Source organism: Pseudohalioglobus sediminis, from assembly GCF_008370495.1.
In the GTDB taxonomy this organism is placed as follows: domain Bacteria; phylum Pseudomonadota; class Gammaproteobacteria; order Pseudomonadales; family Halieaceae; genus Halioglobus.
In genome coordinates, this window is sequence record NZ_VTUX01000007.1 from 346,028 (window position 1) to 434,735 (window position 88,708).

81 protein-coding genes and 1 other RNA gene (1 of these 82 only partly in view) are annotated in these 88,708 nt (G+C 60.4%); 33 read left to right on the forward strand and 49 right to left on the reverse strand.

Translation table 11 applies throughout. From position 1 onward, the window contains the following. Positions 1 to 597: the 5' portion of a response regulator gene (locus F0M18_RS15255; RefSeq protein WP_149612314.1), read on the reverse strand. 72 nt of this gene lie to the left of the window's left edge; the window shows 597 of its 669 coding nt (coding positions 1-597); its start codon is at positions 595 to 597; its stop codon lies beyond the left edge, outside the window. 278 nt (positions 598 to 875) lie between these two features. On the opposite strand from F0M18_RS15255, the gene cspE reads away from it, so the two are divergent. Then, complete coding sequence (cspE, locus tag F0M18_RS15260) at positions 876 to 1,082, forward strand: transcription antiterminator/RNA stability regulator CspE (RefSeq protein ID WP_066057322.1); 207 nt, start codon at positions 876 to 878, stop codon at positions 1,080 to 1,082. Positions 1,083 to 1,205: 123 nt separating this feature from the next. Here cspE and F0M18_RS15265 read toward each other — a convergent pair whose 3' ends face one another. The 9 genes from F0M18_RS15265 to lgt all read right to left on the reverse strand — a co-directional run bounded on the left by F0M18_RS15265 (position 1,206) and on the right by lgt (position 8,693). After that, positions 1,206 to 2,543: a tetratricopeptide repeat protein gene (locus F0M18_RS15265; protein WP_149612315.1), complete on the reverse strand. Its 1,338-nt coding sequence runs from the start codon at positions 2,541 to 2,543 to the stop codon at positions 1,206 to 1,208. 15 nt (positions 2,544 to 2,558) lie between these two features. After that, the gene (locus tag F0M18_RS15270) at positions 2,559 to 3,167 is read right to left on the reverse strand and encodes an energy transducer TonB (RefSeq protein ID WP_149612316.1); all 609 of its coding nucleotides are present in this window, start codon (positions 3,165 to 3,167) and stop codon (positions 2,559 to 2,561) included. A gap of 6 nt (positions 3,168 to 3,173) precedes the next feature. Beyond that, entirely contained in the window at positions 3,174 to 3,578 is a 405-nt protein-coding gene (locus F0M18_RS15275) for an ExbD/TolR family protein (protein WP_149612317.1), read from the reverse strand. A gap of 13 nt (positions 3,579 to 3,591) precedes the next feature. Further along, positions 3,592 to 4,119 (reverse strand): MotA/TolQ/ExbB proton channel family protein, encoded by a 528-nt coding sequence (locus F0M18_RS15280; RefSeq protein WP_149612318.1) that lies wholly within the window; start codon positions 4,117 to 4,119, stop codon positions 3,592 to 3,594. 1 nt (position 4,120) lies between these two features. Then, positions 4,121 to 5,509 (reverse strand): MotA/TolQ/ExbB proton channel family protein, encoded by a 1,389-nt coding sequence (locus tag F0M18_RS15285; protein ID WP_149612319.1) that lies wholly within the window; start codon positions 5,507 to 5,509, stop codon positions 4,121 to 4,123. Then, positions 5,509 to 6,294 carry a DUF3450 domain-containing protein gene (locus F0M18_RS15290; protein ID WP_149612320.1) on the reverse strand — a complete coding sequence of 262 codons (786 nt, stop codon included), beginning with the start codon at positions 6,292 to 6,294 and terminating at the stop codon, positions 5,509 to 5,511. Before F0M18_RS15290 ends, F0M18_RS15285 begins: the two co-directional genes overlap by 1 nt. Before the next feature lie 246 nt (positions 6,295 to 6,540). After that, positions 6,541 to 7,038, reverse strand: a complete 498-nt coding sequence (locus F0M18_RS15295) for a dihydrofolate reductase (RefSeq protein ID WP_262500967.1) — start codon at positions 7,036 to 7,038, stop codon at positions 6,541 to 6,543. Positions 7,039 to 7,053: 15 nt separating this feature from the next. Next, a complete protein-coding gene (locus F0M18_RS15300) occupies positions 7,054 to 7,887 on the reverse strand; it encodes a thymidylate synthase (RefSeq protein WP_149612322.1) in 834 nt (277 codons plus the stop codon). An 8-nt stretch (positions 7,888 to 7,895) separates the two neighbouring features. Then, positions 7,896 to 8,693, reverse strand: a complete 798-nt coding sequence (gene lgt, locus F0M18_RS15305; protein ID WP_149612323.1) for a prolipoprotein diacylglyceryl transferase — start codon at positions 8,691 to 8,693, stop codon at positions 7,896 to 7,898. Between the two features lie 89 nt (positions 8,694 to 8,782). Between lgt and F0M18_RS15310 the strand changes: the two genes are divergently transcribed. Then, positions 8,783 to 9,547 (forward strand): NRDE family protein, encoded by a 765-nt coding sequence (locus F0M18_RS15310; RefSeq protein WP_149612324.1) that lies wholly within the window; start codon positions 8,783 to 8,785, stop codon positions 9,545 to 9,547. An 8-nt stretch (positions 9,548 to 9,555) separates the two neighbouring features. Here the strand turns inward: F0M18_RS15310 and ptsP are convergent, their stop codons facing one another. Beyond that, the gene (gene ptsP / locus F0M18_RS15315) at positions 9,556 to 11,820 is read right to left on the reverse strand and encodes a phosphoenolpyruvate--protein phosphotransferase (protein ID WP_149612325.1); all 2,265 of its coding nucleotides are present in this window, start codon (positions 11,818 to 11,820) and stop codon (positions 9,556 to 9,558) included. Continuing rightward, positions 11,821 to 12,321 carry an RNA pyrophosphohydrolase gene (locus tag F0M18_RS15320; RefSeq protein ID WP_149612326.1) on the reverse strand — a complete coding sequence of 167 codons (501 nt, stop codon included), beginning with the start codon at positions 12,319 to 12,321 and terminating at the stop codon, positions 11,821 to 11,823. Between the two features lie 119 nt (positions 12,322 to 12,440). Here F0M18_RS15320 and F0M18_RS15325 point away from each other — a divergent pair, with 119 nt between their 5' ends. Next, a complete protein-coding gene (locus tag F0M18_RS15325) occupies positions 12,441 to 13,103 on the forward strand; it encodes a histidinol-phosphatase (protein WP_149612327.1) in 663 nt (220 codons plus the stop codon). Between the two features lie 333 nt (positions 13,104 to 13,436). On the opposite strand, the gene F0M18_RS15330 is transcribed toward F0M18_RS15325, so the two are convergent. The 6 genes from F0M18_RS15330 to F0M18_RS15355 all read right to left on the reverse strand — a co-directional run bounded on the left by F0M18_RS15330 (position 13,437) and on the right by F0M18_RS15355 (position 19,520). Continuing rightward, positions 13,437 to 14,627, reverse strand: coding sequence for a class I SAM-dependent rRNA methyltransferase (locus F0M18_RS15330; protein ID WP_149612328.1), 1,191 nt, complete (start codon positions 14,625 to 14,627; stop codon positions 13,437 to 13,439). Positions 14,628 to 14,657: 30 nt separating this feature from the next. Further along, entirely contained in the window at positions 14,658 to 15,050 is a 393-nt protein-coding gene (gcvH, locus tag F0M18_RS15335) for a glycine cleavage system protein GcvH (RefSeq protein WP_149612329.1), read from the reverse strand. 77 nt (positions 15,051 to 15,127) lie between these two features. Further along, positions 15,128 to 16,345, reverse strand: a complete 1,218-nt coding sequence (locus F0M18_RS15340; protein WP_149612330.1) for a UbiH/UbiF/VisC/COQ6 family ubiquinone biosynthesis hydroxylase — start codon at positions 16,343 to 16,345, stop codon at positions 15,128 to 15,130. 2 nt (positions 16,346 to 16,347) lie between these two features. Then, complete coding sequence (gene ubiH / locus F0M18_RS15345; RefSeq protein WP_149612331.1) at positions 16,348 to 17,592, reverse strand: 2-octaprenyl-6-methoxyphenyl hydroxylase; 1,245 nt, start codon at positions 17,590 to 17,592, stop codon at positions 16,348 to 16,350. Beyond that, positions 17,589 to 18,902, reverse strand: a complete 1,314-nt coding sequence (pepP, locus tag F0M18_RS15350) for a Xaa-Pro aminopeptidase (RefSeq protein WP_149612332.1) — start codon at positions 18,900 to 18,902, stop codon at positions 17,589 to 17,591. The genes ubiH and pepP overlap by 4 nt, the downstream gene beginning before the upstream one ends. A gap of 45 nt (positions 18,903 to 18,947) precedes the next feature. Continuing rightward, complete coding sequence (locus F0M18_RS15355) at positions 18,948 to 19,520, reverse strand: UPF0149 family protein (protein WP_149612333.1); 573 nt, start codon at positions 19,518 to 19,520, stop codon at positions 18,948 to 18,950. A gap of 156 nt (positions 19,521 to 19,676) precedes the next feature. Here F0M18_RS15355 and F0M18_RS15360 point away from each other — a divergent pair, with 156 nt between their 5' ends. From F0M18_RS15360 to F0M18_RS15375, 4 genes are all read left to right on the forward strand, one after another. Then, complete coding sequence (locus tag F0M18_RS15360; protein WP_149612334.1) at positions 19,677 to 19,877, forward strand: TIGR02449 family protein; 201 nt, start codon at positions 19,677 to 19,679, stop codon at positions 19,875 to 19,877. Positions 19,878 to 19,881: 4 nt separating this feature from the next. After that, positions 19,882 to 20,199, forward strand: coding sequence for a cell division protein ZapA (locus F0M18_RS15365; protein ID WP_149612335.1), 318 nt, complete (start codon positions 19,882 to 19,884; stop codon positions 20,197 to 20,199). Between the two features lie 66 nt (positions 20,200 to 20,265). Further along, a non-coding RNA gene (ssrS, locus tag F0M18_RS15370) (6S RNA) lies at positions 20,266 to 20,445 on the forward strand. 5 nt (positions 20,446 to 20,450) lie between these two features. After that, entirely contained in the window at positions 20,451 to 21,038 is a 588-nt protein-coding gene (locus tag F0M18_RS15375; protein WP_149612336.1) for a 5-formyltetrahydrofolate cyclo-ligase, read from the forward strand. Positions 21,039 to 21,053: 15 nt separating this feature from the next. Here F0M18_RS15375 and F0M18_RS20005 read toward each other — a convergent pair whose 3' ends face one another. Together F0M18_RS20005 and ilvA are read right to left on the reverse strand one after the other, a co-directional pair. After that, a complete protein-coding gene (locus F0M18_RS20005; protein ID WP_188109752.1) occupies positions 21,054 to 21,200 on the reverse strand; it encodes a hypothetical protein in 147 nt (48 codons plus the stop codon). 176 nt (positions 21,201 to 21,376) lie between these two features. Next, the gene (gene ilvA, locus F0M18_RS15380) at positions 21,377 to 22,906 is read right to left on the reverse strand and encodes a threonine ammonia-lyase, biosynthetic (protein WP_149612337.1); all 1,530 of its coding nucleotides are present in this window, start codon (positions 22,904 to 22,906) and stop codon (positions 21,377 to 21,379) included. 145 nt (positions 22,907 to 23,051) lie between these two features. Here ilvA and rpiA point away from each other — a divergent pair, with 145 nt between their 5' ends. Beyond that, positions 23,052 to 23,732 (forward strand): ribose-5-phosphate isomerase RpiA, encoded by a 681-nt coding sequence (gene rpiA, locus F0M18_RS15385; RefSeq protein ID WP_149612338.1) that lies wholly within the window; start codon positions 23,052 to 23,054, stop codon positions 23,730 to 23,732. On the opposite strand, the gene F0M18_RS15390 is transcribed toward rpiA, so the two are convergent. Continuing rightward, positions 23,733 to 24,461, reverse strand: a complete 729-nt coding sequence (locus tag F0M18_RS15390; RefSeq protein ID WP_149612339.1) for an acyltransferase — start codon at positions 24,459 to 24,461, stop codon at positions 23,733 to 23,735. A 110-nt stretch (positions 24,462 to 24,571) separates the two neighbouring features. Between F0M18_RS15390 and trmB the strand changes: the two genes are divergently transcribed. Then, entirely contained in the window at positions 24,572 to 25,255 is a 684-nt protein-coding gene (gene trmB, locus F0M18_RS15395; RefSeq protein ID WP_149612340.1) for a tRNA (guanine(46)-N(7))-methyltransferase TrmB, read from the forward strand. 33 nt (positions 25,256 to 25,288) lie between these two features. Further along, entirely contained in the window at positions 25,289 to 26,104 is an 816-nt protein-coding gene (cysE, locus tag F0M18_RS15400; RefSeq protein ID WP_149612341.1) for a serine O-acetyltransferase, read from the forward strand. A 96-nt stretch (positions 26,105 to 26,200) separates the two neighbouring features. Here cysE and hemE read toward each other — a convergent pair whose 3' ends face one another. The 10 genes from hemE to F0M18_RS15450 form a co-directional block, all read right to left on the reverse strand. Next, the gene (gene hemE / locus F0M18_RS15405) at positions 26,201 to 27,271 is read right to left on the reverse strand and encodes a uroporphyrinogen decarboxylase (RefSeq protein ID WP_149612342.1); all 1,071 of its coding nucleotides are present in this window, start codon (positions 27,269 to 27,271) and stop codon (positions 26,201 to 26,203) included. 15 nt (positions 27,272 to 27,286) lie between these two features. After that, positions 27,287 to 28,708: an FAD-dependent oxidoreductase gene (locus F0M18_RS15410; protein WP_149612343.1), complete on the reverse strand. Its 1,422-nt coding sequence runs from the start codon at positions 28,706 to 28,708 to the stop codon at positions 27,287 to 27,289. 22 nt (positions 28,709 to 28,730) lie between these two features. Beyond that, entirely contained in the window at positions 28,731 to 33,170 is a 4,440-nt protein-coding gene (gene gltB / locus F0M18_RS15415) for a glutamate synthase large subunit (protein ID WP_149612344.1), read from the reverse strand. A 131-nt stretch (positions 33,171 to 33,301) separates the two neighbouring features. Then, positions 33,302 to 34,390 carry a 3-dehydroquinate synthase gene (aroB, locus tag F0M18_RS15420; protein WP_149612406.1) on the reverse strand — a complete coding sequence of 363 codons (1,089 nt, stop codon included), beginning with the start codon at positions 34,388 to 34,390 and terminating at the stop codon, positions 33,302 to 33,304. Positions 34,391 to 34,459: 69 nt separating this feature from the next. Beyond that, the gene (gene aroK / locus F0M18_RS20130; protein WP_149612345.1) at positions 34,460 to 34,975 is read right to left on the reverse strand and encodes a shikimate kinase AroK; all 516 of its coding nucleotides are present in this window, start codon (positions 34,973 to 34,975) and stop codon (positions 34,460 to 34,462) included. Continuing rightward, the gene (pilQ, locus tag F0M18_RS15430; protein ID WP_149612346.1) at positions 34,975 to 37,122 is read right to left on the reverse strand and encodes a type IV pilus secretin PilQ; all 2,148 of its coding nucleotides are present in this window, start codon (positions 37,120 to 37,122) and stop codon (positions 34,975 to 34,977) included. The genes aroK and pilQ overlap by 1 nt, the downstream gene beginning before the upstream one ends. 22 nt (positions 37,123 to 37,144) lie before the next feature. Continuing rightward, positions 37,145 to 37,675 (reverse strand): pilus assembly protein PilP, encoded by a 531-nt coding sequence (locus F0M18_RS15435; protein WP_149612407.1) that lies wholly within the window; start codon positions 37,673 to 37,675, stop codon positions 37,145 to 37,147. 2 nt (positions 37,676 to 37,677) lie between these two features. Beyond that, positions 37,678 to 38,292: a type IV pilus inner membrane component PilO gene (gene pilO, locus F0M18_RS15440; RefSeq protein WP_149612347.1), complete on the reverse strand. Its 615-nt coding sequence runs from the start codon at positions 38,290 to 38,292 to the stop codon at positions 37,678 to 37,680. 3 nt (positions 38,293 to 38,295) lie between these two features. Then, entirely contained in the window at positions 38,296 to 38,865 is a 570-nt protein-coding gene (locus tag F0M18_RS15445; RefSeq protein ID WP_149612348.1) for a PilN domain-containing protein, read from the reverse strand. After that, complete coding sequence (locus F0M18_RS15450; protein ID WP_149612349.1) at positions 38,865 to 39,929, reverse strand: pilus assembly protein PilM; 1,065 nt, start codon at positions 39,927 to 39,929, stop codon at positions 38,865 to 38,867. The genes F0M18_RS15445 and F0M18_RS15450 overlap by 1 nt, the downstream gene beginning before the upstream one ends. Before the next feature lie 175 nt (positions 39,930 to 40,104). On the opposite strand from F0M18_RS15450, the gene F0M18_RS15455 reads away from it, so the two are divergent. Further along, positions 40,105 to 42,546, forward strand: coding sequence for a penicillin-binding protein 1A (locus F0M18_RS15455; RefSeq protein WP_149612350.1), 2,442 nt, complete (start codon positions 40,105 to 40,107; stop codon positions 42,544 to 42,546). Positions 42,547 to 42,574: 28 nt separating this feature from the next. Here the strand turns inward: F0M18_RS15455 and F0M18_RS15460 are convergent, their stop codons facing one another. The 3 genes from F0M18_RS15460 to rpmE form a co-directional block, all read right to left on the reverse strand. Continuing rightward, positions 42,575 to 43,825 (reverse strand): malic enzyme-like NAD(P)-binding protein, encoded by a 1,251-nt coding sequence (locus tag F0M18_RS15460; protein WP_149612351.1) that lies wholly within the window; start codon positions 43,823 to 43,825, stop codon positions 42,575 to 42,577. Positions 43,826 to 43,892: 67 nt separating this feature from the next. Then, positions 43,893 to 44,726: a thermonuclease family protein gene (locus F0M18_RS15465; protein ID WP_149612352.1), complete on the reverse strand. Its 834-nt coding sequence runs from the start codon at positions 44,724 to 44,726 to the stop codon at positions 43,893 to 43,895. Positions 44,727 to 44,734: 8 nt separating this feature from the next. Continuing rightward, positions 44,735 to 44,950 (reverse strand): 50S ribosomal protein L31, encoded by a 216-nt coding sequence (gene rpmE, locus F0M18_RS15470; protein ID WP_149612353.1) that lies wholly within the window; start codon positions 44,948 to 44,950, stop codon positions 44,735 to 44,737. 278 nt (positions 44,951 to 45,228) lie between these two features. On the opposite strand from rpmE, the gene F0M18_RS15475 reads away from it, so the two are divergent. The 16 genes from F0M18_RS15475 to F0M18_RS15550 all read left to right on the forward strand — a co-directional run bounded on the left by F0M18_RS15475 (position 45,229) and on the right by F0M18_RS15550 (position 61,155). Next, the gene (locus F0M18_RS15475) at positions 45,229 to 47,418 is read left to right on the forward strand and encodes a primosomal protein N' (protein ID WP_149612354.1); all 2,190 of its coding nucleotides are present in this window, start codon (positions 45,229 to 45,231) and stop codon (positions 47,416 to 47,418) included. 99 nt (positions 47,419 to 47,517) lie between these two features. Next, positions 47,518 to 49,203 carry an arginine--tRNA ligase gene (gene argS, locus F0M18_RS15480; protein WP_149612355.1) on the forward strand — a complete coding sequence of 562 codons (1,686 nt, stop codon included), beginning with the start codon at positions 47,518 to 47,520 and terminating at the stop codon, positions 49,201 to 49,203. A gap of 3 nt (positions 49,204 to 49,206) precedes the next feature. After that, entirely contained in the window at positions 49,207 to 49,788 is a 582-nt protein-coding gene (locus F0M18_RS15485; RefSeq protein WP_149612356.1) for an SPOR domain-containing protein, read from the forward strand. Between the two features lie 429 nt (positions 49,789 to 50,217). Beyond that, positions 50,218 to 50,757, forward strand: a complete 540-nt coding sequence (gene hslV / locus F0M18_RS15490; protein WP_149612357.1) for an ATP-dependent protease subunit HslV — start codon at positions 50,218 to 50,220, stop codon at positions 50,755 to 50,757. Between the two features lie 20 nt (positions 50,758 to 50,777). Then, positions 50,778 to 52,100 carry an ATP-dependent protease ATPase subunit HslU gene (hslU, locus tag F0M18_RS15495; RefSeq protein ID WP_149612358.1) on the forward strand — a complete coding sequence of 441 codons (1,323 nt, stop codon included), beginning with the start codon at positions 50,778 to 50,780 and terminating at the stop codon, positions 52,098 to 52,100. Positions 52,101 to 52,111: 11 nt separating this feature from the next. Continuing rightward, on the forward strand, positions 52,112 to 52,501 hold the full coding sequence (locus F0M18_RS15500; protein WP_149612359.1) for a gamma-butyrobetaine hydroxylase-like domain-containing protein: 390 nt from the start codon (positions 52,112 to 52,114) through the stop codon (positions 52,499 to 52,501). A 67-nt stretch (positions 52,502 to 52,568) separates the two neighbouring features. Next, positions 52,569 to 53,318, forward strand: a complete 750-nt coding sequence (gene ubiE, locus F0M18_RS15505) for a bifunctional demethylmenaquinone methyltransferase/2-methoxy-6-polyprenyl-1,4-benzoquinol methylase UbiE (RefSeq protein ID WP_149612360.1) — start codon at positions 52,569 to 52,571, stop codon at positions 53,316 to 53,318. A 2-nt stretch (positions 53,319 to 53,320) separates the two neighbouring features. Next, positions 53,321 to 53,968, forward strand: a complete 648-nt coding sequence (locus tag F0M18_RS15510) for a ubiquinone biosynthesis accessory factor UbiJ (protein WP_149612361.1) — start codon at positions 53,321 to 53,323, stop codon at positions 53,966 to 53,968. Between the two features lies 1 nt (position 53,969). Further along, positions 53,970 to 55,613: a ubiquinone biosynthesis regulatory protein kinase UbiB gene (ubiB, locus tag F0M18_RS15515; protein ID WP_149612362.1), complete on the forward strand. Its 1,644-nt coding sequence runs from the start codon at positions 53,970 to 53,972 to the stop codon at positions 55,611 to 55,613. 38 nt (positions 55,614 to 55,651) lie between these two features. Continuing rightward, positions 55,652 to 56,044 (forward strand): phosphoribosyl-AMP cyclohydrolase, encoded by a 393-nt coding sequence (gene hisI, locus F0M18_RS15520; protein WP_149612363.1) that lies wholly within the window; start codon positions 55,652 to 55,654, stop codon positions 56,042 to 56,044. Beyond that, positions 56,044 to 56,379, forward strand: a complete 336-nt coding sequence (locus tag F0M18_RS15525; RefSeq protein WP_149612364.1) for a phosphoribosyl-ATP diphosphatase — start codon at positions 56,044 to 56,046, stop codon at positions 56,377 to 56,379. The genes hisI and F0M18_RS15525 overlap by 1 nt, the downstream gene beginning before the upstream one ends. A 28-nt stretch (positions 56,380 to 56,407) precedes the next feature. Further along, positions 56,408 to 56,620, forward strand: a complete 213-nt coding sequence (tatA, locus tag F0M18_RS15530) for a twin-arginine translocase TatA/TatE family subunit (RefSeq protein WP_149612365.1) — start codon at positions 56,408 to 56,410, stop codon at positions 56,618 to 56,620. A gap of 7 nt (positions 56,621 to 56,627) precedes the next feature. Next, on the forward strand, positions 56,628 to 56,942 hold the full coding sequence (gene tatB, locus F0M18_RS15535; RefSeq protein WP_149612366.1) for a Sec-independent protein translocase protein TatB: 315 nt from the start codon (positions 56,628 to 56,630) through the stop codon (positions 56,940 to 56,942). Continuing rightward, positions 56,939 to 57,688, forward strand: a complete 750-nt coding sequence (gene tatC / locus F0M18_RS15540) for a twin-arginine translocase subunit TatC (RefSeq protein WP_149612367.1) — start codon at positions 56,939 to 56,941, stop codon at positions 57,686 to 57,688. The genes tatB and tatC overlap by 4 nt, the downstream gene beginning before the upstream one ends. A 54-nt stretch (positions 57,689 to 57,742) precedes the next feature. Next, positions 57,743 to 59,392, forward strand: coding sequence for a mechanosensitive ion channel family protein (locus tag F0M18_RS15545; protein ID WP_149612368.1), 1,650 nt, complete (start codon positions 57,743 to 57,745; stop codon positions 59,390 to 59,392). Beyond that, on the forward strand, positions 59,389 to 61,155 hold the full coding sequence (locus F0M18_RS15550) for an ABC transporter transmembrane domain-containing protein (RefSeq protein WP_149612369.1): 1,767 nt from the start codon (positions 59,389 to 59,391) through the stop codon (positions 61,153 to 61,155). Before F0M18_RS15545 ends, F0M18_RS15550 begins: the two co-directional genes overlap by 4 nt. Here the strand turns inward: F0M18_RS15550 and F0M18_RS15555 are convergent. From F0M18_RS15555 to F0M18_RS15585, 7 genes are all read right to left on the reverse strand, one after another. Continuing rightward, positions 61,152 to 62,279, reverse strand: a complete 1,128-nt coding sequence (locus F0M18_RS15555; protein WP_262500968.1) for a hemerythrin domain-containing protein — start codon at positions 62,277 to 62,279, stop codon at positions 61,152 to 61,154. The genes F0M18_RS15550 and F0M18_RS15555 overlap by 4 nt on opposite strands. A 226-nt stretch (positions 62,280 to 62,505) precedes the next feature. Beyond that, positions 62,506 to 63,858, reverse strand: a complete 1,353-nt coding sequence (locus F0M18_RS15560; protein WP_149612370.1) for an NAD(P)(+) transhydrogenase (Re/Si-specific) subunit beta — start codon at positions 63,856 to 63,858, stop codon at positions 62,506 to 62,508. 6 nt (positions 63,859 to 63,864) lie between these two features. Continuing rightward, positions 63,865 to 64,152 carry an NAD(P) transhydrogenase subunit alpha gene (locus F0M18_RS15565; protein ID WP_149612371.1) on the reverse strand — a complete coding sequence of 96 codons (288 nt, stop codon included), beginning with the start codon at positions 64,150 to 64,152 and terminating at the stop codon, positions 63,865 to 63,867. Continuing rightward, positions 64,149 to 65,297: a Re/Si-specific NAD(P)(+) transhydrogenase subunit alpha gene (locus F0M18_RS15570; protein ID WP_149612372.1), complete on the reverse strand. Its 1,149-nt coding sequence runs from the start codon at positions 65,295 to 65,297 to the stop codon at positions 64,149 to 64,151. The genes F0M18_RS15565 and F0M18_RS15570 overlap by 4 nt, the downstream gene beginning before the upstream one ends. 292 nt (positions 65,298 to 65,589) lie before the next feature. After that, entirely contained in the window at positions 65,590 to 67,884 is a 2,295-nt protein-coding gene (locus F0M18_RS15575; protein ID WP_149612373.1) for an ATP-dependent DNA helicase, read from the reverse strand. Beyond that, positions 67,877 to 69,535, reverse strand: a complete 1,659-nt coding sequence (locus F0M18_RS15580; RefSeq protein ID WP_149612374.1) for a VRR-NUC domain-containing protein — start codon at positions 69,533 to 69,535, stop codon at positions 67,877 to 67,879. Before F0M18_RS15580 ends, F0M18_RS15575 begins: the two co-directional genes overlap by 8 nt. A 3-nt stretch (positions 69,536 to 69,538) precedes the next feature. Next, positions 69,539 to 70,660 carry a PQQ-dependent sugar dehydrogenase gene (locus F0M18_RS15585; RefSeq protein WP_223177992.1) on the reverse strand — a complete coding sequence of 374 codons (1,122 nt, stop codon included), beginning with the start codon at positions 70,658 to 70,660 and terminating at the stop codon, positions 69,539 to 69,541. A 219-nt stretch (positions 70,661 to 70,879) separates the two neighbouring features. Between F0M18_RS15585 and nhaC the strand changes: the two genes are divergently transcribed. Next, positions 70,880 to 72,349 (forward strand): Na+/H+ antiporter NhaC, encoded by a 1,470-nt coding sequence (gene nhaC / locus F0M18_RS15590; RefSeq protein ID WP_149612376.1) that lies wholly within the window; start codon positions 70,880 to 70,882, stop codon positions 72,347 to 72,349. Further along, positions 72,346 to 72,816, forward strand: a complete 471-nt coding sequence (locus F0M18_RS15595) for an acyl-CoA thioesterase (RefSeq protein ID WP_149612377.1) — start codon at positions 72,346 to 72,348, stop codon at positions 72,814 to 72,816. The genes nhaC and F0M18_RS15595 overlap by 4 nt, the downstream gene beginning before the upstream one ends. Here F0M18_RS15595 and epmA read toward each other — a convergent pair. Both epmA and efp read right to left on the reverse strand, forming a co-directional pair. Further along, positions 72,813 to 73,766 (reverse strand): EF-P lysine aminoacylase EpmA, encoded by a 954-nt coding sequence (gene epmA, locus F0M18_RS15600; RefSeq protein ID WP_149612378.1) that lies wholly within the window; start codon positions 73,764 to 73,766, stop codon positions 72,813 to 72,815. The two genes, F0M18_RS15595 and epmA, sit on opposite strands and share 4 nt — an antisense overlap. Positions 73,767 to 73,773: 7 nt before the next feature. Continuing rightward, the gene (efp, locus tag F0M18_RS15605; RefSeq protein WP_149612379.1) at positions 73,774 to 74,346 is read right to left on the reverse strand and encodes an elongation factor P; all 573 of its coding nucleotides are present in this window, start codon (positions 74,344 to 74,346) and stop codon (positions 73,774 to 73,776) included. Between the two features lie 134 nt (positions 74,347 to 74,480). Here efp and F0M18_RS15610 point away from each other — a divergent pair, with 134 nt between their 5' ends. Further along, positions 74,481 to 76,349, forward strand: coding sequence for a hypothetical protein (locus F0M18_RS15610; RefSeq protein ID WP_149612380.1), 1,869 nt, complete (start codon positions 74,481 to 74,483; stop codon positions 76,347 to 76,349). Positions 76,350 to 76,411: 62 nt separating this feature from the next. Here F0M18_RS15610 and serB read toward each other — a convergent pair whose 3' ends face one another. Next, positions 76,412 to 77,626 carry a phosphoserine phosphatase SerB gene (gene serB / locus F0M18_RS15615; protein WP_149612381.1) on the reverse strand — a complete coding sequence of 405 codons (1,215 nt, stop codon included), beginning with the start codon at positions 77,624 to 77,626 and terminating at the stop codon, positions 76,412 to 76,414. A 139-nt stretch (positions 77,627 to 77,765) separates the two neighbouring features. Between serB and F0M18_RS15620 the strand changes: the two genes are divergently transcribed. Beyond that, a complete protein-coding gene (locus F0M18_RS15620; protein ID WP_149612382.1) occupies positions 77,766 to 79,016 on the forward strand; it encodes a hypothetical protein in 1,251 nt (416 codons plus the stop codon). A gap of 73 nt (positions 79,017 to 79,089) precedes the next feature. On the opposite strand, the gene parC is transcribed toward F0M18_RS15620, so the two are convergent. After that, positions 79,090 to 81,342 carry a DNA topoisomerase IV subunit A gene (gene parC / locus F0M18_RS15625; protein WP_149612383.1) on the reverse strand — a complete coding sequence of 751 codons (2,253 nt, stop codon included), beginning with the start codon at positions 81,340 to 81,342 and terminating at the stop codon, positions 79,090 to 79,092. Positions 81,343 to 81,431: 89 nt separating this feature from the next. Continuing rightward, positions 81,432 to 82,229: a Crp/Fnr family transcriptional regulator gene (locus tag F0M18_RS15630; protein WP_149612384.1), complete on the reverse strand. Its 798-nt coding sequence runs from the start codon at positions 82,227 to 82,229 to the stop codon at positions 81,432 to 81,434. 157 nt (positions 82,230 to 82,386) lie between these two features. Here F0M18_RS15630 and F0M18_RS15635 point away from each other — a divergent pair, with 157 nt between their 5' ends. Continuing rightward, the gene (locus F0M18_RS15635) at positions 82,387 to 82,872 is read left to right on the forward strand and encodes a GNAT family N-acetyltransferase (protein ID WP_262500969.1); all 486 of its coding nucleotides are present in this window, start codon (positions 82,387 to 82,389) and stop codon (positions 82,870 to 82,872) included. Positions 82,873 to 82,942: 70 nt separating this feature from the next. Here F0M18_RS15635 and dtd read toward each other — a convergent pair whose 3' ends face one another. The 3 genes from dtd to thiI form a co-directional block, all read right to left on the reverse strand. Then, entirely contained in the window at positions 82,943 to 83,380 is a 438-nt protein-coding gene (gene dtd / locus F0M18_RS15640) for a D-aminoacyl-tRNA deacylase (RefSeq protein ID WP_149612385.1), read from the reverse strand. Between the two features lie 12 nt (positions 83,381 to 83,392). Further along, on the reverse strand, positions 83,393 to 85,204 hold the full coding sequence (gene typA / locus F0M18_RS15645; RefSeq protein ID WP_149612386.1) for a translational GTPase TypA: 1,812 nt from the start codon (positions 85,202 to 85,204) through the stop codon (positions 83,393 to 83,395). A 156-nt stretch (positions 85,205 to 85,360) separates the two neighbouring features. Next, positions 85,361 to 86,809, reverse strand: a complete 1,449-nt coding sequence (gene thiI, locus F0M18_RS15650; RefSeq protein WP_149612387.1) for a tRNA uracil 4-sulfurtransferase ThiI — start codon at positions 86,807 to 86,809, stop codon at positions 85,361 to 85,363. Between the two features lie 325 nt (positions 86,810 to 87,134). Here thiI and glnA point away from each other — a divergent pair, with 325 nt between their 5' ends. Beyond that, positions 87,135 to 88,541, forward strand: coding sequence for a glutamate--ammonia ligase (gene glnA / locus F0M18_RS15655; RefSeq protein ID WP_149612388.1), 1,407 nt, complete (start codon positions 87,135 to 87,137; stop codon positions 88,539 to 88,541). Positions 88,542 to 88,708 lie beyond the last annotated feature (167 nt).

Below are 88,708 nucleotides of genomic sequence, written 5' to 3' on the forward strand. Positions count from 1 at the left end.
GGATATATACACCTCTACGGTATTGGAACCCACCTCTTCTCCCCAGCTGTATATGCCCTCCTCGAGCCTGGCACGGGAGACAAACCTCCCGGCATTGCGCAGCAGAATCTCGAGAATGGCGTATTCTCGTGCGGTCAGGTCAAGTTGTTCGCCGGAAAAGATGACCACCCGGTCGACAGGATCCAGCGCAATCCCGCTCGCCTGCAAATGCTGGCTGCGACTTGCACCTTTCCTGCGCAACAGGGTGCGCACCCGGGCAAACAGCTCTTCAATTTCAAATGGCTTGGTGAGGTAGTCATCGGCGCCGGAATCCAGCCCGTCCACCTTGTCTTCAAGGGTGTGCCGCGCCGTCAGCAGCAAAACCGGAAGTTCATGTTTGTCTGCACGCAGCTGCCTGAGGATCTGCATGCCCGGCGTGCCGGGCAAGCCCAGGTCCAGTATGAGCAGGTCGTAGGGGGTCGATCCCAACGTGCTGCGCACGCCATCACCATGGCGCAGCCAATCCACCGCATACTGCTCCAGCCGCAATGCCGTTTCCAGCGACTCGCCGAGCTGAAGGTCGTCCTCCACCAACAGTATCCGCACAGTCGTTTCCATCCCCGATTCACCAGCCAAAAGGGTATACCCTCGTCCACCAAGATGAAACCGCGCTGAAGGGCACTGCAGTGGTACGAGAAATCGCATTATTGCCGAAATTTATTTTTTTTCGGGCGCAGCATCGTCCGTAATCTGGTGCTACACTCAAAAAAGCTGATTCGTCAGCGAGATGTGGCAAACGGTCGAAGTTCCCTATAGTTCCTCGGTGCGTATTCCATAAAACACTCAGATAAACAGCTGGGCCCCCAGTGGCGCGGCACGTAACACAGGTAAAATTTATGTCTTCAACTACCGGCACCGTTAAATGGTTTAACGAAAGTAAGGGCTTCGGCTTCATCGAGCGCGAGGACGGTCCCGACGTATTCGTACACTTCAGCGCCATCAAAGGTGATGGCTTCCGCACACTGGCAGATGGCCAGAAGGTGCAATTCGACGTCACTGATGGCCAGAAAGGGCCGCAGGCGGAGAACGTGGTCGCGATTTAACACGCCCACGCAGCAAACAAGAAAGGGAGCTCAATGAGCTCCCTTTTTTTGTTCTTCCCGCGTGCTGAATGGTTTTACATCACCCAGCCGCGTGTTGACACATCAGGCCATGAGTCCCGGGCCTCAACCCTCAGCGAGGCTGCGTTGACGCTCCAGTTCGGAATCCATGTACTTGATCCACTGGGCGGCATACTTCGCTGAGCGCTCATCCCGCGCAGCAGCTTTGAACGCTTCCCGTGCCTTGTCATACTGCTTGGTGTTGAAGTAGGCCATACCCAGCACCAGTCTAGCGTTATCCGGACGTTTCACCCCGCCTCGGGAAAGCCCCTTGTTGATCGCGGAGATCGCTTTCTTGTTTTCGTCACCATCGAGGTAGATGTTCCCGAGGCGCGCGTACAGTTCTCCGGTATCAGAAAGCTCAGCCGCCTTCTCCATCGCGGGAATGGATTTGTCGACTTCCTGCGCCTGGCGCCAGGCACTACCCGCTACTTCCCAGTTCTTGGATTTGCCTTCAATGCTGCCGTCTTTCAAACCCTTGTCCATGACTTTGGCAGCCTTGTAGGGTACGTCGCTATTCAGATAGAGGTAGGCCATGGTGACCTGCTCGGTACCCTTGTCCAGCATGCCCTGGACATAAGCCGTCTCCATGGCGGACAACTGTTCTGAGTCCTTTTTCTGCTCGCCATACATATGCGAGATCTGCACCCAGTATTGCTTCTTGGGGTAATGGGTGAGCAAAATTTCCAGTACATCGACAGTCTTGTTGATATCACCCTTTTCAAAGTACAGGAAGCGAGCAAGGTTGTACCACTGCTCTTTAGGCAGCTTGCCCTTTTCGTTGTACATGCTGATCGCTTTTTCCACGTTGCTCAGCGCTTTGTTGTAATCCTTGAGCTGGTAGTAACCCTGCGCCAGCAACACGTAGGCGTTGGCGTTGGGTGAATCGGTCATGTCAAACCACTTCTGCAGCGCATTGATGCCCTGCTGCCATTGCTCCTGCACAAAATAAAGCTGGGCTATGGTGAACCGGGTGTTGATCTCCATCGCCAGGGGTATATCCGGCTGCGCAACCACATTTTCATATGCCTGCAACGCCTTGGCGTAGTTTTCCTGGCTGTAATAAATGAAGGCATACAGGTTGTAGACGTTGGCCAGCTCGTAGCTGTTGAGGGCCTTTTTACCACCTGCGGCAACCATGCCGTCGAGTATCTTCTCGGCCTGTCTCAGGTCCTTGGCCTCTGCCGCTGCCTGCGCCTCGGCCAGTTTTTCATACACCTTGTTCCGCAGCGCCGGCGTTCTGCGCGTCTCGCGCGTATCCTTCTTCTGCTCCTGCGCCTGGGCGGCTGCCAGAGGAGCCCAACCGGCGTCACGCTGTAACTGGGTGACTGCGACCTGCGCAACCAGGACAGGTACAGCCACCAGCGCGGCGCGGGTCCAGGTCTGGTATTTCAGCAATTTCATAACGCGTAAGCCCTGTTACTGTTCCAGTTCATAGGTGAACTTGTTCTGCACACCGGCGACCTCAATGGCCTCACCGTCTACCACCCGGGGCTTGTACTTGAACTTGAGAGCCGCCTTCACAGACGCCTTCTCAAACACACCGGAAGGCTGGCAATCTACCGCCACGGGATCGCGGATCGCACCGGATGTCGTCACCGTATACTCAACGATGCAGTAGCCGGTAATACCGCGCGTCTGTGCGCGACGGGGATATATCGGAGCCACCTTCACAATTGGCAGGTATTCCCCGTCACCAGAGGACATGCCGGTTGTGGAAATTTCCACGTCGACCGATGCCTGCGGCGCCGTGTTCACTACCTCGACATCCATATCCATATCCAGATCTGGCGTATCCAGATCCGGCGGAGGCTCTTCCGGATCGTCTACCTTATCCGGCTTCTGCTCTTTTACATTGGTTTCGATCTCGCGCTCTGGCATGTGGATGTCAGCCACCTTGCGACCCTTGTCGTCGTCGATCTTGGGATCGGCGGTTGCAATCAGGTACTGCATGATGAAGAACAGGCCGCCGGCAACGGGCAACGCCAGCAGGGCGCCGAGAATCAACCTGGTTAGATTACGACTCATAGCAGATCAATCATCCTCGGTGGCCAGGGAGACATCATAGACTCCCGCTTCGCGAGCGGCGTCAAGCACCGCAGCGACCGTTTCAGTATTGGATTTGTTGTCCGCCTGGATCACGACCGCACCCTTGGGGTTTTCCGCATGCAAGCGTTCTATGTTGGCGCGTACAGCGCGCACATCGATGCGACGCTTGTCCATCCAGATTTCGTTGTTGGCATTGATCGCCACCAGGATATTCACGTTTTCCTTGGGTTGCGACGTTGACGCCTCAGGCCGGTTCACTTCGATACCCGCTTCCTTGATAAAGGAAGCCGTCACGATGAAGAAAATCAGCATGATGAAGACGACGTCCAGCATGGGTGTCAAGTCGATCTGGGCTTCGTCTTCGGCAGCTGCTTGATTGTTCCTGCGCATTATCTGTGCTCTCTTAGTGATCGGTGGTCAGGTTGTCTTCCAGAAACTCGCTCTCGCGCTGGGCAACCCGGGTAACGTAGGTATTCGCGAACACCCCGGACAGGGCGGCGACCATGCCCGCCATGGTGGGGATGGTAGCCCGCGACACACCGCCGGCCATGGATTTGGCGTCGCCGCCACCGGTGACCGCCATGATGTTGAATACTTCAATCATGCCGGTAACAGTACCGAGCAGACCCAGCAGCGGACACAGTGCCACCAGGGTCTTGATAACCGGAAGATACTGGTTGATCTGCATCCGGCACTGGGAAATCAGCTTTTCACGAATAGCTTGCGCTTCCCAGGACTTGCGTTCGCTGCGCCCCTCCCAGGTCGCAATCGCCGTAGCCACGTCCTTCTTCCAGCCGGCCTTGAAATACCAGGCGCGCTCGAAAATCAGTGCCCACATCACGAACAGCAGTATGGCGATCAGCCAGAGGACGTTCCCGCCCATGTCCATAAAGCGGGAAACAGCCTCATACGCACTATCAAACCAGTACATATCAGCTCCTCTGGTTGGCCTCAGTGTGCTCCGCGATGATGCCTGTGGTTTGCTCGTTCAGCACATGGATGATGCGCTGCGCGCGCCCGTTCACAATGGTGTGCAGCAGTACAGTCGGAATCGCTACCAACAGGCCCAGCACCGTGGTTACCAGGGCGCCGGAGATACCGCCGGCCATCGCCTTGGGATCACCCGCACCGAAAATAGTGATTGCCTGGAAGGTAATGATCATACCTGTCACCGTACCCAACAGCCCCATCAGCGGAGCGACTGCAGAAATAATCTTCAGTAGTGTGAGACCCGCTTCGAGCTTGGGAGTTTCCTTGAGAATACCCTCGGACAGCTTCAATTCCAGAGTCTCGGGATCCATGGTCGGGTTGTCCTCGTGGATCTTGAGCACACGACCCAGCGGGTTGTTCTCGTTGGCTTTGTCGCTCTTGAGCTGCTTGCTGACCTTGGAGCTCACAGACGCCAGGTAACCCAGTCGCACCAGCGCCAGCAGGAAGGCAAAGGCGCCCACGGCGGTGATGGCGTAACCGATGTAACCACCCTGGTGCCAACGCTCCTCGAGATTGGGGCTGTTGATCAAGGCCGCCAGGAATGAGCCGCCGGTCGGACCTGTGGGGTCTACACCGAACTTGTGCATGCCGTCAGAAGCATTGGCCAGGCCCCGGGCCCAACCGATGTAGGGGCCGGAGGGCTGGCGCGCCAGCTCTTCCAGACTACCTTTCTCGGGCACATACTGCAGGTACTTGCCTTCTTCAGACACGATATTGAAGGTACCCACACGGACCACCTTCTGCTCACCCTTGTCACCATTGGGCTTGGCCACTTCGGCGCTGAAGGACACGACCTTGCCGGACTCGACCATTTCGCGATTCAGTTCGTACCAGACGCGCTCGATCTCTTCGATGCTGGGCAGCGTGTCAGAGCCGCTCATCTTCGCGATCAGCTCCTGCAGGAACGCCTCACGGCCAGGGTACTGGGCGCTGGTAAGCGAATTTTCCAGATTCGTGGACAGGTCACCTGCTGTAGACGTCAGGTGGCCGAACAGTTCGGCAAGCGTACCCAGCTTTTCCTTGAGCTGCTGCTGCTTGGCAACAACCAGCAGTTCGTTCTCTTCGAACTGGTCTTCGAGCTGGGTAGATATCTGCTCCTGGCGAGCACGCTCGGCCTCGGCCTTGCGCAGTTCAGCAGCCTGGTTCGCCTTGTCCTTGGCAAAGCGCTGTTCACGGGCGCGGTTTTCTTTCTGCTCCTGCACCTGGCCACGCTTTACAAAGTCAAGCAGCTCATCCAGCGACTTGGCTTCCTGTGCCAGCACAGAGCCGGCGGAAAAGGTCAGGGCTCCCGCCATTGCGAACGCGGCGACCTTTACAAATTTAATGCTCATTATTTGGCCTCCGGTGCGGCGATTGGCAGATTCAGCAGATCGATAGAGGCCTCTTTACGCGCGATGCGCAGCCCCTTCATGATGGCATTACGGTATTCACCGCGCTCCAGCGGAACCCAGCTCCGGCTCTGCTGGTCCCAGGCGCCGGAGATTTCGGTATCAGTTGTCTGGTAGAGCAGGGCCACACGACCCACGCGGAAGAAGTTGACGTCACGCTCCACGCCATCGATCTCCACAGCACCTTTATAAGCATCGATCTTGCGACCGTACTCATTCTCAATTTTGTAGGCTTCAAGTACCTGGCGGAACTTCTCCGCGACAGACACATCGGAGCGATCCAGGTTGGCTCGCAGGAAAGCGATTCGCTGCTGGCGCTCATCCATATGGAAGGGCACATCCAGCTCGACGAACTTTTCCAGACCGTCGATCATGCGGATTACCAGCGGCGTCATCTGACGCTGGATCACGGTGACCTGGTCGATGGACTGATCGATCTGGCCGATGCGCTTCACCTGGTTATCGATCTGGCGCTGCAGGCGCGCGTTGTAGACCTTGAGGCCATCGATCTGCTTGTTGACCGTCTTGTAATCGCTCAGCAAGTCACGGGTTTCGTCGGCGAGCCGATCAATCTTCGCCTGGGACTTGCGTGCGGCGTTGTTCTTGGCTTCGCCCACCTCAAGAATGGAATCCAGCGTACTGGCCTGCACTGCTACCGCGGCACCCAGGAGGGCGCCTGCGGAAACCAGCGCAGCGATCAATGCGTTTTTCAATCGATGCATAGTCATGGGGATTAGTTTTCCTGTGTCCAACAAAAAAGAAGCGGCTCTGATAAAACCGATATCGGAACTAGTTATATAGTGGATAATCCAGTGTCGGTAAACCGAGGATCGAAATTTAAACCAATTGCACCGGGTATTTCAATTGCTGCACACCCCAGACGGGGCATGGGTGCCAGTTTGAGTAGTAAGGTAACACAATTGCACTGGTTATGTAGCCCCGGTAACGATGCAACCCTCAGTGCCGGCAGACACTCACGAACGCTCGTAAACTTCGAAACTGTAGTCATAGGGATTGTCGCCGCCGGCGGCATGGCGCTCGCTGGAAACTTTGCACCAGACCGACCAATCGACCTCGGGTAGCACGGCATCGCCAGCCACGCTGGCGTGAACGCGGGTGAGATACAGCCGCCGTGCCTGCGGAATCACCGCCGCATAAATTTCCGCCCCCCCTATCACCATCATCTCGTCCACGTCGTCACGCTGCGCGACCTCGGCACCGAGCGCCATGGCGTCGTCCAGTGAATGCACCACCTGGACACCGGGCGCCTGCCAGGCCGGATCCCGCGTGATAACGATGTTGGTGCGCCCGGGTAGCGGCCTCCCGATTGACTCGTAGGTCTTGCGCCCCATTAGCAGCGGCTTGCCCATTGTCACGCGCTTGAAATATCGAAGATCCTCCGGCAGGTGCCACGGCAAGGCATTGTCGCGCCCAATAACCCCGTTATCGGCCACGGCAACGATCACTGCCACCACCGACACCGCTGACTACACCGCAACCGGCGCAGCGATGTGCGCGTGGGGATGATAGTCCAGCAATTCGAAGTCTTCGAAGCGGTAGTCGTAAATACTGTCCGGCCGGCGCAGTATGCGCAGCCGTGGCAAAGCGCGCGGTTCCCGCGACAGTTGCTCACGCACCTGATCGAGGTGATTCAGGTAGAGATGCGAATCACCGGTGGTGATAACGATCTCGCCCGGTTCCAGGTCACACTGCTGGGCCAGCATCATGGTCAGCACCGCCAGGCTTGCCGTGTTGTAGGGCAGGCCGAGGAACGAGTCGCTGGAACGGATATACAACTGCGCGGACAACCTGCCGGCGGCCACGTAAAACTGGTACAAGAGGTGGCAGGGCGGCAATGCCATGCGCCCGGCCGCGGCGTTTTCCTGCGGGCTGACTTTTTCGTCCGGGAGGTACTCCACGTTCCAGCCGTGGAAAAGGATACGCCGGCTGTCGGGGTTATTGCGCAGGCACTCCACGACATAATCAATCTGGTTGATGCTGGCACCATCGCTGGTTGGCCAGTTGGTCCACTGGGCGCCGTAAATAGGGCCCAGATCTCCGGTTTCGGTGGCCCACTCATCCCAGATGGACACCCCATTGGCTTTCAACCAGGCCGTGTTGGTATCGCCGCTGAGGAACCAGATCAGCTCATTGATGATGCTTTTCAGGTGCAGCTTCTTGGTCGTCAGCAGGGGAAAACCTTCGGCCAGGTCGTGACGGTACTGCCGCCCGAATACGGAAAGCGTGCCCGTGCCGGTGCGGTCGTCCTTACGCACGCCGTTGTCGAGGATGTCTTGCAACAGGTCCAGGTAGGGTCTCATCGTATTGATCAGCTCTCTCTTTTCTTGCCGCCCCGGTAGGCGACGACTAACAGGGTAATCCCCACCACAATCATGGGCAGGCTGAGAATCTGGCCGCGCGTCAGCCAGCCAAACGCCTCGTACCCGATATGGGCGTCGGGTTCCCGGAAAAACTCGACGAAGAAGCGGGCGGCGCCATAACCCAGGGAGAATATGCCGGAGACTGCACAGGTTGGCCGCGGCCTGGAAGAGAACCAGTACAGCACCGCAAACAGCAGCAGGCCCTCGAGAGCAAACTCATACAGCTGGGAAGGATGGCGTGGCAGCTGCAATGGATCGGCGGGGAAGATCATCGCCCATGGCATCTCTGTCGGCTTGCCCCATAGTTCCTGGCCAATGAAGTTACCCAGGCGCCCCAGCCCGAGGCCAATGGGGACAAAAGGTGCGATAAAATCCATCAGCCGCCAGAAGGCGATCTTGTGCTTGCGCCCGAACAGGTACATGGCGAACAGGACGCCGAGGAAGCCACCGTGGAATGACATGCCGCCTTCCCAGAGTCGCAGGGCCCAACCGGGATCATCCACCAGGCGATCGCCGCCGTAGAACAGCGTGTAACCCACGCGGCCGCCCAGCACCACGCCCAGGGCCACGTAAAATACCAGGTCATCCACCTGCTCGCGCTGTACCGGGCACCAGGGCAGGCGACTGCGGCGCAGCGCCAGCCACCAGCCAGCGGCAATACCGGTGAGGTAGGCCAGGCCATACCAGTGGATTTTCAGCGGCCCGAGGGCAACGGCGACGGGATCGATTTCAGGATAAGGGAGCATGGGCAGACCAACTGGACCAGCACGTATTATCATGCAGCTGTCCCGCTTTCTCAATTCTTTCACGTGCAGCGCGGAGTAATTGCCGATTTATGTGCCTGATACTGTTTGCCCATCGCGCCAGCGCCGAGTACCCCTTGCTGGTTGCCGCCAATAGAGACGAGTTTCACGCCCGCCCCACCGCGGCATCCGATTTCTGGCAGGAGCACCCGGGCGTGCTCGCCGGCAGGGACCTGGAGGCCGGCGGCACCTGGATGGGCATCAGCGCTGACAGGCGCTTCGCTGCTGTCACCAACTACCGGGACCCACAACGCACCGCGCCCGCGCCGCGGTCACGCGGCGAGCTGACCAGCCTGTATCTCACCGGGGACCAGTCGCCACGGGACTATCTGCTGGAACTCGAAGATCGGGCCGATGACTATGCCGGTTTCAACCTGCTGCTCGGCGACGGCAAAGACCTGTGGTATTTCAGCAACCAGCGCACGGGCAACGGTGGCCCGCGTGCGCTTGCGCCCGGCATCTACGGCCTGAGCAACGCCGCGCTGGATACACCGTGGCCAAAAGTCACACGGGGCAAGCAGGCGCTGCAACAGTTGCTGGCCGGGGCCCCGACTCACGAGCGCCTGGCGGTGACGGTTTCAGACCGTGAACTGGCCACCCCCGGACAGCTTTCCGGCCAGGGACTGCACGGCGAAATGGACCAGTTGCTCTCCGCGCAGTTCATAGTCAACCCGACCTATGGAACCCGAGCCACGACCACCCTGTGGCAGGATGCGACGGGACGCCGGCACTGGCGCGAAACCAGTTTCGCGCCAACAGGCGAGCCCAGCGGGGCGGTGGAGAAGGTAGTGCCCTGAAAGCCCGCTCAGTCGACGGGGTTGTGAATGAACTTTTCCATACCATGAGTGGCCAGAAAGGACTCCAGGCGGTGGTGTATTTCGGCTGCGTCATCCATGGTCACAACCTCCTCGAGCAGGCTCTTTGCTTCGATGAGGTTGACATTGCGCAGGGCCTTTTTGACTTTGGGCAGGCTGGTGGCATTCATGGACAGGATGTCATAGCCCATCGCGAGCAACAGCACCGCCCCCTCCGGCTCGCCTGCGAGCTCGCCGCAGATACCCACATTCTTGCCCTCGGCATGGGCAGCATCCGCCACCAGCCGAAGCGCCTGCAGTACCGCCGGATGCATGGAATGGTAAAGGTCCGCCACGCGGGCATTGTTGCGATCCACGGCCAGCAGGTACTGGGTCAGGTCATTGGAACCAACAGAGAGAAAATCCACCCGCTTGGCCAACGCCCTGGCCTGGTAGACGGCTGAGGGCACCTCGACCATCACCCCGATCAGGGGCATTTCCGCCTCAATGCCTTCCTGGATGATCTCACGGTGGCTGCGGTGAATCAGCTCCAGGGCCTCATCAACCTCCGGGATACTGCAGATCATCGGCAGCATAATACGCAGATTCCCCAGCCCGGCGTTGGCCTTGAGCATGGCGCGCACCTGGGCCAGAAATATTTCCGGATGATCCAGGGTCACGCGAATGCCGCGCCAGCCCAGGAACGGGTTGTCCTCCTCAATGGGGAAATAGGGCAGCGCCTTGTCACCACCAATATCCAGCGTACGCATGGTAACGGGCCGCGGCGCGAAGGCCTGCAGCTGGTTGCGGTAAATCTGCCGCTGCTCTTCCTCCGAGGGGAAACGCTCACGCAGCAGGAAAGGGACCTCGGTGCGATACAGGCCAACGCCCTCTGCACCCTGCTCCAGCGAGCGCGTTACATCAGCCATCAGGCCGGTATTCACCCACAGCGGCATGCGGTGACCATCGAGGGTAATACAGGGCTGGTCACGCAGCGCTTCCAGGTCCTTGTTCAACTCGCGATCGGAAACCAGCACCTCTTCAAACTTTGCCAGCACGTCGGGTCGTGGATTCAGGTGCACGGTTCCGTTGTAGCCGTCGATGACCACATCACGCCCTTCCAGCCGGGTATAGGGCAGGTCAACCGCACCCATCACCGTGGGAACACCCATGGCGCGGGCGAGAATGGCAACATGGGAATTGCCGGAGCCGCGCACCGAGATCAACCCGGCCAGGCGTTCCCGGGGAATCTCGCCGAGGGATGATGCGGTCAGTTCCTCACCGACGAGGATGGTCTGCTCGGGGAACTGTGTTTCGCGCTTGTCGGAGTCCTGCAAGTAAGCAAGCACTCGCGTACCAAGGTCCTTCACATCCACGGCACGCTCTTTCAGGTAGCTGTGCTCCATGCGCTCAAAGTGACGGATGTGCTCGATCATGACCTGGCTCAGTGCGCCCTGGGCCCAGTGCCCCTCGCGAATCAGGCTGACCACCTCGCGACCGATCGAAGAGTCGTCGAGAATACCCAGGTAAACGTCAAACAGGGCGTGGTCCTCGCGGCTCAACTCTCCGCCGAGGTTGTCTGCCACCGCCTCGATATCCTCGCGCACGCGGTACAGCGCATGCCGGAAGGCACTCAGTTCCGCGCGCCGGTCATCGACCATACGCTGGGGTACGGCATAGAGATCGGCGATAGGCGATACCACCACTGCCGTGCCGATAGCGATGCCCGGGGCGCCGGGTACGCCACCAATTTTAGCCGGGGCGCTGGCGGACCTGGCATCGGCAAGCACCGCACCTGTTACCCGCGCGTGGGCAATCACCGCGGCGAGTTGCGCGGACATGGTAACGAGGAAAGCCTCCTCGCTCTCGTCAAAACGACGGCGCTGCGCCTGCTGCACCACCAGCACCCCGAGCACGTCGCGCTGGTGAATAATGGGCACGCCAAGGAATGCGTGGAAAGATTCTTCGCCAATATCCGGAAAGAAACGGAAGTTGGGGTGGGTTTCCGCGTTTTCGAGGTTCAACGGCTCTTCACGCTCGGCAACGGTACCGACCAATCCCTCTCCGGCGGCGAGGCTGGCAATTCCTACCTGCTCAGGATTAAGGCCCTCGGTGGCACGAAAAATAAAGCGCTCTTCACCCGGGTCGCGGAGATAGATACTGCACACTTCGGTACCCATGGCATCACGGACACGGCGCACGATGATCTCCAGCGCGTCCTGCAAACCACTGGCTGCGTTAACCTCCTGTGTGATGTGGCGCAGTATATTCAGCATTCAGTTGCCCGCCAGATTCTCGGTGTGGCGACCCAGCGGCAGGGACAGCTCTTTCATCGCCCGCCGGTACACCTCACGCTTGAAGGAGATAACCTGGTTCAGGGGATACCAGTAACTCACCCACTGCCAGTGATCGAATTCGGGCTTGTCATTATGGTCCAGGCGCACGGCATGGTCTTCCGCGAGCATGCGCAGCAGGTACCACTTCTGCTTCTGGCCAATGCACAGGGGCTTCTGGCCCTTGCGCACGAAGCGACGGGGCAGTCGATACCGCAGCCAGCCCCGGGTCACGCCCAGCACCTCGACCGCATCGGCAGTCAGGCCTATCTCCTCTTCCAGCTCGCGATACAGCGCATCCTCGGGCGATTCACCACGGTTAATGCCACCCTGCGGGAACTGCCAGGCATCGCGGCCGCCGACCCGCCTGGCCCACAGAACCTGGCCCAGGTCATTGGCTACCACGATACCCACGTTGGGGCGAAAGCCATCCTTATCGATCACGATTCGTCTTATTTCTTATGTCAGGGACGTTTCATTGTTCCACACTTTAGCGTACCTGAGAAATTTACTCAGCAAGCACCAACCGCTATGCTGGCGCCCCTTTACACGGAGCCACCTCCATGGCGCTGGCTATTTTCGACCTGGACAACACCCTGATCGGCGGTGACAGTGACCACCTCTGGGGTGAATTCCTGTGCGACCAGCAGCTGGTGGACGCTGACGCCTTTGCCGAACGCAATGACCAGTTCTATGAGGACTACAAGGCTGGTCAGCTGGATATTCACGCTTACCTGCGCTTCGCCCTCGATCCCTTGAAAGGCCAGCCGAGGGAGGTGCTTGATAACTGGCATCGCGAGTTCATGACCGCGAAAATCGAGCCGATTATGCTGCCGAAGGCCCACGAGCTGATACAGCAGCACCGTGATCGCGGGGACACCCTGCTGATTATCACCGCCACCAATGAGTTTATCACCCGGCCCATCGCCAACTTCCTGGGCGTTGATGAACTGCTGGCATCCGAGGCGGAGCAAATCGACGGCGTGTACACCGGCGAGCCCGCCGGCATACCTTCCTATAAAGAGGGGAAAATCACCCGCCTGCAGCAGTGGCTGGCGGGGCGCGATCTGTCCCTGGCGGGCGCCTGTTTCTACAGCGATTCGCACAACGACCTGCCATTGCTGGAGCTGGTGGACCATCCGGTGGCGGTGGATCCGGACGAGACCCTGCTGGCTCGCGCCAAGGAGGCGGGCTGGCCGGTGATCTCCCTGCGCCAGGCCACTTAGATCTGCTCTCTACGCGCCGCGCCGCGCAGACCTGATATCCCCTCCCGAAAACCGGTAGTGCGCCGTCCATGGCACCTTGGCTTCGGCCATCCATGGCCTCAGACATTTTCGGGAGGGGATATCAGGCCCACACGACGCTAACCAAGGCGACAGGCTCGATTCAGGATAAAATACCTACCGAGTGTATAACCTCTGCCTGCGACATGTACCCCGATACAGTTCCTCCGGGGCGTCTGAGGCCATGGATGGCCGAAGTCGAGCCTGACATGGATGTCTGCTTTTGGCGGTCCCGGGGGAGCTGTATCGGGGTGCAGGGCGCGGCGAGTAGAGAACCTACCCCACACGGCGTGCGAATATGGCCTTGAGATATTCGGTCTCCGGAATAGCCGGGTGGATCGGGTGGTCCGGGCCCTGCGCGCCCTGCTCCACCACACGCAACTGGCAACCAGCACGCACCGCTGCCTGTTGCATGGCAGTCATCAGGTCGGCCCTGGACAGGTGCATCGAACAGGAGCCCGAGACCAGCAACCCGCCCGGGCGCAGCAGCTGCAGCCCCAGTTCATTGATGCGGCGGTAAGCGGCAATGCCCTTTTTCAGGTCCTTGCGGCGCTGGATGAACGCCGGAGGATCCAGGATCACCACGTCGTGGGACACCCCCTCGGCGCGCATTTGTTGCATCGTCTCCGCCGCCGGGCCCTGGCGCACGGAAACTATGTCGGCGATATCGTTGAGCCGGGCGTTGACCATCACCCCCTCCAGCGCTGCACTGGAACTGTCGAGACAACAGACATCAGTGGCGCCAAATACGCCCGCCTGGATCCCCCAGCCACCGATGTAACTGTACACATCAAGCACCGACTTGCCCTTCACCCAGGAAGACAGGCGGGCGCGAGCCATGCGGTGGTCGTAAAACCAGCCCGTCTTCTGGCCACTGAAAACGGGGGCGCTGAAGCGCACGCCATTTTCCTCCAGCAGCACCTGCTCCGGCACGGTGCCCAGGACCACCTCGTTGTCCGCGACGAGGCCACTGTCGCGCCGTGCACGACTATCGCCACGCAATAACACGCCGTCGGGGGACAACACCGCCTGCAGTGCATCGATGAGCGGCTGTCGGTAACGCTCCGCTCCGGCATTGTTGAGCTGTACAACCAGGTATGGGCCGAAGCGGTCAATGACGATGCCCGGCAACAAGTCACTGTCGCCATAGGCCAGGCGATAAAACGGGCGATCGAATATCGCCTCGCGCGCTTCAAGGGCAGATTGCAAGCGGGACTGAAACAACGCCTCATCGAGCTGTGCCTGCTCGCCGGGCGCGAACACCCTGGCACAGATCAGGGCCTGGGGCTCCATGTACGCCGAGCCCAGCATTCTGCCTTCGGCATTGCGTACCTGCACCACGTCGCCCGGGGCGAACTGATTCAGCGGGCAGCGGCCGGTATCGACCTCATTGGAGTAAACCCACAGGTGCCCGCCGCGCAGACGGCGGTCGGCGCCCTTGCGCAGGTACAGGTCAGTGGTGGTCACAGTGGTGGCGTCGGGTAGCGCGCGTTGCGCTCAATCGTCCTCGTCGCAACGGGCCTGGTAGTCGGCGGCGTTGAGCAGCGCATCCAGTTCACTGGCGTCTGTGGGTTGCAGCTTGAAGAACCAGCCGTCGTTGTACGGATCAGAATTTACTGTCTCCGGCTCATCTTCGAGCTGGGGATTGACCGCCAGCACCTCGCCGCCCACGGGGGCGTAGATATCCGAGGCCGCCTTCACGGATTCCACCACGCCGGCCTCTTCACCCGCGGCAATATTGCTGCCTACCTCAGGCAGCTCCACGAATACGACGTCTCCAAGCGCTTCCTGCGCGTGATCTGTAATGCCGACGGTAACGCTGCCATCCTCTTCCAGACGAGCCCACTCATGGCTGCTGGCGTATTTCAGTTCGCTGGGGGTCTGGCTCATGGAGGCGTCCTCTCTGGGTTATAGGAGCGATAACAAGCCGCTCATTCTAACCGGCAACAGGTGAAAAACAATACGGACTAATCTATACCCATCGCGTGGCGCATCAGCCGCTGCTTCACCGGCGCGACCTGTGCCACACCCCGCATGCCGGCATTGCGCAGCCAGCGCAGGGGCAGGGAGCGTTGCTCAAACAGGCGCTTGAAACCGTCCATGGCTCCCATCATCAACAGGTTCTCGGCCTTGCGCCGGCGCTGGTACCTGCGCAGCACGTCGAGTTCGCCGGGTGCCTGGGCGCGGCCGTGCGCGCTGAGCACCTCCTCAACCAGCACGGCAACATCCTGCAGGCCCAGGTTGATGCCCTGCCCTGCCAGCGGATGGATCGTATGCGCGGCGTCGGCTACCAGGGCAACTCCCGGCTGCACGTAATCCACCGCATGCCGCTGGCGCAATGGAAACGCGAAGCGGGGACTGGCCGCCAGCACATCGCCCAGGCGATGCTCCAGCGCGTCGGCAATGGCCTCACAGAATGCCGCGTCGTCCAGTTCCAGTATGGACTCTACCGCGGAGTCCTGCAGCGACCACACCACGGAGCAGTAGTGCGCATCGTCTTTCCCCGGTAGCGGCAGGAAGGCCAACGGACCGGTCGGCAGGAAGCGCTGCCAGGCAGTGTCAGTATGGGGCCTGGCCACCATGACGGTGCAGACAATGGCACGGTGTCCGTAATCCCACTCGCGTGTGCGGAAACCGCACATCTCGCGCACGCGCGACATGGCCCCGTCTGCCCCGATCACCAGGCTGGCTGTCAACGCGACACCGGTGCCCAGGGTGACCTGCATCGCGCCATGGTCATCGCGCTCACAGGCCGTGACCGTGTCCGGGCTGAAAACCTGTATATCCTTTGCCGCCTCTACCCGTTGCAACAGGGCCTCGACAATGGCGCGATTTTCTACGATGTGGCCCAGCGCCGGCACGTTCAGTTCGGCGGCGGCAAAGTCGATCTCGCCAGTGCCCTCTGCGTCCCAGACGGTCATGTGCTGATACGGGCACTGCCGGTAGTCCGCCACACTTGCCCAGGCGTCCAGGCCCTGCAAAAACTGCACTGACCTGGGCGTCAGCGCGCTGACGCGGGCGTCAAAATGCTGCAGGTCCAGCTCTGCGGGCAAGGGCTTGCGCACCATGGACTGGGCTTCGACGATGGCGATGGACAGCCCATGGCCACTGAGCCCGGCCGCCATCGCACTGCCGGCGATGCCGGCTCCAACAATGACCACGTCGAAGTGCTGGCTGGCGGGCAAGTTTACTCTCCCATCGCGGCAACGCCTGCCGCATAGTTAACGAAATTACGCTTGAATGCCGGTAGCACATCAAGCCCGGAGAGCGCCAGGTCACGCAGCAAGCCCACCACGGGGTCACCGGGCATAAACAGGGAGGGCAGCCTGTCGCTGAAGGTGATGGTGCGCTGTTGGTCCTCGCGCTGCTGGTGTTCGTAGCGTTTTAATACGCGCAGATCGCCCGGCGAATGCCCCTGTTCCACCGCCTCGGCCAGCACCCTGGCCAACTCTGCTACATCCCGCAGCGCCAGGTTATAACCCTGACCGGCTACCGGGTGCAGTGCGTGTGCGGCATTGCCCATCAAAACCATGCCCTGGCGCACCTGCTCGCCGGATTTTACCAACGCCAACGGATAGCTGTGACGCTCCCCGACCTGCTGCATACGCCCGAGACGATAGCCAAACCGCTCCTGCAAGGCGTTAAGGAACTCCTGTTCCGGACAGTGCAGCAGCTGTTCTGCCTCCTCGGGTGAGACCGTCCACACCAGGCCGCTGCGATGCGCCGCTGCGCTCACGCCCAGCAGCGGTAACAGGGCAAGGGGCCCCTTGTCGGTGAAACGCTCAAAGGCCCGGCCCTGGTGTGGCTGGGCAAACGCGACATTGGCAACCAGCGCGTGCTGGGCATAGGGTTTTTCGGTAACCGCAAAGCCCAGTTTCTCGCGCAGACCCGACGCGGCACCATCGGCGACCACCAGCAGGCTGGCCTCGAGTGAATGCACGTCCGCGCCCTCGAGGGTAATACTGGTGCCTCCCGGCGTTGCGCGGGCGTCGACCACACGTGCCGGGCTGATCAGCTCGACCCGGGCCTGCCTGTGCAAGGCCTGCACCAGGCTGTTGCCCAACCAGGCATTCTCCACCACGTAACCGAGGGCAGACCAACCGTGATCCCCGGCGTGCATGAGCGTGCTGCCAAAGTGGCCCCGGTTGGACACGTGGATACTGTCGATGGGACATACCCACTGCAGCAGGTCCTGCCACAGGCCGAGGCGCTCGTATATCAGCTTGCTGCTGTAGCTGAGAGCGGTTGAACGCGCATCGAACGCCGGGTGGTATTCGGGCCGGTGCCCGGGCGCCGGCTGTGGAAAGGGAAACCCCTCCACCAGGCAGATCCGGGTATCCTCCGGTAGCACCTCGGCGAGATACAGCGCCAGGCTGATGCCTACCATGCCACCGCCGGCGATAACGATGTCCCTGTGTTGCGTCGTACTCATGCCGCCATTAACGCCTCGATCTCATCAGCCTTGCGCGGCACACCCTCGGTGAGAATGTCACAGCCTTTTGCAGTGACCAGCACATCGTCCTCAATGCGCACACCGATGCCGCGCCATTTCCGGGCAACAGCCTGGTTGTCGGGAGCAATATAGATACCCGGTTCCACCGTCATGACCATGCCCGCTTCCAGCTGGCGCCATTCACTGCCCACGCGGTAATCGCCCACGTCGTGCACGTCCAGCCCCAGCCAGTGCCCGACGCGGTGCATGTAGAAATCCCTGTACGCCTCGGCCACGATCAATTCGTCGACATCGCCCTCCAGCAAACCCAGCTCCACCAGGCCGGCCGTAATAATCCGCACGCTGGCGTCATGGGGCTGGTTCCAGTGATTGCCGGCCCTGATCTGCGCGATCGCGGCATCGTGCGCCGCCAACACGAGATCGTAGATCGCGCGCTGCTCCGGCTTGAAGCGCCCGTTGACGGGAAAGGTACGGGTAACATCCGCGGCGTAGTATTCAAACTCACAACCGGCATCCACCAGCACCAGGTCACCATCGCGCATTTTCGCGCCGTTCTCCACGTAGTGCAGGGTGCAGGCATTGCGACCGCTGCCAACAATGCTGCAATAGGCAGGGTAGCGGGCGCCGCCGAGCGCGAACTGGTGGTGTAATTCACCCTCGAGCTGATACTCAAACATGCCCGGCTCGCAGAATCGCATGATGTGCCGATGCGCGGTCGCAGTGATTTCACCGGCACGACGCATCAGCTTTTGCTCGGCTGCACTCTTGACCAGGCGCAGGTCATGCAGCATGTGGTCGAGATCCGTGAACTCACCGGGAGGCACGGCGCCGCTGGACTCCTTGCTGCGGATGGTATTGACCCATTCCATGATCTGGCGGTCGAACCGGGTGGAGCGCCCCATCGAGTAATAAACCCGGTCACGGCCCTCGATCAGCCCCGGCAAAATGTCATCGATATCGCTGATAGGGAAGGCGTCGTCGGCGCCGAACTGCGCGCAAACCCCGTCGGGTCCGGCACAGCGCCCGTGCCACAGCTCCATGGCAGGATCACGCTCTCGACAAAACACCACAAACTCGCCGTGCCCTCGATTCGGCACCAGCACCAGCACCGCATCGGGCTCCTTGAAACCGCTCAGGTAATAGAAATCGCTGTCCTGACGGAAGGGGTACTCGGTGTCGCGCCCGCGCAATACCTCTCTCGCCGATGGAATAATGGCAATGCTGTTGGGCTCCATCAGCGCCATCAGGTTGCGACGGCGGCGTGCGTATTCGCTATTGGTGATCTTCATCGCAGGCAATTGGCTGGTGCATGGTTCGGGTGCGGAGATGGCGGCTCAGTGCAGTGACGGTGTCTCAGTGTTCGGTGCATTGCTGCGACTGTCCATGAAAACATTCAGCGCAGCGAAGCGCAGGTACTCGGTGACCTCGAGGTAGCTGGCTTCAGACTCATCTTCCTCGGCATGTTCATCAATTTCAGCCTCGGCAATTGCGGCGAAGTCTCTCAGTATCTCGCTGCTGTCACCCTCCACCTGCTCGCGATTCACCTGGGCGAATCCACTCAGGAAGCCGCCGGCCCAGGCGGCCAGGGACGTGGTGCGCACGGTTATGTCCGCCTCGTCATCCGGCAACAGCGGGTGGAAATCGAATTCCTCGTCGACAAAAGCCGCGGCAGTCACGGTATACAGCTGCATCATCTGCGCTGCCAGCTCACCGTGGAAATCCAGATCCAGCGCCTGTGTCAGCAAGGCGAGACCCGCTTCCGCCTGTGCCGGGGCCCCGGCGGCGAGAAGCCCGCAAAGGCAGCCGTGCAGCGTCGACGGCGAGGCGTCCTGTCCCTGCTCCAGCAGGTGATCCGCCAGTTCATCGAAGTCGAACACGGCGACGTCTTCATCGGTATATTCCAGCATGGCGACTTCCCGAACTTCCCCCGCACAGGCGGAAGTTACAAAAATAAGCTAAAAAAGTATGGCAGGCCTTTGATTTTCATTACTTTTGTTCCGTTGACCTCAACCAGAAGCGCCCTTATAGTAAAGTCCCATCCAGACTAACACCAGTAAAACTCCATGGCAGAAAAGCAACTGCAGGCGCTGGAACAAAAGATCGACCAGCTGATAGAGCTCTGCAATGAGCTGAACCGGGAGAACCAGCTGCTCAAGGCAGAAAACGCCGGCTGGCAGCAGGAAAGACAGGACCTGATCGACAAGAACGAGCTGGCCCGCTCCAAGGTGGAAGCCATGATCAACCGTCTGCGCACAATGGAGTGAACCAGTGAGCCAAGCCAATACCGTCACCGTCAAGATCCTCGACAAGGAGTACCAGGTGGCCTGCCCGGAAGAGCAGGAAGCCGAGCTCGTGGTCTCAGCCAAGTACCTGGACAAGCAGATGCGCAGCATTCGCGAGACCGGCAAGGTGATCGGCCTGGAACGCATTGCCGTCATGGCTGCCCTGAACATCAGCTACGAGCTGCTGCAGGCCTCTGAGCACGGCGACGCACAGCGGCCGGCGCTTGATACAGGTGCTGTCGATTCCCTTAACCGCAAGCTTGACGATGCCCTGTACCAGCTGCGCCAGCTGGAAATCGGCTGAGCCATCCTCAAAACGCAGCAAATTTCAAGGGCGAACTGACCCCGCTGCCTGCGTTATACTCTGCCCTGATCCCTGGCGTATGCGCCAGGCAGACAGTCCTCGAGCCGATAATGTTATATCCGGGGGCGTCTCGCCGCTGTTGGTGTGCAAGTCCGGCATGACCGGGAAGCCTTATGCAGTGCAGGTGCCTCCTCCTTGAACCATCGGGTTCAAGGGCAGCGCTGTCAGCGGTACGCCGGGAATCTCTTTTCATGCCATCTACACCTGACCTGAAGCTCGCCCTGCGTCGGCAACTGCGCCAGCGGCGCAGGGATATCGATGCCACTTCGCGCCTGCGCGCAGCAGAGCGCATTGCGGCAATACTCGAAGAGCTGCCGGGATTGGGCGAAGCCAGGCATATCGCCACCTACATCGCCGCCGACGCAGAGATCGACCCCGACATCGCCAACCGCTCACTGCACAAACTGGGCAAAGATATTTACCTGCCGGTTATTCGACCCGGCAACCAACTGGAATTTGCTCGCTGGCAGCTAAACGATGCACTTGTGCCCAATAAGCTGGGCATCCCCGAACCGCCCCCTGCTGCGGAGCGGCGCGCGGCACAGGCCCTCGACCTGGTACTACTGCCCCTGGTGGGCTGGAGCCCCGGCGGCACCCGCCTGGGGATGGGTGGTGGCTTTTACGACCGCAGTCTAGGGAATGCGCCGGGGCTGACCAAGGTAGGCCTGGCTTTCGAGGTGCAGAGAATGGAGTCACTGCCGCAAGAGCAGTGGGACGTGCGTATGGATTTTGTCGTCACGGAAACCGCCCTGCATGATTGCAGGGATGGCGGGCCCTAGACCGCGATCGCCCGGTCAGTCTCCCAGGAGAACGCCGGCCTGCAGGCCAGATGCGGGTTCTGCCACTGTGTTGTTGGCCGCCATCGGCAGCATCAGTGTGATCACCATGCCAAGACCAAAAACCGCCATGACAATTACCATCAGGTCCGGTTTACGCTTCACTTTTCGACACTCTCTCTAATTGCTGTAGAAGCAGGGCTATTCTTCGAAGCCCTTGCCGTTATTATTGTTAGCTGGAAACAAGCACTAACTTTTGTGATTATTTCACAACCGAGAGAAATGTCTACACGCAAGCGCAGAAATCCGGACTTTTCTGCGCTTTTTCAGCAGCCACGATATCAGTCCTGACGTTGGCCAAGATAGATCTGGTAGGCCAGGTTGTCAGTTTCATCCCAGTAGCGGTAGCCAATGTCCTCGAGGGCTGCATCAAAGGCCTTTTTCTCGGCCTCGGGCACCTGCAAACCCACCATGATACGACCGTAAGCGGCGCCGTGATTACGGTAGTGGAACATGGATATATTCCAGTTCTGGCCCAGTGCAGACAGGAACTTTGCCAGCGCGCCGGGGCGCTCCGGGAACTCCACTCGATACACACGCTCGTGTTCAAGCACAGCCGGCGCGTGCCCTCCGACCATGTAACGCACATGCAACTTGGCCACTTCGTTATCAGTGAGATCCACTACTTCGTAGCCTTTCCTGGCAAGCGCGGCCAGCAGGTCGGCCAGGTCTTCGCCTCCAGGCACCACAGAGAGCCCGACGAACACCTGGGCAGACGCGGCGTCTGCATAGCGGTAATTGAACTCGGTGATATTGCGTCGCCCCAGCGCAGTGCAGAAGCGGCGAAAGCTGCCCGGTTTCTCGGGAATGGTTACCGAGAGCACGGCCTCGCGGCGCTCGCCTATTTCGGTGCGCTCGGATATATAACGCAGGCGATCAAAATTGGTGTTGGCCCCGCTGACGATGGCCAGCAGGTCGGCCCCCTGAACCTGCTCTCGTTCCACATAGAGCTTGAGACCGGCAAGGGCAAGCGCTCCAGCAGGTTCGGCAATACTGCGCGTATCCTCGAAGATGTCCTTGATAGCGGCGCACATTTCATCCGTACCCACGGTGATCACCTCGTCCACCAGGTCACGCACCACGCGAAACGTTTCCTTGCCTACCTGCGCCACTGCGCAACCATCGGCAAACAAACCCACCTCCGGTAACACGGCGCGTCGACCGCGTTCGAGCGCGAGTTTAAGGCAGGCTGCATCCTCCGGTTCCACGCCAATCACCTTGGTATCGGGCCAGACATACTTCACATAGGCGGCGACGCCGGCAAGCAACCCGCCACCGCCCACGGGCACAAAGATGGCGTCGAGGGGCTTCTGGTGCTGGCGCACAATTTCCATGCCCACTGTTCCCTGCCCGGCGATGACATCCGGGTCGTCGAAGGGATGCACATAGGTCATGCCTTTTTCTTCTACCAGCTGCTGGGCGTAGTCCGCGGCCTCATCATAGGAGTCGCCGCGCAGCACCACACGAGCACCGCGTCGCCTGACCGCGTCGACCTTTATTTGCGGTGTCGTGCGCGGCATGACAATCGTCGCCTTGACGCCCAGTTTCTCTGCTGCCATGGCCAGACCCTGGGCGTGATTGCCGGCGGATGCAGCCACCACGCCCAGCGCCCTCTGGGCGTCACTGAGCCGATTCATCTTGTTGTAGGCACCGCGCAGCTTGAAAGAAAAAACCGGCTGCAAATCCTCGCGCTTAAGCCAGACCGCATTGCCCAGGCGCCGCGACATGAGCTCGGCCCTGTCGACGGGCGTTTCCCTGGCCACGTCGTAAACGCGGGCATCAAGGATGCGTTTTATGTAGGACTGCGGCATTGGACTGCTACCAAACTCTGGGCGAAGCGGCCATGTTAAAGAAGCGCGGTGAGATTTCCAGCCCCCTGACAGCGCAATAATGCTGCTCCGGGCCGGCCTCTCCCCTATACTTACGTTTTTACCGCCCCAGTTGGAGCAGCAAGAGATGAATCAGGACCAGTTAAAGCAGGCAGTAGCCGCAGCCGCTCTGGACTATATCAGGCCCAGAATCGACGATGACACCGTCATTGGCATTGGCACCGGGTCAACAGCCAACCTGTTTATCGACTGTCTCGCAGAAATTCGCGGCCTCATAAACGCCACCGTGGCCAGTTCCGAAGCCTCTGCCCAGCGCCTTAAAAACCACGGTATCCCGGTTTACGATCTGAATGCGGTCGACCAGGTGGATTTCTATATCGATGGCGCCGATGAAGCCAATCGCGCACTGCAACTGATCAAGGGCGGCGGCGCCGCGCTGACCCGGGAAAAGATCGTTACCGCCGTGGCGCAGGAGTTCATCTGTATTGCCGATGAATCCAAGTTGGTGCATACACTGGGCAAGTTTCCGCTGCCGGTGGAAGTGATACCGATGGCGAGAAGTCACGTTGCCAGGGAACTGGTCAAGCTCGGCGGCGACCCCGTCTACCGGGACGGCGTGGTCACAGACAACGGCAACATCATCCTCGACGTATACAACTTCTCGATACCGCAGCCACTGGCCACAGAGGAAAAAATAAACGGCATTACAGGCGTGGTAACCAATGGCCTGTTCGCGCTCAAACCGGCCGACGTGCTCCTGCTTGGCACCGCCAGTGGGGTGGACACACTGCGCGCCGAGGCGCCCTGATCAGCGGCGGCGCTTTGATGGCGGATACACAACCGACCATAGCCAGCGCCAGAAGCTGTTGCCCGCCAACACCTCCGCGTTGATGGCATCGAAGAAACGCTCCAACTCTTCCGGGTCGGCAAAATAGTCCATCCGGGTGACGAAACCGCGCTCAGGGTCCAGTTCCTTGACCACTTTCGCGGGGTTACCGGCGACCACCACGTTGGCCGGCACGTCGCGCGTCACCACCGCACGCGCAGCAACTACCGAGTTTTCCCCAATGGTGACGCCCTTCAGCACGCAGGAGCCATCGCCCAGCCACACGTTGCGCCCGATGTGCACCGGCGTCGCCCTCGGGTCACGCTCAGTGCGATCGTATATCATGTGCCAGTCCGAGTCGGTGACATAGGCGCCATTGGCGAACATTGTGCCATCGCCGATCACCACCTCATCGCTGGCGCTGATCCGCGAACCCGGGCTCATCAGCACACAATCCCCGATCTCGACGCGCCCCTGGCCCTGTTCCCGGCCCCATACCCCGATCTCCACCTGGTGCATAGGCTCGCCAATAGCCGTGAAACTGCGCCCAATCCGGATATTGTTACCGGAAATGTTGACATACCAGGGCTTCATGATGGTGTGATAGGGTCCCAGCGACTCACACTCCGGACGCAGGTAATACTCTGCGTACCAGTGGCGAAACCGGAGGTAGAGTTTTTTCAACCACCAGGGGCGTAGGTCTTGGCGCATGGCAAGCTCTTCTTGGTCAGGCAGGTTTACAACTTTTCTGTCTACTGCATTATGTGCCGGTATCATGGCAACGCCAGTGATGAACATCAACGGATACCTGACCGAAAAACATGAACCGACAGCTCACCGGGGTGTCCCGGCCAATCATCAGCAACCAGCAGGGTGTGCATCCACAACTGGCGCGGGTGGTCAGCCGCCACCTGGGCAGCAGCTTTCGCCGACCTGTGGCCAGGCACTCGGAAGTGGCCTATATCCCTTTGGCGGAGCGGATCGCCGCCGATGGCAGGCCACTTATACTGGATTCGTTTTGCGGCACCGGGCAGAGCACAGCGCTGTTGGCTGAACGCCACCCGGACTGCCTGGTAGTAGGTGTAGACCAGTCTGCACACCGTCTGCATAAACATGTGGAGGGCCCTGCTGAAAACTACCTGCTGCTGCGGGCGCAGGCGGAGGATATCTGGCAACTGCTGCTGCGAGATGAACGCCAGCTGTACCAGCACTACCTGCTGTACCCCAACCCCTGGCCGAAGGGCAAACACCTGCAACGGCGCGTACATGGTCACGGCAGTTTTGGCTGGCTTTTGCGCCTGGGCGGCAGTATCGAGGTGCGCAGCAACTGGCAGCTGTATGTAGAGGAATTCGGCCTGGCCATGCACCTGGCGGGCCATCGCGGTGTGGTTTCCCGGGTTCCCGATGAGCCGGCTTTGACGCTATTCGAGGAAAAGTACCGGCAAAGCGGGCACAGCCTGTGGCGATACCAGTATCGCGCCGCCGTGACGAGTCGGGGTTTATAAGCTAAAGTCCGTCGTCCACGAGGAGATAAAGTCATGTCCACGCAGCACAACGACCCGGTATGGGATCGCATTCGCTCGGAAACCGAGAAACACGCTCAGGAAGAGCCGGTGCTGGCCAGCTTCCTGCACTCCACTATTCTCAATCACGACAGCCTGGAATGTGCCCTGAGCTTCCACCTGGCCAGTCAGCTGGACAGCCCCACCGTGACGTCGCTGCTGTTACGTGAGGTGATGCTGCAGGCCATGCGCACCGATGCCTCTATCTCCGACGCCGTGCGCGCAGACCTGCTGGCCGTCGTGGACCGCGATTCCGCCTGTCATGAACTCTACATACCCTTCCTGTACTTCAAGGGTTTCCATGCCCTGCAGAGCCATCGCATCGGACATTGGCTGTGGCAGAACAACCGCCAGTCCATGGGTCTATTTTTCCAGAATCGTGTCTCGGTAAAATTCGGCGTTGATATCCACCCCGCTGCGCAGATGGGACGCGGCATCATGCTGGACCACGCTACCGGACTGGTAATCGGCGAGACCGCCGTTGTCGGTAACAACGTTTCGATCCTGCAGTCCGTCACGCTTGGCGGCACCGGTAAGGAAGATGGCGACCGACACCCGAAAATCGGCGATGGCGTATTAATCAGCGCCGGCGCCAAAATTCTCGGTAATATCAAGGTAGGGGAAGGCGCCAAGGTGGGTGCCGGCAGCGTTGTGCTCGAAGACGTGCCACCGCACACAACCGTCGCCGGCGTACCCGCGAAGGTCGTGGGCAGGCCGGCAACCGAAGCACCGGCGCTGGATATGAATCACGATTTCTGCTGTGACGGCAACGGGCTCTCGGAAACGGGCTAAACCGGGCGCCAGCCCTGCAGGCTGGCTGCCGATACCCGGCGATATTGCATAGCCCCGGGCCTTGCTAGCGCGAAGCCACGGAGCCCGCGGGCACGTTCAGTCGTTCTGGTGGTACTGGGGTGAAAGCTCCTGCACCGCATCGACGAAGGCGGTAACGTGATCGGGATTGACCCCGGGAGTGATGCCGTGGCCGAGGTTGAACACGTGGCCACTGCCATGCCCGAAGCCCGCCAGAATGGACGCTACTTCCTCGCGTATCCGTGCCGGAGAAGCGAACAGCATCGCCGGGTCCATATTGCCCTGCAGGCACACGCGGTCACCCACCTGGCTGCGCGCCACGTTGATATCAGTCGTCCAGTCTATACCCACCGCCTGCGCGCCACAGCCGGCAATTGCACTGAGCCATTGGCCGCCGCCCTTGGTGAAGACAATGACCGGCACGCTTTGCGTCTCGGCACTCGCCTGCAGGCGGGAGACGATGCGCTGCATGTACTTCAGGGAGAACTCCTTGTATGCGGCTGCAGTAAGGCTGCCACCCCAGGTATCAAAAATCTGCACGGCCTGCGCGCCGGCGCGAATTTGCGCCGCCAGGTAATCAGCGACAGCGTCCGCCAGCAGGGACAGCAGGTTGTGCATTAATTCGGGCTTGTCGTAGGCCATACCCTTGACGTTGGCGAAGTCCTTCGACGATCCGCCCTCCACCATGTAGGTAGCGAGAGTCCACGGGCTACCGGAAAAACCAATAAGCGGGACAGTGCCGTTGAGCTCGGCGCGGATAGTGCGCACCGCATTCATTACATAGTCGAGATCATCGTCTGCGGAAATCGTGTTCAGACCAGCGAGGTCGGATTCACTACGCACTGTCTTGCGAAACTTCGGCCCTTCCCCCTCCTCGAAGTAAAGCCCGAGACCCAGGGCGTCCGGCACGGTGAGAATATCCGAGAACAGGATGGCCGCGTCCATGGGGTAGCGGCGTAGCGGTTGCATGGTGACTTCGCACGCCAGCTCGGCATTCTTGCACAGGTCAAGAAATGAGCCGGCCTGCTTGCGAGTGGCACGGTACTCGGGCAGATAACGGCCCGCCTGGCGCATCATCCATATAGGCGTGCGATCGACCGGCTGACGCTGCAGCGCTCTCAGGAAGCGGTCATTTTTCAATTCAGTCATCGGGCTTTTCCCACGTTAAACCTGCAGATAATCGAGGATGCCCTCGGCGGCCTGGCGGCCTTCCCAGATGGCCGTCACCACCAGGTCGGAACCGCGCACCATATCGCCACCGGCGAAAATTTTCGGATTGCTGGTCTGGAACTTATAGGTCTGCTCTTCCTCGGCCACCACGCCCTGCCAGTTGTTGGTTTCCACCTCGACTTCTTCCAGCCAGGATGGCGGACTGGGCTGGAAGCCGAAGGCAATGATCACCGCGTCCGCCTCCAGCACTTCCTCGCTCCCGGGGATAGGCTGGGGACGGCGACGGCCATCTGCACCGGGCTCACCCAGTTCGGTTTCTATCACCTTGATGCCACAGGCCTGGCCGAAATACTCCACCACTTCTATCGGCTGGCGGTTGAACAGGAACTGCACGCCCTCTTCACGGGCATTCTTGACCTCACGCCGTGAGCCCGGCATGTTCACCTCGTCGCGCCGGTAGGCGCATATGACCTTCTCTGCGCCCTGGCGCACGGCTGTGCGCACACAGTCCATGGCCGTATCACCGCCGCCGAGCACGATCACGCGCTTGCCGTTGAGGTTGATGTAAGCCTCGGAGTCCTGTTCGAATCCCAGGTTGTGATTCACGTTCCCGATAAGGTAAGGCAGCGCCTCGTAGACGCCGGGGAGGTTTTCTCCCGGGAAATTGCCTTTCATGTAGGTGTAAGTACCCATGCCCATGAATACGGCATCGTAAAGCTCGAGCAACTCACCGATCTGCACGTCCCGGCCAATTTCCGTGTTCAGGCGGAACTCGATACCCATGCCCTCGAACACCTCGCGCCGACGCACCATGACCTGCTTTTCCAGTTTGAACTCCGGAATACCGAAGGTAAGCAGACCGCCGATCTCCGGGTAGCGATCAAAGACCACGGACTTGACGCCGTTGCGCGCCAATACATCGGCACAGCCCAGACCCGCCGGGCCGGCACCGATGATGGCAACCTTTTTGCCCGTGTCGACGACATGGGACAGGTCAGGGCGCCAGCCCATGGCGAGGGCGGTATCGGTAATATATTTTTCCGAGGCCCCGATAGTGACCGCGCCAAAACCGTCGTTCAAGGTACAGGCGCCTTCACACAGCCGGTCCTGCGGACACACACGGCCGCACACTTCCGGCAGGGTGTTGGTCTGGTGACTCAACTCGGCCGCCTCGAACAGGTTGCCCTCGGAAACCAGTTTCAGCCAGTTCGGAATAAAGTTGTGTACCGGGCACTTCCACTCGCAGTAGGGGTTGCCGCATTCCAGGCACCGGTGCGACTGCTCAGCCGCCTGGTCCTTGGTGAACGGATTGTAGATCTCCACATACTCGGTTTTACGCGCCTGCAGCGTTTTCTTTTCCGGGTCGTTACGACCGACATCGATAAACTGGAAACTGTTAGCCAGACGATTACTCATAATCTACTCCTGCCCGCCGGCATTAATCGGTATTGCGCAAACGGGACAACAAACGGTCGAATTCCGCTGCCTTGGGTTTCACCAGCCAGAACTTGCCGACGTAATCCTCGAAATTCTCCAGCAGGTAAGCGCCCCACTCGGAGCCGGTTTCCTCAACATACTCGCGGATATTGCCGCGAAGGTGGTTGCGGTAGGGCTCCATGTACTCTGAGCTGACCCGGTGAATCTCCACCAGCTCACTGTTGTACTTGTCGATAAACGTGCGGTCCACATCCAGCACATAGGCAAAGCCGCCGGTCATGCCGGCACCAAAGTTGACGCCGGTTGAGCCGAGCACGGTCACGTTGCCGCCCGTCATGTACTCGCAGCAATGATCGCCAGCGCCTTCGACGACCGCGTGGGCCCCCGAGTTACGCACGGCAAAACGCTCACCGGCAATGCCTGCTGCAAACAACCGGCCCCCGGTGGCGCCATAGAGGCAGGTGTTGCCAATGATGGACGTTTCCTGGGATTTGAACTCACTGTTTCTCGGCGGGTAGATAACCAGCTTGCCACCGGCCATGCCCTTGCCAACGTAGTCGTTGGAGTCACCTTCAAGGTACATGTGCAGCCCACCGGCGTTCCAGACGCCAAAGCTTTGTCCGGCTGTGCCGGTCAGCCGCAATACCAGCGGATTGGCTTCCATCCCGTGATTGCCGTAACGCCGGGCAATCTCGCCCGACAGGCGCGCGCCTATGGAGCGATCGCAATTACACACGGTAAACTCGAAGTCGCCGCCGGACTGGGATTCGATGGCGGCCAGTGTCGCAGCAACCATCTCCTCTGCCTTTTCGCCCTTGTCGAAGGGGTCGTTCGATGCCACCTGGCAAAATTCGGGCTGGTCCTGCGCCGCCGGGTCCTTGTACAGAATGGGCGAGAGGTCGAGGCGAGCCTGTTTTTCGGTATCACCCGGCAACAACTCCAGCAGGTCTGTCCTGCCTATCAAGTCCTGCAACGAGCGCACGCCGAGCCTGGCCAGCCACTCCCGGGTCTCCGTCGCGATAAAGGTGAAGAAATTCACCACCATGTCGACGGTGCCGGCGAAGTGATCGTCGCGCAACTTCTGGTGCTGGGTAGCGACACCCGTAGCGCAATTGTTGAGGTGACAGATGCGCAGGTATTTACAACCCAGCGCCACCATGGGCGCTGTGCCGAAGCCAAAGCTCTCGGCACCCAGAATAGCGGCCTTGATCACATCCAGGCCGGTCTTCAGGCCGCCATCCGCCTGCAGGCGGATCGCGCCGCGCAGGTTATTGCCGCGCAGGGTCTGTTGCACCTCTGCCAGACCCAGTTCAAAGGGCGATCCGGCGTAACGAATCGAGGTCAGCGGGCTGGCGGCCGTGCCACCGTCGTAACCGGAAATTGTGATCAGGTCGGCATAGGCCTTGGCAACGCCGGCGGCGATAGTGCCCACGCCCGGCTCCGACACCAGTTTTACCGAGACCAGGGCCTTGGGATTTACCTGCTTCAGGTCGAAGATCAACTGTGCAAGGTCTTCGATGGAATAAATATCGTGGTGCGGCGGCGGTGAGATCAATGTCACGCCCGGCACCGAATAACGCAGCCTGGCGATCAGGTCGTTGACCTTGCCTCCCGGTAGCTGGCCGCCTTCACCGGGCTTCGCGCCCTGGGCTACCTTGATCTGCAGCACCTCGGCATTCACCAGGTAATGCGGCGTCACCCCAAATCGCCCCGAGGCGATCTGCTTGATCTTGGAGACACGCTCGGTACCGAAGCGCTCGGGGTCTTCACCCCCTTCTCCGGAGTTGGAACGCGCACCAATGCGGTTCATGGCCGCGGCGAGAGCCTCGTGTGCCTCCGGACTTAGAGCGCCCAGTGACATGCCCGCGGAATCGAAGCGAGGCAGGATACTTTCCACCGGTTCGACCTCGTCGAGGCTGATACCTTCGACCTCGGCAGGCTTCAGCAGGTCACGCAATGTCGCCACCGGTCGTTCGTTCACCAGCGCGGCATAGCGTTGGTAATCCGCATAGTCGCCGCTGGCTACAGCCTGCTGCAGCGTCATTACCACGTCCGGGTTGAAAGCGTGGTATTCCTGGCCATGGACATACTTGAGCAGACCACCCTGCTCGATACCCTTGCGCATCGACCAGGCACGCGCGGACAACAGTTCCTGGTCCCGCTCGAGTTCGGCGAAGCCGCTGCCCTCGATGCGCGAAGCCACCCCGCAAAAAGCAGTATCGACCACTTCTCTGGCCAGGCCCACCGCCTCAAACAACTGGGCGCCGCGATAGGAGCTGACGGCTGAAATGCCCATCTTCGACATGATCTTGAGCAGGCCCTTATTGATACCTTTGCGGTAGTTCTTGTAGCAGATGCTGGGCTCGCCGAGCACCTCGCCGCAGCGAATGAGCTCTTCGAGCACGCTGTAGGCCAGGTAGGGGTAGATCGCGGTAGCGCCAAACCCCAGCAGGCAGGCTATCTGGTGTGAGTCCCTGGCGCTGGCTGTCTCAACGACGATGTTGGCTTCTGCGCGCAGGCCCTGCTTGATCAGGTGGTGGTGCACTGCGCCGGTCGCCAGCAGGCTGTGCACGGGCAAACGGCCTTTTTCGATTTCGCGATCAGAAAGCACCAGTATGGTCGAACCGCCGCGCACAGATGCCTCTGCTGCTGCAACCACTTCAGCGATGCCCTGCTCCAGGGTGGTCGTCTCGCGATCATAGGTGCAGTCGATTCGGTGCACCCGGAAACCGGGGCGGTCGAGGGTAAGCAGGGTGCTGAACTTACCCTGGGATAACACCGGGGACGACAGGATAACCCTGTCGGCATGTTCCGGCCCCTCGTGGAAAAGGTTTTTCTCCCCTCCCAGATCAGTCTCCAGCGACATAACGATGGTTTCGCGCAGGGGGTCGATCGGCGGGTTGGTAACCTGCGCAAACTTCTGCCGGAAATAATCGTAAAGTGAGCGCTCCTTCTTCGAGAGCACAGCCATGGGGGTGTCATCGCCCATGGAGCCCACGGCTTCGTTGCCGGATTCCGCGAGTGGACGCAACACCTGGTCGCGCTCCTCGAAGCTCACCTGGAACATTTTCATATAGGTGTCGAGTTGTTCGCGCTCGATACCGGAAATCATCTCGCTGCCGAAGGTGCCCTCAATGCGCTGGGCCTTTTCCTTCAACCAGCGCTTGTAGGGCTGCCGGGACTTCAGCCTCTGGTCGATATCCTCGGTCTGCAACAGTTCACCGGTATGGGTATCGATCATGATCATCTGACCTGGGCCCACCCGGCCCTTGGCCACCACGTCCTCGGGCTTGTAATCGTAGGTGCCGATCTCCGAGGCCAGGGTAATAAAGCCGTCTTTCGTCTTTACCCAACGCGCCGGCCGCAGGCCATTGCGATCGAGCAGGCAGACTGCATAGCGACCATCCGTCAGCACCACACCGGCAGGGCCATCCCACGGCTCCATATGCATGGAGTGGTATTCGTAGAATGCCTTCAAATCGGGGTCCATCAGCTCCATGTTCTGCCAGGCCGGGGGAATCAGCATACGCAGTGCGCGGGCCATATCCACGCCGCCCGTCAGCAGCACATCGAGCATATTGTCGAGGCTCGACGAGTCAGAGCCGGTGCGATTTACCAGCGGGGCAATATCCTTGATATTGGGCAGCAGGTCGGTCTCGAAGCAGGCCGTGCGTGCCTCGGCCCAGTTCCGGTTACCCTCGATCGTGTTGATCTCGCCATTGTGCGCGAGCAGGCGGAAAGGCTGTGCCAACGGCCAGCGCGGCATGGTGTTGGTGGAAAAGCGCTGGTGGAACACACAGATCGCGGTCTGCAGTCGCTGGTCAGCGAGGTCCAGGTAGAACCTTGGCAGGTCAACGGGCATAACCAGGCCCTTGTAGGAAATGACGCGGCCAGACAGACTGGCGATATAATAATCCTCGTCGTTTTCACAGGCCATCTCCGCCTTACGCCGCGCCACGAACAGGCTGGTGCTCAGCTCGACAGCGCTTTTATCGGGTGCGCTGATAAAGACCTGCTCTATACGCGGCAGGCTTTGCAGCGCGATCTCGCCGCACACGGAATCATCCGTCGGCACCACGCGCCAGCCCAACACAGTGAGACCCTGTTCGGTCAGCACCTTGTCCGTAGCCGCGCGTGCTGCTGCAGCGCGGTTCTCATCCTGGCTCAGGAAAATCTGCCCGATGGCGAAACTGTCTGCCAATTCGGCGCCGAAACACTCATTTGCCAGCGTACGCATGAAACTGACGGGCATCTGCAGCAGCAGGCCGCAGCCGTCTCCGGTCTTGCCATCAGCGGCAATACCGCCGCGGTGCGTCATGCAGGTAAGGGACTCGATCGCGGTCTCCAGCAGGCGATGACTTGCGTCACCTGAGGTATGTGCAATCAATCCGAATCCGCAGTTGTCGCGGACGTCTTCAGGTCTAAAAAGGCCTGCGCTCATAGTCAGTCCAGAATCTCAAGTGAAAACAACAAGTTACACCGGAAGCCCGGGCCTGAATGGCAGGCTGGGGCAAGGGGGGGGATTATTTTACACAGATGGCAGGTGGGCGACAAACACCACTTTAGGCGCCTCTATGCCGTCTGGAGGGCATCTTCCAGCAATGTCGTGAGTTCCGCTTCCGAGGCATCGGCCACGATGGCCGCTTCGCCAATGTCGCGCAGCAGAATCAGTCGCAGCGTACCATCGAGAACCTTCTTGTCACGCCCCATCAAATCCAGGAACTGGTCCGCTGTCATGTCTGCTGGCGGCGCCACCGGGAGCTGGACGGTTTGCAATAGCTGGCGAAAATCAGCGACTTCTTCCCTGGCAATCCAGCCCCGGCGCGCGGACATTTCCATTGCCAGCAACATCCCCGTGGCCACCGCCTCTCCGTGCAGCCAACTGCCATACCCCTGCGCGGTTTCTATGGCGTGGCCGAAGGTGTGGCCCAGGTTGAGGATGGCGCGCAGCCCCCCCTCGCGCTCATCCGCAGCCACCACCTCGGCCTTGCAGGCGCAACTCCGTTCGATTGCTTCGGCCAGGGCGGCCTCCTCACGTGCCAGCAGTTTCGGCATGTGCGCCTGCAACCAGCGATAAAACGGTGCATCACAGATCAGGCCGTACTTGATGACCTCGGCCAGCCCGGCAGCAAACTCCCGTGCCGGCAGTGACTGCAAGGTATTGATATCAATGAACACCGCGCGGGGCTGGTGAAATGCCCCGATCATGTTCTTGCCCTGGGGGTGATTGACCGCCGTCTTGCCACCGACCGAGGAATCAACCTGCGAGAGCAAAGTGGTCGGCACCTGGACATAGTTCACGCCACGCTGGTAACAGGCCGCGGCGAACCCGGTGATATCTCCCACCACCCCGCCGCCAAGGGCCAGCAGGGTGGTCGAGCGGTTATGGCGATCGCTCATGACCCGATCGAGAATTTCATTCAGCGTGGCCATGGTCTTGTACTGCTCGCCATCCGCCAGTATCACCTCGGTGACCAGTTCCCTGGGACCCAGCGCGGCGCGCAGGCGATCCAGGTACAAAGGGGCAATGGTCTCGTTGCTGACGATGACCAGTTGTGAGCCCGGCAGGTGCTGGCACAGCAACTCGCTATCGGTGAGCAGGTCGCGGCCAATGTAAATGGGGTAGCTGCGCTCGCCTAATTCCACGTGCAGGGTGTGCATGAGCAACGACACGGCAGGATCCTCGATAATATGGGGCCGCTATGATACTGCGCGGGAGGGGCGCTGTCTTTACGTGGTGAGTTCGCGAACCAGGCGCTGTGCAACCGTGCGCGGGCTGCAGCCGTCGGTTTCGATAATGTGGTCGGCGATTTCCCGATACAACGGATCGCGCACCTCCATCAACTGGCGCAGGGTCTGCTCGGGATCGCCATGCTGCAAGAGCGGCCGCTTACGATCGCGACGGGTTCGCTTGACCTGCTCTTCCACGCTGGCGTAGAGGTATATCACATAGCCCCGGGAGCCCAGTGCGCGACGGTTCTCCGCACGCAAAACCACGCCGCCACCGGTTGCCAGCACCGTGTTGTCCCAGAGGGTCATTTCCTCAACCACCTGCTGCTCCCGGTCGCGGAAACCCTCCTCGCCCTCGACGTCGAATATCCAGGGGATATCCGCACCCGTACGCAGCTCGATTTCACTGTCCGTGTCGGCAAACTGCAGCTTCAGGTGATCAGCGAGATACTTGCCAATGGTGGTCTTGCCGGCCCCCATGGGGCCGACAAGGAAGACGCGTTGCAGAGCTGGCATCAGTCGAGCAGAGTGTCCGCCAGGATACGAGGAGTGATAAAGATCAGGGTTTCTGTCTTGGTATTGTTGCGTGTCTCCGAGCGGAAGAACGCGCCAACATAGGGGATGTCGCCAAAGAACGGCACCTTGTTGACGGTCTCGATATCTTCCGTCTTGAAGACGCCGCCGAGGACCACGGTTTCACCGTTGCCCACCAGCACCTGGGTTTGCAGCTCCGTGGTATCAATGGAGGGGATAAAGCCACCACGACCACTGGGAACAAGCTCACCTACCGAATCCTGCTTGATATTCAGGTCCAGCATCACCCGGTCATCCGGAGTGATATTGGGTGTCACATCCAGTTCCAGTACCGCTTCCTTAAACGAGGTAGAGGTCGCGCCTGAAGCAGATGCTTCCTGGTAGGGAATCTCGGTACCGGACTTGATAGTGGCCTGTTGCTTGTCGCCGGTAATCACTTTTGGCTGGGACACCACCTCACCTTCACCGGCGGCCTCCAGGGCGGACAGCTCGGCAGTGAGGAACAGGTCGTCACTGGTAAAGCCCAGGGCAAAGCCGCTGGTGCTGGCTACACCGAGATCTACCAGCAGCGCACCGGGGTAGCTGACCGAGGGCGTTTCACCGTTTATTACCGAGTTGTTAAGCCCTACCACGTTGTTCGTGTCGCCTGAGGCGGACAGGATATTACCGTTTACGTCATCAATATAGCCGCCGCCCCACTCGATGCCGAGGTTGTGGGTCAGGTCAGACTGGGCGATCACGATACGTGACTCGATCATGACCTGGCGCACCGGGATATCAACACGCTCGATCAGTTCGCGAACCTCCGCCAACTTGGCAGCGGTGTCGGTGATCACCAGGGAGTTGGTGCGCTGGTCCACGACCACGGAACCGCGATCGGAAATCAGCCGGCCACCTTCTTCGGATCCCGCCTTGAACAGTTTCACTACCTGTGCGGCACTGGCGTAACGTATGCGTACGAACTCAGAACGCAGCGGGGCGAGTTCGGCAATCTGCTTGTTGGCTTCGATTTCCTGGCGCTCACGCTCGGCAATTTCTGCTGCCGGCGCCACCATGAGGACGTTGCCGATCTGGCGCTTGTCCAGGCCCTTGGTCTTGAGCACCAGTTCCAGCGCCTGGTCCCATGGCACATTCTGCAGTCTCAGTGTGATACGGCCCCTGACGGTGTCGCTGGCAACGAGGTTGAGCTCGGTGAAATCAGCAATCAGCTGCAGTACTGCCCTGACCTCGATATCCTGGAAGTTGAGTGAAATGCGATCACCGACGTAAGTAAACTCGTTGCGGCGCTCCTCTACTTCCCTGGCGCTCAGCGGCTTCACGCTGAGGATGTAACGGTTATCTGTCTGGTATGCCAGGTAGTCGAAATCACCGGTGGTCTTGAGGGTCAGCGTGGCACCGCGCTCGGTGGTGTTCACGTCAACACGGTCAACCGGGGTGGCGAAGTCGGTCACATCGTAGCGACGCATGAGGCGCTCGGGGACAGTCGTATCAAGGAACTGCACCTTGATATCGCCGGCCTCGCTGAACACATTGACATCCACCGCGGGATTGCTCAGTTCGAGTGTCAGGCGACCCTCGCCCTCTCCTGTGCGCTGGAACTGGAGATCGCTGATCTCGGATGCCACCTCGGCGACGGGCTCTATCTGGGTGCGCAAACGATTGGGATCCGTGGTCGCCTTGGCGTAATCGCCACCATCCTGGCCGACCACCAGGAACAGGCTGTTGCCATCTACACGGGTTTCGTAGGGCACCAGCTTGACCAGGTTGACCACCATGCGCGTACGATCGCCCGATTCCAGCACCACTACGCCGGTGGCGTTGCCGTAAGACAGTGGAAAGCGCTTACGATCCAGGCCGCTGGTCGTGCCGGGGAAATCCACGGCGATGCGCGCCGGTTTTTCAATGGTGTATGCCTTGAGTTCAGGGGGGGCCTCATTGAAATCAACGCGCACCTCGAACTTACTCCCGGGACGCGAGCTGAATTCAATATCCGTGATCGTTGGTGCGGCCTGCGCTGCAAACGCCAGCAAGCCCAACACCAGCCCGGTTACAGGGCGAATCCATTTCCCTATATTTACTGTTCCTTTCCCCACGGCCTTTGTCCCCAGATGTTGTTTTTTAAATGTCATGGCTATCACCCATGGCCTCGGCTTATATGCCGGATAATTTGATTGTGCGCGGACGTTCTACCCAGCCGTCCTCGCTGCCGTCGCTGACGATTTCAACCACTGCTACATAGGTTTCCGTCGTTTCGACGATCTTCCCGTGATGGCGGCCAAGGTAGTTACCCGCAGTGACGCGGTGCACCCCACCCTGGGGATCACGGATCAGCACCCAGTCGGTCCCGTCCCGTTCCAGCGTTCCCACCATGCGCAGGGAATCGAACGTGAACTGCTCAAGAAATTCCTTGGCCCGGTTTTCGTCCGGCTTGATCGCACTAACCGCCTGCAACTGCGCAATCTGGCGCACCTCGATGGGTCGCTCGAACGGGCTGCGCAGGGTCGTCGCACTGTAGCCGAAAGCCTCGTAGGCCTTGAATGTCGGTATGGGCGGAATGATGCCACCCGGTCGCGCAAGCTTCTCCTCCATAAACGCGTCCAGGTCACTGAAATCCTTGCCACCACAGGCCGTTAGCGCCAGTGAAGTCGCCAGGGCAAACACGATACGGCTACTAGACTTCATGCTCATACCTCGTCATCCCGATAGCGATAGGTTTTCGCGGTAATACGCATTTGCAGGTTGTTAGCGTCTCCTTTCGGCGCCGATATCTTGAAATCATGAAGGGTCACGATCCGCGGCAACGCCGCCATCCCGCTGATAAATGCGCCGAGGTCGTGGTAGGAGCCCGTGGCAACAATAGCGATAGGCAGCTCCACATAGAACTCGCGGGCACGTTCCGGCAACAAGTCGATAGAGCCGATGTTCAGCCCGTTCAGAAGACCCTTATTGGTGATGTCTTCAAGCAATCCGGGCACCTCGGTGTCGCTGGGCAGCTGGCTGACCAGGGCGCCGAAGGACTCTTCCATGTCGCGCATCTGCTGTCGATAAGCCTCGAGGTTAGCGGCCTGGAAGGCTTTCTTCTCAAATTCCTTCTTCAGTTTTTCCTCGGACTTGCGTTCGCTTTCGAGGCGTACCTGTAGGTCTTCGATATGGTAGTAGTAGCCGAATGCGAGTGTCCCTACCAGGATAACGACCCAGATAAGGAGCTTGATCGGGAAGGGCCAGGAGCCAACGTTCTCGAAATCGAGATCGTTGATATCAAACTCCCTCAGGGAGCGCATGGTGTCTTCAAAAGCCATCGATCACTTGCCTCCCTGCTGTTCTTCGACTTTGGGCAACTCAACCTTCACCGTCAGGTTGAAGGTGGTGGCCTGGTCACCATACTTGGTGGCGGCCTTAACCTTGTCCAGGTTTGGAGAGGCCAGCCAATCTGACCCGTCCAGCCGTCGCATCAGGCTGGAGACACGGTTATTGGACTCGGCGATCCCGTCGATCTTGATTTTGCCCTTGCTTGAAGCAAGGCTGGTATAGAACACGCCGTCCGGGATGGTACGCACCAACTGGTCCATGATGCGCACGATAATGGGGCGGTTGCCCTGCAGTTCCTGAATCACGCGCATGCGCTCTATGAGCTGTTGCCGGCGTTTCTGCAGGTTACGAATCTCTGCGACCTTCTTGTCCAGCTCCTTGATGTTCTGGGTCAGGTAATTGTTACGCGCCTTCTGGTGATCAATCTGTCCATTGACCACCCGGTCGCCCAACAACACCAGGCCGGCACCAAGAAACGCCACCAGGGCCAATGTCACCAGGAACTCTTTCTTGAGTTCCTGCCGACGCTCTTCTCTCCACGGTAGTAAATTGATCTGCGCCATCAGTCAAGACTCCGTAGGGCCAGGCCACAGGCGATCATCAATGCCGGGGCGTCACTGGAAAGGGCCACAGCATTGACTCTGGATGAAATCGACATGTTGGCGAAAGGATTCGCCACCATGGCGGGTGTACCCAGCTTTTCCTGAACCAGTTCAGGCAGGCCTTCCATGGAAGCGACGCCACCAGCAAGAATAATGCAATCGACATCGTTGTATTGACTGGAAGAGAAAAAGAACTGCAACGAGCGCGCGACCTGTTGCACCACCGCGTCCTTGAAAGGCTCCAGCACCTCGGGCTCGTAATCATCGGGCAGCCCACCCTGCTTCTTCGCCAGCCCGGCCTCTTCAAGAGGCAAGCCATAACGCCGCATGATCTCATCGGTCAGCTGCTTGCCACCGAACAGCTGTTCACGTGTATAAATGGTCTGGCCATTGTTGAGTACGCTGAGCGTGGTCATGGTGGCGCCGATATCCACTACGGCAACCGTTGCATCCTGCTCAAGATCGAGCTGATGGCTCAGCATCGAGTAGGCGCGCTCCATGGCATAGGCTTCTACGTCCATGATCTTGGCTATCAGGTCTGCGCCCTCGATTGCCTCGACCCGGGCATCGATGGTCTCGCGTCGGCAGGCGGCCAGCAGCACTTCGACCTGTCCGGGCGCTTCCGGCGACTCACCCTGCACCTCGAAGTCGATCGCCACCTCCTCCAATGGATAGGGGATGTACTGGTCGGCCTCGAGCGTCAACTGGGTTTCCAGGTCGTCGTCATTGAGGCCACTGGGCATATCGATCATCTTGGTGATGACCGATGAACCGGCGACCGCAGCAGCTGCGTTCTTCAGTTTGGTTCTGGATTGAGCCACCGCGCTGCGGATAGCGTTCGCCACGCCATCCACGTCGTTGACGTTCTTCTCTATGACCGCGTCCTGCGGCAGCGAACTGACCGCGTAACTCTCTACGCGGTAGCGATCCCCAGAGTAGCTCAGCTCCAACAACTTCACTGTCGTCGAACTGATATCAATCCCCAGAACCGGTGTCGCCTTTCTTTTCCCTATTAGACCAAGCAACTTTTTTCCCTATCAGTATCACGAACTTAGGATATTTTTATACACCGATACATTAATTAGAAGGTATATCACAGTCGGAAATATATCCAAACTTAAAAAAGGCATATAATTACCACTCACATGCCCGCCCCTTTTGCCTACAGTAATACAAGCACCTGTTTTGTAAAGACATTAAATGAGCTTTCTACACTTTCTTATTCGTTCGGCCATTCTTGGCCTGTTTGGCGGCATCTGGCTGGCAGCAGGTGTGTACCTTTACCTGAGCCCAAACCTCCCGGACGTGGAAACACTCCGTGACGTCAGGCTTCAAACACCGATGCGGGTTTACACCCGAGAGGGTGACCTGATTGGGCAGTTCGGCGAACAAAAGCGCAGCCCGCTGACTTTTACAGAGATTCCGACGCAGTTCGTCAACGCACTGCTTGCCGCCGAGGACGACAGCTTCTTCAGCCACCGCGGTATCGATCTCAAAGGCCTTGCCAGGGCAGTATCAGAACTGCTGCTCACTGGCGAAAAAGGTTCCGGCGGCAGCACCCTGACCATGCAGGTTGCACGCAACTATTTCCTGTCGCTTGAAAGAACCTTCATGCGCAAGTTCAACGAGATCCTGCTGGCCATAGAGATAGAGCGCGCCCTCAGCAAGGAAGAGATTTTTGAGCTGTACTTTAATCGCGTGTTTCTTGGCCATCGTGCCTACGGCTTTGAGGCGGCATCCCGTGTTTATTACGGCAAGGGCATCGACGAGCTGACCCTGGCCCAGCATGCCATGCTCGCCGGCATTCCCAAGGCACCATCGCGCAATAACCCGGTAAGCGGCCCCGAACGCGGCAAGGAACGCAGAAACTGGATTCTCGGCCGCATGCTCGAGCTGAGGTACATCTCGCGCGAGGGTTACGCCGCCGCCACGGAAGCGCCCGTGACCGCAACGCTGCACGGCGCGCAGATTGCCTTTTCTGCACATTACGCCGCGGAAATGGCGCGACAAGAGATGCTGGACCGCTACGGCATGGCCGCTTATAACGACGGCTTCCACGTGTTTACCACCATCAGCAGACCGCTGCAGCAGGTGGCCCGGCAATCGGTCATTTCAGGGTTGCAGACCTATGATAGTCGCCACGGCTACCGCGGGCCGGAACAGCGCTGGCCGCTGCCACAGGACCTGCAGCAGGAAGCGGATAAATACTGGCTGCAAAAGCTACAGACCATTCCGGTGATTGCCGACCAGGCGCCAGCTGTCGTCACCGAGATACTGGAAGACCGCGTCGTCGTGCTGCTGGCATCCGGCCTGCGTGACGAGCTGCTCTGGGAAAACGGCATAGCCGACGCCAGGCCCTATATCACCGAAAACCGGCGCGCGCGCCCGCCCGAGACTCCGGCAGACCTGTTCCAGCAAGGCGACCTGATCCGGCTGGTGCGGACGGAAGAGGACAGCTGGCACCTGGCGCAGGTACCTGCAGTCCAGGCCGCCCTGGTCTCCCTGCGACCCGACGATGGCGCCATCATCAGCATCGTGGGCGGCATGGGCTTCGAGCTCAGCAAATTCAATCGCGCTATCCAGGCCCAGCGCCAGCCAGGGTCCAACTTCAAGCCTTTCCTCTATGCCGCGGCACTGGAGGAGGGCTTCACCGCAGCCTCGATCATCAACGACGCGCCGGTGGTGATGGCCGATAGCTCACTGGAAGACATCTGGCGACCTGAAAACGATGGCGGCGTGTTTTACGGGCCGACAAGACTACGCTGGGCGCTGACGAAGTCGCGCAACCTCGTTTCCATTCGCCTGCTCCAGCAGCTGGGAGTACGCAAGTTCCTTGCAGCAATTGAACGCTACGGTTTCGACACCTCCGATATTTCACCCGACCTCTCGCTGGCGCTGGGCACGAATTCAATGACACCGCTGGAGGTCGCCACCGGGTACGCCATGATCGCCAACGGTGGTTACAAAGTGGAGCCTTACCTGATCGAGCGGATCGAGAATGTGGCCGGGGAGGTGATCTACCAGGCGATGCCGGACACCGTATGCCGCGATTGCGATACGCAGCAGCAGGAACCCACTGAAGCGGAAGAGCTGAGCATGGAAGAAATCCTGGCCAGGCAGGAGACTGAGGCGGAAACACTCCCTGCCGCGCCAAGGGTCATGGAAGAACGCGTCAATTTTATACTCAACAGCATCCTTGGAGATGTGATCACTCGCGGCACCGGGCGCCGCGCACTGGTCCTGGAGCGGTCCGACATCGGCGGCAAGACAGGTACCACCAACGGGCCTATGGACGCTTGGTTCTCGGGTTACAACCAAGACGTTGTCACCACGACCTGGGTAGGCTTTGACAACTATACGCCCCTGGGACGGCGCGAGTTCGGCGGCACCGCGGCGCTGCCCATATGGATCGACTACATGCGCGAGGCGCTGGCCGACAGCGAAGACCGGAAACGCCCGATACCACCGGGGCTGGTAAACGTACGTATCGATCCGGAAACGGGTGCCCTGGCCGGGTCACGCCAGCGCGACGCCATTTTCGAGTACTTCCGGCAGGAATACGTACCCAGGGAAAACCCGCAGGGCGAGCCCGGCCAGGGCGGCCAACAGGGCACCGAGGATCTGCTAAAGGATATCTTCTGACGCCTGCCCGGGCAGGGCGTGCCCGGGATCAGACCACGGGAGCGTAATCTTCTGGCAGCGCTATGCCTGCTACACCGCTGGCGATCGCCGCCCGCGCAACCGCAGGGGCCAGGCGCGTGAGCAATCTGCTGTCCATCGGTTTGGGAATGATATAGTCAGGACCGAACTCCAGGGACGAAAGGCCGCATACATCCAGCACTTCAGCCGTGACCGGCTCCTTGGCCAGGTCGCACAGGGCGCGCACGGCGGCCACTTTCATCGCCTCGTTGATACAGCTGGCACGCACGTCCAGCGCCCCGCGGAAGATGAACGGGAAACCGAGCACGTTATTGACCTGGTTGGGGTAGTCCGACCGGCCGGTGGCGATAATGAGGTCGTCGCGAGTCGCCAGCGCCAGTTCGGGCTTGATCTCCGGGTCCGGGTTGGAGCAGGCGAAAACCACGGGCTTCTCGGCCATCGAATTAAGCATGTCGGTGCTCAGCAGGTTGGCCCCTGACAGCCCGATAAAGACATCCGCGCCGGCAATGGCATCGGACAGGCTGCGCTTGTCCGTATGATTGGCGAATTCCTGTTTGTAGGCGTTGACACCTTCACGGCCATTGTAGATGACACCGCGGCGATCCAGCATGTAGATGTTTTCCCGTCGCGCCCCCATGCTTACCAGCAGGCGCATACAGGCAATGGCGGCAGCGCCAGCCCCCAGGCAGGTGATCACCGCCTCTTGCAGGCGCTTGCCCTGGATCTCGAGGGCGTTGAGCAGTCCCGCCGCAGTCACTATCGCGGTACCGTGCTGGTCGTCGTGGAAAATTGGAATATCACACAGTTCGACCAGGGCGGACTCGATTTCAAAGCATTCAGGTGCCTTGATGTCTTCAAGATTGATACCGCCGAAGGTACCGGCAATGCGCTGCACGGTCTCTATGAATTCCTGCGCGTCCTCGGTAGCGACTTCGATATCAATGGAATTAATGCCGGCAAAGCGCTTGAACAACAGGGCCTTGCCCTCCATCACCGGCTTGCTGGCGAGGGGACCAAGATTGCCCAGGCCCAGTACCGCAGTGCCGTTGCTAATCACGGCAACCAGGTTGCCTTTGCCGGTGTAGAGATAGGCCGCATCTTTCTCGGCGGCAATAGCCCGGCAGGGCTCGGCCACGCCGGGGCTGTAGGCAAGTGCGAGATCCTGCGGAGTCTCAGCGGACGTGGTCAGTTCCACACTGATCTTACCGGGCACGGGCTCGGCGTGATATGCGAGTGCATCCTGCGTAAGATCGTTAGACATGGTTTAGCCCCGATAAAAAAAGGTTCCAGAGCATATAGAAAAGCCCCGGGCGTAACAAGGTAACTAATTAACCGGCTTCGTCGCCGGCCTGCAACATGGCCGGATGCCCGAGATTCATCATCCACCAACCCCCTCGCATGGGGATCAACCAACCGCGGACTTCCACCTCGCGGCCATCCAGTGCTCGCAACTCATCGCGTGAAAACTGCGAACGTACCGGGCCATCGATTTGCACACCCAATTTGCCCCCGAGCTGCACCCACCAGCCATTCTGCTTGAACGACACTCGCGTGACGCGATCGCGCACGCGCAAGAAGCCGCCCTCGTCGGCGCGCAATTCACTGACCCGGCGCGCAGTAAAGCGCGGTTCGCCCCATACCCCGATTCTGCTGGCGCGTGACGCGGCTTCCAAACCCTGCAGGCAGCCTGCATAGCGATCGTTGGGGGCGACGGCGATGTGGAATCCCAGGCCGCTGGCGATCAGGTGTCCAGACAGGCTGGCACCACTCTCGTCGAATGCGTAGGCGAGACGTCGACCGTGCCGGTCACGCGCCTCCTCGCCATCCTGCAGCCAGACCCTGCCCGACGGCAGCATGTCCGCCAGGGCCTGTTGCGCCGATCGCGCCAGGGGTTCGTCGGCCTTGCCGTCGCGGGCCATCTCCGGCGTGTTGATGCCGATCAGGCGCACGCTGTCCCCACCGACGAGACGCAGGGTGTCGCCATCGATCACGCGCTCGACCCGCCGCTGCTCCAGTTCAGTGGTATCAGCCAGACAGGACTGGCCCGCGCCTGGCGATAAGATGGGCTCTCCGGGCGAGCAGGACGCTGCCCCCAGGCACAAAAAAAGCGCCAGCCCTCTCGGGCACAGGCGCTTTGATGTCACTGCGGCGAAGCGCAGCACGCTGGTTCTCAGCGCTTGGTGCCGCGGCTACCGAAACGCTTCTTGAAGCGGTCTACACGGCCGCCAGAATCAACGATCTTCTGCTTACCAGTGAAAAAAGGATGACACTGTGAACAGACGTCAATGTGGAGGTCCTGGCACAACGTGGACCGGGTCTCGATCTTGTTGCCGCAGCTGCAGGTTGCAGTGACCGCCTCGTACTTGGGATGAATTTCTGCTTGCATGGTTTTGCTCCTTACATTGATGCCGCCACCCGATCCCTTGCCGGGCACCGCATCTCGTTACTGGAGTTGGTCGCCACCGCGCTTTTGCCCTTGCTTGCAAACGCACGGCGAACATGGTCCAGAGAAAAAATAGGCGCGCATCTTACCAGACACAGCGGGATTGGCAAGCACCCGCTAAAATAGTGATGACACGGGCCTTCGGGGCATTTGAGGTGAGCGCAGCCGGGTAATGATTGCTAAACTTTGTCCTTTCCACAAAGTTGAGCCCCCACGGCACCATGTCCGTCCTGAAACTGGCCGTCCCGACACCATTGCATACACTCTTCGATTACCTGCCACCGGCAGGAAGCGCCGAGGAAGCGCTGCAGCCCGGGGTGCGGGTGCAGGTGCCCTTTGGCAGGCGTAAACTCACCGCTTACCTGGTATCACACAGCGCCACCAGCGACCTCGAACCCGCGGCGTTGAAAGCGGCAGACACATTGCTGGACCCACAGCCGCTGATTTCCCCGGGGATCGTGGCCTTGTGCAACTGGGCGTCGGAGTACTACCAGCACCCACCGGGAGAAGTCTTCCAGGCCGCCTTCCCCAGGCTGCTGCGTGATGGCAAGGCGCATCGTTGCAACACCGTCGCGGGCTGGGAACTGACCACGCGAGGCAAGGGCCTGCCCGAAGGCGCGCTCGCGCGATCACCGAAACAGGCGCAAGCCCTGGCAATGCTGCAGCGTGAGGATCAGGTCAGCGGGGCGCAACTGCGCCGGGCAGGGCTCGGCAGCGCCATTCTCAAGGCCCTGGAAACAAAAGGGCTGGCCCAGCGCTGTGAAATCCAGCCGGGAATCGCCTCTCCGGTCGCGCGCGAGCCACTGCGACCAGGGCCCGAGCAGCGCGCAGTGCTCTCGGCTATCGCCGCTGCCGGTGACGGCTTTAACTGCCACCTGCTGGAGGGGGTCACCGGCAGCGGCAAAACAGAAATCTATTTGCAGTGCATTGCAGAATGCCTTGCCAGCGGACGCCAGGCATTGGTGCTGATTCCGGAGATCGGGCTCACACCGCAGACCGTCGCGCGCTTCAGCCAGCGCTTCAACGCTGAAATCACCACGCTGCACTCAGGCCTGGGCGACGCGGAACGCTACCGCGCCTGGGAGGCGGCACGCAGTGGCAGCGCACACATTGTTATCGGCACCCGCTCTGCGGTTTTCACCTCGCTGGCGCGTCCCGGGTTAATCGTGGTCGACGAGGAGCACGACCAGTCCTTCAAGCAGCAGGACGGCTTTCGCTATTCAGCCCGGGATGTAGCGGTAAAACGCGCCCAGATCGAGAACTGCCCGATCATACTGGGCAGTGCAACGCCGTCGCTCGAGAGCCTGCACAATGCCCTGCAGGGCCGCTATATCCATCACCGCATGCAGCAGCGCGCCGGCAACAGCCAAATGCCCGCGCTGGAAGCGGTGGATATAAGAAAAGCGCCCCTGCAGGCAGGCCTGTCGCCCACGTTGCTTGAGGCGATGCAGCATTGTCTCGAGTCCGGGCAACAGGTATTGCTGTTCCTGAATCGACGCGGCTATGCACCCACCCTCCAGTGCCACGACTGCGGCTGGATCGCGGAGTGCGATCATTGCGACGCCAGGCTGACCCTGCACCGCCGCCAGCGACAGCTGCGCTGCCATCATTGCGGTGTGTCGCAGCCACTGCGCCAGCGCTGCCCCAGTTGCCACAGTGAGCAGTTGCTTGCCACCGGCCTGGGTACCGAACAAACAGAGGAGTGGCTGCGGCGACACTTCAGCAGGTGGCCAATGTACCGGGTGGACAGTGACTCCATGCGCGGCCGGGAATCAATGCAGGCCCTGGTCGAGCAGATACACGGCGGCGATCCGTGTATTTTGCTGGGCACACAAATGCTGACCAAGGGGCATCATTTCCCTGCCGTCGCCCTGGTCGGGATCATTGATATGGACAGCATGCTGTTCAGCACGGATTTTCGCGGTGAAGAGCGAGCCGCACAGTTGTTGACACAGGTAGCGGGACGCGCGGGGCGCGACGAAGTGCCGGGAAGGGTGTTGTTGCAAACGCATCACCCGGACAATCCAACCATCACCGCCATGCTGACACAGGATTATCACCACCAGGCAATGGCCATGCTGGCGAGGCGGCGCGAGGCGACCATGCCGCCTCTCGGCTACCTGCTTATCGCCCGCAGCGATTGCACCGATGCCGCGGCCGGCGAGCAATTCCTGAATCGGCTGCGCGAGATGGCACAGCCGCACCTGCCAGCTGGCGTCAACGTAATCGGCCCGCTGCCGGCGCCAATGCAGCGTCGGGCAGGGCGCTTTCGCAGCCAGTTGCTGGTTCACACCTGCGACCGCCGGCTGTCGCAGCTGGCGGCGCGCAGGCTGGTACAGGAGGCGCAGAAACTCCGCGCAGGTGGCAACCTGTCCTGGTCCCTGGACGTGGATCCCCAGGATGTGTTCTGAACTGGCCAATACGGTGAGTTCCAGCGATAATACCGCGCTTGCGACCCCGCCATACCCGGTGGGGCCAGGCACTCTACAGCAACAGGTAACTCTCCCCGAATGAAGGAACAAATCTCCCAGCTGATCTCACAGGCGCTGGAAACACTGGTTGCGCAGGGCAGTCTGCCGGGCGACATCTCGCCGCGCATACAAATCGATCGCACCAGGGACAAGAGCCACGGGGACCTTGCCAGCAACATTGCCCTGACCCTGGCCAAGTCCGCCGGCAGGCCGCCACGGGACCTTGCCGCCGAGCTCTGCGCCGCGTTGCCGCCGTCACCGCTGGTGGAGCGTACGGAAATAGCTGGGCCCGGCTTCATCAATTTTTTCCTCAGCGATGACAGCAACCAGGCCATCGTGCGCGCCATTATTGAACAGGGCGCCAGCTTCGGACATAGTGAGGCAGGCAAGGGGCAGCAGGTACAGGTGGAGTTCGTCTCCGCCAATCCCACCGGCCCCCTGCACGTTGGCCACGGCCGCGGCGCCGCCGTGGGCGACAGCCTGTGCCGACTGCTCGCGGCCACCGGCTGGAACGTGTCCAGCGAGTTCTACTACAACGATGCCGGCGCCCAGATCGACAACCTGGCGCTTTCGGTACAGGCGCGCTGTCGCGGGCTGACCCCCGACGACGATCAGTGGCCGGAAGATGGCTATCGCGGCGACTACATCGCTGATGTAGCCACTGCCTACATGGCGGGCGCAACCATCGACGCCGAGGACCAGCACGTCACCGGTGCCGCAGATGCCGAAGACCTCGACGCTGTACGCAAGTTCGCCGTGGCCTACCTGCGGCGGGAACAGGATCTCGACCTCAAGGCCTTCGCAACCCACTTCGACCTGTATTTCCTGGAATCATCGCTCTACCAGAGCGGCGCCGTGGAGGAGACCGTCACCCGCCTCGTCGGCAACGGCCATACCTACGAGCAGGAAGGCGCCCTGTGGCTGCGCACCACCGACTTCGGTGATGACAAGGACCGGGTCATGCGTAAACGCGATGGCGGCTACACCTATTTCCTGCCTGACGTCGCCTATCACCTGAACAAATGGCAGCGCGGTTTCAAGCGGGTTATCAATGAACAGGGCGCCGATCACCACAGCACCGTGACCAGGGTGCGCGCTGGCCTGCAGGCCCTGCAGGCGGATATCCCGGAGGGCTGGCCGGAATATGTGCTGCACCAGATGGTCACCGTGATGCGTGACGGCGAGGAAGTAAAAATTTCCAAGCGTGCCGGCAGCTATGTCACCCTGCGCGACCTCATCGACGAGGTAGGCAGGGACGCCACCCGCTACTTCCTGGTCGCCCGCGGCCCCAGCTCCCAGCTCACGTTCGATATCGATCTCGCCCTGTCGCAGAGCAATGACAACCCGGTGTATTACATCCAGTACGCTCACGCCCGGGTCTGCTCAATCATGCGCAAACTGGCCGAGCAGGGTGAAAGCTGGAACCCGGAGAGCGGGCTCGACAGCCTGCAGCGCCTGCAGGAGGAGCACGAAAAAGCGCTGCTGCGGCGGCTGGACCGCTTCCCGGAGGTCGTCGCCGGCGCAGCAACCAGCCTGGAGCCGCACAACGTGGCCAACTACCTGAAAGACCTCGCGGGTGATTTCCATGCCTGGTACAACGCCCACAAGACACTGGTAGAAGACAAGGCACTGCGCGACGCGCGACTGGCCCTGTCGGAGGCAGTGCGACAGGTCATCGCCAATGGGCTCGACCTGCTGGGTGTGTCAGCCCCTGAATCGATGTAAACCATGAGCAGGGATTACGCCAAGAAGAGCAGTTCCAGTCGCAAAAAGGCACCGGCGCGCAGGAAACCTGCCGCCAGGGGTAAATCTGCGAATCAACGCATCAGTGGCTGGCGCTGGTATTCTGCCGGCCTGCTGAGCGGCTTGTTCCTGAGCTTCCTGCTTTACCTGGGCACGTTACCCGGGGGTAGTGGCACGGGCAGCCCTGCCGGCAGCGTGGAGCAGGCCGCCGAGCAGGAACAGGCCCCACCGAAGCCGCGCTTTGACTTCTATACCGTACTACCAGAGCAATCCATCGAGGTGGAGGCGCCCGCTGCCGAGCCAAGTCGCAACACCACCAGTCCTGCACCCAAATCCTATTACCTGCTGCAGGCGGGATCCTTCCGCCAGCGCGAGGACGCGGACCGGCGCCGTGCGGAGCTGTTGTTACTGGGGCTGGAGCCCAGTATCGAAGAGACCAACGGCGAGAACGGGCGCTGGTTCCGGGTCTACCTTGGCCCGTTTGACTCGCGCTCGAAGATGTCCAGGGCGCGCAGCCTGACGGCGGCCCAGAATATCGACACCTTGCTGCTCAAGCGCAGTGGCTGATTCGCGACCTTGAAACGCGCCATTCAACCAAGCGAATAGTCTCCGGCATGTCCCGCCGATACGGGTAGCGATCAGTCCCCCAGAAAACCGCCAACAAGCGTCGTCCTGACAGGCTTGAGCTCGGCCTTCCATGGCCTCCCACATTTTCTGGGGGACTGATCGCCACCCGTATCTCCAACGTGCACCAATTTGGCCTGGAGCAATCATGTCGCACGGCGCAGGTGTGAAACAATATAGGGCCCGATAACCGGATTTTCGGTAGCGGGGCGTCCGAGGCCATGGAGGGCCGAGGTCGAGCCTGGCATGGATGCCGCTGTTTGGCGGTCCCGCTACCGAAAATCCGGCTATCGGGCCCGGGTAGCTGAAACAATGCCTTGAAAGGTATGCGAGGCACCCCCATAACCACCTGTCTGGAACAGGAGAATCCGCGTGGAACAATACAGAGGTACGACCATTCTCTCGGTACGCCGGGGGAACAGCGTGGTCATTGGTGGCGACGGCCAGGTGTCGATGGGCAATACGGTGATGAAAGGCAACGCCCGCAAGGTCCGGCGCCTGCACAAAGACCAGGTCCTGGCCGGTTTTGCCGGCGGCACCGCTGACGCCTTCACGCTGTTTGAGCTGTTCGAAGCACAGCTCGACAAACACCAGGGCCACCTGGTTCGCGCTGCGGTGGAACTGGCCAAGGCCTGGCGCACCGAGCGCGCCCTGCGCCAGCTGGAAGCCCTGCTGGCAGTTGCCGACAAGGAGACCTCGCTGGTCATTACCGGCAACGGCGACGTGATAGAGCCCGAAGACAACCTGATCGCCATCGGCTCCGGGGGACCTTTCGCCCAGTCCGCTGCGCGGGCCCTGATGGACAATACCGAGCTGGACGCGCGCACCATCGTCGAAAAAGGCCTCTCCATCGCCGGTGATATCTGCATCTATACCAATCACAACCGCACCATCGAAGAACTCACTTTCTAGTACACGACCAGGCCGTAAACATGTCCAACATGACCCCCCGGGAAATCGTCTCGGAACTCGACAAACACATCATTGGCCAGATCGACGCCAAGCGTGCGGTGGCCATCGCCCTGCGCAACCGCTGGCGCAGGATGCAGGTGCCAGAGGCCCTGCGGGCCGAAATCACGCCCAAGAACATCCTCATGATCGGGCCCACCGGCGTCGGCAAGACCGAGATCGCCCGCCGCCTCGCCAAACTGGCCAACGCACCCTTCGTCAAGGTCGAAGCGACCAAGTTCACCGAGGTGGGCTATGTCGGCCGCGACGTGGAATCCATCGTCCGCGACCTGGTGGACGTCTCCATCAAGATGTTGCGCGAACAGGAGATGCAGCGGGTGCGCTTTCGCGCCGAGGAGGCCGCCGAAGAGCGTATTCTCGACATCCTGCTGCCCCCGGCGCGTGACGCCGAGGGCAGCACCGGGGAAAGTACTCGCCAGCTACTGCGCAAGAAACTGCGCGAGGGCGACCTGGATGACAAGGAAATCGAGGTCGAGATCAGCGCGCCCGCCATGGGCATGGAGATCATGGCACCTCCCGGCATGGAGGAAATGACCAGCCAGCTGCAGAGCATGTTCTCCAACATGTCCCGCGGTCAGCGCAAAACGCATAAAATGCCAGTCAAAGCCGCCTTCGTTGCGCTTTGCGACGAAGAAGCGGCGAAGATGGTCAACGAGGAAGAGCTCAAGCAGCAGGCCGTTGAAGCTGCAGAACAGAACGGTATCGTATTCATCGATGAACTGGACAAGGTCGCCAAGCGCAGCGAGGGTGCCGGCGCAGACGTCTCCCGCGAGGGTGTGCAACGCGACCTGCTGCCGCTGATCGAGGGTTCTACCGTCAGCACCAAGCACGGCATGATCAAGACCGACCATATCCTGTTCATCGCATCTGGCGCGTTCCACCTGGCCAAGCCGTCTGACCTGATACCCGAACTGCAGGGGCGCCTGCCGATTCGGGTGGAACTGAATTCGCTGACTGCGGAAGATTTTGAGCGCATACTCACGGAACCGGATGCCTCGTTGACCGAGCAGTATCAGGCCCTGCTGGCCACGGAAGGAATGCAGGTGGCCTTTACCGAGGCGGGCCTGCGGCGCATTGCGGAAATCGCCTGGCAGGTCAATGAGAAAACCGAGAACATCGGTGCCCGTCGCCTGCACACCGTGATGGAGCGCCTGCTGGAGGAGGCGTCATTTGGCGCTGCGGACGCCGGTCTGTCCGGCGACACGCTTGAGGTCGATGAAAATTATGTCAACCAGCAACTGGAAGCGCTCAGCGCCGACGAGGACCTGTCGCGCTTCATCCTCTGAGGAGCACGCAATTGTCTGCACAGCACCGTCCTGACGGAATTCAGCTGCACACCCGCTCGCGGGAACTGGAGTTATCCTACCCCGGGGGCGAAAACTATCGCCTCAGTTGCGAGTTCCTGCGCGTGCATTCCCCTTCCGCCGAAGTCAGGGGCCACGGTCGCGGGCAGGAGGTGCTGCAAACCGGCAAGCAGAAAGTGGCCATCACGGCTATCAGGCCGGTGGGCAATTACGCTCTGCAGCTGGTGTTTGACGACGGCCACGACACCGGGCTGTACTCGTGGGAGTACCTGTACCAGCTTTGCCAGGAACGGGAGCAACTGTGGCAGACCTACCTGGACCAGCTCCAGGCCGCAGGGGCCAGCCGCGACCCGGATGTGCAGGTCGTCAAACTGAGTCTCTGAGCCCACGCAGGGCCGCGCTGACCCCGGGCAAACATCGGGGTACAATGGCCCGCTCGCAGGAGGGCAAATGAGCACAAAAAAAACCACACACTTCGGTTACAAGGAAGTCGACAAGGAAGCGAAGGCCAGTATGGTGGCCGACGTTTTCCACTCCGTGGCATCCCGTTACGACCTGATGAACGACCTGATGTCGGCTGGCATACACCGGATCTGGAAGCGTTTTACGATCGAGTTGTCGGGCGTGCGCAAGGGCAATGCGGTACTTGATATAGCCGGGGGCACCGGTGATCTCGCCGCCAAATTCTCGCGCATCGTGGGCCCCGAAGGTCGGGTTGTGCTCGCCGATATCAACGCGTCCATGCTGCAGGTTGGACGCGACAAGCTGCTGGATACGGGGCATCAGGGCAATATAGAGTTCGTGCAGGCCGACGCCCAGTTCCTGCCCTTTCCCGACAACACCTTCGACTGTATTACCATCGCTTTTGGCCTGCGTAACGTCACCGAGAAGGAGATTGCGCTAAAGGACATGTTGCGCGTACTCAAGCCGGGCGGCCGTTTGCTGGTGTTGGAGTTTTCCAAGCCGCAAAGCGAGGTATTGAGCAAGGCCTACGATACCTATTCCTTCCGTGTGCTGCCGCTGATGGGCAGGCTGGTGGCCAATGATGCCGACAGTTACCAGTACCTCGCCGAGTCCATTCGCATGCACCCCGACCAGGAAACGCTGAAGGAAATGATGGAGGACGCGGGTTTCCACGGTGTCGAATTCCACAACATGACCGGGGGCATCGTGGCTTTGCACCGGGGCCTGAAAGCCTGACCATGGCTGCGGCAATCGATCCGGCGCTGCACACAGCGGGCCTCGCTGCAGCAGAGGCGGCCATTAACCGCGCCCTGGACCTGGCACCTGCCAGCGCCGCGGCACTGGCTTCCCTGCAGGACAAGGTATTTGCCCTGCACTGCACCGCACCCCAGGTAGACGTCTACCTGCAACCGACAGACGGGCATATCCGCCTCATGGGCCGCTACGACGGCCCGGTCACCACCTCGATACGGGGCCAGGCCTCGGATTTCGCACAGCTGGCCACGACAAACGATCCGGCGGCGGCATTGATCAACGGCGAACTGGCCTTACACGGCGACAGCGCACCGCTGATTGAACTGCAGGGCATACTCGCTCACCTGGACGTTGACTGGGAAGCACCCCTGGTTGACGCCCTGGGAGATGTTGCCGGGCACCAGCTGGCGCAAGTGCTGCGCGGCGTTTTCAACTGGGGACGACAGGCTTCCACCGGCCTGGCACGGCAGGTTGAGGAATTCATTCATGAAGAAGCCCGCCTGTGCCCACCGAAACTGGAGCTGGAGGACTTTTACCGCGATGTGCAGGAGCTGCAGATGCAGGTAGACCGGCTGGCATCGCGAGCACAACGGCTGCGCAAGCGCTTGCGCGAGCGGGCGGCCAGGACCTGACATGTCCCGCACCCTGCGCCTGGCAAAAATCTACCGCACCATCGGCGAGTATCGACTGGATGAACTGGTTGACGCAGCCCACCTGCCCGCCCTGCCACGTACACTATTGCGCATGTCACCCTGGCGCTTGCGCGCCGTGCCGGACATGCCAAGGGGGGAGCGCCTGCGCAAGGCGCTGGAGGACCTGGGGCCGGTTTTCATCAAGTTCGGGCAGATGTTGTCCACACGTCGCGATCTGCTGCCCGAGGATATCGCTGACCAGCTGGCCAGGCTGCAGGATGATGTGCCGCCCTTCCCGCCGCAACAAGCCATCAACATTATCGAGCGGGCCCTGGGCAAGCCGGTAGCTGACCTGTTCGCCCAGTTCGAGACCGAGCCCATGGCGTCGGCCTCGGTAGCGCAAGTGCACGCGGCAACCCTGCACAGCGGCGAGAGCGTGGTGGTCAAAGTGGTGCGACCGGATATTGAGCCCGTCATCCAGCAAGACCTGGCGCTGATGTTCACCCTCGCCAAGCTGGTCAACCGATATGTACCGGATGGCCACCGGCTGAGGCCTGTAGAAGTAGTAAGCGATTACAAACTTACTATCCTCGACGAACTTGATCTCGGCCGCGAGGCGGCCAACGCCTCGCAACTGCGCCGAAATTTCGAGGACAGCAAACGCGTCTATGTACCCCGGGTACACTGGGATTACACCTGCCGCAGCGTGTTCACCATGGAGCGCATCAGCGGCATCCCGGTCACCGACATGGACGCCCTGCGCGCGCGCAATGTCGACCTCAAACTGCTGGCAGAGCGCGGCGTGGAGATCTTTTTCACCCAGGTGCTACGCGACAGTTTTTTCCACGCGGACATGCATCCCGGCAATATATTTGTCGATGCCACGGATCCGGCGGACCCCAATTACATCGCCGTCGACTGCGCCATCATCGGCGCGCTGTCGGAGTCCGACCAGTACTACCTGGCTCGCAACCTGCTCGCTATTTTCCGTCGCGACTACCACGAAGTCGCGCAGCTGCATGTCGAATGCGGCTGGGTACCCCCGGATACGCGGGTACAGGACTTCGAATCGGCCATGCGCGCCGTCTGCGAACCTATTTTCGAACGCCCGCTCAGCGAAATTTCGTTTGGCCAGTTGCTGGTTTACCTGTTCCGCACCGCCGGCCGCTTTGATATGGAGGTGCAGCCCTCCCTGGTGCTGCTGCAGAAAACGCTGCTGAACATCGAGGGGCTGGGTCGCCAGCTATATCCGGACCTGAACCTGTGGGAAACCGCGCAACCCTTCCTTGAGGAATGGGTCGCCGCGCGCTATTCCCCGCAATCTGTACTCCGGCGCCTGCAGCGCCACGCCCCATCCTGGCTGGAACAACTACCGCAGCTACCGGATGTGGTCATGGACAACCTGCAGCATGCACGCGAACTGGAGCAACGCTTCAGTGTGCAGCAGCAGCGGGTACAGAAACTGCAGCACCAGGCAACAGAAGACACACGGCGGCGCAGGCGGCACCTGGTGGCAGCGCTGGCATGCGGTGCGGCGGCACTACTGGCCGTGCCCGGTGCCTGGCAGCAATTGGCGCAGGCACCACTGGCCAGCTGGTTGCTAGGTGGCCTGGGGCTGGCGCTATTGTGGCCACGGGAAACCTGAGCTGTGCGATAATACAGTGCGCCCTGGTGGAAAAATTCATGAGTCTCAGCGAACACATCAAGTGGAACGAACACGGACTGGTCCCGGCTATCGCCCAGGACTGGCAGAGCGGTGATGTGCTGATGATGGCCTGGATGAATGCAGAGGCACTGGAATTGACCCTGAAGGAACAGCGGGCCATTTATTATTCCAGGTCGCGCCAGGCACTGTGGCGCAAGGGCGAGGAATCCGGCAACGTACAACGCCTGCACGAACTGCGCTTGGACTGCGATGGCGACACGCTGCTACTGAAAGTTGAGCAAATCGGCGGCATAGCCTGTCATACCGGCAGGCGCAGTTGTTTCTACCAGCTGGCCGACCAGCAGGGCGAACTTGCGGTAACCGATGCGGTATTAAAGGACCCCGATGAGATGTACGGGAGCAAAGCCTGATGCACGACATTCTGCAATCTCTACAAGTTATCCTGGAACAGCGCAAGCGAGAGGGTGAGCCCGATTCATCCTACGTGGCCAGCCTGCACCATCAGGGCCTCAACAAGATTCTCGAGAAAGTGGGTGAAGAGGCCACAGAGGCCATTCTCGCGGCCAAGGACCTGGACAACGGCGGCAATCGCGAGGACCTGGTTGGCGAAGTCGCCGACCTCTGGTTTCACAGCATGGTGATGCTGTCCCACCTCGATGTAGGGCTGGACGAGATCGGCGACTGCCTGGCGGATCGCTTTGGTCTCTCCGGCCTGGATGAAAAGGCGGCGCGCAAACAGCCGTGAAACTGACAGCACGATACGGGAGACAATCATGGGAATAGGCGGCATAAGTGTTTGGCAGTTGCTTATCATACTGGCGATAGTGGTCATGCTATTCGGCACCAAGCGCCTGCGTTCACTGGGCTCGGACCTGGGCAGTGCGGTGAAGGGATTTCGCAAAAGCATGTCTGAAGACAACGACAGTGCGGAGAAACCAGCTGCGAAGCCCGATCCGGCTGAACCCCGGGACGAACAGAACAAGTAACGCCTGAATGTTTGATATCGGCTTCACCGAACTGGTCATCGTCGCCATCGTCGGCCTGCTGGTCATCGGGCCGGAGCGGCTACCCGGGGCTATTCGGACCGCAAGTGCATGGCTTGGTCGCATCAAGCGCGGCTTCAATGACATCAAGCGTGAAGTGGAGCAGGAACTGCACAACGACGCGGTAATGCAGGAGCTGAAGCAGACCGGACAACAATTGCGTGAAGAATCCAGCCAACTCAGCGATGACGTACGCAAGGCAGCCGCGGACATCAACCCACTGGACGAAAGGCCCGGGAGCGACGCCGGGAACAAGCCAGAATGAGCGATGCGGAGAATACCGACCAGCCACTGCCGCTGGTGGCTCACCTCACCGAATTGCGCGACCGCTTGCTACGCGCGCTACTGGCAGTGTTGATCATTTTTATCTGCCTGTTTCCCTTTGCCAATGAAATCTACGCCTTTGTGTCTCAGCCGCTACGGGAACTACTGCCCCAGGGAGCGGGCATGATCGCCACGGAAGTCGCGTCCCCCTTCCTTACACCGTTCAAGCTGACCCTGTTCACCGCGATTTTTATTGCCGTCCCCTATATTCTCTACCAGATCTGGAGCTTCATTGCCCCGGGTATGTACCGGCATGAAAAACGCTTCGCCGTGCCCTTGCTGGTGTCCAGCGTCGCCCTGTTCTACCTGGGCGCGGCGTTCGCGTACTTCGTGGTATTTCCGCTGATCTTCGCCTTTTTTACCAGCGTGGGTCCGGAAGACATTACCATCATGACGGATATCAACAGCTACCTTAATTTCGTCCTCAAGCTGTTTTTTGCCTTTGGCATTGCCTTCGAAATACCCATCGCCGCTATCCTCCTGATCTGGGCAGGTATCACCACGCCGGATGCGCTGGCGAGAAAGCGACCCTATATCATCGTTGGCTGTTTCGTATTCGGCATGTTGCTCACGCCGCCGGATGTCATCTCGCAATCGCTGCTGGCAATACCTATGTGGATACTGTTCGAGTTCGGCGTGTTTTTCGGCCGCCTGATTCATCGAGACAGTGAGGAAAACACCACATAGGGTGACGGCGCCCTTTGCGTTACCATAGCGGGGTTCAAAGGGGACTCCGATCACATGCCACATATCCTGCACCTGCTCGTACTGATAACCTGCATCACCGCCCTGCCCGCCGCTGCGCAATCGGATATCGAATCGCCTGAGTTGTCAGCACGAGAACTGATCGAGCAGGAAAAAGAGACCGAAAAGCTGGTCGAGGAGAAAGCCAGTTCCGACCCGGATGCATTTCGCGAGCAGGCAACCCCCCTGGCCGCCATGCTGGGACTGCGCGAGGCAATGCGCAGCAAGGACTACGAATCCCTCGGCAAATACCTTGATCGACGCTATATCGATGAAGCCCTGGAGCAGTACAGCGACGAGCAACTACTGCGTGCGCTGGGGTATGTCTTCAATTTGCAGAACATCATCGACGTCACCACCCTGAGCGATGACCCGGAGGGAAGTCTCGGAGACGGACTACCGAGCTATCGCGATCGCATCGGCTCGGTAAGGCTGCAGGACGAGGAAATCCCCATTTACCTGCAGCGCGTTCCCGATGGCAAGGGCGGTCGGGTATGGAAGCTGTCCAACGCCACAGTGGCCCGCATACCGGACATGTGGGAAGAACTCGGCTACAGCGACGCAGCCATCAAGCTGGGCGATTGGCTGCCCGAGTTCCGCTTCATGGGTATGCAGAACTGGCAGATTGCCAGCCTGGTCCTGTTCTTCCTGCTGGCCTGGCCGCTGGCGGGCCTGGTCAGCTATCTGCTCATGCGACTGGCCCTGCTGGTGCCCAACCGCTTCCCGCTGGGTATCCAGCATTTCTTCCGCCGGCCGATGCGCTTCTTCATCTTCATCGTCATCGCCAAGCTGTTGATCGATCAGCTCGGCCTGTCCATGACTGCGCGCATCCTGCTGGAATCCTCTGGTATCGAGTACATTGCCTTCACGGTGCTCATATTGGGCCTGCTGTCACTGCTGCGGGATTACCAGATCCGCAAGATGCAGCATGCCGGCAACGCCCACTACGTGGCTCTGTTGAAGCCGTTTACCACCATCGTGAAGATCATCGTGGTCACGGTTATCGCGCTGGTCTGGGCCAAGCGAGCCGGTTACGACATGTCGACCATTCTCGCCGGCCTTGGCGTGGGCTCGCTGGCTGTGGCACTGGCAGCGCAGAAAACGCTGGAAAACGTCATCGGGGCGGTCACGCTTTATACTGCCAGGCCAGTAAGCGCCGGCGACTTCTGTCGCTTCGGTGACGTTACCGGCGTGGTAGAGGAGATCGGCCTGCGCTCGACCATCATCCGCACACTGGATCGGTCCATGGTCGTCATTCCCAACTCGGTTTTCTCATCGGTGGAAATCGAGAATTACTCACAGCGCGATCGCATTCGTTTCTTCCGGCGCTACCAGATCCAGGTGCCCGGCGCGGCACAAATGCGCGCCTTGCTGGAGGACATCCGCGGGCTACTGGCCGCGAACGAGAACGTGCTCGAGGACACCATCAGCGTGCGCTTCGAGGACATCGTCAATGGCAACGCCATCCTGCGACTTGATGCAGGCGTTGCCACCACCGACTTCCAGGTATTCCTGGCCGTGGCAGAGGAGATCAACATTGGCATACTCGCCGCCGCCGAGAAGCAGGACTGCGTGTTCACCGGCCCCGCCCGGCTCAACCAGGATCCAGCCCCCGCCGCCAGTGACGGCCAAGGCACCGACGCGTGAGCAAGCCCCGGGACGGCCTGGGCTCACTGCTACCGGTACTGAATTACCTCAAGCCCTACAAGGCCAGGCTGGTGGCAGCCAGCCTCGCGCTCCTGTTCACTGCAGGCGCCACGCTGTCTCTGGGCTGGGGCCTGCAGACGCTGATCGACGAAGGCTTTGGCGGCGGCACCAGTGCTGACCTGCGCAGCGCCATCGGGCTTTTGCTCACCATCGCCGCAGCCATGGCGGTGGGCACGTTTGTACGTTTTTACCTGGTGTCCTGGCTGGGAGAGCGGGTCAGCGCCGACCTGCGCAAGGCCGTGTTCGAGAACATCGTGCGTCTGCACCCGGGGTACTTCGAAAGTAACCGCTCGGGCGAAATCATGTCGCGCCTGACCACCGATACGACGCTGCTGCAAACTATCATTGGCTCCTCATTCAGCATGGCGCTGCGCAGCAGCCTGACGCTGGTCGGCGCACTGGTCATGATGTTCGTGACCAACCTGAAACTGAGCCTGATTATCGCCGTGGGCGTACCACTGGTACTGCTGCCGATTCTGGTATTTGGCCGCCGCGTGCGGCGCCTGTCCAACCAGAGCCAGGACAGTATCGCCAGCGTCGGCAGCTATGCCGGCGAGATCATCCAGCATATCCGCGTGGTGCAGAGCTATACCCGGGAACAGTTCGAGAGCGATGCCTTTGCCCTGGAGGTCGAACGCGCTTTCGCGATTGCACGCAAACGCATACGCCAGCGCGCCCTGCTCATCTGTACGGCTATCCTGCTGCTGTTTGCGGGCATGTCAGGCATGCTCTGGGAAGGCGGGCAGGATGTGATCAGTGGGCGCATGAGTGGCGGCGAACTGGGTGCGTTCGTATTCTACGCCATCATGGTTGGCTCCGGCGTGGCCACTATATCCGAAGTGTGGGGCGAACTGCAGCGAGCGGCGGGCGCCGCGGAACGGCTGGTAGAGCTGACGCGCACGCAAAGCCTGATTGCCGACCCAGTCACCCCGTGTTCTGCACAGTTGAGCAGCCAGCCCTCGCTGGCGCTGGAGAACGTCACTTTCCGCTACCCCACGCGACCCGATGTCGCCGCACTGGAAGCCTTCTCCCTGCCCATTGAGTCTGGCCGCAGCCTGGCGCTGGTAGGGCCCTCAGGTGCGGGAAAATCCACAGTGTTCGAGTTATTGCAGCGATTCTACGACCCACAGGAAGGCCGCGTGACCATCGACGGTATCGATATCCGCGATCTCAACCTGCAACAGCTGCGCGAACAGATCGCCCTGGTACCGCAGCAACCGGCGCTGTTCACCGGCGACGTACGCTACAACATCGCCTACGGACGACCCAATGCGACTGAAGCGGAAATCCAGGCAGCCGCGCGCACGGCACATGCACATGAATTCATAAGCCAGCTACCGGCAGGTTATGACAGCCACCTGGGTGAGCAGGGTGTGCGACTGTCCGGCGGCCAGCGACAGCGCATCGCGCTGGCGCGCGCCATCCTCAACGATCCTAAAATACTGTTGCTGGATGAGGCGACCAGCGCGCTGGATACCGAAAGTGAGTATCACGTGCAGAAAGCGCTGGAAGAGCTGATGCAGGGACGCACCACGGTGATCATTGCGCACCGACTGTCCACCATACTGCACGCAGACAAGATCGCAGTTATGGACAAGGGCCGGCTGGTGGCGACAGGAAAACACCAGGCCTTACTACAGGACAACGCGCTGTATGCCCGCCTGGCGCAGTTGCAGTTCCGCGAAAGCGACAGCGAGTCCTAGCGATCGAACAGGCCTATACGCTCCCTGCGTTCAGCGTTGACCTGCTCAAGGTCATCGAAGACCTCCCGGGATATCTCCAGCACATCGCCCAGCAGTTTGTAGCCCAGTTTCATATTGTTCACAGAACAGCGCAGGGGCGCTGTCAGCGGTGATTCGCTGAACAACTCCCGCGAGTCATCCAGGGCCGTTTGCCAGTGTTCGCCTGCCGCAACCCGCGCCGACTCGTAGCCCATGGACAACACCTCCAGCGACTCCATCAGTGCTTCTATACCAATCCATTCCAGCACCGCCCCGCGTTCTGCACCGCGCCGTACGCCGCGGCGAAGACGCCGGGCCATGTTGCGAAACTCTCGCTGGACCCGAGGTCCGAAGACGGGTAGCGACACGGCACGCAGCTCGTCGTCTTCCGCCAATTCACGCCAGTCTTCCAGCGTGAGGATGGATTCGATGTGCGGAAAGACCACCTTCTCCTCAATATTCATATGCTCATAGGTGTGGCCTATGTATTCCCTGCCGCGCCTGACCACCACCGAGGCCGAGACGTCGCCCTCGCGCCAGCTTTCGATGTCGTTGAGCAGTTGCTTGCCGCGCCGCGCGGTGTGATCGTGGTCGCGTTGCAGTGTATCCACCTCGTCCGCGGCCTTGGGGTCCAATTCGGCAACCCTGGAATAAATCAGGTCCTCGCGGGGATGATGGAAGCGGTCCGGCCACGTCGACATATACTCCATGACTTCGAACACGATGTGGGGATCTACATTTTCGCCATTGTCTATAGCCTGCAGCTGGTCAGAAAACAGCTGCATAACAGTAGCGATGTGACGGTGCTCCGCGCGCAGCGTTTTCAACATCGGTGGCTCAGCGGACGTGTTTCCGCGCGGGGTGTCCCGCGCCCAGGCGTCGCGACTGTAGCCGGATCCGGTCTTACCCGCCGCAGGCTGGGATGGCCCCTTCTGCGTAGCCGCTTTCCCCGACACCCTGGATTTAGTTGTCGCCGCCTTCTTCTTCATCGCTGCCCCGCCTGTCACGGACTTTGCCTTCGCCGATGCGGTTTTGCGCGCAGTCGGCTTTTTAGCGGTTTTCTTTGCCACGGGTTTCTTGCGGGTACTACCAGTAGAAGCTGCCATCAGCGCTCTCCTTTCCAATCTGCTGTCAGCATATGCCTGCAGCCTACACTGTCCAGCCTGAAACCGCCTTGATCGAGCTCATCACTGGCGCTAATCGACATCTGGCGTAATTAGGTGAACCAACGCTGTTACAAACCACGGGTGGAGCGAACTGGCTGCAAACCACACGCAAGGCACCAATAAAAACGCCGGCGCAAGGCCGGCGTCGTGGTCGTAGCAGGAAAAGTCAGCTGAATTCGCGGATGAGCCCGCCGATCGATTCCTTCGCGTCACCGAACAACATGCGGGTGTTGTCCTTGTAAAACAGCGGGTTCTCGATGCCGGCAAAGCCCGATGCCATGGAACGCTTGAGTACAAATACCGTGCGCGCAGAGTCCACGTTGATCACTGGCATGCCGTAAATCGGCGAGGATTCCACTTCACGCGCCGCCGGGTTGACGACGTCGTTGGCACCGATAACGATGGCAACATCCACGGTTTCCATACGCGGGTTGATATCGTCCATTTCCAGCAACTGGTCATAGGGCACATCCGCCTCGGCCAGCAACACGTTCATGTGCCCTGGCATGCGGCCGGCTACCGGGTGAATACCGAAATTCACTTCAGCGCCATTTTCTTCCAGCAGTTCCATGAGTTCTTTCACCACGTGCTGGGCCTGGGCTACCGCCATGCCGTATCCCGGGATCACAGCCACGCTGGAAGCTGCTTCCAGAACGTAATAGGCATCTTCCACGGAAATCGGCTTGATCTCGCCCTCTACCTCGGTGGTTTCCTGTACGCCACTGCCGAAGCCGGAGAACAGCACATTGGTCAGTGAGCGGTTCATGGCTTTACACATGATCTGGGTGAGGATGATGCCCGAGGCACCCACCAGCGAACCGGCGACAATAAGAATATTATTGTCGACCGCGAAACCCGCCGCACAGGCCGCGAGACCGGAGTAGGAGTTCAATAGTGAAATCACCACCGGCATATCCGCGCCACCGATGGGAATCACCACCATCACGCCGAAGGCCAGCGACAAGACGACTACCAGGAACAGCCAGAACCCGGTATCCGGGAAATTGATGAACAGCAGGGCGCTGATCACAATGCCCGCGACAATGGCGCCATTCACCATCTGCTGCTTGGCAAACATGATGGGCGCACTGGTCATGCGCTCGCTCAGCTTGCCGTAGGCCACCAGCGAACCGGTAAAGGTTACGCCACCGATAAGAATTGACAGTACGATTGTCACCAGGGTGAAGGTGGCAGCCGTCGGGGACATTGCCGCCAGACCCACCAGCAGCGAGGCCATACCGCCAAAGCCGTTAAACAGGGCCACCATTTCAGGCATGGACGTCATCTCGACCGTACGCGCGACAAAGGCGCCGATGGCTCCGCCGATGACGACGCCGATCACGATCCACTGGTAGTCAACAATGCCCTGGTCCAGCAACGCGGCCACAATGGCGACCAGCATGCCGGTTGAGGAAATCATGTTGCCGCGGCGCGCCGTTGCCGGCGAACCCAGTTGCTTCAGCCCGTAGATAAAGAGCGCGGCCGAAATGATATAGGCAAATTGAATGAGGTTATCCATGGCGCCTTAACCCTCCTTCTTCTTGAACATGGCGAGCATGCGATCGGTTACCAGGTAACCGCCCACCACGTTGATAGACGCCAGAGCCACGGCGAAGAAACCCAGCCATTGGGCCGCATCGCCATGGCCGGTACCTGCGAGGCTGATCGCACCTACCACGGTGATGCCGGAAATCGCGTTGGCACCGGACATCAGCGGCGTATGCAGGGTAGCGGGCACCTTGTTGATCAATTCGAAGCCCAGGAAGATGGACAACATAAGGATGAATGTCAGGAACACTTCTGCCGGAATCATGATTGTGCCTCCCCTTCCATGATGTTCTTGATGGTCTCGTTGGTCACTTCGCCATCGTGGGTAATGATGCAACCGGGAAGAATGTCATCTTCGAAATTCACTTCGAACGCTTTCTTCTCTTCGCACCAGTTGTCCTCTACCAGGTTGAACAGGTTGGAGGAGTACATCTGGCTGGCATCGCGGGCGACTTCACTGGCCCAGTTGCCGGTGCCGATGATGGTAACACCGCACCATTCGACCACGTCGCCAGGGCGTGAACCCTCGACGTTACCGCCGGTTTCCGCTGCCATATCCACGATAACGGACCCCGGCTGCATGCCTTCGATCATGTCCTGGGTCACCAGTACGGGGGGCTTGCGGCCAAAAACCTGCGCCGTGGTGATTACAACATCTGATTTGGCGATGATGTCTTTCTGCGCCTGACGCTGTATCTCCACCTGCTCAGGGGTGAGTTCCTTGGCGTAACCACCGGCGGTCTCCCCGGTTTCCCCCAGGTCGATCTCGAGGAACTTGGCACCGAGAGACTGCACCTGCTCGGCCACTACCGGGCGGGTATCAAATGCGGTGACCTTGGCGCCAAGGCGCTTGGCGGTGGCAATGGCTTGCAGGCCGGCCACACCGGCACCGATAACAAATACGTTGGCCGGCTTGAGGGTGCCGGCCGGGGTCATCATCATCGGGAAGATGCGCGGCAGGTGGTTTGCCGCTTTCATGACCATTACGTAGCCGGCCAGGTTGGCCTGGGAACTCAGCGCGTCCATTTTCTGACTGCGCGTGGTGCGCGGGATCATCTCCATGGAAATGGAGGTCACCCCGGCTGCCTTGAAGGCATCGATCAGTTCGCGCTCATTAAACGGGTCGAGGTAGCTGATATGTATGCAGCCGCGCTGCATCAGTTCGATCTCATCAACTGACGGCTTGTTCAGGCGCAGCAGCAGGTCTGCGCTGGAAAACAGCTCCTTGCGGTCAGCTACGATAGTAGCACCGGCCTCGGTGTACTCTGCATCGGTAAATCCTGCGCCGACGCCCATGCTGGCTTCAACAAGCAGCTCAGCTCCCATACGGACCAGTTTCTTGGCCACATCGGGCGTAACAGGCACGCGATTCTCGCCAGGCTGTAATTCCCTAGGTATTGCAATGCGCATAACGGTGTAACCCCCCGTTGCTTGATTGTGTTTCTTGTTTTGTCCGGAGTCCGGCTCCTGCGGCAGATCTCTTGCGAATCGTGACCGCACCCCACCCCATTATTGAGCGGGCGCTCACTCTAGCACAGTGCCCGGGGGGTCGAAATTATGACTGATATTCATTTGCTGAATGAAATATCCATCTTCATTTCAACGCCAACCCTATCCCAGATCAGCGAGAGAGCGCTAATTTACGCCTTTTGGCTGCCCAAACAAGCGCAGTAGAGCCCAAAAATCTAGACCGTAGCTGCCATTAACCCTGTGCTGTACGGCTGTCTGCGTAACTCCACCAGGGTGGCAGCAATTCACGATACAGCCGCTGTCCATAGCGCACGTCCACCAGCAGAGCCCGACCGCTGTCATTGTCAGTGCGCACCACGCGCCCCAGTGCCTGGTCAACCTTCTGCATAGCGGGATATACATAGGCATACTCGAAACCCTGCCCGTAGGCGCGCTGATACCACTCGCGCAGCAGCTCACGCTCCCGGCCCACCTGTGGCATACCCACACCCACCACCGCGACCCCGGACAGCAGGTCGCCGGGAAGGTCGATACCCTCCGCGAAAACACCGCCGAGAATGCAGAATGCGGCGACGTTGTTGGATTCTGCGAGCGCGCTGAACAGACCATTGCGCGCCGTTTCGTCCATTTCGGAATACTGCTCCCAACAGAGGCGGCCGGCCAGCCCGCCGGTGTCTTTTAGCAGGCTCAGCGTGGCACGCAGGTAGTGATAGGAGGGAAAATAGACAATACAGTTACCAGCACATTCGCCCAGGAAACGGCTGATCCTGGCTGCCAGCTGCCCGGCGCTGGCTTCACGCTGTCGGTAGCGGGTATCGATGCCGGTCTCAACCTCCACCAGCAACTGCTGCGGCTGGAAGGGCGAGTGCAGGCGCCGGCACACGGCGGCACCGTCCAGGCCCAGGATCTGCCGCATCCACTCCCGCGGTGAAAGGGTGGCGGAAAAAACCACTACAGAATGCGCGCGTGCGTGACACTGCGCCAGCAGGCGCGAGGGATCGAGGCAATTCAGCGTCAGTTGCAGACCCTGGCTGCCATCGCCGCGGAGCAGTTCAAACCGGTACTCCTCGTCCCACTGCTCTGCCACCCGCAGCCACTGCAACAGGGCAAAGAAGAAATCCATCAGCGCGGGATTGGCGGGGGCGAACCGGGGGTCCTCCGCCATAGCCCCGACCACCGCCGCTATCACCTCGCCCATGGCCGTGAGCAGGTTCGCCGGCAGCGTGTCGCGAACATCGCTGTCGCTCTGTTCGGCCCACGGTTCTTTCTGTAGCGCAAGCAGCGCCCGATTGAGCCGTTGCAGCGTCTTCCTGACATCCCCGGTGGCAGAGCGTTTGACCTGCATCAGCGCCGCCTTGGCAAGGTGCGCGCTGTAAAGGGTGCGCGCTCGCTCTGGCAGGTTGTGTGCCTCGTCCTGCAGCACGGTCCAGCGCCGGCTTTCCTGCATCAGGCGCCCCAACAGGGGCTGCAGGCTGTACACGTAATGGACGTCCGCTACTACGATATCAACCCAGGGCAACAGATCGAAAGCCAGTTGGTAGGGGCACACACTGTGGGCGCGGGCGATGGACTCTATTTTCTCGCGGCCCAGCACGCCACCCTGCACGGCTGCAGTCATGGCGTCGCCGAGGCGATCATAGTAGCCCCGCGCATAGGGACAGTCGTCGCCGTGGCAGGCGCTGCCCGGCGACAGGCAGGCGCTCTCCTTTGCGGTCAGGCTGACACTGCAGGCGCGCAGACCGGCATCCGTCATCAGTTCCAGGGTCTGCTCCGCGGCCCGCCGCCCCACGGTGCGCGATGTTACGAAAGCCAGCGCATCGTGCTTGCCTGTCGCCATCGCCTTCAGTGCCGGGTACAGCACCGCAACAGTCTTGCCAATACCGGTGGGCGCTTCCAGCATCAGCTGGCCGCCCTGGTCGACGCACTTGTAGACCAGCTCGGCAATGTCACGCTGCCCGGGGCGAAACTCGCCGTGGGGAAAAGCCAGCTGCTGCAGGCTGGCGTTGCGTTGCTCCCGCAAAGCCGACAACAGCGACAACCACCGGGAAAATCGCTGCAGCGTATCCTGCAGGAACATCTGCAACTCCTCGCGCGTGTAACGCTGCGAGAGGGGGTGCTCCTGTTCGGTGTCGATATCCAGCCAGGTCAGGCGTACATCCAGCGCCGGCAGGTTTTCCTCCGCCGCGATGATCGCCGCATAGATCCGCGCCTGCGCCAGGTGCAGGCGGCTGACGGCAGGCGGGATGTTGGCGGGATCTCCGCGGCAGGTCTTGATTTCTTCCAGCAGCCCGGCCTCACGGTCATAGCCGTCGGCCCTGCCACGCAACAATAGGGCGTGATCGTCGCGCTGGAAGCGGTAGCTTACTGCGAACTCGCGCTGGTAGGAGGCACCGCGCCTGCGGTAGACGCGCTCATGGCCGGCCACCCCCTGCTCGGCGGTAGGCGCCGGGGTATAGCGGTGATCAATATCACCGCTGCGATGGCAGAAGGCCACCAGGTCACGGACACTGACCGCAAATTCAGTCATCGAGCCACTGCACCCGCGCCACCGCTGCCGGGATGTCCGCTGAGGCAAAAAACCGCAACCAGCGCTTCTGGCTCTCCTGTAGTGTGTCGCCGGGCCCTTTCACCTCGATCATCTGGTAATGCCCGGGCCGGGCGCCCAGCGCCAGCAGGTCAGGGAATCCGCGCCGGTTTTCCCGTGGATCAAACAGCATGCGCTGCCAGATAGCCAGCAGGTGTTCCCGGGGAATGACCCGGCTCGCTGCGGCCACCGTGTTCTCGTCCAACGCGTCCCAGTTGACCCAGCGGCACTGGTAACCGGCATAGGCGCGCCAGCAGCGCCTCAACTCGCTCTCCAGCGACACTGTGGACAACTCCGCGAGGCGATCATCCAGCAGCGCCGCCCTGGCAACACGAAACTGCTGCTCATACATATCAGTCGGGGCACTCTGGTACGGATTGTTGAAGGCGCCCGGCACCGGGGCAAATATCTGCTCCCAGAAGGCCAGGCCGAACAGCGCGTTCATCAACTGGTTCTCGACATACAGCACCTGGTCCCATTGCGCCTGCAAGGCACGGGCAGCGCTCCTTTCCACACGCCCGGAATCCGCTGGCAAGGCCATGTCGAACTGCTGGAAATCATCCCGGCGCCGTGGCTGGCGGGTACCGTGAAGCTTGCGCCGCACACGCGGCAGAATCCGCGCCGCGGCATCTCGCTCGTCCTCGCACCAGGGTTCCTCGGCAATTTGCTGGCACAGGGCCTCTGCCTGGACGAGATCGCCCCCCGCTTCCAGTAACCGGGCCCGACGTTCACGCGCCGGATGTCGCGCACTGCGGCAGTACAGGGCAATAGCGAGCTCGTTCTCGCCAAGACGCTCCAGCTGGCGGGCCACGCGGTTGTAGAGGCGATCCCGGCGCCGTTTTGCCACCGGCTCATCACACACGTCCTGCAACAGGGCTTCGGCCAGCGCACACATTGCTGGTACATCGTCCTGCTCCAGCGCCTGCTGCCAGGCATCCTCGGCGGCAGCGCATGCCAGGAAGGCATCGAGGGCTTCGCGGCGGGAAAACAGGCGCTGGTTCCGGTCCAGTTCGTAGGGATAGTACCGCGCAACCCCCAGGTCGCTGAGCACAAAGTCGGTTAGCCCCTGGTAGCGATTGCCGAAAAAAAGAAGCTGCAGCCGGTTCACGACGTCCGCTGCCGCCGGCGCGATTACACCTGCCCGGTCGGCTGAAGCCAGCACCTGCAGGTGTCTGCGCTCGTCATCCGCAAGCAGTCGCAGTGACTCCAGTACCAGGGCCTTTTCGCCCGGTGCCACGCCAAACAGTTGCACCAGCTCCGGCAGGGTGCACAAGCGCCCCAGTTCTTCCACCGACAGGGACTGCGCCTGCACGGCAAGCCCTGCATCCAGCAGTTCGCGCACCGCCGCAGCCAGGTCGCCCAGTTCCGGGTACTGCAGTTGCGCCACGCGAAACCAGGGACCCACACGGGAGATCAGGCGTACATAGAGGCACTGGGCGTCAAAACCCAGGCCCCTGTACGCCTCGTAGAAGGACAGCTCTTCGGCATTGAGAATATCAAGGTACTGGTCCTCGACCGCATCCAGCAGTTTGTGGAAGTTGTCCCTGTAATAATGCGGGGACAGCGCCGCGGGTTCGCGGTCCGGTGGCAGCAAGGCTCAGCGCGGCTCCAGCCTGATAAGCCGCGAGCGGTCAGCCAGCGCGTAAACCAGGCCGTCAGGGCCGATCTGGAGATCGCGAATGCGCATATTGAGGTTGCCCAGCAGCCGGGTCTCCTTGCCGGGCCTGCCCTGGTCATCCAGCTGCAATCGGTTGATCCGCGCCAGCCGCAGCCCGGAAACCAACAGCGAGGATTCCCACCCGGGGTAAACGTCACCCTGGTAGAAAGCGAGACCTCCCGTTCCCAGTGAAGGCGTGTAGTAGATCAACGGCTGCTCCATCCCGGATTTGTGGGTGCCCTCACCAATGGCACCGCCGCCGTATTCCTCTCCGTAGGTGATCACCGGCCAGCCGTAATTGGCGCCGGCCTTGAGGATATTTATTTCGTCACCGCCCTGTGGCCCGTGCTCGGACGTCCAGATTTCACGCGTACCCGGCCGGCGCGCCATGCCCTGTGGGTTGCGATGGCCGTAGGTAAAGATTTCGGGCAAGGCATCATCACGCCCCACAAACGGGTTGTCCGCCGGCACCCGGCCATCCTCGGTCAGTCGCAGCACCTTGCCGCTGTGTGTCAGCAGGCTCTGCGCCTGGTCGCGATTGCCACGGTCGCCAACCGTGATGTAAAGCAGGCCCTGGTCGAGCAGCAGGCGGGAACCAAAGTGCCGGCGCTCGGGGTAGGCAGGTGTGGCCGTGAACAGCACCTCGAGGTCCTCCAGTGCAGTGCCACGCAGTCGCGCTCGACTTACCCTCGTGGTAAATCCACCCTCAACTGCGATTGAGTAGCTCAGGTAGACCCACTGGTTGTTGCTGAAGTCGGGGTGTACCAGCACATCCAGCAGGCCGCCCTGACCTTCATCCGCCACCGCGGGTACACCGCTGATCTCGGTAGCAACCCAGGTATCCGGCGCGACCAGCTTCATGGTGCCGGGCTTCTCCGTGAGCAGCAGGCGGCCATCGGGAAGGAAGTCCATGCCCCAGGGCTCCTGCAGCCACTGCAGCAGGGTACGCACCCGGATTTCTGTTTTCTCGCCGGGCCCGCTGGCACTCGCGGCGTTTTCCAGCACCGGCTCAACCAGCGCGGGGCCGGGATCGGGGTTGGCGCACGACAGCAGTGCAATCAACGAAAAACCTGCTGCGGATAGGGCAAAAATTTTCAACGACGGGGGCATGCGGACTGTCCAGTGTTAATCATTTTCGGAGGCTTATGGTACGTCATTCTACGCTATCCGGTTTGCCTTGCCAGACCTTTGGGGCCACGGGGCGACACTGTACCGCGCCCGGAAATTAGGGCATGCTGCCTCTCTCGAGCACGATCACCCAGAGCCTTCAAGAAGCGGACAGTGAGCCACCCCAAGCAATCCATTACCGGCCTCCAGGCACTCGCGCCCATCCTGTTTCTCGTCGTATTACTGGCCTGTTCGGTCTACCTGTTTGGCGCAGATTCATCCTACGGCGCCAACCAGATAGCACTGATACTCGCCACCTGCGTGGCAGCGCTGGTGGGGCGGCGCTGCGGTGTGAGCTGGCGCGAAGCCCAGGAGGGCATCGTTCACGGCATCAGCCTCGGTCTGGGCCCGGTGCTGATTCTGCTGGCGGTGGGTATGTTGATCGGTACCTGGATCCTCTGCGGCACGGTGCCAACGATGATCTATTACGGCGTGAAGATCCTCGACCCCTCCCTGTTCTACGCCGCCAGTGCCGCCATCTGCGCGATCGTCGCGGTGAGTATAGGCAGCTCATGGACGGTTGCCGGAACCCTGGGCATCGGCCTGATGGGCATCGCCGGCAGTTTCGGCCTGTCCCCCGCCATAACGGCCGGCGCCATTATCTCGGGTGCCTACTTTGGCGACAAGCTCTCACCCATGTCAGATACCACCAACCTGGCGTCAGCCGTCACCGGCGTGGACCTGTTCGCGCACATTCGCCACATGCTGTGGACAACGGTGCCCAGCTTCACCCTCGCGCTGCTGCTGTTTGCCGTGCTGGGGTCCTCAGAGGGGGCCACGCCCGAGGAGATAACGTCTCTGCAGACCGCGCTGTCCGATCAGTTCAACATCGGCCTGCACCTGTTGCTGCCGCTATTATTGATGCTGACGCTGGTTTTCCTGCGCCTGCCCGCTTTCCCGGCAATCGTTGTCAGCGCGCTGGCTGGCGCTGTTTTCGCCTTGCTGTTCCAGCCGCAGCAGGTCGCGGTCCTGGCCGGGGAGACCGGCGATCTGTCCGCGCCCTTCGTGCAATTGAAGGGCGTGTGGACTGCGCTGTTCGCGGGTTTCAGTGCCGACAGCGGCAACATCTTCCTCGATGAACTGCTCAGCAAGGGCGGCATGGAGTCCATGCTCAACACCGTCTGGTTGATCATCAGTGCCCTGGGTTTTGGTGGCGTGCTCGAACGTACCGGCATCCTCGGTTACCTGCTGCAGGTTGCACTGCGCAGCGTGAACAGCGTGGGCTCACTGGTGACCACCACCGTGGTGACCTGCATCGGCACCAACGCGCTGGCGGCAGACCAGTTCATAGCCATTGCGATTCCAGGCCGCATGTACCGGCAGGCCTACCGCGAAAGGGGCCTGTCCGCGCTTAACCTGTCGCGCACGCTGGAGGACTCCGCCACGCTGACCTCGGCACTGATACCCTGGAACACCTGCGGCGCCTACATGTCGGCGACGCTGGGGATTGCCACCCTCAGCTATGCGCCGTACGCATTCTTTAACCTGCTCTGCCCCCTGGTAGCCATCGTCTATGGCTACTTCCATATCGCTCTCAAACCCGCATCCCATGACGCCGAGGGCGTCGCTGGAGTTGACGCATGACCACTGCCGACCTGCCCTGGGACTACCCACACCCCCATGTTGTGGAAGTCTGCGTGGCCGGGACAGATATGGATGGCCTGAACCACACCAACAATACGGTCTACATACAGTGGTGCGAGGAAGCAGCGTGGTCGCACTCTGCGGCACTGGGTCTTGATCTGGAGGCTTACCGGCAACTGGACAGGGCTATGGCCATCACCCACAGCGATTTCCATTACCTGGCAGCATCGCGGGAAGGGGATGAACTGGCCGTTGGCACCTGGATTGTCAGCTGGGACCGTCGACTTACCATGCTACGCCGGTTCCAGATATTGCGGCTGCGCGACGGCGCGACACTACTACGCGGCGGCATGCGCTTCGCGTGTATTGAACTGTCCAGCGGGCGGCCACGGCGCCTGCCGGCGGAGTTCCTGGCGGGTTATGCGCCGGCAGTGCTGGACATAGCAGACCAGGACATCATCGTTTAACTGCGCTCCCAGTCGAAGGCCAGCACCTCGCGAATATCGCCAACGCCGGTCACCAACATCAGCAGACGGTCCAGGCCCAGGGCGACCCCTGCACAGTCCGGCAGGCCGGCAGACAGGGCCGCCAACAGGGCCTCGTCGAGGGGGCGTTCCGTCATGCCATGCTCTCGCCTGCGGCGATTCTCTGCGCTAAATCGCTGCCGCTGCTCCGCGGGATCGGCCAGCTCCCAGTAACCGTTGGCCAGCTCCAGGCCGCGCACATAGACTTCAAAACGGTGGCCCACGGCGACGCCGTCAACCTGGCCAATACGCGCCAGGGCTGCCTGGCTGGGGGGATAATCGTAGACAAAGCACATGCCGCGGGCTGCCAGGCGCGGCTCCAGCAGATGGCTCATCAACAGGTCCAGCCAGAGATCGCGGTCACCTTTCAGTGCACCCACATCCAGGGTTTCACGGGCGCGGGCTTCCAGCGCCTGCAGTCCCGCAGTGAACGGGTCCAGCCCCAGCTCATCGATGAACAGCGCGCGATAGCTGCAGTACTCCACGGGCAGTTCCCCGAGGCACACAGACAACAGCTGGGCTACCTCGCGCATCAGGTCGTGGTGATCGAAACCCGGGCGGTACCATTCAAGGAGGGTGAACTCGGGATTGTGTCTTACTCCCGCCTCCCCGTCGCGAAAGGCCCTGGCGACCTGGAACACGGGGCCACTGCCCGCAGCCAGCAGGCGTTTCATCGCGTATTCAGGGGAAGTCTGCAGGTAGCGTGCTGCGCCCAGTGATTCTCCGCGCTCCACCACGAGGGGCTCTATCGAAGGATCGGTCACACCGGTGCTGCACAGCAGCGGTGTTTCTACTTCCAGCACACCCCGGCCGGCAAAGAATTCACGAATGCGCTGCAACAGGGCGGCGCGGGCACGCAGCGTGTCCAGCGTCGCCGCAGGCTTCCAGTCCATCGTGATATCAGGACTTGCTGGCGCGCCCCTGGTATTCGCCAGTGCGAGTATCCACGCGAATAATCTCGCCCTCGCTGAGGAACAGGGGCACTTTGACCACGGCTCCGGTGCTCAATTTGGCGGGCTTGCTGCCGCCCTGTGCCGTATCGCCCTTCAGCCCGGGGTCGGTTTCGACAATTTCCAGCTCAACAAAGTTGGGGGGCGCCACCGACAGCGGGGAGCCGTTGTACAGCGTGACCTCGCACTTTTCCTGCTCCTTGAGCCACAGGTGCGCGTCACCCACTGCCTTGGCATCAGCCTGGTACTGCTCAAACGTGTCCGGCTCCATAAAAAACCAGAACTCGCCATCGGTATAGAGGTACTCCATGGTGCGATCCATGACGTCAGCACCCTCGAGTGATTCGCCGGATTTGAAGGTGCGTTCCCAGACCCGGCCCGTATTCAGATTGCGCAATTTGACGCGATTGAAGGCCTGGCCCTTGCCGGGCTTTACAAACTCATTGTCGAGAATGCTGCAGGGTTCACCGTCCAGCATGACCTTGAGGCCTGCACGGAATTCGTTTGTGGAGTAGTTTGCCATGGATTTACCGTTTTACATGCGCTATTCAAAGAGGCGCTAATGATACCCCAGCGCGCCGGGCATTGGGAGATTCGCAGCATTCACGCTGGCAGCGATGAGAGCAAATAGGCTAATCTTCAGGGACCGATACCTGAATGCGACTGCGCACGAAGCTGGGCCACAATATGAATAACGATAAGCCCCTCAAACTGAAGATTCCGGCACAGACACTGGAACAATTCGACCACTTTCAACTGCATCGGGACGCGGCCCTGGAATGGGCACAGCAATTGCCCGTGGCCAACACGCCGGCCGTGGCCAGGCAATTGCTGTCGGCACTGATCGACCTCAATCACTGCAAACTGTCCCCGGAACTTCGCTATGAAATTCTGCAGGCGCTGTCGGGCAGCCTGCAGGTCACACTGACCAACCTGTCCAAGCGCTTCCTGCACCAGCCGCTGGTAATGCCACAGGAACCGCGGCAACTGGCGGAGTTAACCGACGACCTCTACACACAACTCACCACCGCCTACTCCATCGTCGCAGTGCAAATTGTCAGCGATCCCGACAGTGTGCATGAGAACAACCCCGCCCGCCTGCTCTGCGCATCACTGCAGGCTGGCCTGCTCTCGGCCGGGCGCAACATCCTGCTGGCATTCCAGCTCTACCGGCCGGTGGATCTGGGTGGCTGGCTCACCCTGCATCAGCTCTACTCACTGGCCGAGCGACAAGGGCTGGCCACCCTTGCGGTCACCGGAGAAGACGGGGCCCAGGTCACCATCACCGATACCTACCTGCCCACCCTGATACTGGGTTGCGCCAAGCCCAACCAGCTCCGGCAATCCGATATGGTGGCGGTACACACCGCCCTGGCCGAATGGAGCAACATGCTGGAAATTGGTGAGCAGGGAGCCGTGGACGGACTCTTCCTGGTCGATCTCGACAGTGATCAACCGCCACTCTACAGCGCACTGTATGGCAACCAGGAGGGCGGCCGTTGCCGGCAGATCAACACCGAGACCCTGGTCATCCAACTCAAACACCTGCGTGAACGCGATGACGCCCGCGGCAAGCCCGGCCTGAAATTGAAGTCCGGGGTATTCCTGCCTTCCAATATGCTCAGCCACCTCATCGATTGCCTCGGCAGCATGAGCATGCGCAATTTCGGACGTGTACCCAGTGAGGCGCCCCTGCTGCTCAGCGCCGGCCTGAGCGCGGCGCATTACCACACCGCCGGTGAAAAGGACTTCGAGCTGCTGCTACACGGTCAGGATTATGTACCGCCGGCAGAAGCGAGACTGGGCAATAACCCCTTTCTGCACGACGGCAAGACCGGCCAGGACCCGTGGCGCAAGGCCAATCCGGAGAAAGACTTCGTGCGCGAGGAAGCTGCCAACGAAGCCGAAGCCGAACTAAGCCATCGCGTAGAGCTCGATGAACAGAGCCTGCGGGCCATCAACGAAGACACCACGGCAGAACCCGCTGGACGCAATTATCCGGTACACAGGCTCTACACCATCAACGCCAGCCCCGGGGGCTACTGCCTCAGGTGGAGCGGCGACACCCCCGACAGCGTGCGCGCAGGCACCGTTGCCGCGATAAAGGAAGAACCTGGAGACGCATGGTCCATTGCGGTCATTCGCTGGGTCAGCCAGCTACAGAACTCGGACACACTGCTCGGACTGGAATTGCTCAGCCCGCAGGCGCTGGCCTATGGTGCGCTGATTCACAGCAAGAAAGGGCAGGTATCGGAGCCGCAGCGTGTGCTGCTGCTTCCGGAGATCAAGCTGGTGGGGCAACCCCACACCCTGATAACCCCGAGATCCGGCTTCCGAGAACGGCAGAAAATCACCTTGCTACGCCTCGGAGAAACCTTCTACATACAGCTCACCCGGCAGATCGCCGCAACCGCCGGTTACGCACAGTTCGATTTCCGCTATATCAAGCACCCTGACGAGGTCATGGCGGAGGACAAGAGCGGCCCGCTGGACGCGTCTTACGACTCGCTATGGAGCAATATCTAGGGCGGAATACACCCACCTTCCTGAGACCCGCGCCGAGGCTTGCACCGCGTATGCGGTAGTGTCTAACGCTGCTGGTAGCGGTCACTGAAGCCGAGCAGATAGAGAATGGCGTCCAGGCCCAGCGTAGAGATCGACTGCTCCGCAGACTGTTGCACCAGCGGCTTGGCGTGGAACGCGATGCCCAGCCCGGCAGTGCTGAGCATGGGCAGGTCATTGGCGCCGTCACCAACGGCTATCACCTGCTGCAGGTCGATCCCTTCCGATTCGGCGAGTTGGCGCAACAGCTGCGCCTTGCGCTCACCATCGACGATGGTACCACTGACGCGGCCCGTCACTTTACCGTCTTCGATGTCCAGTTCGTTGGCGTACACGTAATCCATGCCCAACCTGTCCTGCAGGTAGCTGGCAAAATAGGTAAAACCGCCGGAAAGAATCGCGGTCTTGTAGCCGAGGGTGCGCAGGGTGGAGATAAGGTGTTCGGCACCTTCGGTTATTTTCAGGCCCCGGGCGATTTCCGCCAGCACGCTTTCATCGAGGCCGCGAAGCAGTGCCAAACGTTCGCGAAAACTCGCCGCAAAGTCGATTTCCCCACGCATCGCACGCTCGGTAATGGCCGCTACCTGCTCACCCACGCCGGCTCGCGCAGCCAGCTCATCGATCACCTCCGCCTCTATCAGCGTCGAGTCCATGTCAAAGGCAACCAGCCGGCGATTGCGGCGGTACATGTTGTCCTGCTGGAAGGCCAGGTCGACCTCCAGTGCGCCGGCCACCTCCAGCAGGTCACGGCGAAACAGGGATGAGTCTTCCAGCGGACCGCGTACTGAAAACTCGACGCAGGCGCGCGACAACGCAGGCAGTTCACCCAGTGGAATCCGGCCCGAGAGTCGATTGATGCTGTCGATATTCAGCTGGTGCCGGGAAACCACCTGGGTCACCCGGGCGATCTGGTCTGCAGTGATCTTCCGCGCCAGCAGGGTGATGATGTAGCGCGCCCGCCCCTGTGACTCGACCCACTCGCCGTAACTGTCAGCCGACACCGGGGCAATACGCACGCGCATGCCCTGTTCCTGCGCGCAGCGTTGCACGGCATCGCTTACCTGTTGTGGTGCTACCTCTTCCGGCACCTCCGCCAGCACGCCCATGGACAGGGTCGCATGGATAACCGCCTGGCCGATGTCCAGGATATTGACGTCATGCGCGGCGAGAATTGCGGTAATACTCGCAGTGATACCGGGATGATCTTCCCCGGAGATGGTAATCAACAGGATCTGGCTCAAGAGGTTTCCAGTACTGGCCCAAAAGCCCGCTATTCTACCTGCAGGCCTATCCGGGAGGAAGCGAGCCCGGGGCAGAAAAAAGCCCGCAGTACCCGCGCCTGGTTTATACTGGGCGCCTGACTACCGTGACCCTGAAACCGTGCTCAATCGCCTCAAGAACGCCCCATTCAACCAGCAACTCGCCCTACTGGCGGCGGCACTTTGCCTGCTTGTCAGCCTGGCCCTGGTGATACTGGCGGCCATTTCCAGCAAGCACCTGCAGAGCGAGCAGCAAACCGAGTTCGGCAATGCCCTGGCGCACCAGATCGCCCGCCGGGTGAGCACAGCCCTGGAGACCGGCGACCTGTTGAGTATCACCGCATCGCTGCAACGCTTTGTCGAGACCTCCTCGGCAGTGGCCGTGGCGATGTTTGACGTGGAAGGAAAAGCCCTGGGCGAGGCCGGCGCAGCGCAGGGGCAGAACCTGAGCCGGTACCGCGCGCCTGTGCGCATCGAAGAGCATACAGCGGGGGAGATACTGGTCACCATCAATACTGATTCCGCCAGCGCCGCCCACCAGCGCTTCGTGCTAAGCCTGCTCGGCCTGGCCGTGTTACTCAGCCTGGCCGCGTACGGCGGCGGCTCACAGTTGGGCAAGCGGCTCAGCGCTCGCGTCGGCAGCCTGTCAAGACAACTGGCGCTGGAAGACAGCCCGTTGCCGGCTCCCGGTGGCAACGAATTCACCCTGCTGGAAAAACGCATCGCCGCCCTGCCCATGGATCTGCTGCGCACACGCAACGACACCGAGGCCCGGGATGAGAACTATCGCTCTACTGCGGTGCTTTTCCTGCAACTGGAAAGCCTGGCCAGCTATGTCGACACCCTCGACGACCAGTCATTGCATCGCTATACAGACCGCCTGCACCAGGTCGTTTACGCCGCCGCCGGTTTTTACGGCGGGGAACTGCATGTCAGTCGGCAATTCGCACTGACGGTCTATTTCAGCGGGCCGAACAACGCCGGCAGCGCCCCGTTTCGCGCGGCATCCTGCGCCTGGCTGGTAAAAGCGGTCGCCGCAGAGCTGGAGCAGAATATGGCCCTGTCCATGAAAATGGCACTGGCGATATCGCAAAGTGAACTGGGCATCGGTGACGCCCGCGACATCTACCCCGGCCTGTACATGCAGCACACCCTGGATGAACTGCAGGCCGTATGCGCCAGCAAGCCGCCCAAAATCCTGTTGTCTCCGGCGGTAATAGAGGACACAGACATCCAGGGGCGCCTGCAACTGCAGGCCACGGAAGTCATGGATTACGCCATGCTGGAAAGTTTCGCCGGGCCCTACCAGGACCTGCTGGAGCGGCAACTACAGCTGATACTCAAGCGCTTGATGGATCCGGCGCTCATCTGATCGTCAGGCTGCCATCCATGGCTGCCCGGGGTTCCGCCGCACCGGCGCGTTGGTGGCGCCAACTATCGCCAGCTCAGCCCTCAACGACCATGGCATCCACTTTCTGGAAACCACGGGGTAACTTGTTGCCGCGCCGGCCGCGCTCACCGCGGTAGTGCTCCAGGTCGGAGAACTTCAGCTTGTGGTGGCGCTTACCGGCGTAAACCACCAGGGTGTCGCTTTCCGTCAGTACCTGCACGGCGACCACGAACTCCTCCCGCGCCTGTACCCTGGCTCCGGGAATGCCGATGATCTTGTTGCCCTTACCCCGTGCCATCTGCGGCAGGTCGGCCAGCGGAAATACCAGCAGCCGGCCCTCATTGGAGACCGCCGCTACCCAGGCGGCGTCCGGCGCCGCAATCGCCGCCGGCTGCAGTACAGCAGCGCCCTTGGGTAACTTCAGCGCCGCCTTGCCCGCCTTATTCTTGGTCTGCAGGTCCCCGAGCCTGGCCACGAAGCCATAGCCCGCATCAGAGGCCAGCAGGTAGAGGTCACCCTCGGCACCCATCATCAAACCTTCGAAAGTCGCGCCGGAAGGCGGATTAATGCGCCCGGTGACCGGCTCGCCCTGGCCCCGGGCCGATGGCAGGTTATGCGATGCGACGGTGTAGGCGCGCCCGGTGGAATCGAGAATCACCGTGGGCTGGTTGCTGCGCCCGCGTGCCGACATCTTGTAGCCGTCACCCGATTTGTAGCTGAGGCTTTGCGGGTCTATATCGTGGCCCTTGGCGGCCCGTATCCAGCCTTTCTCCGACATCACCACGGTAATAGGATCAGCGCTCATCAGCTCCAACTCACTGAATGCACGGGCCTCACCGCGCTCGACCAGCGGGGAGCGACGCTCATCACCGTACTGCTCGGCCACCGCCAGCAGTTCTTTTTTGATCAGGGTCTTGAGTCGGGCGGCACTGCCGAGAATTTTCTGCAGCTGGTCCCGCTCCACTTCGAGGTCGTCCTGCTCGCCGCGGATTTTCATCTCCTCGAGCTTGGCCAGGTTGCGCAACTTCAATTCCAGTATGGCCTCGGCCTGGACGTCAGAGATACCGAAGCGCTGCATCAGCGCGGGCTTGGGTTTATCCTCGGTGCGGATGATGTGGATCACTTCATCGATATTGAGATAGGCGATCAGGTAGCCTTCCAGGATGTGGATACGGCGCAGCACCTTGTCCAGCCGGTACTCGAGGCGCCGGCGCACGGTTTCCGTCCTGAACTTCAGCCACTCCCGGAGGATGCGATCCAGACCCTTGACGCCAGGACGCCCGTCGATGCCAATCATGTTGAGATTGACCCGGTAACTGCGCTCCAGATCGGTGGTGGCAAACAGGTGGTTCATCAGCGCCTCGACATCCACCCGGTTCGACCGCGGCACGATCACCAGCCGCGTCGGGTTTTCATGGTCTGACTCGTCACGCAGGTCCGCGACCATCGGCAGTTTCCTGGCCTGCATCTGCTGGGCTATCTGCTCCAGCACCCGCGACCCTCCTACCTGGTGGGGCAGCGCGTTAATGATGATATCAGTGCCCTCCCGTTCCCAGACCGCTCGCATTTTCAGCGCGCCACGGCCACTTTCATACAGGGCATGGATTTCATCACGGGGCGTGATGATTTCCGCGTCGGTGGGGAAGTCAGGTGCCTGCACGTGCTCACACAGCTCAGCCACAGTCGCCTTCGGTGACTCCAGCAGGTGCACGGTCGCGGAGATGACCTCACGCAGGTTGTGCGGCGGTACATCTGTTGCCATACCCACCGCGATACCCGTGGTCCCGTTGAGCAACACGTTGGGCACCTGGGCGGGCAAGACCGATGGCTCGTCCAGCGTACCGTCGAAGTTGGGCACCCAGTCCACCGTGCCCTGGCCGAGTTCGCCCAGCAGCACGTCGGCATAGGCTGTCAAGCGCGATTCGGTATAGCGCATTGCGGCAAATGATTTAGGGTCATCGGGTGAGCCCCAGTTGCCCTGCCCGTCCACCAGCGGGTAACGGTAGCTGAAATCCTGTGCCATCAGCACCATTGCCTCATAGGCTGCACTGTCGCCATGAGGGTGGAACTTACCGATGACATCGCCAACGGTACGCGCGGACTTCTTGAACTTGGCCGAAGCCTTGAGACCAAGCTCACTCATGGCGTAGACAATACGCCTCTGCACCGGCTTGAGGCCATCACCCACGTGCGGCAGCGCACGGTCCAGGATGACGTACATGGAATAGTCCAGGTAGGCCTTTTCCGTATATTGTTTCATCGACACCTGCTCGATGCCGTCTTCGTCGATTTCCACTATGTCTGACATGTTTTTCCCGTCACGATGCGATATCGCTCAGCAGCTCGCCGCTAGCATGGCAAACACTGCCGGGCAGTACTTTGGATTCAGATGGCTGACTATCCGCGCAGACCGACCAACTGCTCATTCAGGTTGACGATAGAGTTCGCCATATCGATCAGCAGGCTATGGATGGTAGCCGGATTATTCTTGATAAGCTCGGTAAACTGCTCCTTGGGAACCTTCACCACGGAGCAGGTGGTTTTGGCACGTACCGTGGCGCTGCGGTCTGCCTGCGTGAGCGCAGCCATGGCGCCGAATATTTCTCCCTCACCGACCCGTCCTACGACAACATTATCGACAAGCACCTCGGCCGCCCCGGACGACATATTGAAGACATAGTCCGCCCTCTCGCCCTGTCGAATAATAATGTCACCGGGCTCGTAAATCTCGAAACCGGGCGTCGCACCGGCTTCCTCCCGGGCGTTAGCAGCGGTAATGCGCAGCATCAAGCCGGCATAAGTCACCAGCAGGCGCGTCCACAGCTTGGTGGCAGACTGGTCGGCGAATACCCGGCGCATGAACTCCAGCGCAGGGTAACTGCCGAGCATTGCCCCGGCGTCGCTGCCATAAAACACCGCAATGCTGTCGTCACCGGTGCCGGCAATGTCGGGCAGCAGGATGTCCCCTTCATCAAGGATATACACATCCTTGCCCTGGTATTTTGCAGTCAGGGCGCCGCGCTCTATCACGTAGAACTGATTGCCATCGAAACCGCGGAAATTCCCGTCTGTGGTCACCGCCACTTCCACAGGAATAGCAGGCATGTTCACCACGTCAACCAGTGCGCTTATCAGCTTCTTGTATTGCTGGCCGAGAACGCTGAAGTCCTGGCCCAACTCAACTGTGGCGAGCATTGTATTGCCTCTCTGAGTCGGCAGCCTTCCCGCTTGGCCAACCTATTCTTATAACCGCCAGGCATCCACCCTGTTCTCGCGGCGAGCAGGCGCCTATAGTACCAACTTCCCCGCGCGGGGAGGAAGTATCAAGCAGCTAAAAAGAGGAAGGTAAGCAGTGCGATCACAATGGCTGACGACAGATTTTGACGGCATGAGCAGCTATCAGCTTTACGCGGCACTGCGCCTGCGGCAGGAAGTGTTCGCCGTGGAACAGAACAGCATCTATGTGGATACCGACGGACTCGATCTGCAAGCGATACACATGTTGTACTTTGAAAACGAGGAACTGCTCGCCTACCAGCGCTGCCTGCCGCCGGGCCTGCAGGAGAAAGAGAGCACACTGGGTCGTATCGTCGTCGATCCCCGCGCTCGCGGCCGCGACCTTGGACGCGAACTCGTGCGTCGCGGTATTGCCCATAACCTGCAGCGGTGGCAGTCGAGCGACATCCGCATTCATGCCCAGGCCCATCTTGAGCGCTTTTACGAGGAGCTGGGCTTTGCCACCGAGGGCGACGTTTACGACCTGGATGGCATCCCCCACCTGGAGATGGTGCTGGCAAACCCGAAAAGTGCGCCAGTCAACCCGAAAGTCATGGACTAGTGCCGCAACAGCAGGCTGGTAGTCGTTTCACATGAGGCAAAAACTGCAAGCAAAGGGCCGGCTGTTGCGGCTAAACCTCCAGCATAAAGGTGACCGGACCGTCGTTGCACAGACAGACCTGCATGTCCGCCCCGAATCGCCCGGCGGCAACAGCGGGATGGCGTTCGCGTAAACTGGCCAGCATGTCGTCGTACAGCCGCTCGGCGTCTGCGGGGGGCATCGTCGATGAGAAACTGGGGCGCAGGCCCTTGCGGGTGTCCGCTGAGAGCGTGAACTGCGATACCAGCAGCACACCACCACCGATATCAGCGACCGAACAATTCATGCGTCCGCGGTCATCGGCAAACACGCGATAAGCCAGCAGCTTGTCCAGCATGCGCTCTGCGCTGGCCTGGTCGTCGCCCTTGTCCAGGCCCAGCAATACCAGCAATCCACGCTCAATTTCCCCTGTAACCTCGCCATCGACTTGCACACGGGCAAACGTGACGCGCTGGATAAGGGCTTTCATGATGACGTGAACTCAGACACGTCCGGCGCGACGGCGCTCGTGCTCCTGCAGCAGTTTCTTGCGCAGGCGAATGCTCTCGGGCGTTACTTCCACCAGCTCGTCATCCTCGATAAACTCCAGCGCCTGCTCCAGCGTATGGCGCACAGGAGGCGTCAGGGTCAGGGCCTCATCCGTGCCCGAGGCGCGCACATTGGTGAGCTGCTTGGCCTTGGTGGGGTTAACTGTCAGGTCATTGTTGCGGCTGTGCAGGCCTATAATCTGGCCCTCATACACTTCCACATTCGGGTCGACAAACAGGCGACCGCGATCCTGCAGGTTAAACAGGCCGTAGGCCAGGGTCTTGCCCTTGACCATGGATACCAGCACACCGTTCTGGCGGTGAATGATTTCTGCGTTTTTCACCGGGCCGTAGTGGTCGAACACATGCGTCATGATACCGCTGCCCGAGGTCATGGTAAGAAACTGGGAACGGAAACCGATAAGCCCGCGGGCGGGGATAATGAACTCCAGGCGCACCCGGCCCTTGCCGTCCGGGACCATGTTTTCCAGCTCTGCGCGGCGCAGGCCGAGCTCTTCCATCAACGAGCCCTGGTGGGCATCCTCACAATCGATAACAAGCTGCTCGTAGGGCTCCTGCAGCTGGCCGTCGATTTCTTTCTGGATAACTTCAGGCCGCGAGACACCCATTTCAAAGCCTTCCCGGCGCATGGATTCGATGAGCACCGACAGGTGCAGCTCACCACGTCCGGAAACCTTGAACTTGTCCGGGCTGTCACCCTGCTCCACACGCAACGCAACATTGTGGATCAGCTCGCGCTCCAGCCGCTCCTTGATATTCCTCGATGTCACATATTTGCCTTCCTTGCCGGCAAAGGGTGAGTCATTCACCTGGAAGGTCATGCTGACCGTGGGTTCATCGACTGACAGTGCAGGCAGGGCCTCGACATGCCCGGGCTCACAAAGGGTATCGGAAATATTGAGGCCGTCGATGCCAGTGATACAGACGATGTCACCCGCCTCGGCGCTGTCCACGTCCACCCGCTCCAGCCCCAGGTAGCCCATGACCTGCAACACTTTGCCATTGCGGGTTTCACCGTCACGGTCGATTACCGTGACCTGGGTGTTCGGCAGCAATTTGCCGCGGGAGATGCGGCCGACGCCAATGACGCCCACATAACTGGAGTAGTCGAGGGCGCTGATTTGTAACTGCAAGGGCCCGTCACTGTTGACCTGTGGGGCCGGCACTTTCTCGACGATCGTCTTGAACAGGGGCTCCATGTCGGACGCCAGGTCTTCGTGGTCGAGGCCGGCGACCCCCTCAATAGCAGAGGCGAAAATCACCGGGAAATCCAGCTGCTCCTCGGTGGCACCGAGGCGATCGAAGAGATCGAAAACCTGGTCGACCACCCAATCGGGGCGGGCGCCGGGACGATCCACCTTGTTGACCACAACAATCGGGTTCAGGCCCTGCTCGAAAGCCTTGGAGGTGACGAACCGGGTCTGCGGCATGGGGCCGTCCACGGCATCGACCAACAGCAGCACCGAATCCACCATCGACAACACCCTCTCCACTTCGCCGCCGAAGTCGGCGTGCCCGGGGGTATCAACAATATTGATGCGGTAGTCCTGCCACTTGATAGCGGTGTTCTTGGCGAGAATGGTAATACCGCGTTCACGCTCCTGGTCATTGGAGTCCATGACGCGCTCGGCGCCCTCGTTGCGCCGATCCAGGGTACCTGACTGTTGCAGCAGGCAGTCGACCAGGGTGGTCTTGCCGTGGTCAACATGGGCGATGATGGCGATATTGCGCAATTTTTCGATCAAGGGGATACCTGCGTAGAATCATGTAGGAACGGTCACAGCCGCGATCTGGGTCGGGAAGGGAACCGGCCAAATCGCGGCTAAAGCCGCTCCTACAGGCCGGAGCTTCCAAAAAGGCGCCGGATTATACACTACCCCTACCGCCTGGAAACGGTAGTATTACGGGGCATAGACCTTGATTCGCTCGCATCCCGATTCCACCAGGTAGCTGGCATGCAACCGGCTCATGACGCCTTTGCCGCAAAACAGCATGTAAGTCGTGTCGGGATCGAGTTGCGCTGCCTTGTTGTGCAGCTGGTAGAAAGGAATCTTCTCTACCGGCACCTGCAGCCTGAGCGGTGCCAGCTCCTCTTCATCGGGGTGGCGGATATCAATAATCACGCTGCCCGCAAGCGGCACGGAGAGCACCTCCACCTCTGACCGCGCCAGATCCTCATCCGCCAGTCGATCGATGCGGGTCTTTTTCGCAGCCTCCACTGCGCGATCCAGAATAGCCGCATCGAAACGCTGCTCTTCCAGGCGTACGCGATCCAGGCGCGCCCGGGTGGCGGGGTTGACGGAGATGACACCACAGTACTCCGGCATCTCGGCGGCAAACTCCCCGGTGCCGATGGTGTTGGCCAGGCGCACGATGTCTTCCTTGTCGGACGTGATCAACGGGCGCAGCACCAGCTTGTCACTGACCTCGTCAATGACTGACAGGTTGCGCAGCGTCTGGCTGCTGACCTGCGCCACGGCTTCGCCAGTAACCAGCGCCTCAATCTCCAGCTCGCTGGCAAGCCGGTTGGCCACTCGCAGCATCATGCGCTTTAGCACAACCCCCATATAACTGTCCTGGACCTCGGCCAGCAGAGTCGCCACGACCTCTTCGAAGGGCACACTGATGAACAACACCCGCTGCTCGCAGCCGTACTTCTGCCAGAGATAGAGCGCCACTTCCTTGACGGCCACCTCATGATCCCTGCCACCGAGATTGAAAAACAGGAAGTGCGTGCGCATACCCCGCTTCATGGTCAGGTAGCTGGCAACAGGAGAATCAAAACCGCCGGAAATCAGTGCCAGGACCGGGTCCGTGCTGGCCACTGGATAGCCGCCAATGCCCCGGTGACGCCGGCCGATGACATAGAGCGTTTTCCTGCTGATCTCCATTTCTACCAGCACATCCGGGGCTTTCAGGTTGACCCCCGCGGCAGCGCTTCGCGCCAGCAGCGCGGCACCGACCTCACGCTCCACGTCCATCGAGGTGAAGGGGTGGGAACCGTTACGCTTGCAACGCACGGCAAAGGTCCTGCCTGCCAGCCTTGGCGCATACACCGGTAACACGGCATCGGCGATATGCTCGAGATCGGGAAGCGACTCCTCGAAAACCTCCAGGATATAGGTAATACCCGCTATGTGGCGCATGGCCTCCACCAGTCGCGCCAGCTGCTCGTCACCTTCCAGCTGCGTGTCTACCAGCACCTTGTCCCAGCCGCGGCGAACCGCGATATCCGGGTCGACCTGCCTGAGCACCGCCTTCATGTTGTCCAGCAACTGGGTCACAAAGCGCCTGCGCACGGGCTTGCTCTTGACCGTGATCTCAGGGAAAAACTTGACAACAAATTTCATTGGGGGGATAACGCAACGGCATTCCGAGGCGCGTATTATACGAAGATCACCACCGCGAAGTGCAGGCAGGGCGTTCGGGAAAATTCACCCCTGGGCGCACCAAAATGGCTCACTCTCGCACCATAATGGCGCAATTGCATATATCCGAGCGCTTGAGGGCAGCCTAAACCCATAGAAAACAGTGAGTTAGCGTGAGCACCTTTTTGGCACAGCTTTTGCTATTTTGAAACTGCCTAACGATATGGGCGACGGTAGTAACCGCTTCCCCAATTAAAGCACGCAGGCCGGCCCGCTGGCCCTATTAAATCCCGATGGAGGAATATCGATGTCAGAGCAAACTCTGAACCTGATCAAGGAAAACGAAGCGAACTGGGTGGACCTGCGCTTCACCGACACCCGCGGCAAAGAGCAGCACGTCACCATCCCGTCCAAGGAAGTGGACGAAGACTTCTTCGAAGACGGCAAGATGTTCGATGGCTCATCCATCGCCGGTTGGAAGGGCATTAACGAATCCGACATGATCCTGATGCCGGATGACAACACCTCCCTGATGGACCCGTTCACCGACGACGCCACCGTCATCCTGCGCTGTAACGTGGTTGAGCCTTCCACCATGCAGGGCTACGACCGTGACCCACGCTCCGTCGCCCAGCGCGCCGAGGAATACCTGAAGTCCACCGGCATCGGCGACACCGCCTTTTTCGGCCCTGAACCCGAATTCTTCGTTTTCGATGACATCAAGTGGCACGTGGACATGTCCGGCGCAAGCTACCAGATTCACTCCGAAGAAGCGGCCTGGGTTTCCAATCACCAGTTTGAAGAAGGCAACATCGGGCACCGTCCGGGCGTCAAGGGCGGCTACTTCCCGGTTCCCCCGGTCGACTCACTGCATGACATCCGCGCCGCCATGTGTACCGCCATGGAGCAGATGGGCCTTGACGTAGAAGTACATCACCACGAAGTGGGCACCGCCGGCCAGTGTGAGATCGGCATCCGCTTCAGCACTCTGGTGAAGAAGGGTGATGAAGTGCAGGTATTGAAGTACTGCGTGCACAATGTGGCGCACGCCTACGGCAAGACCGCAACGTTCATGCCCAAGCCTGTCGTGGGTGACAACGGTTCCGGCATGCACGTGCACCAGTCCATCTCCAAGGACGGCGAAAACGTGTTCGCTGGCGACGGCTACGCCGGACTGTCTGAAACTGCCCTGTACTACATTGGCGGTATCATCAAGCACGCTCGCGCCCTGAACGCCTTCACCAACGCCTCCACCAACTCGTACAAGCGCCTGGTGCCGGGCTTCGAAGCCCCGGTCATGCTGGCCTACTCAGCCCGCAACCGCTCTGCCTCGATTCGTATCCCCTACGAACCGAGCCCCAAAGGCAAGCGCGTGGAAGTTCGCTTCCCCGACCCGACCGCCAACCCTTACCTGGCGTTTGCAGCCATGTTGATGGCTGGCCTGGACGGCATCCAGAACAAGATCCACCCCGGCGATGCCGCGGACAAGGACCTGTACGACCTGCCGCCTGAAGAAGGCAAGGCCATCCCCACCGTGGCGGCCACCTTCGACCAGGCACTGGCGGCGCTGGACGCAGACCGCGAATTCCTGACCGCCGGCGGCGTCTTCTCCGACGATATGATCGATGCCTATATCGATCTGAAATCCGGCGAGATCGAGCGCCTGAATATGACAACTCACCCGGTTGAGTTCGACATGTACTACTCTGTTTAAGACTCTGCACGCTCGAAAGGCCCGCCGTGAGGAGACTGTGTGAAAACACCTCCGGGGTCTGACAAAATACCCGTATCGCAAGATACGGGTATTTTTTTATGCGCCATCTGGATGGAGAGTCTCGAGAACAGGGCAGTTTGCTGCCTGACACCCTGGATGACTACGTC

Excerpts from the sequence above, each read along its gene's own strand:
- F0M18_RS15545 (WP_149612368.1), top strand. The coding sequence starts at position 57,743 with ATGCCACATATCCTGCACCTGCTCGTACTGATAACCTGCATCACCGCC.
- F0M18_RS15360 (WP_149612334.1), top strand. The coding sequence starts at position 19,677 with ATGGCAGAAAAGCAACTGCAGGCGCTGGAACAAAAGATCGACCAGCTG.
- F0M18_RS15280 (WP_149612318.1), bottom strand. The coding sequence starts at position 4,119 with ATGTACTGGTTTGATAGTGCGTATGAGGCTGTTTCCCGCTTTATGGAC.
- glnA (WP_149612388.1), top strand. The coding sequence starts at position 87,135 with ATGTCAGAGCAAACTCTGAACCTGATCAAGGAAAACGAAGCGAACTGG.
- aroK (WP_149612345.1), bottom strand. The coding sequence starts at position 34,975 with ATGCCAGCTCTGCAACGCGTCTTCCTTGTCGGCCCCATGGGGGCCGGC.
- F0M18_RS15455 (WP_149612350.1), top strand. The coding sequence starts at position 40,105 with ATGAGCTTTCTACACTTTCTTATTCGTTCGGCCATTCTTGGCCTGTTT.
- hisI (WP_149612363.1), top strand. The coding sequence starts at position 55,652 with ATGAGTCTCAGCGAACACATCAAGTGGAACGAACACGGACTGGTCCCG.
- F0M18_RS15375 (WP_149612336.1), top strand. The coding sequence starts at position 20,451 with ATGCCATCTACACCTGACCTGAAGCTCGCCCTGCGTCGGCAACTGCGC.
- F0M18_RS15265 (WP_149612315.1), bottom strand. The coding sequence starts at position 2,543 with ATGAAATTGCTGAAATACCAGACCTGGACCCGCGCCGCGCTGGTGGCT.
- F0M18_RS15310 (WP_149612324.1), top strand. The coding sequence starts at position 8,783 with ATGTGCCTGATACTGTTTGCCCATCGCGCCAGCGCCGAGTACCCCTTG.
- F0M18_RS15560 (WP_149612370.1), bottom strand. The coding sequence starts at position 63,858 with ATGGATAACCTCATTCAATTTGCCTATATCATTTCGGCCGCGCTCTTT.
- aroB (WP_149612406.1), bottom strand. The coding sequence starts at position 34,390 with ATGCACACCCTGCACGTGGAATTAGGCGAGCGCAGCTACCCCATTTAC.
- F0M18_RS15475 (WP_149612354.1), top strand. The coding sequence starts at position 45,229 with ATGTCCGTCCTGAAACTGGCCGTCCCGACACCATTGCATACACTCTTC.
- ubiB (WP_149612362.1), top strand. The coding sequence starts at position 53,970 with ATGTCCCGCACCCTGCGCCTGGCAAAAATCTACCGCACCATCGGCGAG.
- trmB (WP_149612340.1), top strand. The coding sequence starts at position 24,572 with ATGAACCGACAGCTCACCGGGGTGTCCCGGCCAATCATCAGCAACCAG.
- F0M18_RS15555 (WP_262500968.1), bottom strand. The coding sequence starts at position 62,279 with ATGGCAGCTTCTACTGGTAGTACCCGCAAGAAACCCGTGGCAAAGAAA.
- tatA (WP_149612365.1), top strand. The coding sequence starts at position 56,408 with ATGGGAATAGGCGGCATAAGTGTTTGGCAGTTGCTTATCATACTGGCG.
- pilO (WP_149612347.1), bottom strand. The coding sequence starts at position 38,292 with ATGGCTTTTGAAGACACCATGCGCTCCCTGAGGGAGTTTGATATCAAC.
- epmA (WP_149612378.1), bottom strand. The coding sequence starts at position 73,766 with ATGGACTGGAAGCCTGCGGCGACGCTGGACACGCTGCGTGCCCGCGCC.
- F0M18_RS15485 (WP_149612356.1), top strand. The coding sequence starts at position 49,207 with ATGAGCAGGGATTACGCCAAGAAGAGCAGTTCCAGTCGCAAAAAGGCA.
- cysE (WP_149612341.1), top strand. The coding sequence starts at position 25,289 with ATGTCCACGCAGCACAACGACCCGGTATGGGATCGCATTCGCTCGGAA.
- dtd (WP_149612385.1), bottom strand. The coding sequence starts at position 83,380 with ATGAAAGCCCTTATCCAGCGCGTCACGTTTGCCCGTGTGCAAGTCGAT.
- F0M18_RS15460 (WP_149612351.1), bottom strand. The coding sequence starts at position 43,825 with ATGTCTAACGATCTTACGCAGGATGCACTCGCATATCACGCCGAGCCC.
- F0M18_RS15270 (WP_149612316.1), bottom strand. The coding sequence starts at position 3,167 with ATGAGTCGTAATCTAACCAGGTTGATTCTCGGCGCCCTGCTGGCGTTG.
- F0M18_RS15435 (WP_149612407.1), bottom strand. The coding sequence starts at position 37,675 with ATGAAGTCTAGTAGCCGTATCGTGTTTGCCCTGGCGACTTCACTGGCG.
- argS (WP_149612355.1), top strand. The coding sequence starts at position 47,518 with ATGAAGGAACAAATCTCCCAGCTGATCTCACAGGCGCTGGAAACACTG.
- hemE (WP_149612342.1), bottom strand. The coding sequence starts at position 27,271 with ATGACTGAATTGAAAAATGACCGCTTCCTGAGAGCGCTGCAGCGTCAG.
- ubiH (WP_149612331.1), bottom strand. The coding sequence starts at position 17,592 with ATGAGTACGACGCAACACAGGGACATCGTTATCGCCGGCGGTGGCATG.
- F0M18_RS15610 (WP_149612380.1), top strand. The coding sequence starts at position 74,481 with ATGCGACTGCGCACGAAGCTGGGCCACAATATGAATAACGATAAGCCC.
- F0M18_RS15300 (WP_149612322.1), bottom strand. The coding sequence starts at position 7,887 with ATGAGACCCTACCTGGACCTGTTGCAAGACATCCTCGACAACGGCGTG.
- tatC (WP_149612367.1), top strand. The coding sequence starts at position 56,939 with ATGAGCGATGCGGAGAATACCGACCAGCCACTGCCGCTGGTGGCTCAC.
- F0M18_RS15565 (WP_149612371.1), bottom strand. The coding sequence starts at position 64,152 with ATGATTCCGGCAGAAGTGTTCCTGACATTCATCCTTATGTTGTCCATC.
- rpiA (WP_149612338.1), top strand. The coding sequence starts at position 23,052 with ATGAATCAGGACCAGTTAAAGCAGGCAGTAGCCGCAGCCGCTCTGGAC.
- cspE (WP_066057322.1), top strand. The coding sequence starts at position 876 with ATGTCTTCAACTACCGGCACCGTTAAATGGTTTAACGAAAGTAAGGGC.
- rpmE (WP_149612353.1), bottom strand. The coding sequence starts at position 44,950 with ATGCAAGCAGAAATTCATCCCAAGTACGAGGCGGTCACTGCAACCTGC.
- F0M18_RS15290 (WP_149612320.1), bottom strand. The coding sequence starts at position 6,294 with ATGACTATGCATCGATTGAAAAACGCATTGATCGCTGCGCTGGTTTCC.
- thiI (WP_149612387.1), bottom strand. The coding sequence starts at position 86,809 with ATGAAATTTGTTGTCAAGTTTTTCCCTGAGATCACGGTCAAGAGCAAG.
- ptsP (WP_149612325.1), bottom strand. The coding sequence starts at position 11,820 with ATGCTGAATATACTGCGCCACATCACACAGGAGGTTAACGCAGCCAGT.
- tatB (WP_149612366.1), top strand. The coding sequence starts at position 56,628 with ATGTTTGATATCGGCTTCACCGAACTGGTCATCGTCGCCATCGTCGGC.
- F0M18_RS15525 (WP_149612364.1), top strand. The coding sequence starts at position 56,044 with ATGCACGACATTCTGCAATCTCTACAAGTTATCCTGGAACAGCGCAAG.
- lgt (WP_149612323.1), bottom strand. The coding sequence starts at position 8,693 with ATGCTCCCTTATCCTGAAATCGATCCCGTCGCCGTTGCCCTCGGGCCG.
- F0M18_RS15595 (WP_149612377.1), top strand. The coding sequence starts at position 72,346 with ATGACCACTGCCGACCTGCCCTGGGACTACCCACACCCCCATGTTGTG.
- ilvA (WP_149612337.1), bottom strand. The coding sequence starts at position 22,906 with ATGCCGCAGTCCTACATAAAACGCATCCTTGATGCCCGCGTTTACGAC.
- F0M18_RS15285 (WP_149612319.1), bottom strand. The coding sequence starts at position 5,509 with ATGAGCATTAAATTTGTAAAGGTCGCCGCGTTCGCAATGGCGGGAGCC.
- gcvH (WP_149612329.1), bottom strand. The coding sequence starts at position 15,050 with ATGAGCCAGACCCCCAGCGAACTGAAATACGCCAGCAGCCATGAGTGG.
- F0M18_RS15630 (WP_149612384.1), bottom strand. The coding sequence starts at position 82,229 with ATGCTCGCCACAGTTGAGTTGGGCCAGGACTTCAGCGTTCTCGGCCAG.
- ubiE (WP_149612360.1), top strand. The coding sequence starts at position 52,569 with ATGAGCACAAAAAAAACCACACACTTCGGTTACAAGGAAGTCGACAAG.
- efp (WP_149612379.1), bottom strand. The coding sequence starts at position 74,346 with ATGGCAAACTACTCCACAAACGAATTCCGTGCAGGCCTCAAGGTCATG.
- hslU (WP_149612358.1), top strand. The coding sequence starts at position 50,778 with ATGTCCAACATGACCCCCCGGGAAATCGTCTCGGAACTCGACAAACAC.
- F0M18_RS15325 (WP_149612327.1), top strand. The coding sequence starts at position 12,441 with ATGGCGCTGGCTATTTTCGACCTGGACAACACCCTGATCGGCGGTGAC.
- F0M18_RS15570 (WP_149612372.1), bottom strand. The coding sequence starts at position 65,297 with ATGCGCATTGCAATACCTAGGGAATTACAGCCTGGCGAGAATCGCGTG.
- pepP (WP_149612332.1), bottom strand. The coding sequence starts at position 18,902 with ATGAAGATCACCAATAGCGAATACGCACGCCGCCGTCGCAACCTGATG.
- F0M18_RS15575 (WP_149612373.1), bottom strand. The coding sequence starts at position 67,884 with ATGACTGAATTTGCGGTCAGTGTCCGTGACCTGGTGGCCTTCTGCCAT.
- F0M18_RS15445 (WP_149612348.1), bottom strand. The coding sequence starts at position 38,865 with ATGGCGCAGATCAATTTACTACCGTGGAGAGAAGAGCGTCGGCAGGAA.
- F0M18_RS15410 (WP_149612343.1), bottom strand. The coding sequence starts at position 28,708 with ATGAGTAATCGTCTGGCTAACAGTTTCCAGTTTATCGATGTCGGTCGT.
- F0M18_RS15275 (WP_149612317.1), bottom strand. The coding sequence starts at position 3,578 with ATGCGCAGGAACAATCAAGCAGCTGCCGAAGACGAAGCCCAGATCGAC.
- gltB (WP_149612344.1), bottom strand. The coding sequence starts at position 33,170 with ATGAGCGCAGGCCTTTTTAGACCTGAAGACGTCCGCGACAACTGCGGA.
- F0M18_RS15355 (WP_149612333.1), bottom strand. The coding sequence starts at position 19,520 with ATGCTGGAATATACCGATGAAGACGTCGCCGTGTTCGACTTCGATGAA.
- F0M18_RS15390 (WP_149612339.1), bottom strand. The coding sequence starts at position 24,461 with ATGCGCCAAGACCTACGCCCCTGGTGGTTGAAAAAACTCTACCTCCGG.
- F0M18_RS15510 (WP_149612361.1), top strand. The coding sequence starts at position 53,321 with ATGGCTGCGGCAATCGATCCGGCGCTGCACACAGCGGGCCTCGCTGCA.
- parC (WP_149612383.1), bottom strand. The coding sequence starts at position 81,342 with ATGTCAGACATAGTGGAAATCGACGAAGACGGCATCGAGCAGGTGTCG.
- pilQ (WP_149612346.1), bottom strand. The coding sequence starts at position 37,122 with ATGACATTTAAAAAACAACATCTGGGGACAAAGGCCGTGGGGAAAGGA.